This window comes from Bacillus altaicus, from assembly GCF_042136375.2.
Classification (GTDB): domain Bacteria; phylum Bacillota; class Bacilli; order Bacillales; family Bacillaceae_G; genus Bacillus_A; species Bacillus_A cereus_U.
In genome coordinates this window covers 4489782-4605124 of sequence record NZ_CM143394.1, presented here as the reverse complement: position 1 = coordinate 4605124, position 115343 = coordinate 4489782, and the positions used below count along the sequence as shown (strand labels likewise).

The window sequence follows — 115343 nt, the reverse complement described above, 5'->3', positions numbered from 1 at the left end:
AATTCTTCACTATTATCTAATGTGACAGTGAATTGATAATTAGAAACAGTTTTATTTTCGTCCATGCTCTTTAATGGTGTAGAACCGATTTCTGTTACTTTTCCTGTCCAAGTCTTACCAGCGACAGTTTTTGATGAAACAGTTACTTCTTGCCCAACTTTCATACTAGCAAGTTCATATTCAGAAAGTTGACCTTTTACTTTAAATTGACCAGCGTGACGAAGTGTAATGCCACTCATACCTGTTTTTTCATCAGCAGTTTTTACGATATCATCAATTACACCGTCGGTTGGACTCGTTACAGAAAGTGTGTTTACTTTCTCTTTTGCTACTTTAATCATTTCATCAGCTTTTTCTACTTCAAACTTCTTCATTTCAAGTTGTGATTCTAATTGCCCAACTTCGATTTCCGATGCTTTTAATGCTTCCTGAGGAAGGCCTGCATTTTTATCTTTTTGTAATTTTTGTTTTGCTGTATTTAGTTGTTTGTTTAGTAAGTCAACTTCTTTGTTAGCAAGTTTCTTTTGCATTTCTGCTTCCGTTACACCTTGTTTAGCGGTAGGGTCACTATATTTAAATAGAAGCTGACCTTTTTTCACTTCATCACCTTTTTTAACAGCTAATTCATACGTACCTTTTGTTGGATCAAATGAAATCGTTTCGATTCCGTTTGGAATAACTTCACCGCCAAATTTTTGTGCGTTTTCGATTTGTTTTTCTGTTACTTTATATCCGCTATATGCCATTGCTACTTCTGAACTACCGCCAGCTAAAGCAAAATATGATCCAGCTGCAATTCCGATTGCTACTACACTAGTAATTAACACTTTATTTTTCTTTTTCATTTATTTATCACCTTTTCGCTCGTTTTAGTATCTACATTAAGTATAGAAGAGGTGAAGAATATGACAAATCGTTTTAGCTTACAATAACCTTACAGTTTTGTAAGGTATGGATATGTAAATGTAATGTTGAGTTTGTACCTAGTTTAAGCAGATGAATTGATGCGTTATTCACATTTAAACATATGATGTGAATAACCTAGGGAACTAGATTCTTTTTTAATTTGTTATATTACAATATCGTAAGAGAGATGTAATGAAAATCGATAGGGAGGAAGTTTTTTTTCGTATACACTGCCTGTATAAAGACATGCGAGAGCGGATGGAGGTATACGATGGATTTTTTAGAAGTATCAAAACGTAGCATAAAACGAAATATTAAAGATTAGTTACTATATGTTAACTGTTCGCTCATATACAAATACTGTATTCAGCGCTAGAAAATAAAAAGAAGCCAGCATGAAATACATGCTGGCTTCTTTTTATTTTCTAGAAACCTCAACTTCAGCTTCTGTTTGCGGAATAAAGTATCCGATTATACCACCGATTATTGCTGGAACGATCCAGCCGATACCTAATTCATAAAAAGGAATTGTGTGTACGATATTAGCGATAAAACCTGGTATCATTCCCACATTATCAAGTGCATGAATACAGCTAATAATGAATGCTGCGATCATCGCTCCGATATAGACAGAAGGTTTACGTTTCGTATATTTATCGATAAATGATACGAAAATTAAAATGATTGTAATTGGATATAAAATAATTAATACGGGTAATGTAATTTTGATTAATAAACTTAATCCTAAGTTTGAAATAACGAAGCTAAAGATACAAACGTATAGTACAAGCTTCTTATATGAAACATTTGTTAGTACTGTTGTGAAATAGTTGGAGAATGCACTTACAACACCGATTGCAGTCGTTAAACAAGCAGCTATAATTGCGATACTTAATAAAACATTCCCGCTTGTCCCAAAGAATTGATACATAATAGTTGCTAATAGTTGACCGCCATTTTCAAATTGTCCTAAGTTTCCGTTTGAAGCGCCGATATAACCTAGTAAGAAGTAAACAATTGTTAAGAAAAGAGCCGCAATGCTTCCGCAAATAATTGTATATTTTGCAATGGATTTCTTATCTTGTATACCGTTTTGGCGAATTGCATTTACAACAATTGTTGATAATACGAGAGCACCGATTGCATCTAATGTTAAAAAGCCTTCGAGAAATCCTTTGAAAAATGGGATTTCTTTATAGTCACCAACAGGTTCTGCGAACGATCCTGGTGAAAGAATCGCCTTTGTTGCCATAATTGCAATAATTCCAAGTAAAATTGGCGTTAATATTTTTCCGATATGATCTACTAATTTGGATGGATTTAATGATAAGAAGTAGACGACTGTAAAGAAAATCGCACTAAAGACTAACATAGAGTACCATTGGTCTGGGACAAGTGGTGCAATCCCAATTTCATAAGATACAGTTCCAGTTCGTGGAATAACAAATAGTGGGCCGATTGAAAGATAAATAATGATAGCGAATACTGCTGCGAATTTTGGATGAACACGGCTTGCTAAAGTATTAAAACTACCACCAGCAAGGGCAACAGCGACGATAGCAAGTAAAGATAAACCGACGTCTGTAATAATAAATCCTGTAATGGAAACCCACATATTTTCTCCGGAAGAAAGACCGAGAAGAGGCGGGAAAATCATATTGCCAGCACCGAAGAAAACTGCGAATAGTAGTAAACTAATCGAAAGTATTTGCGCTGGTTTTAAAGTTGTACGCATATAAAGAAAATCCTCCTAATGAGTGTTTTTTGTCGAAAATTCAAATAATTTGTCGAGTAACTGTTATTATTTTAAAGGTCTGATGACTAGAAAGCAAGAGGGAATTTTAAAAATATTTTAAAATAATGCGTAAAACTGAATAAATATACTATTTATATGTTAATGAGGAAGGATTTTACTTTTAACGTAAAAAAACACATATCGCTAGGATATGTGTATTAAAAATAAATTTGCCTATCACGTTCTTCTTTTAAAATTTCTACAGCTTCGCGGAAACGTTGAGAATGGACGATTTCTCGTTCGCGTAAAAAGCGTAAGCTATCATTTATATCGGGATCGTCTGATAAATCAATTAGCCATTGATAAGTCGCTCGTGCTTTTTCTTCAGCTGCAATATCCTCGTATAAATCTGCGATAGGATCTCCTTTCGCTTGAATGTAAGTGGCAGTAAAAGGAACACCACCTGCATTATGGTAAAACAAGGCGCTGTCATGATTCGCATAATGCGCGTCTAATCCGGCAGCTTTCATTTGTTCAGGTGTTGCATCTTTTGTTAATTTATAAATCATTGTGGCAATCATTTCTAAATGTGCGAACTCTTCTGTACCAATATCGGTTAGTAAGCCAACGACTTTATCAGGAATTGTATAACGTTGATTTAAGTAGCGAAGAGCAGCGGCTAATTCACCGTCCGCACCACCGTACTGTTCAACTAATAACTTTGCGAGTGCTGGATTACAAGTACTCACTTTAACAGGATATTGTAATTTCTTTTCATAAATCCACATAGTTTCTCTCCTTTATCCCGCGTTAACGGGCAGTAAGACTCTCATCTCAAAATTCGGTTGAAGCAAAGAGGTTAGGTGGGAGATCAACTGCCCGTAAAAGCCCGATTGGTTTAACTAATAATCAGTGGGGATGAACAAAACCCCCACTGATTAAAGTTTCACTTTATATTTGCCATGGCCAAGGGCCTTTGCTCCATTCCCATGGAGCGTTAGAATAACTGTTTCCAAACTGCTGAAGTGGTCCGTATCTTTCTTCAATTTTTTGTTTTAATACTCTTCGTTTATAGGAGAAATCGTTGAATTGATTTATAGCTGCAGTATCGTCGGGATGCGTATCTAAATAGAGAGTAAGTTCAACTAATACAAAGTCTAATTCTTGTAGCTCTTCAATCCATTTGTAATATTCATCAGGCAATGTTTGTGTCACGTTTTTATTCACCGTCCTTTTTTGTAAGGATTTTCATAATAATCATAAAAAGCAGGCCATAAAGTCCCTTTTCTTAAAGCTTCTTTTGGTGTGAATTGGGGTAAATTAGTTGGTTGAAAACCCATATATAAGTGCGGGGGAGTTGAGTAATACTTCTTTCCAATTGGAGGACAGGGATCGTTTGGACCATGATAAGGTATGTAGGATTTCATGAATTTATCCATGTTACAACCCTCCTTTATAAATGAAATATCCATTATTATGTATTGTATTCGTACATAATTGTAAATTATGACTCATATAGAAAACTAATAGAGACAGGGGGAGTGCGGATGGGAAGTATTACAACATGTATTGTATTAGAATCTAAAAACTTAAAGGAAACATTATATTTTTATGAAGGAATTCTAGGATTTAAACCGAGCAAGGAAAGACCACAATTACGTGTAACAGGTGTTTGGTATGATATTGGTTCAACGAGAATTTGTTTTGTGGTAAACAGGGGACTGGGAGAGTATAGAGAGACTGTCACATCATCAGCTACGGAGATATTTTTAAGAACCTCAGATATCGAGCGGATAAAGAAAAAGTTAGAGTTTTATCATATATCATTTGTGGAAGATTGCCATGGTGAAGAAATAAGAATAAATTTTTATGACCCAGATCATTTTAAGCTCCAAATTGTTTCAACAGAGAATACAGAATAGCGTCTTTTATAATGTAATAATCTGAATGGGAAATGAAAAAAATATTGACAAGCCCCTCCAAATATCTTAATGTGATTGTATAAAATTGTGTATCTAAAGGGGAGTAACTTATTACAGTAAAGTCGTCATTACAGGGAGAAACCCTCGGCTTTATTGGCAACGTTTCGTTGTTAGTGAGACCTTTACCAGCAATGGTAAAGGCCCCTTATTGTCTTTTTTAGGACCCTTACCATATTTGGTAGGGTCCTTTTTGTATACAAAGAGAGGAGCTAGAAAATGAAAAAACTTTTTAGTAGATTAAGAGTTGTATTTCATGTCCGCAAGTTTGTTCCATTCCTATTTGACTTTTTTACTTCAAAAGAGGTTTCAATAAAGAAGAAAATCTTATCTGTTGCTTTTTTAGTTGGGTATGTTGCTATGCCCCTCGATTTCATTCCAGACTTCTTACCGTTTATCGGTATTTTAGATGATATTGGAATTGTGTTATTCATTTTGAACCGAATCGTAAAGATGGCACCAGTACAATTGCAAAAAAAGCATAATATAAATATAGGATAGGGGTTAAAAGTATGGAGCAAATTATTTTAGATATAATCCAGTATTTAAAGCAGTTTTCTTATTTTGGAGTTGTGTTAGCTTTAACTTTTGAGTTTATTCCAGCAGAGGTTGTTTTGCCGCTTGTTGGGTATTGGGTATACGAGGGAGATATGAATTTTTGGCTTGCGGTGCTAGCCGGAACACTTGGTGGAACGACAGGACCATTAACGTTATACGCGCTCGGTTATTACGGCGGGCGCCCTGTATTGGTGAAATACGGTAAATATTTCTTCATTAAAGAAGAACAAATTCAAAAAGCAGATGATTTCTTTGAGAAATATGGACCGGTTGTAGCATTTGTTGGACGCTTCGTCCCGGGAGTTCGAACGCTTATTTCCATTCCATGTGGTATGGCGAAAATGAACATATGGAAATTTAGCATATATACATTTGTAGCAATGTTCCCGTTAACGACTTTATATATTTATTTTGGAATGAAATTAGGTCCGCATTGGGAAAAAGCAGCGGGTGTTGTTGGACAATATATGTTACCTATATTAGTGGTCGTTCTTATTGTTATAGGTAGTATCTTTATTTATAAATTTATGAAAAAACGAAACAAAACTGAATCTATTTAGTTAGTAGCACTAAGGTGTGATTATTTTTTGGAAATGAATGAATAGTACAGGCAAAAGACTCTGAAGGACATACACATATAAGGAATATAAAAGAGAGAGGGGAAACAACTATGTCTTGTGAGTGCTCAGGAACAGTTTTAACGTGTTGTCCAGATAAAAATTATGTGCAAGATAAAGTGTGTAGTCCGTGGTCTGCTACTGTAGTTGCAACAGCAATTGATAATGTTCTCTATACAAATAATATTAACCAAAACGTAATTGGTACTGGTTTTGTTAAATATGATGTTGGACCAGGCGCGATTACCGTAGAAGCACTTGATTCTGCTGGGAATACAATTGATACACAAACGTTAAACCCAGGAACGAGTATTGCTTTTACGTATCGCCGCTTTGATAGTATACAAGTTGTATTACCTGCAACACCTGCTGGAACGTATCAGGGAGAATTTTGTATTACAACACGTTATCCACTTTCATAGCAGAATAGGAGGGGATCAAAATGGGAATGAGAAGTTCCAGTTTGTCTTGTTGTTCTAATAAAACACTTGTGCAAGATCAAGTATGTACAGACTGGTCAATTACAGGTGCGGGTACTCAAATTGTCTATACGAATAATCTTACACAAGAAATATACGGTTCAGGTTATGTAAAATATGATACAGGTGCAAATCCGATTACAGTGGATTTTTTAGTAGGTGCTACAGTAGTCGATACGATTACTGTACAACCGCAAAGTAGTGGTACTTTCACAGTGAGGCACTTTACTACTGTTCGAATTACAACGACGGGAACGACTGTTAATCAAGGAGAGTTTTGTATTACAGTACGTTACTCAATTTCATAAAAAGGCATACCTTAAATGGTATGCTTTTTTGAATAGAGGGAGTAATGAAATATTTATTTTATAAGCAACATGTAAATTGGCAACAGTACTTGCCTTCTAAATATAGAGAAGGATTACTTTGTATATTAATAATACTGACGGATTGTAAATCTTTACCCATATAAGATATTGTATTACCAGGAAATACAGTGAAAATATTGGTTACTGCTCCGACGATTTGAATTGTAATTACTTCGGTGCTACTAGTACTATTGTAAACCGAGACAGTACCTGATATAAGTAGTATCCCATCACTTTGCCACAGTATCATCGATTGTGATGCATCTTTAGTAGAGAGAATGGTGTCATTAGTTATGAGGAAGTTCCCAGCAAATTCATTTGTTACTAGTTCACAATTGGGATTCAGAGGAGGGGATGGTGGACAAGGGTCTGGGCAAATGATAGATAAGGGAGCGAAACAGCCGATATTTTTTTTGTTTTTCAAACGAACCCCTCCTTTGCAAGTTTTTCTTTTACTATTATTAAATGTAAAAGCGTGGCCGATGTGTTAAGAATGGCCGAAAAAATTAAAAATTATGATTGTCTAATAAGCTTAAAACCTTATAGTAGTTTTTATTATATAGAAAAGATTATATGTAAAGGGACATTAGAAAAGAATGATCATACTCTTTTAGACAAAATGTGGTTGTTTACAATAATACAAGTAATGTTGGAGTTAACGATTAATTAACTGTATGTTTACAAAAGTCTAATAAAATTAATTTATCATTTAAACGGAGTTAATATGTTTTCGTTACAATAACCCTTGTAATTAATCAATTATTATGAGGAGGATTCACGTGGAAAGAACTGCTTTACGAAAAGTAAAAGGTCTTATTGGATTATTAATGGTGTTTGTATTGGCATTCGTGTCATTTCCGTGGAGTACGTCGGTTAAAGCGGAAGAGAAAAAGCAAGAAAAGGCACCAAGTGAGAAGAAAATCGTTTTCCCAGTTGTAAGTGATGTACATATTAAGAATAGTGGAACAGATGATACGTTTCGCTGGAAACGAGCAATAGAGCAATTTAATACGCTTGCACCAAAGCAAGATGCATTTGTTATTGTAGGTGATTTCACAGATACAGGATCGCTGCAACAATATGATCGTTTCATGCAAGTGTATAACGAAAATGCAAATAAAGATGCGGTACGAATGAATTCTCTTGGTAATCATGATTATTGGAACGGTTTATCTGAAGAGGGAGCGCAGAAGCGTTTTTTAGAAAAGACAGGAATGGAATCAATCTATTATCATAAGGTGGTAAAGGGTTATCATTTCCTTGTTATGTCTCCAGAGAATGGAACAACACATGGATATTATTCGGACAAGCAAATTACTTGGTTAAAAGAAGAAATGGCAAAGGCACAAAAAGATGATCCGGAAAAACCGATTTTCGTATTTTTACATCAGCATATTAAAGATACAGTATACGGTAGTCATGAATGGGGAACACAAGATAGTGCGAAAATTAATGCAGTGTTAAAAGAGTACCCACAAGTCATTACGTTTTCAGGTCATTCACATTATCCATTAGATGATCCAAGATCGATTCATCAAAAAGACTTTACATCTGTTGGTACATCTTCTGTAAGTTATATGGAAGTTGAAGGCGGTAAAGTGCAAGGAAATATTCCGCCAGGGGCTAGTACATTAAGCCAAGGTTTATTAGTAGAAGTGGATGATAAAGAAGTAACAATTAATCGCCGTGATTTCCATACAAATTCTTGGACAGGCGAGCCATGGAAAATTCAGTTGCCATCAAAGAAAGAAACATTTACGCATGTAGAAGATCGTGATAAAGAAAAGCCATCTTTTGCGAAAGATGCGAAATTGTCAGTATCAAATGTAACGGAAAACGCAGCAACAGTAACATTCCCGCAAGCGGTGGACAACCTTCTTGTTCATTCTTATCGTGTCCAAGCGAAGGATAAACAAACAGGTGAGATTAAAAATAAGTTATTAGCATTCTCAGAGTTTTATCGTGATCCAGTTCCAAAAGAACTTACATTTACACTGGTAGGATTAGATGGCGGGAAATCATATACACTTGAAGTAGTTGCGATTGATTCGTTTGGCAACGAAAGCGCGCAGCCGTTAACGGCAGAAATTACTACGAAAAAAGATAATATTGATCCGAATGTAAAAGTGCCAAAGGCAGACGTTTTTGATGTGAATTTCTTAGATGGTACATTTAAAGATAACTCACCGTTTGGAACAAAAGGTGATGTGAAAGGGAATGTATCTGTTGAATATGATAAGGTGTTGAAAACAAATGTAATGAAATTAAATGGAAAAGCAAATACATTTGGGTATCTTCCATTTTCAGCAGCACAAAAAGAAAAAGTAGCAAATTCATTTACGTTAGAAACTGTATTTTCAATGAATGAAATTCGCGGACAAGGTATTTTGCAAAATACAGAGAGTGGTGGAATTGGTTTTGAGTCTACAGGAAGTGGCTATGTAGAATTATGGGCTCATATTGGCGGAAGCTATAAACGTGTTGGTGTTCAATTAGAAGCAAACAAAACGTATCATTTAACAGGAACGTATAACGGAAGTGAAGTAGCAATTTATGTAGATGGTAAAAAAGTAAATAGCCAGCCAGCTAGTGGGAAAGTGTATCATCCGAACGTGCCATTTGCACTTGGTGCAGATCCAGATAGTAACGGAAATGGCGGTATTCCATTAAATGGACAAATTGCGTTAGCAAAATTATATAGTAAAGCATTAAGTTCTTCAGAAGTAGTAGCGGCATATAACGAGTTTTCTACTCGTACAAAATTAGAGCAAGTAAATGCGTTATATGAAGAGATTGCGAAAGTGAAAGAAGTATTGGCAGGTACTTATGAATTTGGTGAAAAGCCAGGTCAATATTCACAAGAAGCTTTTAATGAATTACAAAAAAACTATGACAATGCTAAGAAAGTGTTTGGGAATATGACAAGTACAGGTGAGCAATTTGTTCAAATGTATAATGAATTAAAAACAGCAAACCAAACATTTGTACAATCAAAAGTGGCAGAAGAACAGCCGAAAATACCGAAAGAAAAATTACAAATCAATATTGAATCTGCAAAAGCAGTAGTGAAAAAAGCACAAGCTGCAAATGTAACGGACGGTTCAGTGAAATCATTGAGTCAAAAAATTACAGTTGCAGAAGCTGTATTAAAAGATGTGAAAGTAAAAGATGCACAGGTAGAAACGATGAATCGTACGTTAGAGCACGCTATTTCACTGGTTGAAAAAAGCATCAACAAATAAGGTATAAGAAAAAGAAGCTTATCATGATAGGCTTCTTTTTTGTTATACTAAAAGTAGTATAACAAAAGGGAGCGAATAATTTGGAAGAGAAAAAGCTAAAAAGAATTCTTGAATATGTATGGATCGCCGTTGTGCTCCTTGTAGGATATTATTTATTAAAAGATAAAAGTATATGGGTTCTATTTTTAATGACATTTGTATTAGCGGGATTAGGAACGCTATTTATTAACTTTTTCTTTGATAGTGTAAACGCGTGGAGAAAGAAAAAGAAAGAGGCGAAGTAAGGGAGAAGAAGTATACAAAAGTTGATCGGTATATTTTTCGTTTTACAATCGTTAATGAAAATAGCTCGCCTTTATTATAGGCGAGCTATTTTTTATGCTTCTTTTTTCTCATCACCTGTTTTTTCAGTAGCTAAATGACTATGTTTTCTAGAGTAGAAGAAGTAGACGCATAAACCGACTATAAGCCAGACTGCAAAGCTGATCCATGTCGTTTTGGACAAATTAATCATTAAATATAAACAACAAAGAATAGCGACAATTGGTAGTACAGGTACGAGTGGTGCGCGAAAGCCACGTTTTAAATCAGGATGAGTTTTCCGTAAAATAAGTACAGCAAAGCAAACGAATGTGAAGGCTGTTAACGTACCGATGTTTACTAAATTTGCTAGTAAATGTAAATCTAAAAGCCCTGCTAATAAAGCTGCAAATACCCCAGTAATCCATGTGTTTAGTAAAGGGATTTTTACTTTTTTATTTACGCGTGATAACGCTTTTGGGAGTAAACCGTCTCGGCTCATTGCATAAGAAACACGAACTTGTCCATACATAACGACCAAAAGAACGGTTGTCATTCCTGTCATCGCACCAACTGCAAGCAGCCCTGCAATAGTATCTTCGCCAACGAAATGTAGTGCAAATGCAACTGGATCAGAAACATCTAATTGCGTATAAGGAACCATACCTGTTAAAACGAAAGATACGATCATGTATAAAACTGTACAAATAAGAAGGGAACCGATAATGCCAATTGGTAAATCACGCTGCGGTTTTTTCGTTTCTTCTGCCGCAGTTGCGATTGCATCAAAACCTAAAAAGGCGAAGAAGACAGTGGCAGCACCAGTAATAATACCGTCGTACCCGAATGGAATGAACGGTGTCCAATTTTCAGGCTTTACATATTTTGCGCCTGCTATGATAAAAGCGATAATAACTGCTAATTTGATAAGGACCATAATATTATTAATGCGTGCGCTTTCGCGTATACCAAAACTTAAAACCCCAGTAATGAGAAGTAAAATACAAACAGCCGGTAAATCAATGAGACCACCTTTTCCCGTTCCGGGGGCCGAGGAAATAATGGCGGGAAGGTGTATATTGAACCCTTGAAGAAATGATTGTAAATATCCAGACCAGCCAACAGCTACCGCTGCAACTGCGAGTAAATATTCGAGCATTAAACACCAACCAACGATGAAGGCGACAACTTCTCCAACGGTCATGTATGCATAAGTGTAAACACTTCCTGAGACTGGTATAGAAGAAGCGAATTCGGCATAACAAAAGGCTACACAAGCACAAGTAAATGCAGCAATAAGGAATGATAGCATAATACCAGGACCAGAATGTTTCGCCGCTACAATCCCTGTTAATACAAAAATCCCTGTCCCAATTACGGCGCCGATTCCTAAAAACGTTAAATCGAGTGCCGTTAATGTTCTATCTAGCTGCCGTGGTGATTCAGTACTAAGCGCTTTTTTTCGTAATAATGACTTCACTTTGAACTCTCCTCCTTTAGTTTTCATCTCCATAACTGCGAATATAGTACGAGCCCATTGGAAAAGAGTATGTAAGTGAATGAAGATACAGTTATGGTATGTAGTTTTTTAAAATTTCTGGGTTAATCTTATTATAATTCAGAATATTTTGTCAAATAAAACTTTAACAAATAAAAAGCCGGGTGTAAGGAGAAACTATGTGCAGAAATAGATGCAGGTTAACAAAAAGATTTACTTTATATAGTAGGAGAAGATGCTATGTTATTTTATTTCGAACTTGTTATCATTTTACTTTGTACGAAATTAGCTGGTGATATTAGTGTTAGGCTTGGTCAGCCTTCTGTACTTGGTAAATTAATCGTTGGTATTATTATCGGTCCTGCTGTGCTTGGTATTATTAATAGTTCAGAACTTATTGATGAGCTTAGCGAGATTGGTGTTTTGCTACTTATGTTTATGGCGGGACTTGAAACAGATTTAGAAGAGTTAAATCGGAATTTAAAATCATCATTTGCAGTAGCGGCTGGTGGAATTATTTTCCCTTTCATCGGTGGATATGTGGCAGGGTTGTTGTTTGGATTAATGCAATCTCATGCAATTTTTATAGGGTTATTACTTTGCGCAACATCGGTTAGTATTACAGTGCAAACGTTACGAGATTTAGGGAAGATGAATACGAGAGAAAGTACTACGATTTTAGGTGCTGCCGTATTTGATGATGTGATAGTCGTTATTTTATTAGCATTTGTAATGAGTTTTTTAGGAACGCAAGATGTGAATATAACACTTGTCATTGCAAAGAAACTTATTTTCTTTGTAAGTATCGTTTTTATTGCATGGAAAGTTGTTCCGTGGATTATGAAAATGCTTGTCCCACTTCGTGTATCGGAAGCATTAATTAGTGCAGCTCTTATTATTTGTTTCTCTTTTTCGTATTACAGTGAAATGATGGGAATCGCAGGTATTATTGGAGCTTTTGCAGCAGGGATTGCGATTTCGCAAACAGAGTACAAGCATGAAGTGGAACATAAAATTGAACCGATTGCTTATGCGATATTTGTACCAGTTTTCTTCGTAAGTATCGGAATGGAAATTACATTTCAAGGTATCGGAAGCCAACTTTGGTTCATTATCATTATGACGCTCATCGCAATATTCACAAAGTTAATCGGATCAGGTTTAGGAGCAAGATTAACAGGGTTTAATTTACAATCTTCTATTAGTATTGGTGCGGGGATGGTGTCGCGCGGAGAAGTAGCGCTTATTATCGCAGCAAATGGACTTACGGCGAATCTATTAGCGAAAGAAAATTTCACAGCGATTGTTATTGTTGTTATATTGACGACAATTATTACGCCGCCGCTTTTGAAGAAGTATTTTGTATAGAGAGGAAGGGCTTATCTGATGTAGGTAAGCTCTTTTTTTATTGCAAAATGCAGTGGTCATGTAGCATGAATGGATTGTAATTATGATAAAATCTATGTATGTGATATGACAAGGAGAGGGAAGTGTGAAGATTACAAAGGGGAAAGTTATAGGTGTAATCATACTTATTGCACTATGTATACCATTTACTGCATGGAAAGAGTCAAAAGTGAAAAATTTTCCAGTTTATATTTTTTCTTCCTATGTAGAAGACGAAAACCCGAAAGACTATAAGTACACTGCTTTTGTACCTGACTTTGCAATTTGGATACATGGATGGGAAAAACAGCGATCTGAAGGTGAAATAACTGCATATAAAAAAGGGGATCGAACTGTAATTGTTCACCATCCGCCTGGTGATGATGGTTTTTACCTTTATGATGCAAAAGATATTAGAGAATAAACGCAACCGTAAGAAGTGGAGGTTAAATAGTGAAAGCTTCAACATTACTATTTAAAATTGAAAATAATATGGATCAATTTTCACCAGCTGAAAAGAAGGTTGCCATGTACATAATGGAGAACGCAGAGATCGTTCCAAATTTAACGACAAAAGAAGTGTCTACAAATGCGGGATCGAGTGAGGCGAGTGTTGTACGTTTTTGTAAAACAATCGGTATTGGAAGCTTTAAAGCATTTAAGATAGCACTCGTTCGTGAATTAACAATTGCTGATTATAATATTAACGACTTTTCAGTGATGAATACAGAAGATGGACCGTACGATTTGTTTAATAAAGTTACATATGTGAATAAAGCTGCAATTGAGGCGAGTGTTACTGCGATAGATAAGAAGGAACTTGAGAAAGCTGCAGATAGTATTGTAAATGCTAATAAGATCATATTTTATGGTGTAGGTGGATCAGCTACACCGGCGATGGATGGAGCTTATAAATTTACTAGGCTTGGATTTACAGCGATGATGCTATCTGATTTTCATATGATGTTGCCACTCGTCACGAATTTAAAAGAGGGAGATATATTTGTGGCGATTTCAACTTCTGGGCGGACGAAAGATGTGCTCGAAATGGCGCAATATGCGAAGAAGCGAGGGGCTACAGTTGTTGCGATTACGAAGCTAGACCAATCATCTCCTTTATATAAAGCGGCAGATATTCGCCTTTGTATGCCAGATGTAGAGCAAGACCATCGCATTGCGAGTATTGCTTCGAGAATGACGCAACTGAATATGATTGATGCTTTATATGTGATTACTTTCAATCGAATTGGTAATAAAGTATTAGATCAATTTATGGAGACGAGAGAAGAAGCATTACGGTTACGGAAATTGAAGTAGAAGAAAAGATGGGGAGACTCATCTTTTTTATTATCTTTGACACAAATATGTCATGTTGTGAAATTTTATTTCATAAAATAAGAAAGGGTTATTGATTTTTAGTTTCTTGAAGTTATAATAAAAGTGTGAAATATAATTTCGAAGAGGGTGGCAATATGTTAGAGAATTTATCGACAGAACACCGTAATGAGAAAACGATGAATTTAGATGAGATGAGTATAAAAGAAGTTTTACAAAGTATGAATGAAGAAGATCGAACTGTTGCGTTAGCAGTTGAAAATGAAATAGAAGAAATCGAGAAGGTTGTACAAATTGTTATTAAGTCTTTTGAAGCAGCTGGACGATTGATTTATATTGGGGCTGGTACGAGTGGCCGTTTAGGTATTTTGGACGCAGTGGAATGTCCTCCGACATTTGGAACAGATGATAAAATGGTGCAAGGATTTATAGCAGGTGGATTGAAAGCGTTTACTAAAGCGGTAGAAGGTGCTGAAGATCGTGAAGAGTTAGCAGAAGAAGATTTAAAAAGTATTGGATTAAACGAGAAAGATACGGTTATTGGAATTGCAGCAAGTGGTAGAACACCTTATGTAATTGGCGGATTGAAATACGCAAGTAGCGTAGGAGCGAGTACGGCGAGTATTTCCTGTAATAAAAATGCTGAAATAAGTAAATATGCAAAACTAAATGTGGAAGTGGAAACAGGCGCAGAAATATTAACAGGCTCAACGCGTTTGAAGGCTGGCACAGCGCAAAAACTAGTACTGAATATGATTTCTACAGCGTCTATGATTGGTGTAGGGAAAGTATATAAAAACTTAATGGTAGATGTTCAATCTACCAATGAAAAATTGGTAGAACGCTCAAAACGAATTATTGTTGAAGCGACAGGCGCTAGTTATGAAGTAGCTACAGAGTATTATGAAAGAGCAGATCGAAATGTGAAAGCTGCAATCGTTATGATATTACTACAGTGTGAATATGGGGAAGCACTAGAAAAGTTAAAATGTGCGAAAGGATTTGTGAAGAAAGCACTTTAAACTTTGGGGAGGGGGATTCTATTATGAAGAAAGAAGAGATAATGGCGAGTAGGATTACGGAGCAACTTGGGGGAGTAAAAAATATTCGTGGCATTGCTCATTGTATGACGAGGCTGAGATTAACGCTTCATGATGAAAGTAAAGTGAACATGGACCTTTTGAAAAAGGTTGAAGGTGTTATGGGGGTCATCGAAGATGAAACACTTCAAGTTGTCGTTGGTCCAGGAACGGTAAATAAAGTAGCAGCTGAAATGGAAGTTTTAACAGGGCTCAGAATTGGTGAAGTGGCAGATCATCATCTTGAAGATCTCGGCCGGGAGATAAAGTCAGGGATAAAGAAGAAAAATAATACACCAGTGAAAAACTTTTTAAGAAAAATAGGAAGTATTTTCATTCCGTTAATACCTGGTCTTGTCGCATCAGGAATTATAAACGGGGTCGCTAACTTTGCGAAAAATGCAGGTGCTGACCCGAATGCAACATGGCTGCAAATGTTACTTTTAATTGGCGGCGGTATCTTTACATTCTTAGGCATTTTAGTCGGCTGGAATACAGCGAAAGAATTTGGCGGGACACCAGTTCTTGGGGCAATTGCAGGTATTTTAATTTTCAACCCAGCGATGGCGAATGTAAAATTATTTGGTGAAGCGCTCGTACCCGGACGGGGCGGATTATTTGCAGTTATTTTTGCAGCATGGCTTATGGTTGTAGTTGAGAGACGAGTGCGAAAAGCTGTGCCAAATGCAGTTGATATTATTGTGACACCACTCATTACTGTATTAGCTGTAAGTATAGTAACGATGTTAGCGATTCAGCCAGTAGCAGGCTTCTTATCTGATGGTATTACAAGCGGTATTAATGCAATTTTAAATGTTGGCGGAGCATTTGCTGGAGCTGTGCTTGCCGGAACATTTTTACCTCTCGTAATGGTCGGATTACATCACGGTTTAACACCGATTCATATGGAATTTATTAATCAAACGCACGTAACGCCTTTATTACCAGTATTAGCAATGGCTGGCGCTGGGCAAGTAGGAGCAGCAATTGCGATTTATGTGAAAACAAAAAATAAACGCCTTCGTAATGTGATTAAAGGTGGATTACCAGTAGGATTTTTAGGAATTGGCGAACCGCTATTATACGGGGTTACATTGCCACTTGGGAAACCGTTTATTACTGCTTGTTTAGGAGCGGCTGTCGGTGGTGCATTCCAAGCTGTTATGAAAACGGCTTCACTCGGAATAGGTGTATCAGGATTATCATTAATTCCGTTAATTGCTGATAATAAATATTTATTATATTTCCTTGGATTAGTAGTTGCATATATTTTCGGATTCATCTTTACGTACTTCTTTGGCTTTAAAGAAGAAATGGCAGAAAACATATAGAGAAAGGGATTCCTTTCTCTTTTTTTATATTAATAGAAGGAGAGATTTATATGATAGGAGTTTCAATTTATCTTTCAAAAGAGCGAGTAGAGAAACAAGAAGGATGGTTAAAACTAGCGAAAGAAAACGGATTTTCATCTATTTTTACATCTCTTCACATTCCAGAAGATGATCCGAAAACGTATAAGGAGTTAATTCAAATACTTGGGAAACAAGCTCTCGAAAATGAAATGGAGTTAATGGTTGATGTCTCTCCAAAATCGTTACATCATTTAGGAATAACGTATGAAAATGTGGAAGAATTATTGGAGTGGGGCATTACTGGTTTACGAATGGATTACGGCATTATGTCAAAAGAAATTGCGAGTGTATCACATAGGATGAAGGTAGCGTTAAACGCGAGTACGATTACAGCATCATTTTGGGAAGAGTTACTTGCGGAAAACATACGAGTAGATCGTGTAGAAGCGTGGCATAATTTTTACCCGCGTCCAGAAACAGGACTAGCAAAGTCGTTTTTGCAAAAACAAAATAAGTATTTACATGAGTGCGGAATAAAAACGATGGCATTTATTCCGGGAGATGGTGAAAAACGTGGTCCGTTATATGAAGGTTTACCGACGTTAGAAAAACACCGCTATATGCGGCCGCTTGAAGCGTATTTAGAACTTATGCAAGAGTGTGACGTCGATAAAGTGCTAATTGGAGACATAAGCGCGAGTCTAGAAAGTGTACAAGAAATCGCGAGTGCGAGTAATGGGATTATTCCGGTGCGATATGAGCCGTTTACAAATGAAATGGAAGCATTGAAAGTGGTAGAGAAAGTGCATACAAATAGACTAGATCCAGCTCGTGATGTCATTCGCTCGGTAGAATCACGAGAAGAAAATAAAGTGATTTTACAGCAGATGAATACAATTTCAAGAAAGAAAGGTAGCATCACAATGGATAATGAATTGTATGGTAGATATGCTGGAGAAATGCAAATTGTTATGAATGATTTACCTGAAGATGGGAAAGTGAATGTTGTCGGAATGGTTGTGGAAGAGGACGTGCCGTTATTGCCTTATATTGGTGCTGGAAAAAAGTTTCAACTTTTTCTGTGTGATAGAGTAAAAGCTTGAATTTGCGCTATTTTATAAAAGACATTATTCGTAAAACGGATAATGTTTTTTGTTTTCTTTAAAAAAAGCATTTGACGAATGAAAAGAAATACCTTATTGTTTTGTCTTGTGAATAAATGTTCACCATAACAAAACAAAAAGGGGAGTTCAAAATGAATCAATATATTGGGAATTTAATTATTCGTATCGTGTTAGGAGTTACGTTCTTTGCACACGGTTTAGCAAAGTTTCAATCAGGTATAGATAACGTAGCAGGATGGTTTACAAGCATCGGTTTACCAGGTGGTCTTGCATATGGCGTAGCGACAGTTGAATTAGTAGGTGGTATATTATTAATTATCGGTTTAGGTGTACGATATGTAGGATTGTTATTCGCCCTTATTTTAGCTGGAGCTATCGTAAAGGTAAATGGAGCAGCAGGATTATTAGGAGATGGAAAGAATCCGGGATATGAATTAGATCTTGCATTATTATCAATGGGTGCGTATTTATTCGTTGTAAAAGCAGAAGGATATGTCGATCGTTTCTTACAAAGAGAAAGTAATGAAAACGAAGTAAATTTCACTTTTAAAGTGTTGACTTGACGACTTGTTGTAACTATAATGATTACAATAAGTCGATTAGTAATAAAATGATTCGTATATTTTTTTATTCTAGTTGTAACTAAAATAGTTACAACTAGAATAAAGCTTAAAGAATAAAGGAATATAAAAGAGTAAATAAAAAGTGGAGGAAATAACATGTCCAAATTACATTTAGAGGTTTTTACAGGATCTGAGCAAGCATTTCAAGTTACATCCACAATTGTATACGGAGAAAAAGATGCAATTCTTATCGATGCACAATTTTTATTAAGTGATGCGCACCGTTTAGCAGCTCAAATTATTGAAACAGGAAAGAATTTAACTCATATTTATGTGACTCATTTCCATCCAGATCACTATTTTGGATTAAATGTATTACATGAAGCATTTCCAGAAGCGAAGATTGTTGCATTACGGAATACTGTTGAAGATATTCGTAACACATTTGAGAAGAAAGTGGAACAGTGGAAACCATCTATTGGGCATAATGTTCCTCATCAACCAATTGTTCCAGAGGAATTAACAGAAGAGAAATTGATTTTAGAGGGAAATGATTTAATCATTAAAGGTGGTTTGCAAGGTGATACACCGAATAATAGTTATGTATGGATTCCATCATTAAAAGCCGTTGTTACAGGCGATATCGTTTATAACAATACTTTCGTATGGACGTTAGAAACAGATGCTGAAGCTCGTCATAAATGGTTAGAAACATTAAGTGAACTTGAAAATCTTCATCCTGAAATTGTTGTAGCGGGTCATCGTGATTATGACGTACCAAATACAGCAGACGCGATTAAACATACTCGTAAATATTTAGTTGCATTTGATGCAGTTCTTGCAGGAAATCCTTCAAGTGAAGAAATTCAAACGGCAATAAAGGAGCGGTTCCCGCACGTTAAAGCGTTAGAAATTGGACTTGTTTTAGCGGCAAACGCGTTTGGGGTGAAAAAATAATGAAGCAAAAAACAAATTTAGAAATTGTTCGAAGCACATATGAAGGACCATCTTCTTCAAATGCAAAACATTTAGCGGAAGCTCTCTCTGAAAAAGTAGAGTGGACAGAGGCAGCAGGTTTTCCGTACGGCGGAACGTATATAGGTACAGAAGCTATAATGGAAAATGTATTTAGTCGTTTAGGATCAGAATGGGATGATTATAAAGCGAGTGTAAATACGTACCATGAAGTAAACGGAAAAGATGTGATTATTGCTGAAGGTGTTTACTCAGGAGTTTATAAAGAGACGGGAAAATCATTTGAGGCGGAATTTGTTCATGTATGGCAGCTTGGAAATGGAAAAATCGTGAAATTTAAACAATATGTGGACAGTTACATTGTACGAGAAGCGATGAAGGCTTAAAATAAAATAAGGAAACAAATGGAATCGACTATGTGCAGGCGATTCCATTTGTTTATGTAATTATTAGGGGGAATGGGGAGTACATAATATGAAAAAATGGATAATAGGGACAATTACAATGATTGTAATTGCGGTAGGAGCTGTATTCGGTGTTACTAAATTTCTTAATTATATAGAGGAGGAGGAGAAGAGCCTTAAAGTACAAAAAGTAATGGATCAACAGGAGAAGAAAGTAAAGGAAGAGAAGCCACAAGTTAGTGAAGATGAAATTATTTCTACAATGCATAGGATGGTACATCAAAAAGTGAAATCCTCTGAGAAATGGGGATTTATCGAAATGACAACTAAGGAAATTAGTAGTGCGAAGAACGCAGTAGAAAGCAGTACTAATTTTAAATATAAATCAAAGCTACTTTCTACTTTAGAGCGCTGGGAGAAAGGGGATTTTTCACAGACGGTTGAGGAACATAACTTTTTGTGGGAAATTCAAGGTGGTGATACCGGAAAGGCAACAGAACGTTTATCGCCAGAAGAAGAAAAACAGTATGTGAAAGAAATGAAAGGTAAATAAAAACATCGCCACTCTGGTGGCGATGCTTTTTCATTAAGAATGCTTTCGTACTAAAGCTCTAGTCGTCTGAGGAGAAACAGTTTTAAAATGAGAGAATAAATAGCACCCTGTAACGACGATAATTGTCCCGAAAATTTGAATCCATGTTAGTTCTTCTCCAAGGAAAATAAATGCTAAAATAGCTGTGAAAATTGGATTGAAATTTAGAAAAATACCCGATGTAGTAGCTCCTAATTTCTGTACACCAATGTTCCAAAATACCATACAAAGGACCGTTGAAACGAGTCCTGTATATAAAAGTGATGTTATGAAGGAAGAATTGATATTGGAAACAGTGAAGTTGCCTATGTTAAATGGAAGCAATAAAATGACGCCGAAAATACCAGAATATAACGTCGCCATTAGCGGTGTAACTGTTTTTGTCGCCCATTTACTACAAACAGAATAAATACCCCAAATACATACTGCCGCCATCATCCATAAATCTCCGCTATTAAAATGTAGTGAAAATAAAAGTGCGAAATTTCCTTTTAAAAGGACGAGCATAACCCCGAAAAATGAAAGAATCATAGAAAGAATTTGAAGTGTATTTACTTTTTCTTTTAGAAATAGCACAGAAAATAATGCAATCGAAATGGCGTTCAATGTAGAAATAAGCCCTACATTTGTTGCGGATGTTTTTTCTAGTGCTAAAAATTGAAAAATGTTAAAAAGGGCAACACCTGAGATGCCCATAAGTATTAACGGAAGTATTGCTGCACGGGGCGGAATGATTTTCTTTTCTTTAAACCACACAATAGGTAATAAACAAACGATTGCAATCATCCATCTTAAACTTGTAAGTGTCAGTGGCGATGCGTGATTAACGAGCGATTTTCCAACGACGAAATTTCCTCCCCATAGTAAGCTCGTTAGTAATAGTAAAAAGACGTAAAAATAAGGCATGCTAAAAACCCCTTTGTTGAAATAAGAATGAACTGTAAATAATTTTAGCATTTTTCTTTATTATCTAATATATTCTTTTGTATAATGGGGAAAACTCGATAAAATGTTTTGTTAGAAATCTTATTTACAGAAAAATATTCAGTTTTATATTAAAGATGAAATGTTTCTTCGAATAATCATCGGTAAGAAAAAAGGGGGAATTTTGATGGAGTCATCTGTTATTAAAGTTTTGGATAGTTTGGACGTGCAAATTTTAGATATATTGCAGAAGGAGTCACAAGTAAGTAATGCAGAGCTGGCACGCCGCGTTAATTTATCGCCAGCTGCGATGCACGCCCGTATAAAAAGGCTGGAAGGAGAAGGGTTTATTGATAAGCAAGTAGCAATTTTAAATCAAGAAAAGCTCGGTTTTGATTTGCTATGCTTTATTTTTATGAGTACAAATATTCATCAATCAGATAAGCTTGAAGTGTTAGAGCAAGAATTAGAATCGATGCCGGAAGTGTTAGAGTGTCATTGTTTAACAGGGGAGTATGATTATTTATTAAAAGTTGCTAATCGTGATCGTAAGGAACTAGAGCTTTTTATTAGAAAACTAAACAAATTAGGGATTACACGTATACAGACGAGTTTAGCACTTCGTGAAATTAAATATTCGACTGTATTGCCGATACGAAATGAGGAACCGAGCATCGATTAAGTTGCTTGGTTTTTTGTTTATATAAAATTCAGAAAAGTGATTGACAGAGAGAAAAGAGAGATGTATTATTATATGAAATTATGAATTAAAATTCATCTAATGTTATAAATATTAACACTGGGGGCAAGGGGATATAATATGAAAATCTTTAATGCGGCTACAAGTGATGTGAAAGAAATTTATAATCTCATTGAAATGTATGCAAAAGAAGGAGTTGTTTTGCCGCGTGCTCTTTTGTCTCTCTATCAATATTTACAATGTTTATATGTTATGAAAGAAGGAGAGGAAGTCGTTGGAGTTGCTGGTTTACATGTGTTAGGAGAGGATCTTGCAGAAGTACGATCGTTAGTAGTTTCGCATACATATGCAGGAAAAGGGATAGGGCGTAAGTTAGTGAATCATGTAATGAATGAGGCGGCAAAGATAAAAGTGAACAGGGTAATTTCTTTAACATATGAAACGGAATTTTTTCAAAAGTGCGGGTTTGATTTTGTGAATAGAGAAGCATTACCAGAAAAAGTGTGGATTGATTGTAGACATTGTCCAAAAGTTGATTATTGTGATGAGGTGGCGATGATACGGTATGTTGGGTGAAATTTTTAGAGAGAAAAAAGGCCCACTATTATTTAAGAAATAGTGGGTATCTATATTTTAGTCAGAAATGAGATGTTGTTAAGAATTTGAATTCGTTTGTCTTACTGCAAAATTATAAAGCGGATCTCTAAGCTCAAAGTTATACGTAGAACCATCGACAAGTCCTACAACTTTATCGTTATCATAAAGGTCAAGCATAAATTGTGCCATTTGTTTTGCAGTATGAAATTTCGGTACAACACCATCATATTGGAACTCATCAATATTAAATGAACGTTTTGCAAATTCTGTTTCAGTTGCAGCAGGAGCTAAAACTTTTGCTTGTAGTTTTGCACCTTGTTCTTTCAGTTCGTGAGATAGTCCTTCTGTAAATGCACTTACATAAAATTTCGTAGCACAGTACGTAACAGCATTGGCAACAATCGTGTATCCACCGCCTGATGAAACGTTAATAAGCTGTGTTCCTTCAGTCATTGAATAATCTCGAACGAAAAGGGAAGATAGTATTGTTAGTGCTTCTATATTTACATGCAACATCGTTTCTATCTTGTTTAAATTTTGTTCAGCAATTGAGGCGAAATTACCAAAACCTGCGTTGTTAATCCACGTTTCAATTTGAAAACTTTGTAGACTTTCATAAAATTTATAAACTTCTTCAGTGACGGATAAATCAGTTCTTCGAATGACAACATCCAATTCCGGATGCATTTCGTTAATTTTTAATTTTAATCCTTCTAATTCTGCTTGTCTTCGAGCTAAAAGTATTAAGTTTTTTCCGCGAGATGCAAAGGCTAAAGCGGATTCATAGCCAATTCCGGAACTTGCACCAGTAATAACAGTATATTGCATATAAAAGCCTCCTAAATTCAAATTAATTTATTATGGTTAGATTGTATTTGTTAGAGTATACTCTAAGTCAAATGTTTTTTATAAAGCAGTTAAATATATGATGGTAAATGGCATGTGGAGGGAGTATGAGTATGTACACAATTAGCCAGGTAGCTAAATTATTAGGAGTGAGCACACATACATTACGTTATTATGAAAAAGAGAACATATTAATTGCAAATCGCGATATAAATGGAAATCGACTGTATGAAGAATCGCATATAAAGTGGTTGCAGTTTGTAATGAAATTAAAACAAACGCAAATGCCGATAGCGAAAATAAGAGAATATGCTAGATTATATACAGAAGGGGAACATACAACCGAAGCTCGTTTACAACTTTTAGAAAATCATAAAAAATCTATTCAAACTCAAAGAGAAAACTTAGTAATTACAGAGAAAATGCTTGAAAATAAAATTATTGCATACAAAGACTCGTTGGAAAGTAAATAGCGTACAAAATATTTCGTTCTTTGTTGCATGTTGAAAAGGGAGTACAGGTCTTTGTTTTGGAATTTATCTATGAGTATTTTATTATAATGTGCCGATAAATTAAAAAAGAGCAGTTAGCTAAAAGCAACTGCTCGATTCAAGGGATCTCCAAGGGGGGAATGGAGAAAATATTATGTTACTACCATTATTGACAGATTATTAAGAAATATGCATATGAATTTAAGAAATTTAAAATATTTTTTGGTTAATAGAATCTGGGTGTTGACACTTTATCAATTGGTCATGTAGAATGTTTGTGAATGACATTCAGTCATTTTTCTGTGAAAGGGTGTAGATAAGCAACTTTTATATGTAGTTAGCTTAATAACGGAACAAATATAAGGATAAATGAGGATGATATTGGTTTTTTAAATAGTAGTTAGCGTGAGATTATATTTTTTTGATTAAAAATGACTGACGGTCAGTCAGTAAATAATAGAAGGTGAGAGATATGAAAAATAAAGCTTGGTTATATGTCATATTAACATGTATTTTTGAAGTCTTTTGGGTGTTTGGTTTTAACACAGCTCATACTTGGTGGCATTGGGTCATTATTGTAGGAGTTATCGCTGTTGATTTTTACTTCCTATCGAAAGCGTGCGAACATCTTGCAACAGGGACTGTATATGCTGTGTTTGCCGGAGCTGGTACGGTAGGTACTTTCCTAATGGATGTATTCCTTTTCGGTGGCAGTTTCAGTGTAGGAAAACTATTCTTTATCGTGATGGTCGTAGCGGGCGTTATCGGTTTAAAATTGGCTGGTAATAAAGAAGAAACTGTGGAAGAAACTATGGAAGGAGCTGCTTAAAAATGGGTTGGATTTTCGTATTTTGTGCTGCAATTAGTGAAATAGTCGGTGTGATAGGCCTTAAAATGTATAGTAAAGATAAGACGTTAGCAAATGGAGCGATTTATATAGGTGGATTTGCAACTTCCTTCGCATTTTTATACACATCTTTCTTGTTCTTACAAGTAAGTGTGGCTTATGCGGTTTGGATTGGCATTGGAACAGCAGGCGCAGTTTTATTAAATATGTTTCTGTTTGGTGAATCGAAAAGTAAGGCACGTTTGATTAGCGTAGCTCTTATCGTATGTGGAGTTACGGGATTAAAGGCTCTTTCATAAGAAAATGATATTAAAGTTGAATCTCCTAACGATTTGTTGGGAGATTTTTATTATGAAAAGTGCACTATAATTGACAGTACAGCTAGTTATTTTATAAAATGAGTGACAGTCATTCAATACGCGTGTGAAAGGGTTTAGATGATGAATAAAAAAGAAAAAATTGTCTATGCAGCTATTGAAGTATTTCAGGAAAAGGGCGTTGAAAAAACGAAGATTTCTGATATCGTGAAATTGGCTGGCATTGCGCAAGGAACGTTCTATTTATATTTTCCTTCTAAGTTATCTGTTATGCCTGCAATAGCTGAAGTGATGGTTGAGAAGATGATACTTGCAGTGAAAGAAAAAGTACAGAACGATGCACCTTTTTCAAGTAAGGTTGAGCAGGTAATAGATGCAGTGTTTAACTTTATAGCTGAATATCGTGAAATACAAGCTTTAATGTATGCGGGTCTTGCATCTACTGAACATATAAAAGAATGGGAAGCTGTGTATGAGCCTCTTTATATGTGGCTAAGTGAATTTTTAAGTAAGGCGAAAGAAGCTGGTGAAATTCGTGATTCGGTTCATGCAGAGAGAACAGCGAAGTTATTTATCGCTCTTGTTGAATCAGCGGCTGAACAAGTTTATTTATATGATCATAAAGATGATGAGCAGGTTGAGCTACAAAAGGCAGAAGTACTAGGTTTCTTAACACATGCACTACATATAAAGAAATAGTAAGATGAACCTGTCTGAAAAGGTAGGTTCATTTCTGCGGGAAACTGAATGATAGTCATTCACCCTGTATTTATGTATGTGTGGAAGGATAGAGTGAAATTCTAATGAGTGGGGGCATCTTCACTCATTATTAGCCCACAAATAGCAGGATAAAGAAAAAGTTTCTTGGGCATTATTTTTGAGAGGAACTTACGGGAAGAGATGTTAAAAATTGAAGAAACCGATAAAAGAACAAAAGATGGTATTGATCATTCTTTTGAGTAATATATTTATCGCTTTTTTAGGGATTGGATTAATCATTCCGGTTATGCCATCCTTTATGAATGATATGAATTTAACAGGAAAGACGATGGGCTATCTCGTTGCAGTATTTGCAATGGCTCAGCTTATTACTTCACCTATTACGGGTCGTTGGGTCGATCTTTACGGTAGGAAGAAAATGATTATCATTGGATTATTTGTTTTTGGTGTTTCAGAACTTATTTTTGGATTAGGTACAGATGTGTGGATGCTTTATGCAGCGAGGGTGTTAGGCGGAATTAGTGCCGCGTTTATTATGCCCGGGGTTACAGCATATGTTGCGGATATTACATCCATGCAGGAACGTCCAAAAGCGATGGGATATCTTTCAGCGGCTATTAGTACCGGATTTATTATAGGGCCTGGAATCGGCGGGTTTATTGCAGAATACGGAATACGTGTGCCGTTCTTTGTGGCAGCAGTGATTGCCTTTGTAGCATGTGTAATTTCCATCTTTATTTTGAAAGAGCCGTTAACGAAAGAAGAGCTTGCAGAGATTTCTGCTAATACGAAAGAATCAAGTTTTATCGGGGATTTAAAGAAATCTTTAAATCCAATGTATGCAATCGCATTTATTATTGTATTTGTACTCGCATTTGGATTATCAGCATATGAAACTGTGTTTAGCCTGTTCTCTGATCATAAATTTGGTTTTACACCGAAAGATATTGCTGCAATTATTACGATTAGCTCAATCTTTGGGGTAGTTGTGCAAGTATTTATGTTTGGAAAATTGGTAGACATGTTCGGTGAGAAAGTATTAATTCAAATATGTTTAATTGTAGGAGCTGTGTTAGCGTTTGTTTCAACTATCGTCTTTAATTATTGGAGCGTGCTCCTTGTTACTTGTTTTATTTTCCTAGCATTTGACTTACTTCGTCCAGCTTTAACGACATTTTTATCAAAAGCAGCTGGAAAAGAGCAAGGGTTCGTTGCTGGTATGAACTCAACTTATACAAGTTTAGGAAATATCGCAGGACCAGCGCTGGGCGGGATATTATTTGATATAAATATTCATTATCCATATGCTTTCTCAGGAGTTGTTTTAATAGTTGGTCTCGGCATTACATTTATGTGGAGAGAGAAACAGCTGGCTGAAAGTTTTGCGAAGTAATGCAGTGAATAACGAAAAGCCCCTTACTATTGTTATGGTAAGGGGCTTTTCGTTTATAAGCTCAATCCAAACCGCTTTAATTCAATAAATATCCCCTCTAATTGCTTTCCTTTATCCGTTAAAGTGTACTCTACACGAGGCGGAACTTCTGGATATACTTTTCTCGTTATAATCCCTTGTGCTTCTAATTCTTTTAGTCGAAGCGACAATGTTTTCGGACTAATCCCGTCCATTGATTTTTGTAAATCACTAAATCGTAACGTTCCTTCGATAAGAAGGTCTCGAATAATTAAAAATGTCCATTTTGTACTAATTACGTCAAGAGTTTTAGCGATAGGACAAGGTATGCCAGGTAAACCTTTCGTTAATACAACTGGATCTATGTTGTTCATGGAACTAGCCTCCATAAAATTTTTTGAATGAATTTGCTTTATCGTATCACAAAACTATCCTTTCGGTAACTATATGAAAAAAATATCACTACTTCCATAAAGGAAGTTAGTACATATACAATAGCAATACGAAATACAAAGAGTTTGTATGAGGAGGTGGTGATTTCCATGGTTATAAAAAAGTTGTTTGCGTTACTTAGTTTTTTTGTCATTTGTATTGTGCTTGTAGCGTGTAGTGGGGAGGGAAAAACTGAAATCCAATTATTGAAGGAAATGCCGAAGCCAAAAACAATGACAATCGATCCTTCACTAAGCAAAAAAGAAGCGACAGAAATGGTTCATGCAACTCAGCGTTTTTATGCATTTTGGGATACAGGTAGGGAGGAACTTATTCCGCAAACGGTTACTGAAAATTTTTCCGATAATACACTGCCGAAAGGTCGACCACAAGGCACTGAAGGATTAAAGCTTGCAGCGCAAAACTTTCGTAAAGTAGTTCCAGACATACATTGTGAAGTTGAAGATTTATTAGTGGTTAGTGATAAAGTAACAGCTCGTCTTTCTTTTACAGGAACTCATAATGGTAAAAACATTCGTTTTTTTGCAATTGATATTTTGCATGTGAAAGACGGAAAGATAACGGAAGATTGGCATTTAGAAGATAATCTTACGCTGAAACAGCAACTTGGATTAATAGCTGAAGAGTAAAATAAGGGAGAGAAAAGTTATGAAAAATATATTCATTATAAATGGGCATGAAAAATATGGTTCAAAGGAAGGTCGATTAAATAAAACGCTAGCTGATTGCATGATAAGTTTACTAAGTGAAAATCATCATGTGAAAACAACAACGATTCAAGATGGATACAGTATTAAGGAAGAGCAAGAAAAGTTTTTATGGGCGGATGTTGTTATTTATCAAACACCAATTTACTGGTTTAGTGTACCGGGATTATTTAAAACTTATATGGATGAAGTATATGAATACGGTTTGTTCTTTGAAGGTGCAGATGAATATGGAACAGGTGGTTTATTAAAAGAGAAGCATTATATGTTCTCTACAACTTGGAATGCACCTGAAAAAGCATTTGGAGATAAGACGAAGTTCTTTGAAGGAGAAAGTTTAGAGTCAGCGCTTAGTCATTTACATCGTGTGCAGAAGTTTATTGGTATGAGTCCGTTAAAGAGCTTTGCGTGTTATGATGTGGTGAAAAATCCGGATATTGAGAAGTTTTTGATGGACTTGAAGAATCATTTGGCTGAAGTAATTTAATAATAGTTTGCATCTTTGTGCGTAAAAAGGTTCATCTTTAAAAATGTAAAAGAAGGTACTACTAAGAGTGTAGTACCTTCTCTTGCATTCATAAAAATTGCTTAGTTTTTCTTAGCTTAAAGTCTTCATAAGCGGAATTTAACCTTTTATGAAATACGTTGAAAATCTTTACTCATACAGGACTGTTTTAGTTTTTTTGATTTTATCAAATATTTAATATCAGAGGTGTTATCATATGAAAGCTGAATATGATAATAGTTAATATACTCAAATAATGCAAAAACATAAACGAATAGGGCGAATGATAGCCCGCCCAAAGGTAATTGGGGATACCAAATTAAAAAATCAATAGTAAACATAATAAGTCCTGTGATAATCAATCCTATATTTATCTTTTTTAGCATTTTTAAATATTGAATAATCCTAATAGGTGTAACAGATGTTTTCTCTTTTTTTAGTCTTTTCCACTTTACGTACCAGTAAACAGTTCCTTGTAGTAAGAGAAACTCTAAAAGAAGAAATGAGACCCAAAAAGAGTATAGGGAATATAAATGTAATGTAGGATAAACATAATTAATTACATAACTTGTAAAAATAAAAGTAATGACTGAAAATAACTCACCTGTGTATAGATAGGAAAGCCTTTTTTCTAGGTTGCTTTTCATGGTTTTTCTTTTTAAAAAGGATCAACTTCAGCTAAATTAGGATTGGCATTCGGGCTTGTTAATAAATTCTTCAGTTCACCTACTTCAGAGAGAGCGACGAGAATATAACCACTAATGAGGACGATGAGTCCGATGACTCGTAATGTTTGCAATTTAATGTCACGGCTATTTTCTTCTGAGTTGTTTTGGGGCGTTGCAGGCGGATTGTTGTTCATAATAGAGCTCCTATCTTTTTTATTTATATGTGCGAAATCATTATTAACTTATGGATAGGCATTTCTCATATAGTCATTTTCACTATATGAGAAATGCCTACGAAAAGTGATTAGAAATTTTAGGACGAGAAAAGAGGCTGTTATGTACAGCCTCTTTTTCGTTAAAATGAAGAAATCCTCTTCTTCGTTTTCGGTACGATAACAAATTTAACCCAGAGCATCCCAATGACTGCAATGATCAAACTATGTAGTAATTGTCCTGTAGCAACGAGTATAACACTTGAAAATACAATGAGTTGAATACTTAGTAATGTGAGAATTAAGCTGAGAAATTGATTCATTCTTTCTTCAGTAGCAATTGGATATAATGCCACAATAATATTTCCCGAAAAATATTTCCACAGCGAACGAAGCTGCATAGAGATCATGTATAGGACGATGTAAGCGATAGCACCTTTTACATATAGATTCGGTACGAAATATACGATAAAGGAACCGATTAACCCCAAGCGAATATATATACCAAAATAATCATTCCCACGTAAAAACGATAGTGTATGTAAATAGAAGAAAGTAGCTTGTTTTTTATGTAGTAAAGGTTCGATCCAATTTGTAAGCCATTTTCTGCCGTTTACTTGTTTTTTTAGCTGGGGAACATCAGTGAAGATGCTAGCGAATTGATAAAATCGTATGTCCATTTTTTCTTCTTGTTCGATTATGTATTCCCACGGTATTCGTTTTATTGGTTGTTTCTTCGTATATAGAAGTAGGAAAGCGAGAAGTAAGAGTAATCCGCCTAATACAATCACATTTGCAGTATAAAATAGCATGTAAATGATAAGGGCGTTACAAGCAACACGAATGATAAGCCATATGCTTTTTTCATAACTATCACGCCACATCCAGTGTATGTACATGTTCCAAGCTTTCGTAATCATTAAAACGATAAAGATTGTACATAAAAAAGGTACGGTTAATTGTAATGATTGCATGGCAAGCGGTACGATAATAAGGAACATAAATACAAGCGGGAAAAGTTGAATGATGTAATTATATAGAAGAGATTTTTTAAAATAAGATGTTAATTTCTCTTCTAGCGCTAGTAAATAGACAGCGTCAGGTTTTTGAATAAATGTGCGAATTGGGCATCTCGTTATAATGAGTGTAAGTACGATTGTGATGAGTAATAAAGATATTCCTTTAGAAGGATCCGTTTTAAGAAACTTGGCGTAATAATATGCACCTACACATGAGACGAAGATGAAACTATATAGCAAACCGTTAATCATACGTGCAAAGTATGTGATGGCATTTTGAATATGTTGTTGAAAGCGAGAGCTCCATAGTGATTCGATTGACATGTTTTTCACCTCTTTTTTCTATTATATATGTTTTATTAAGCAAAAAACGAGCAAATTGCGTTATGCAACTTGCTCGTTTTTCTTTTCGTTATTTTTTTTCTGATCACGATTCATTAATGGATAGAAGGCAAAGCCAATTACGAATAAACCAATCCCGAGAAGGAATGTTTTTATATCGGATGCGCCTGTTTTAATAACCCATAGTGCATAGCAAAGTGCGATCGCTGCGACTATGCCATCTGTAATTCTTGCCCGCATTTCATTTTTGTATGTTTCACCAGTTGCGACTAGCTTTAACTGGAAGATTGGTGAAACGAGATATGGAATGAGGTAGGCTAAAGTTGATACTGTAATAACGAATGTATAAGCTTCCGCAATTGTTCCTGATAATGTTGAGAATAAGAACACTTGCGACATAATGTTTGTTAATCGTAGTGAATGAATTGGACTTCCTTTTTTATTCGTTTTTGCGAAGAAGGAAGGGAAGAAACCTTCTTTTGCTGCTTGATAAGGTACTTCTGAGCTTAATAAAATCCAGCCTAATATGGAACCGAATAGGGAAGTAAGAGCAAGTAATGCCATAAGTTTCCCGCCGCCGTGACCCATTGCAGCGTTTAATGCATCTGCTAATGGACGTTCAGAAGCTTGTAATTTATCAACGTGAAGTACACCCATTGTTAAAATTGTAATTCCTAAATAAATTGCAACTGTTATTAGTAAACCGGCAACTGTTGCACGTTTTACCGTTTTGGGAGAAGTAGCTCGGTTTGATAAAAGAACGGCTGATTCAATTCCGATAAATGCCCAAAGTGTTGTAAGAGCAGCTAAATTTACTTGTGAAAGGAGACCGTGTGATACGCCTTCTTTATCGATCATCGGTGTGTACCATTGTCCAAATTTAGAAGCTTCGAACGCAAATAACGTAACAATGATGAATAGAAGGAATCCAGTTACTTTCGTTGTTGTTGCTAAGAAGTTTAGTTTCCCAGCTCCGCTTACACCGTTTGTTAAAATTAAATGAGTGCCCCATAGTAAAATAGAACAAATAGTAAATGTAAGTAGTTTTCCAACTTCTATATTGAAAGAGCCGATTGAAAACAATAGTCGTGTATCTTTCATAATCGGGAAGAAGAGCGATAAATATCCCGCGAAAGATGTAATGATGGCAACGTTACTTGCCCAGTTTGCAACCCAATATCCCCATACTATGCTGAAACCAGCCATTTTCTTTCTTTTTGGTGTTGAGAATAAAGCATATGCATGACTTTGTGGTCCTGTCGTTAAATCAGGACGACGAATTGCTAAATTACCGAAAACAAGAGCTAGCATTAAAACACCAAACCCTGTTGTTAACCAAGCTAAAGTGACACCGAGAGGGCTAGCTGTTTGTGCCAACGTACTTGGCACCATGAAAATACCAGCGCCAACCATGTTGCCGACAACGAAAGCTGTTAGTACCCAAAAGCCCCATTTTTTTTGTTGCATAGAAAATACCTCCAAAGTTAGTATAACCAAGTCAAGCGAGGAGATATGTATGTCTTCCTGGTAAGGAAGAGAAGTTCCAAACAAAACAAAAAAAGCACGTAATTTGCCGCTACATGCTTTCTATCTTATAAGAAACCCACGACATACCTCTCGATAGCTCTCCACAAACGAAACGTTTGTGACAGTTCTGCACTTATTAAATGCAGACCCAGCAAGCGCGCATGGTGGGCACGTCTTACTTCGGCAACCATTCCTTTCTCATTCCTTCATCAATGCCACTACATCTCCTGAAATGATACTTTTAATGATTGCAACCTCTACCTCACCGAGATACGAATGAGGATTTAAATATTAAATTAACGTACTTAAGAGTAACAAATGTATTTTTATACGTCAATGGATATAGTAATAATCAGATTATAGGGAAGAGTTCGTTATTGGTGATGGATACGGTTTTGAACTAAAAAGAAGCTGATCTAAAATTAGATCAGCTTCTACATATAAGATTAAACTAAGTTTAATACAGTTACTTTTTCACGTGTCATAGACTCAAGGCTCTTATGAATACCTTGTGCGCCCATACCTGAACCTTTTACACCGATGAATGGGAAGTGGTCAGGGCCGCGCTCTGTGCGTCCGTTAATTTGAACAGAACCAGTGTCGATTTTGTTAGCAATTGCAAACGCTTTGTTAATGTCTTTCGTGAAGACACTTGCTTGCAGACCGAAGTCTGATTTGTTAGCAATTTCAATCGCTTGTTCGTCAGAAGAAACACGGATGATTGGAAGGATTGGGCCGAATGGCTCTTCCCAAGCAACTTTCATTTCTTCTGTTACGTGGTCGATTAATGTTGGATAAATTAAGTTGCGCTCACGTTTGTTACCGATAACGATTGTTGCACCTTTTTCTACAGCGTCATCAACTAAACCTTGAACGAAGTCAGCAGATTTGTCGTCGATTAATGGGACGATTGTGCTGTCTTGTTCTGGAGATCCAACTGATAATTTAGCTACTTGCTCTTTTAATAAGCCAACAAGCTCGTCTGCTACATTTTCGTGTACAAGTACACGTTTAATAGCTGTACAACGTTGACCAGAGTAAGAGAATGCACCGCTTACGATATGGTTTGCAGCATCTTGTAAGTCAGCATCTTCACGAACGATACCAGGGTCTTTACCACCAAGTTCTAATACAAGTGGAATCATTGCAGCTTTTTTCGCTAAATGTTTACCTGTGTTTGTACCACCTGTGAACGATACCATATTGATACCAGGATGTTCTACTAAGTAGTCACCAATTACAGAACCGCGTCCTGTAGCTACGTTTACAAGACCTTTTGGAAGGCCAGCTTTATGAAGTGCTTCAACCATTTTAACACCGCTAATTGCACCTTGAGTTGCTGGTTTGAAGATAACAGCGTTACCCATAATAAGTGCTGGTGCAAGTTTTGCAGCAGATAAGTTTACTGGGTAGTTAAATGGTGCGATTGCTAATACAACACCAAGTGGTGCGCGTTGGATAATCGCAAGTTTAGATTTCGTTCCGCCAGGGAAGCTATCGCCCATCATGCTTTCTCCGTGCATATGAAGAGCTTCTTCAATAGTGTAACGAATGAAGTCAGCTGTACGAACAACTTCTTTTTTCGCATCTTTATATCCTTTACCGACTTCTTTCATAATGATATCGGCAATTTCATCTTGCATATTTACGAGCTCATCAGCCCATTTATATAAATATTTTGCGCGATCTTGTAGAGAAGCTTCAGCCCATGATTTTTGAGCTTCTTTTGCAGATGCAATTGCTTCATCCACTTCTCCTTGAGTAATTGCTTGTACTTGCCCAATTACTTCGTGTAAGTATGGAGATGGAATGTCGATTGTTTGACCAGAAGAGCTTTCTCTCCATTCTCCGTTTAAATAAAATTTGTACGTATTGCTAGTTGTCATGATTAGTCCTCCTAAAATAGCAACTTGTAAGAGTGAGTATAAGGTGATTGTAGGTGGTTTGATAATATTTTTCAAATGAAATGTTTGTGAAAACGGTTTCTTATTATTTTTTTATTTTGTATGCCCTTTCTTACAGAAGATTCTCTTATTTTAAACTGAATTATAAGTAGAATGCATCACCTTCATTTTTTGTGATAAAAGATTATTTTATTCTAAAGCGAAAAAAATAATTGACAGAATACTCAATAAAGTTGTAAGATTATAAATGGAAAATAAATGAAGGGGGTGTGCGTAATGATTGTAATCGTAAATGTAATGGGCTTAGCTCTGTTAAATGGCGGAAAACATTCATATCATTACGCAACCCGTGCGGATATATAGGACCTTTTTGTCTTATGAGAAGCGTACGTTGCGTATATCGTAACGTACGCTTTTATGCATTCTATTGCATATCGTCAAGCGGCGGTATGCTTTTTTTTGTTTATCCCGCTATTTGCGGGCAGTAAGACTCCCACCTCAAAATTCAGCTGGAGCAAAGAAGTTGGGACGGGAGTCGGGCTGCCCGTAAACGCCCGATTGGTGTGGGCTAATAATCAGTGGGGAATGAACAAAACCCCCACTGATTAAAGTTTCACTTTATTTTCCTCGTTACTATAAAAAATCAGAGTTTGGAAGGTGGAAAAATGTGATGAAATTGTATGGCTTACGAAATGTAAATGTGATGGATTTGGATAGCGGATAAAGAAATGTGAATCAAACGAGAACGAGAAAGGAGAGGTTATATTGTTTTCAGTATTACTAAAGTTAAGCTGGTTTTTTAGGGAGCATTGGAAAAGGTATAGTATCGCAATTGGGGTACTTTTAATTGTAAACGTGATAGAGGTAATTCCTCCGAAAGTGTTAGGAATTACCATTGATAATATTAAAACAGGAGCCTTAACGAATGAGGCGATTATGCAATATATTCTTATTTTACTTGGGGTAACGATTGGTGGATATGTACTTACTTTCATTTGGCAGCACCAACTATTTGGCGGTGCGTTCGTACTTGAGAAAACGATGCGTTCAAAATTTATGGGGCATTTACTTAAGATGACACCGACGTTTTATCAAAAAAATCGTACTGGCGATTTAATGGCGAGAGCGACAAATGATTTAAAAGCAATTTCCATGACAGCAGGTTTTGGTATATTAACGCTCGTTGATTCTAGTCTATATATGCTTACAATCGTTTGTATGATGGGCTTTTCAATTAGTTGGCAGCTAACATTTGCTGCGCTTATACCGCTTCCGATTATGGCGTTTGCGATGAATAGATACGGAAAGAAATTGCATGAACGATTTACAGTCGCACAAGATGCCTTCGGAGATATGAACGATAAAGTGCTTGAATCAATAGCGGGTGTGCGCGTGATTCGTGCGTATGTACAGGAGAACGCTGATCAAGAAAGGTTTCATCATTTAGGAGATGACGTATACGAGAAAAATATGAGAGTAGCAAGAATCGATGCATTATTCCAGCCGACTGTGAAAATGCTCGTCGGTCTTAGTTATTTAATTGGTTTAGTGTACGGTGCATATCTCGTATTCCAATCAAAGGTGACACTTGGTGAGCTCGTTTCTTTTAACGTCTATTTAGGGATGATGATTTGGCCGATGTTTGCAATTGGTGAATTGATTAATGTTATGCAAAGAGGAAATGCTTCGCTCGATCGTGTAAATGAAACGTTAGCTTATGAACCAGATGTAAAGAATCCGAAAGATCCAAAGGTTGTACAAGAGCCAGATTACATTCAATTTGATAACGTTACTTTTTCATATCCTTCATCAATTGAAACAAATTTAAAAAATGTTTCGTTCTCATTAAAACAAGGAGAGACACTTGGAGTTGTTGGGAAAACAGGAAGCGGGAAAACGACGCTCGTTCGTCAGCTTCTTCGTCAATATCCACTTGGAGAAGGGGATATTGCAGTTTCTGATGTGAAGCTAGATAAAATTCCGAATGATAACGTACTTGGCTGGATTGGGTACGTACCTCAGGAACACATTTTATTTTCAAAAACAGCGAAGGAAAATATTTTATTCGGAAACAGAGAAGCGACTGAAGAAGAACTTGAAAAAGCGATTGAAATAGCTGCGTTTAAAAAGGATTTAGAGTTTTTACCAGAAGGTTTAGAAACGCTCGTTGGGGAAAAAGGTGTTTCTTTATCAGGTGGGCAAAAGCAAAGGATTTCGATTGCGAGGGCTGTTATTCAAAATCCGGAAATTTTAATTTTGGACGATTCTTTATCAGCTGTTGATGCTCGTACGGAAGCGGCAATTATTGAAAACATACGAACAGAAAGAAGCGGGAAGACGACGATTATAACGACGCATCGCTTGTCAGCTGTGCAGCACGCGGATTGGATTCTCGTTATGGATAACGGTGAAGTTATTGAAGAAGGTTCGCATGAAGCGCTCATTCGAAATGGGGGCTGGTATGCAGAGCAGTTCGATAGACAACAAGGTGAAAGTGAAAGTGCGGATAGTGGGGTGAAAATATGAGTGTTTCAAAACGATTGTTTCAATATGCAATGAAAGTGAAGGGGCCGATCTTTGCAGCGATGGCGATGCTATTTGTTTTCGTCATTGCAGAACTCGCGGGTCCTTTCGTCGCAAAAACGATGATTGATGAGCATATCGTTGGAATAGAGAGACCTTGGTATGAAACAGAAAAGAGTGAGGATGCTGTTTCATATAATGGCGCCTTGTATAAGCGAAGTGATCGCTTTGAAGAAGGTGAGAAAAAAGGGAAAGAAGTCCGAGTGATTCAAGTTGGTTTTCAGTACTATTTTGTGCCGAATAAAATAACGCTTGAAGGAAGTCGTTCTGTTAAGGGTGATGTGCTTACAGTACAAAGTGGTAAGGCTGTGCAAGTGTATAAAACGAAAGCCTTAACGAAAGAAGAAGTATTTGCGTTTTATAAACCGGAAATAAATCGTTTACTATTACTTGGCGGTGGTTATTTCGCTTTACTAGTAGTCGTATCATTATTTGCATACGGAAAGCAGTTCTTCTTACAGAAGGCGGCAAACAAAATTATTCAAATTATGAGGGAAGACGTCTTTTCCCATATTCAAACGTTGCCAATTCGTTATTTCGATCATTTACCAGCAGGGAAAATTGTATCGCGTGTAACGAATGATACAGAAGCGATTCGTGATTTATATGTAACAGTGCTTGCGACATTCGTCTCTAGTATCATCTATATTATCGGGATTTTCGCTGCACTATTTTTACTTGATGTAAAACTGGCGGCACTATGCTTACTTATCATCCCAATTTTAATTGTTTGGGCGATTATGTATAGAAAGTATGCGTCTGTATACAATCATAAAATGCGTTCGCGTTTATCGGATATTAACGGAACAGTGAATGAATCGATTCAAGGGATGCCAATTATTCAAGCATTTCGTCAAGAACATGAAACGAAGAAGGAATTTGAAGAACTCAATGGTGATTATTTTAAATATCAAAATAAAATTTTAAATTTAAATGCAGCAACGTCGCATAATTTAGTGTCTGTATTAAGAAACATCGCTTTTACAGGTGTAATTTGGTATTTCGGTGGTGCTTCATTAAGTGCTTCTGGCCTCCTTTCTCTAGGGATACTATATGCTTTCGTCGATTATTTAACGAGATTATTCTCGCCAATTACGAATATGGTGAACCAACTTGCAAACTTAGAGCAATCGCGTGTTGCATCAGAGCGTGTCTTTGAATTGTTAGAGGAAAAGGGAGAGGTAGTAGAAGAAGAACGTATGCCTCGCTTAACCGGAAATGTGAAATTCGATAATGTTTCGTTTTCTTACAATGGAAAAGATGAAGTGTTAAAAAATATTTCTTTTGAAGCGAAACAAGGGGAGACAGTGGCACTTGTCGGTCATACTGGATCAGGAAAAAGTTCCATTATGAATGTGCTCTTTCAGTTTTATGAATTTCAAAAAGGGAAGCTTACGATTGATGGTCACGATGTAACAGAGATGCCGAAACAAGCAACGCGTGAACATATGGGAATTGTACTACAAGATCCGTTTTTATTTAGCGGGACAGTGGCATCCAATGTAAGCTTAGAAAATGAAAAAATTTCAAAAGATCGCATTGTAAAGGCATTACGTGATGTTGGTGCTGAAAGGTTTGCAAACAACATAGATGAAAAAATTACGGAGAAAGGAAGTACACTTTCAACCGGAGAACGTCAGCTTATATCGTTTGCTAGGGCACTTGCTTTTGATCCGGCGATTTTAATTTTAGATGAAGCGACTTCCAGCATTGATACTGAAACAGAAGCGATGATTCAACAAGCGCTAGAAGTTGTGAAGAAAGGACGAACGACGTTTATTATCGCTCATCGCCTTTCAACAATTAAGAGCGCTGATCAAATTATTGTGCTTGATAGAGGAACGATTTTGGAAAAAGGATCGCATGATGAATTAATGAAAAAGCGCGGGCGTTATTACGATATGTACAAAACGCAAATGGAAGGAAACCAGAGCGCTTAATTTTTAGAAGAACTTGCGATTTTCGCAAGTTCTTTTTTGATCGTATTGTCCGCTCAGAAGTTAATATATTTCACCGGTAGAAAAACTTATAAATAAGTAAGTATTGTTTTACCTTTTTCTTTATAAATGCTATATTAAAAAATGTTACTTATTTTTTGTATGTAGCGGTATTTTTCCATTTTGTTTGATTATGAAGAAAAAGGATAAACTAAATAAGAACATTTTCATTGAAAAATTGTTCGAAATTGCATACAATCAATATAGTTTTTAAATTCCTATCAGAATACTTGGAGGACTACTATCATGAAAAAAATATTTTCAGTGCTTGCAGTAACTACACTAGCGATTGGGATTGTAGCGGGCTGCGGCAAAGAAGAGAAAAAAGATACAGCTAGTCAAGATGCGTTACAGAAGATAAAACAAAGCGGTGAGCTTGTAATTGGTACAGAAGGTACATATCCACCATTTACGTTCCACGATTCAAAGGATAAATTAACTGGATTTGACGTTGAATTAGCAGAAGAAGTTGCAAAACGTTTAGGTGTAAAACCTGTATTTAAAGAAACACAATGGGATAGTTTACTTGCAGGAGTAGATGCAAAACGTTTCGATATGGTTGCGAACGAAGTTGGTATTCGTGAAGATCGCCAAAAGAAATATGACTTCTCTAGTCCATACATTTCTTCTTCAGCAGCATTAGTTATCGCAAAAGATAAAGATAAGCCTGCTACATTTGCTGATGTAAAAGGATTAAAAGGAGCACAATCTTTAACGAGTAACTACGCAGATATCGCTAAGAAAAACGGTGCGAACATCGAGGGTGTAGAAGGATTTAGCCAAGCAGCTGAATTATTAAGTTCTGGCCGCGTTGATTTCACAATCAATGATAAATTATCAGTGTTAAACTATTTAGAAATGAAAAAAGATGCAAAAATTAAAATTGTAGATACAGAAAAAGAAGCATCACAAAGTGGATTCTTATTCCGTAAAGGTAGCGACAAACTTGTACAAGAAGTAAATAAAGCGTTAGAAGATATGAAAAAAGATGGTACGTATGACAAAATAACGAAAAAATGGTTCGGTGAAAATGTTTCTAAGTAGTGCAGTTGTCTCAGATCGATTGTCTACATGGATAGATATTATGCAAACTTCCTTCTCGCCTATGCTGAAGGAAGCTGTCTTTACGACAATTCCGTTAACGCTTATTACATTTATTATCGGTATTATACTTGCGACGTTAACAGCGCTCGCGCGTATTTCAGGTAGTCGTATTTTACAATGGATTGCTCGTATCTATGTATCTATCATTCGCGGAACGCCACTTCTTGTACAGTTATTTATTATTTTCTATGGTCTTCCAACTCTTAATATTGAGGTTGAGCCATATACAGCAGCAATTGTTGGTTTTTCATTAAATGTCGGTGCATATGCATCTGAAATTATTCGTGCTTCTATTCTTTCTATTCCGAAAGGACAGTGGGAAGCAGCTTATACAATTGGGATGACATATCCGCAAGCATTAAAACGTGTTATTTTACCGCAAGCAACGCGTGTATCTATTCCGCCGCTTTCGAATACATTTATTAGTTTATTGAAGGATACGTCATTAGCGTCGTTAATTTTAGTAACAGAAATGTTCCGAAAAGCGCAGGAAATTGCGGCAATGAACTATGAGTTTTTAATTGTTTATTTCGAAGCAGGTCTAATTTATTGGGTAATTTGCTTCTTATTATCTATCGTGCAACAAATATTAGAAAAACGTTCAGAACGTTATACTCTAAAATAACCCTTTCATAAAAGGAGTTTTTGTTTTTATGATTTCAATTCAACATTTACAAAAAAGTTTCGGAGATAATACCGTACTAAAACATATAGACTTATCAGTTGAGAAGGGTGAAGTAGTTGTTATTATCGGGCCATCTGGGTCGGGTAAAACGACATTCTTACGTTGCCTCAACGTGTTAGAAACGCCGAACGCTGGTAACATTCGCATCGGCAATAAAGAGCTCGATTTCTCTAAAAAAGTATTGAAGAAAGATATTGTAAATCTTCGTACGCAAACAGGTATGGTATTCCAGCAACATAATCTATTTCCTCATTTAACAGCACTTCAAAATGTAATGGAAGGGCTCGTTACAGTGAAAAAGATGGGGAAAGAAGAAGCGAAGAAAAAAGCAAACTATGTCCTTGAAAAAGTTGGTCTTGCGGATAAAGTAGACTTATATCCGTTCCAATTATCAGGTGGACAACAACAGCGCGTTGGAATCGCTCGTGCGCTTGCGATGGAGCCTGAAGTTTTACTATTTGATGAGCCAACGTCAGCACTTGATCCTGAGCTAGTTCAAGAAGTTTTAAAGGTTATGAAAGAACTTGCTAAAGAAGGAATGACGATGGTCATTGTAACGCATGAAATGCGCTTTGCTCATCAAATTGCGAACCGTGTTATTTTCATGGATGGCGGTGTCGTTGTCGAACAAGGTACACCGGAAGATGTATTTACAAATCCAAAAGAAGAACGAACGAAGAAGTTTTTACAAATGTTGCAGTAAATTAAGGAAGGTCTCAGGGCATATGCCCTGAGACCTTTTTGCCATATATATTTATTTTTGGAATCCGCCAAGGCTTTGCTCAGCCATTGCAACTAAACGTTTTGTAATTTCTCCACCAACAGAACCGTTAGCGCGAGCCGTAGAATCTGCTCCTAATTGTACACCAAATTCTTGAGCGATTTCGTACTTCATTTGATCGATTGCTGCTGTTGCACCTGGTACTACTAATTGATTGTAAGAACTTTGGTTTGCCATAGGAATATATCCTCCTTAGAGTTATAAAAGTTTTTTTGGTTGGACTAGCTGGATTTGAACCAGATTATCGCCCCGTTGGCGCTAATCCATCGGTAATTAAGTTTGTACTCATAGTATGGATGTTACCTAGAAAGATATACAAAATAATAATTTGTAAATTTTGTAAAAAATATTTCATCATTTCGTAAATTATGAAATAAGAATAATCGTTGTATTTTTTAGAAAGAAGGCTAAACTAAGAGCAAAATCATATGCGTTTTTTCTTTGTATAACCAGCTTGGCTTACTCAACTTATGATTTGTTAAAGTGAGAAAAATTCCAGCTTAGTAAAATGAAAATTAAATCGGTATCAACTGCATAGTTCTGTTTTAATCCGGGATGGGGCAGGAAAAGGAACTGACCGCGTCTACGCACGGCTAGATGCCCTCTCCCATCTGAAAAAAGAGGCTTTTAAACGAAAATATAATTAAAGTGAGAAAAATTCGAGCTTAGTAAAATGAAAATTAAACGGTAGCAACTGAATAGTTCTGTTTTAACTCGGGATGGGGTAGGAAAAGGAACTGACCGCTCCTATGCACGGCTAGATGCTCTCGTCCATCTAAAAAAGAGAGGCTTTTAAACGAAAATATAATTAAAGTGAGAAAAATTCCAGCTTAGTAAAATGAAAATTAAACGGTAGCAACTGAATAGTTCTGTTTTAACTCGGGATGGGGTAGGAAAAGGAACTGACCGCTCCTATGCACGGCTAGATGCTCTCTTCTATCTAAAAAAAGAGGGTTTTTTACAGGCTTTTAAACGACAACGTATGGAGGAATCACGATGGGAATTTGCCCGCTTTGCAACGCGCTAGAATCACAAACATATTCTTGTCAAAATTGCCAAGGAATACTCCAAGATTATGGGAAAGCTGTAGATTACATAGATGATTACAGTGCATATATGGATCAGGAATTATTAAGTGCGGTAGACGGTTTAACACATAATAATTCAAATGAGTACTGCAATCATATTTTTTATTGCGGAGTATGTAATGTGGAAACGGAAGTTGTAGTGAAGTTTGTATAAAGTGAAACTTTAATCAGTGGGGGTTTTGTTCATCCCCCACTGATTATCAGCCTTCACCAATCGGGCGTTTACGGGCAGCAGGGCTCCCGCCTAATTTCTTTGCTCCAGCCGAATTTTGAGGTGGGAGTTTTACTGCCCGGCGAATAGCGGGATAAATAGAAAACTTCCACCTTATGAGTGAGGTGGAAGTTTTTGTATTTGCGAGTTAATCATAGGGGACGGGATATTCCCGGTGTTAGGTGCAGTATTCGATTGGATTTGAGATGTTTTTTCTTTCGGACCGCACAAAGAATGTTCAGTTAAATAGATGGCATATTCATAAAATAATTGGCGCGTAAGTTCACTTTGTTCTTTTAACTTTTCATCTTGGAATACAGTTCGCCCCGGTTTAGAATTTGCTTCAAATAGCCACGGATTTTCCGCGTTGTCTAAACCAATGTCAAAACCAATTTCTCCAATGTTCCCGGTTACTTGTTGGTCGAGTGCATAACTGATTTGTAAGGCTGTTTGTTTTAGTTTATTTTCAATTTGAACTTGCTTTGTTGAATCAGGAAACAGTTCCTGAAGTAATTTCGTATCACCACCGCTATTTACATGAGTTGTTAAGCTCCCTTTGCCGGCGATTTTTGCGACGATTGCACTGACTACCCAATTACCAAAATGGTTTTTATTTGTGTGAATGCGAAAATCGACGGGTTGCCCTTCGAAGCGGAGCAGTGAGATACCTTGTTGTACGATAAACTTTTTTAAATCATGTCCTTTTAACACATGGTTAAGAAGGGCTTCTAATGATTGATACTTTCTTAGTTTGTTTTGTTCATTTTCACGATAACGACAATAGTAGCAATTATCAGTTTGAGAATAGAGTATTTGATGAATATTTCTTCCGAAGCTACCATGTATTGGTTTCATATAAATGTACTTATACGTACCGAGAAGTCGTTCTACTTGTTCAAAATGTTGAAATACTTCTGTATGTGGTAAGAATTGTTTAATTGAATCTTCTTTCATTAAAAGTTGATGCACTTCCCATTTATTGAAAAATCCCGGATTAAACCACGGAATCGCATAGTCGCTTTCTAATCGTTTTTTTGCTCTTACGATAGGTTTGTAATTTTCTGCTTGCCGATTTGGTAAACGGTCGTAAATGACATTTGGTAAAGGGACTTTGTTTTTTACCCATTTGCTTTCTTGAAAGAAGTACCCTTCAATGGTTTCCTCTTCCCAGTTTATATGTTGAATGCCAAAGACAAATACAAATGGCTGCAATGTGAATGGTGGTGTTAGTAGCTCACCGAGAGAGATGGAACGATTTCCTAAAGGAGAATTAGAATCATCGTTAAAGCCAGTTGTGAAAATCCCGATTAATGGACCGAAAACAATGGTTTGATTTTGTATGAAGGCATGGATTGTTGCTGAATGCGGTAGTAAAAGTTTAGCTGCAATTTGTTCTCCAATAATGATTTCTCGAGTGAATGAATAATGAATTTTAATATTCTCACATGTAATATAACGTAAGCCAAAGGAAAGGGATGTAATTGGTGGTGTAATAGAAAAAACGTAAGGTAAAGTAATACTATTTGGATTCTCATCTGAAATACTTAATGTATATATGTGCTCTTTCAACGGGGATTTCCTCCTTTCGTTATGGTGTAAATCGGCTAAACTTTAATGGACCATGAAAAATTTGTTCAGCCAGTTCGTCGTTGTACCTAGTATAAACTTCGTAAGACGGCATCGTATTGACGTACATAAGCCAAATGGCACCTTTTTGATCCATAATGGTAGAAAGCTCTAATTCAAATAATGACGAATAGGACTGATCGAGTGTTTTAAACACTTCATTTACAACATCATGTAAAGCATCTTTCAATAATTGAACACCAGTTGAAGAAAGCAAATATTTAATTTTGGAAAATGGATGTAACATGGACCGCTCTGTTACTGAAAGTAAAAATTGCGCTGGGAATGAAGACTTTTGTATGAATTGACCGAGTACTTCCCAATTCTGTTCTTTGTTTTTTTGCATAATGGTTCGAATATGAATTGGATATGATAGTTGATTTGGAGGTTGTAACATTGGATGGATCATATAATGGGATGAGTGCACGTTCGATTTGCACCATGATATAAATTCATCTGTCCGTTTGAATTGAGTAGAAGTACAATGCTGTTCATTTATTGTATCGATATGAAATGTTTTATGTTTGTAAGTGACTCGATATAAATTTTCAGTAGAGTGTATATTGAGAGGACGTATAACAATATCTCTTGTTTCTAGTAGTAATTTGAAAATTCCTTGGACCGTTCCTTTTTTTATTTTTGGAATGTAAGGGGAAAGACGTTTATTAGTAAGAAAAAGATTGTGTAAATTACTTGGATTAATGAGAGTGTTATTTAAAAAAGTAGTCGAGGAACGTTTGCGTAATGAATGAATAATCGATTTTGCTTGTTGGAATTCTTTATCCTCCTTGAAATGACAGCGATCATATATATATGAAGGAATGGGAAAGGTTTGATCTATCCAATTTCCTGTATCTGTATCGTAAATAAGACCAGAAACAAGATCTGTCCTTGAATCAATGCTAAACGGTGTGAATTGGGCAACGACGTTATGATAAAGACGAGCTCGCTTAGCGATTTCGGTGTAATACATTTGCTCGTGATGAAATTTAGAAGTTAAAAGACCAAGAACCAACGAAATCACTCCTTTAGTAATAAGATGTTTGCATAATAGACGAAGCTATATATTGCAAATACGTTTTTATACCATTATACTTTTGTCCGTATGATGATATGCTATAGTTTTGGAGAAGTGAAAGGTTGATTATGATGAATATATGGTTGAATATGCTAACAACGACAGGACTCGGGGCGATTATTGGAGGGTACACGAATCATTTAGCAATAAAAATGTTATTCCGTCCTCATCGTCCTATTTATATTGGGAAGTTTCAAGTTCCATTTACGCCAGGGTTAATTCCGAAGCGTCGTGATGAGCTTGCTGTTCAATTAGGGAAAATGGTTGTAGAACATTTGTTAACACCAGAAGGAATCGGAAAGAAATTAACAAATGAAGAGTTTCAAGCCAGTTTAATTCGCTGGACACAAGTGGAAGTTGATAAAGTAATTACGAATGAACAATCGTTACGGGATATGTTAGAAAAATGGAATTTAACACATGTAGAAGAAGAGGCGACTCAAAAAATCGAACATGTTATTACAGAAAAAATTCATGCATTTTTAGCAGAGTACTATACATATACATGGGAACAGGCTTTACCTCATTCTGTTCATGAAAAAGTAGAGAATGCGATTCCAAATGTAGCATCTTTTATTTTGAAAAGAGGAATTCGCTTTTTTGAAAGTGAAGAAGGAAAGGCACGCCTTTCAAAAATGATCGATGACTTTTTCGCTTCTCGCGGAACGCTGCTTAATTTAGTCGGTATGTTTTTAGGAAATGTAAGTTTAGTGGATCGTGTGCAGCCGGAAGTAATTAAGTTTTTAGGACAAGACGAAACAGAGCGGCTTTTAACTGATGTACTGCAAAAAGAATGGGAAAAGTTAAAAGGAAGAGACGTACAAGAATTAGAAACGTTTGTAGAGAAAGAAATGATTGTGAGTTCCATATTGTCAGCTGTTAAAGTAAAGGAAACGGTGAGTAGATTTTTAAATCAGTCTGTGCAGCAAGTATGTGAACCAGTTCGAGAAACAGTTATTGAAAAAGTAGTTCCAAGTGCAGTAACGAAAGGCTTGAAGTGGGGAACAGAAAATGTAGCGAGCATACTAAACAATCTACACCTTGCGGAAATTGTCCAGCAAGAAGTATCTACATTTTCAACAGAGAGACTAGAAGATCTCGTATTGTCCATTACAAAAAATGAGTTGAAAATGATTACGTATTTAGGTGCATTATTAGGCGGAATGATTGGACTTATGCAAGGGTTGTTACTTCTGTTCCTTAGGTAATAAAAGCGAATACATAGAAATAAAGTGAAATTTCTTCACATCTCTTGCATAGTTTGATATGGTAAGAAGAGGTGCCTATGTAAAGGCACGTAAAAGGCAGTGCGCATGAAAAGTGCTAGCCTTCTAAAGGAGGAAAAATAAAATGACAAAAAACATTCATGATGTTGCATATGAATTACAAAAAGCAATCGCTGAAAACGAAGATTTCCAAACATTAAAAGCAAGCTACGCAGCAGTACAAGGAGATGCAGAGTCAAAGAACTTATTTGAAGAGTTCCGTACGATGCAACTTGGCTTACAACAAAAAATGATGCAAGGCCAAGAAATCACTGAAGAAGATAACCAAAAAGCACAAGAAGTTGTAGCTCGCATTCAACAAGATGCTAAAATCACAAAGTTAATGGAAACTGAGCAACGTTTAAACATCGTTATCACTGACGTTAACAAAATCATTATGCAGCCACTTGAAGAATTATATAGCGCGCAACAACAAGCGTAATAGTGGAAGACGCTCCTAGTATGGGGCGTTTTTTTTGTGTAGGAAATTTGATAGTCCTTCCACAAAAAAATCCCCTTCAAAATAGCCATGTGTTAGTGACTATTTTGAAGGGGATATATGATGTATCTTTCAATTTCTCTTTTACATATATCATTACTTGTTGAAATACTCATTTCTAATATGTTTTTCCTTCAAAAACTTTTCAATTTCTTTTTGCTTTCTACCATTAACTTTCTCAAAGCGTTTTGTAAAAGAAAAATCAGTCCTGAATAAGTTACCATCTTGAGCGAGTTTTTCTAGTTCCTGATCTAGTTCTACTGAAAGTGCCGTAGACGATGAATTAAATTCATAGATTTCTTTCGAAGGTTTTTTGTAATTTCTCTCGATCGGATTCAGTGACACTCTCGTCAGACATACTTGAAGAAAGTGGAACGATGTTTTCAAATAGCTCTCCGGTATAATCTAAATAACTTTTTATACTTTGTTTCATTTCATCTTCATTAATCGTTTCATTTTTCTTTGAGGAAGTGAATATAGTTTCTGGAATTTTAATAGTAACATCTTTAATAGATTGTAAATCGTTTTCTTCGTTAGATTGTGCGCTGTTTGAACAAGCTGATAGAAATAAAAGAGTAAGCAACATGAGTGAATATAAAGTATATTTCTAGAGGATGATATTTTAAGATAAATAAATTTTGTAAGCGCATACTATTCTTATTGTCAAAATACTGTCAAATTCATATCATTGGAAAAATAATGCATTTGTAATATAATGATAAACGATACTTCACCACATTAATTAACTAGGTGAAATTAAAAATCTTTATTACACACATTATGAAATAAAGGGATGATTAGTTTGAGTACAGGTGTAAAAGCAAACGACGTGAAGACAAAAACAAAAGGAGCAGATCTTGTTGTTGATTGTTTAATTAAACAAGGTGTTACACATGTTTTCGGTATTCCAGGAGCGAAGATTGACTCTGTATTTGATGTACTGCAAGAAAGAGGACCAGAGTTAATTGTTTGTCGTCATGAACAAAACGCAGCTTTTATGGCAGCTGCTATTGGTAGATTAACAGGGAAACCAGGCGTATGTCTTGTAACTTCAGGACCAGGGACATCGAATTTAGCGACAGGTCTTGTTACTGCGAATGCGGAGAGTGATCCCGTTGTTGCTTTAGCTGGTGCGGTTCCGCGTACTGATCGCTTAAAACGTACGCATCAATCTATGGATAATGCTGCACTATTCGAACCAATCACAAAATATAGCGTAGAAGTAGAGCATCCAGATAATGTGCCAGAAGCATTAAGTAATGCATTTCGAAGTGCGACTTCTACAAATCCGGGAGCAACTTTAGTAAGTCTTCCGCAAGACGTTATGACTGCGGAAACGACTGTAGGGTCTATCGGTGCGCTTTCTAAGCCACAGCTTGGAATCGCTCCCACACATGAGATTACATATGTAGTAGAAAAAATAAAATCAGCGAAATTACCAGTTATTTTACTCGGTATGAGAGCGAGCACGAATGAAGTAACGAAAGCGGTTCGTGAATTAATTGCTGATACAGAACTTCCTGTTGTTGAAACATATCAAGCAGCTGGCGCGATTTCACGTGAGTTAGAAGAGCATTTCTTCGGCCGCGTTGGATTATTCCGTAACCAACCAGGTGATATTTTACTAGAGGAAGCGGATCTTGTTATTTCTATCGGTTATGACCCAATTGAGTATGATCCGAAATTCTGGAATAAACTTGGAGACAGAATGATTATTCATCTTGATGACCACCAAGCGGATATCGATCATGATTACCAACCAGAGCGTGAATTAATTGGTGATATCGCTTTAACTGTAAATGGCATTGCGGAGAAATTACCGAAGCTTGTATTAAATACGAAATCAGAAGCAGTTTTAGAGCGATTACGCGCAAAATTATCAGAGCAAGCAGAAGTTCCAAACCGTGCTTCAGAATGTGTTACGCATCCACTTCAAGTCATTCGTACACTTCGCTCTTTAATTGATGACGATACAACTGTTACGTGTGACATCGGTTCCCATTATATTTGGATGGCAAGATGTTTCCGTTCTTATGAACCACGCAGATTATTATTTAGTAACGGTATGCAAACGCTAGGTGTTGCACTTCCTTGGGCAATTGCAGCTACTTTAGTAGAACCGGGTAAAAAAGTAGTCTCAGTGTCAGGTGATGGTGGTTTCTTATTCTCAGCGATGGAATTAGAAACAGCGGTACGTTTAAATGCACCGATTGTACATCTTGTTTGGAGAGACGGTACGTATGATATGGTTGCATTCCAGCAAATGATGAAATACGGTAGAACATCAGCTACAGAGTTCGGTGATGTTGATATTGTGAAATATGCAGAAAGTTTCGGTGCGACAGGTCTTCGCGTTCATACTCCAGATGAACTGGAAGATGTATTGAAATCCGCACTAGCAGCAGACGGTCCGGTCATTATTGATATTCCAATTGACTATCGTGACAACATTAAATTAAGCGAGAAACTATTACCAAACCAATTAAACTAATGGGGGCATGAGTGAGATGACTGTTGCGCAATTAATTGATATTGATGCAAAAAGAACGAAAACGAATAATGAAGTATATCAAACATCTACAATGCTTGCACTATTAGATGGTATATATGATGGTGTTATTAACTTTGAGGAACTAAAAGAACGTGGTGATTTCGGCATCGGCACATTTGATCAATTAGATGGTGAAATGATTGCATTTGATAATGAATTTTATCATTTACGTTCAGACGGTTCAGCGGAAAAAGTAGAACCGGAAGAAACAACACCTTTTGCGACTGTAACGTTTTTTGAAAAAGAAATGAGTTATACGGTAGAGCGTCCGATGAATCGTGAAGAAGTTGAAGCGTTATTACATGAATTAATGCCAAGTAAAAACTTATTTTATGCGATTCGAATGGATGGTACGTTCCGTGAAGTAAGAACGAGAACTGTTCCAAGACAAGAAAAACCGTATACGCCGCTCGTTGAAGTGACGAAATCACAACCGATCTTTTCATTTAAAGATACAGAAGGTACGCTAGCTGGATTTTGGACACCAGATTACGCGCAAGGTATTGGTGTAGCTGGTTTCCACTTACATTACATTGATGATGAAAGAAGCGGGGGCGGACATGTTTTCGACTATGTTGTAGAAAACTGTACGATACAAATTTGTCAAAAAGCTCATATGCATTTAGCACTTCCTGAAACAGCTGATTTTATGGCAGCTGAATTATCAAGAGAAAACTTAGAGAATGATATTGCGGCCGCGGAAGGTGCGGAGTAAAAAGGAATCGAAATTATGTATTCTCTATATAAAGAACCGAAGTCTTGTTCAGGCTTCGGTTTTTATCATTGGTTCGCAATCTTCTCGTGAAATTCCCCTCTCTAATTTCACTGCAGGCCTCATTATGTTTAATTTGTAAAATGAAACCCCAATTTTGAAGCAAAAGAAATATAAATTTCTCTCCAAACATATACATCAAAAGGGTAGGGGGGATATGATGGAAAACTCAATTACTATTAGTTTATGCATGATTGTAAAAGATGAAGAACAGGCTATATCAAAATGCTTAGAATCGGTCAAAAGTGTTGTGGATGAAATTATTATTGTAGATACAGGTTCAACAGATGCTACAAAAGAGATTGTGAAGAAGTACGATGCGAAAGTTTATGATTTTCAATGGATTGAAGATTTTTCAGCGGCACGAAATTTTGCATTTTCTAAAGCTACAAAAGAATATATTCTTTGGCTAGACGCAGATGACATAATAGGTACGGATGATGGAAAGAAATTGCTACAGTTAAAACATACATTAGATCGTAGTACGGATGCAGTATCTATGAAATATTATTTAACTTTTGATATAGAAGGAAATCCAACGCATTCTTTAAGGAGATATCGATTAGTCAACAGAAGTAAAAATTTTCAATGGTATGGATTTGTTCATGAATATTTAGAGGTGTATGGAAATCTTATAAATAGTGATGTAGGGGTAAGTCATAAAAAAGAAAAAGCATATACTAATCGTAATTTAAAAATATATGAAAAACATCTTGAGAGTGGAAAAGAGTTTAGCCCCCGCGATGTGTACTATTATGCAAATGAATGTAAGGATCACAGATTATATGATAAGGCTGTTAAGTGGTATTCAAGGTTTTTAGATGAAGAAAAGGGTTGGGTTGAAGATAATATTCAAGCTTGTTTAAAAAGAGCCGAATGTTACTTAGAGTTGGGGGACTTAAAAAAATCTATACATTCGTGTTTACAATCATTTATGTATGACACACCTAGAGGAGAACTTTGTTGCCACTTAGGACGTGTATTTTTGCAACAAAGTGAATATGCCAAAGCAATATATTGGTACCATGCCGCAATTGACGGACCAAGGTCAAAAGATTCTCCATTTGTCCGGGAAGAGTGTCATACATGGTTGCCGCATATTCAACTATGTATTTGTTATGATCGAATAAAAGAATATGAAAAGGCAATTTATCACAACGAACAAGCTGCACAGTTCATACCTAATAATCCAAGTATTGAATATAATAGAAAATATTTTGATGGTTTATTCAAAAAATAGTATTTAATAATACTAGATAATTATTTCGGTTGCTGAGAGGAGTCTGATTCATGCTCACAAGTATAATTATATTAACTCATAATCAATTACAATACACAAAAGAATGTATCCAAAGTATTAGAACGTATACAGTGGAACAAGAGTATGAGTTAATAGTTGTGGATAATGCATCAACAGACGGTACTGTAGAATGGTTACAAAAACAATCGGATATTATACTAGTGGAAAATGCGGAAAATATGGGTTTTCCAAAGGGATGCAACCAGGGAATTAAAGAGGCAAAAGGTGATAATATTCTATTGTTAAATAATGATGTGGTCGTAACTAAAAATTGGTTAAGAAACTTAATTCGGTGTTTGTATGAAAACGAAGATACTGGAGCTGTAGGGCCCGTAACGAATAATGCTGCTTACTATACTGCTATACCAACCTTTTATAAGGATATTCAAGGGATGCAGAATTTTGCAACTTTATATAATCAAAGTGATAAAAATAAATGGGAAGAACGTATGAAATTAATAGGATTTTGTATGCTTATAAAAAAATCAGTGTTAGATGAAGTTGGAGTATTAGATGAACGATTTACACCGGGGAATTATGAAGATGATGATTTGTCGTTAAGAATTTTTGAAAAGGGATATAAATTGTATTTATGTAAAGATACATTTATTCATCACTATGGAAGTGTATCATGGAGAGAAGACAGTGTTAACTTTTCCATAGTTTTACATGCAAATAATATAAAATTGTATGAAAAATGGGGATTTTATGGTGAAAGTTTATACATTCATTATGATTTACTAGCAATTGTCGATCGATTTGCGCCTGATCAAGTAAATATTCTTCATATAGGAGCTGGATGTGGTGCAACTTTATTAGAAATGAAAAGGCGTTACCCGGCAGTTTCCATATTCGGTGCAGAAGTTAATGAAAAAGCGGCAGCTCTTGCAAATAGGGTAGGTCCTACAACTTCTAGTGAGTATGACAAGTTACACGAGTTATTTACAGATGAAAAATTCCAGTACATTCTACTATCACATCCTATTGAGCCAGCGCAATTACCTCATGTCATACAATCTATTTCTCAACTTTTAACTCCAACAGGAACTTTCATTATGTCGAAATTCAATTTAGATAATTACAATGCATTAAAAAATTCATAAAAAAATTAATATTTTTTTAGGTTCCTCTTCGGAGGTGAACTGCATTTGGGAATTTTGGAGAGAAAATGGTTCCTTCTATATATACAAAACCGAAATCCAATCCCGGATTTCGGCTTTTCGATGTGTGATGAAATACGAAACCGCCTTCGTATTTCTATTGGTTTGATCGTTTGTAAATATACAGGGTGGGGCGATTTTTTTATGCAAAAAAAGAGCTATCCTATAAGTCAGTGAAACCAACTTATAGGATAGTTCCTTTACTTTGAAACAAACGGATGCTTTTCATAATAAAACCGCCATGGATAGTGAACGGCTTCTTCTGCATAATCAATATTAATACGAGGACCAGCTAGTATGTTATGTGTGGATGATAAATGGCCTTCTTCAGGAACTAATTCAATATGTAACGTATCATTTTGAAGTGATACGCCGCGCTCTTCTAAAGTGATTCCGAGTGCGCGGCATAGTTTTCCGGGGCCATTTGTTAAGTTTTTATACTGAGCTTTCGTAATGTCAGTTTTGTTGTAGCGCGCTAGTGTCATGTCTTCGATTCCGTCTACAGGTTCAAGAGCACGAATAAGAACTCCTTGCGGGGTGCCGATTGATGCTGTAATTACGTTAAAGCAATGATACATACCGTAAATTAAATATACGTAAGCATGTCCTGGTGCGCCGAACATTACTTCTGTTCGATTAGTCCGTCTTCCTCCGTAACTATGAGCGGCCTTATCATCTGGACCTTTGTATGCTTCTACTTCTACAATAATTCCGCTTCGCTTTATGCCGTCTACAATATGAACGAGTTTATGTCCGAGTAACTTCTTTGCGACCTCTAACGTATCGCCTTCATAAAAAGAAGGTGGTGCCTGCATTGTACTATCTCCTTTGCCCGTCGTATATGTATATAGTAAACCAAATTTACAGTAGTAATTCTAACTCGTTCTATTTACTACATTTATTTCATAAATTATGGATAGAGTACAACAGCGAAGAGGGGGAGTGCGACATGATTTATCGCTTACTAGCTCTTAATATAGATGGGACACTACTATACAACAACGGAAAAATTGCTAAAGGGTTACGGGAGACAATTGACTTTGTGAAAAGAAAAGATGTATACGTTACATTATTTACGAATCGTAATTTTCAATCTGCTCATAAAATAGCGAAGGCGTTAAAATTAGATTCTATATTAGTTACACACGGTGGAGCTTTCATTTCAGCAACGTTAGATAAGCCGTTCGCTCAAAGGAGATTATCTGAAGAGAAAACCTTTAATATTGTGCAAGTGTTAGAGCATTTTGATTGTAATGTTCGCATTTCTCATGAAAGATATTCAATTGGGAATCGTGAGAGAAATACACCAAACTTAATTGCGCGTACTGTGTTATCAAGCGCAGATCCATTATTTTATCCGGTTCAATTTGTAGATTCGCTAGGGGATGCACTGCGGGATCATCCAGTAGCTGCACCAAAAATTGATATCGTTTTCCATACGAAAGGTGAAAAAGAAAGAGGGATGAATACGTTAAGAAAGGCATTTCAAGATGTAGAGTACATCGAGTGTGATGCGAGGCATATAGAAATTCTCCCTCAAAATGTATCAAAACTACGCGGTTTACAATTACTTGGGGAGCATTTAAATATTAACCTTAGTGAAATGGTTGCGATTGGAGATAGCATAGAAGACTTAGAGGTAATTGAAAATGTTGGCCTTGGGGTAGCAATGGGGAACGCTCCTGTAGAGTTAAAGCAAGCCGCAGACTGGATTACACGTTCTAATACTGAGAACGGCGTAGAGTATATGATTAAAGAGCATTTTCGTAAGCAATTCCCGCTTCCTTTTTTAAAGAATCATAAACATACACCGAAACGATGAACAAAGAAACGTAGCATTTTCGCTACGTTTCTTTGTTTGTAAATATATATTTATAGGGAAATGAGAGTGCCTAAATAGTGAATTGTGTGTTAAATCAATACAATTCACTTGATTACTTTAGCAAACTATTGTAGAGTGAAGGGTGTTGCCACGTAGTTCACCATGTGAAATATCCTTCGAGTTGTTTTAGCTCCTATATGTTTAGTTTCGTATTTTTTATTCAAGCACTATCCAAAAAATGATTTGTGATAAACTTAAAAATCTGTAGAGCATCTTCTTTTTATTTAAATGGATTGTTTTAAATTAATGTGAATAAGTTTTAGTACATATGAAATGTGCTTCTTTTGTTGTTTTAGGAAGTTTAAAAGGGGGAATGAATTTCTTGAGGAAATCATTTAGTCAAAAATTTAAAAAAATAAGTAGTAGTTTTATAGTTGTATTACTAATATGTATGAATTTTTTAATCCATTTACCAATTAAAGCAGAGGCAGCTACAACAGAATTAAAAGGTTTAGGCGATGTATCTTATTACAACGCCATCATTTTTGGAGATCATAGTGCAACGAGTGCGGATATTGAGGGTGCGATGGCTATTCAAAAAAATATGAATGCATCAAGTTATACAGTCTTAGCGGCTGCAACTGGAGCAAACAACTTAGCTGGAGCAACATGGAAAGATGAAGGATATCCATCATTATTACTAGGTGGTCAATTTACGAAAGCGGGAGCAGGACAAGTAATTATCCAAGATGGAACAGTGGCAATGACAAAAGATGGTGACCCAGAAGGCGTAATGAAATCATCATATGACCGTATCTCTTATAAAGAGCAAGCAGAGATTGATGCTAAATTTAAAGAATTTAGAAAAGACGTTGATGGTGTAATTGGGGATGCGGGTCAATTGCAAACTGATAAGCCAAAACTTAATATGAGCTTTGGAATCGGTGAAGATGTAAACAACCCTAATATTTACGTTTCTTCAGGCTTAACAGGAAAGAAAATATTTGATGTAAGAGATGTTTATCTTCCGAATGTAAATAACAAAGACTTTATTGTTATTTATTCAGACGCAGAAGAAGTGAATTTTGGTAGCGGTGCAATTTTGTACGATACGAGAAATACTGGGATGGCAACAGACTTAATTAATACATCTCAAGCATATGACCCTAATTCAGCTTTTACTGAGTTAGCTAGTAAAGTCATTTGGGTGTTCCCTAATGCTACAAAGATAACAACTAAAGGTTATGGTGTAGTAGGTAGTGTGTTTGCGCCTAATGCTGTTGTAGAGACAAAAGGTGGTTCTATTAACGGACAAGCCTATGTTGGAGGATTACACCAAAGAGATGGATTTGAGGTTCATAACTTTAAATTTAATTGGCCAAAGTGGAATAAGCCAGTAGTTGAAAAAGGAAACTTACAAATTAAAAAAGTTGATGCAAATGATGAAAATATTGTTTTAAAAGACGCAAAGTTTGATGTTATAGACAAAGATAATAATGTTGTGGCTACTGTTACAACGAATGAAAAGGGTATTGCTGAAGTCAAGGATTTACCACTTGGTGACTATTTTGTAAAAGAAATAAGTGCACCAGAAGGATATATAAAAGTTGATACACCAGTAAAAGTAACAATTGATAGTACAAACGTAATTAAAATTGTTATGAAGAATACGAAAAAAGTAGAGAATGGCCAATTTAAATTATTGAAAAAAGATAGTGAATCTGGTCAACTTCTACCAGGTGCAAAATTTGATGTTATAGATAAAGATGGAAATGTTGTTGAAACAATTATTACAGATGGTAAAGGTGCAGCTTTATCAAAACAACTTCCAGTTGGAACATATACATTAAAAGAAGTTGAAGCACCAAAAGGTTATGAACTATCATCTAGCTCAGTTCGTGTTGATGTAGAGGCTAATAAAGTAGTTACTGTAGATGTGTTGAATAAAAAGATCGTTGAAAAAGTAACAGGTCAATTTGAAATCGTAAAAGTAGATGCGAATGATAAAACGAAGCTATTATCGGACGCAGAGTTTGAAGTGTATAAAGATGGTAAAAAAATAGATACATTACGAACAGATAAAACAGGTAAAGTAATCTCTAAGAAATTAGAACCAGGAAAATACACATTAAAAGAAACGAAAGCACCACAAGGATATAAATTACTAAAAGAAGAAATTGAAGTCGTTGTGGAAGCAAACAAAGTAGTACAAGTACAAGTAGAAAATGCGAAAGAACTAGGAAGCTTACAAGTAATCAAAAAGGATGCAGAGAGTGGAAAAGTTCTAGAAGGCGCAGAATTCAGACTGAAAAACGAAACTGGTCAAGTAGTTGGAGAAGCGAAAACAACAGATAAAGATGGTGTTGTGACATTCGAAAACTTAGTGCCAGGTAAGTACACGTTAGAAGAAACGAAAGCGCCGGAAGGCTACAAAGCGGTAGAATTAAAAGTGGAAGTAAATGTTGTAGCGAATGAAGTAGTAAAACAAGAAGTAATGAACGAAAAAGTTCTGGGTCAATTTGAAATCGTAAAAGTAGATGCGAAAGATAAAACAAAGCTATTATCAGATGCAGAATTTACTGTGTATAAAGATGGTAAAAAGGTAGCAGAGTTGAAAACTAATGAGAGTGGAAAAGCGATGTCACCGAAATTACCATTAGGTGAATACACAGTGAAAGAAACGAAAGCACCAGCAGGTTACAAGATTTCAAATAAAGAATGGAAAGTAACAATTCAAAATGAGAAAGAAGTAGTAAAAGTAGAGGCAGAAAATGAAAAACTCTTGGGCTCTCTACAAATTATTAAAACAGATGACAAAGATCAAGCGAAACGTTTAGCAGGCGCAGTATTTACATTGAAAGATGCTAAAGGAAATGTTGTAAAAGAAAAAATTACAACAGATAAGTCTGGAACGGTTAAAGTAGAAGGACTAGTACCGGGTGAGTATACGTTAGAAGAAACAAAAGCACCAGAAGGTTATGAGTTAACAAAACAAGTAATTCATGTAACAGTAGACGGTGAAAAAGTTATTGATGTAAAAGTAACGAATAGTAAGAGCCTTGGTCAATTTGAAATCGTAAAAGTAGATGCAAACGATAAAACGAAGCTTTTATCAGACGCAGAATTTGAAGTGTATAAAGATGGTAAGAAAGTAGAGACGTTACAAACAGATAAAACAGGTAAAGTCATCTCTGGAAAATTAGAACCAGGAAAATACACGTTAAAAGAAACGAAAGCACCACAAGGATATAAATTACTAAAAGAAGAAATTGAAGTTACTGTTGAAGCGAACAGAGTAGTACCAGTAACAGTTAAAAATACGAAAGAACTAGGAAGCTTACAAGTAATCAAAAAGGATGCAGAGAGTGGAAAAGTTCTAGAAGATGCAGAATTTAAATTAAAGAATGAAAATGGTCAAGTAGTTGGAGAGGCGAAGACAACAAATAAAGATGGTGTTGTTACATTCGAAAACTTAGTGCCAGGAAAGTACACGTTAGAAGAAACGAAAGCGCCAGAAGGCTACAAAGCGGTAGAAGTTACAGTAAAAGTAAATGTTGTAGCAAATGAAGTAGCAAAACAAGAAGTATTGAATGAAAAAGTGAAAGAAAAAATTACAGGCCAAGTAGAAATTACAAAGATAGATGCTAATGATACAGATAAAACATTAGCGGGCGCAGTGTTTGAAATTTGGAAAGACGGAACAAAAATAGACACATTAACAACAAATAAAAACGGTAAAGCAATTTCTAAGAAGCTAGAACCAGGAGATTACATTTTAAAAGAAGTTCAGGCACCAGAAGGATATAAATTATCTGATAAGGAAACTAAATTTAAGATTTCTAATGAGAAAATAGAAGTTAGAAATCTTCAAATTACAAATGAAAAAGAAACAGGAAAAGGTCCAGAGAACCCAGGTGGAGAAACAGAAACACCGGGTGGAGAGACAGAAACACCAGGTGGAGAAACAGAAACACCAGGTGGAGAGACAGAAACACCAGGTGGAGAAACAGAAACACCAGGTGGAGAGACAGAAACACCAGGTGGAGAAACAGGAACACCAGGTGAAGGAACGGAAAAGCCAGGTGGAGAAACAGAAAAGCCAGGTGAAGGAACGGAAAAGCCAGGTGGAGAAACAGAAAAGCCAGGTGAAGAAACAGAAAGCCCAGGCGAAGGAACAGAAACTTCAAGTGAAGAAGTAGGAAAGCCTAACTTACCAGAAAAAGAACAAGGCGTTTCTAATAATCAAAAACTTCCAGCTACAGGGCATAATACGAATTACCTTCCATTTATAGGTGTAATTCTTATGTTATTAGGAATACGTTTAAGATTTATGATTAAAAATAGCTAATAGGTTTATAAAAGGCATAAGAGAAATGTTATTTCTTATGCCTTTAAGTTTTTAATAGAAGAAATAAGGTAAAACCTTCTGTATTGACCTGCAAACGCCCTTCAAGTAAACTAAAGAGAGTTTGCAAATGAAAAGGTGATAATGTTGTTAATTTCAATTAAAACGTTACAAGACGATCGTTTTTTACGTCCGCTACAAAATATTGGCGGTTTATTTTTTGAAGAGAGCACGATAGGGTTTGAGAAAGAAGAAGCAAATCTTATCGTTGATATACAGATAGAAGGTAATGTGACAGCATCGGCTCGTTTAACAGATGTTGCGACTGGAAATGTATATGAAGAAACATTCTCTAAAGATTTATCTGCTTTCACAGAAGAAAAAGAACGTATGAAGCAAGTGAAACATGTTGTTTCTTACGTATATCTTTCTGTACTTCAACAGCTAACTGGACTTGAACAGAGCTGGGGAATTTTAACAGGGGTACGCCCAACGAAGCTTCTTCACAAACTGCTTCAAAATGGTATGTCAAAAGAAGAAGCGCATAAAGAACTTCGTGAAAGTTATTTAATTCATGAAGAGAAAATTGAACTTCTTCAGCGTATTGTTGATTGCCAATTAGCGGTTATTCCAGATTTATACCGTTTGAAAGAAGAAGTAAGTATTTACATCGGTATTCCGTTTTGTCCTACAAAATGTGCGTACTGTACGTTCCCGGCTTATGCAATTAACGGACGCCAAGGATCAGTTGATTCGTTCTTAGGCGGGTTACATTATGAAGTTCGTGAAATTGGTAAGTTTTTAAAAGAAAAAGGTGTTACAGTTACGACGATTTATTACGGCGGTGGTACACCGACGAGTATTACAGCAGAAGAGATGGATATGCTGTATGAAGAAATGTACGAAGCGTTCCCAGGTGTAAAAGATGTACGTGAAGTAACAGTTGAGGCAGGTCGCCCAGATACGATCACACCAGCAAAGCTAGAAGTGTTAAATAAATGGAACATTGACCGTATTAGTATTAATCCGCAGTCATACCATCAAGAGACACTAAAGGCAATTGGACGTCATCACACTGTAGAAGAAACGATTGAGAAGTATCATTTAGCACGTGAAATGGGAATGAACAATATTAATATGGATTTAATTATTGGTCTTCCTGGTGAAGGATTAGACATCTTTAAGCATACGTTAGATGAAACAGAAAAGTTAATGCCAGAATCGTTAACAGTTCATACGTTATCATTTAAACGTGCTTCTGAAATGACGCAAAACAAACGTAAATATCAAGTAGCAGGTCGCGAAGAAATTACTGCGATGATGCATGAGGCGGAAGAGTGGACGAAGAACCACAATTACGTACCATACTATTTATATCGTCAAAAAAATATTTTAGGTAACTTAGAAAACGTTGGTTATGCAATACCGACGCAAGAAAGTATCTACAATATTGTTATTATGGAAGAAGTACAATCGATTATCGGACTTGGTTGCGGCGCATCAAGTAAATTTGTTCACCCACAAACAGGAGCAATTACACACTTTGCGAATCCGAAAGATCCAAAATCATATAACGATGGCTTCGTGAAATATACAGAAGATAAACTGAAAATTTTAGAAGAGCTATTCGTTTAAGAAGAAGGGGGTTGTTCCGATTTGGAACAGCCTCTTTTTATATTGTCAGTTTTTGTCGGTAAGTCGATATATTCGAAAAATCGCTGATATAAATTGAGTTGCGTTCGATATATTTTAAAAATCGCCGATATATTTCAAGTTGCGTTCGATATATTCAAAAAATCGCCGATATAATTTCATTTACCATCAAACGGTCCTTTTTGTAAAACTATGTCGATAATAATCAGAAAAATTAGTCAGATCATTAGAGGACAATGTCTACTTATAGACGAAATGATAGATTTATGGAAGAGAAAAGGGGGGAATTGTTGGCATGTACATGACGATAGGGAGAATTTTTGATTTGGCAGTTGGCAAGTATCCGAATAAAGAGGCGTTAGTAGAACCAGAAAAAAATATTCGCTGGACATATAAACAGTGGGATGAGCAAATAAATAAAACGGCGCAAGCTCTATTGAAAGAAGGAGTAAGAAAGGGAGATTGTGTATCTGTTTACTTATATAACTGTCGTGAATTTGTAAACGTTTACTTAGCCTGTGCCAAAATTGGGGCGGTCTTCAATCCAATTAATTTCCGCTTAAAAGCAAAAGAATTATCATATATCCTCCAAGATGCAGCCTCGAAAGTAGTTGTCTTTGAAAAAGCAGTTGAATCAACAGTTACTATGATTGAACGAGATTTTCCAAATTCGTCTTTTTGGTATGTAGAAGACGATGCACCTTCTTATGCTAGTTCCTACCATGAAAAAGTAAATGAAGCATCAGCCGAAAAAGTAGATATTGTAGTCGATGAAATGGATTATTGCTCTATGCTTTATACGAGTGGTACGACGGGTCATCCGAAAGGCGTACTACATCGCCATCGTGATATGGCTGAGCATAGTATGATTTGTACGTATTTCATAAAATATAACAGGGATAGCGCCGGTCTTGTGGTAGCGCCTTTATATCATTGCGGCGAGTTAAACGCTGGAATCATACCGCGCATTCAAGTTGGCGGAAAGAATGTTATTTTACATCATTTTGATACGGATAGAGTATTACATACCATTCAAGAAGAGAAGATTACGACGTTTTTTGCAGCACCAACGATGTGGAATATGTTACTGCAAAAAGATCTAACTAAGTATGATTTAACTTCGATGAAGATTGGTGTATATGGCGGGGCTGCAATGGCACCAGCTTTAGTGAAGGAATGTAAAGAGCGTCTTTATATTGATCTTGTCCAAATTTACGGAATGACAGAAATGGGACCGGTTGTTGCGTTTCTCGTAGAAGAGGATCAAATTACGAAAGCTGGTTCAGCAGGAACGCCGTGCTTTAGCCATGAAATTCGAATTGTTAAACCGAACGAAGATGGACCAGCAGAGCCAGATGATATGTTGCCCCCTTATGAAGTAGGGGAAATTATTTTACGCGGCCCGACTATGATGGCTGGATATCATAACCGAGAAGAAGCAAATGCAAAATCGATGTATAAAGGCTGGTATCATTCTGGTGATTTAGGCTACTTCGATAAAGACGGTTATTTATTCGTTGCAGACCGCGTTGATGATATGGTAATTAGCGGTGGTGTAAATATTTATCCTCGTGAAGTTGAAGATTTCCTTCATAGTCACCCTGGTGTATTAGATGTTGCGGTACTTGGTGAGCCAGATGAACTATGGGGAGAACGTGTCGTTGCGGTCGTTGTAAAGAAAGATGAAAATATTTCAGAAACTGATTTAGAAATGTATTGCAAAGAAAGTGATGAATTAGCAGATTATAAACGTCCGCGTCATTACTTATTTGTAGATGAACTTCCTCGTAATGCGAGCGGAAAATTACAAAAATTTGTGCTAAGAGAGTCGTTAAAAGGTGCGAAGAAATAAAGAGTAGAGCAGTCGTCTATACAAATAAGGCTATCTTTCTTAATAAGGAAAGGTAGCCTTATTATTGTGAAATTATTAAAAATGAGGAGATAGCAAGCTGAAAAATTTGTATGTACCTTCTATATAATTACTTCTTATTATTATAGTAGAATATATTTTTTCTTAATGATTTGATTTTAAAATCATATTATCCGTTTTAAATAGGTTGAGTTTTGAAATGGATGAGGAATATTAAAATAGTAAATGTTAGTATGTAATTTTGGGATATGTTTGTACTTCATTACTAGTGGAATAAAGTTATTAGAGGAGAATTGTAATGGATAATGTTTGAAAGAGGAAAATGGTCAGTCATCAGATGACTTTATGGATGAATTGGTCATTTAGTATATTTTGCTAGCATGAATATAGTAACAAATTAATATGTAAATAAACAGTCTTGTAATGTATTTTTATTAGTACTAATATTTATTGTTGGCTGCCAAAACAAGAAGTAGAAAGGAACAATATGGTTAATGAATCGTGTTGTTTACGAATTTGTTTTGCATGATTAAAGATAGTTTGATGCTGCAAATATTCTTTAGTTGTACCCTTTTTAAAGGTGGTTTAGGGTGGAAAGGATTTCACAATAAAAAAATGTGATAATTAAAGATGGAGGCATTATGAGTACATATTTAAAAAGAATATCTGTAATTTGTTTTATTTTTACTGTTATTATTGGACAAGTTTTTACACCTATCATAGGGCATGCTCAAGAATTAAACACAGCAGGATTTGTTGATAGTTTTGCAATCGAAAAAACAACATTAAATTATGGGGAACAGACTAGCATACGTGTAAACTTTAGTGAAAAACCTGGAAAAGAGATGAAATCTGGTGATACATTAACGTTAGCGCTCCCGCCAGAATTAAAGGGCTATAGTGGCACAATTGCATTAAAGGATGATTCAGGACGTGTTTTTGGTACGTGCCAGATCAATGCAAATAATGTAGTTTGTACATTTAATGATGCAGTAGAGAAGCTTGAAAATATTAGAGGGAACTTTAATTTCACTGTTCAAGGTACAAATGTAGAAGCAGGAAAAACGAAAGATGTCCAAACGAATTTAGGGACAGATTTAGAAAAACAAACGGTTAGAATTACTCATTCAAAAGGGGACGGGAAAGAACCGGGAATCTTTTTCTATAAATCTGGTGATATTCAGCCAGACAAAAGTAATGAAGTACGTTGGTTTTTAAATATAAATTTAAAGAAACAATATTTACATGACAATATTATTTTGAAAGATACTTTACAAGAAGGACAAATGCTAAATAAGGATAGCTTTACTATTACTATCAATAATAAAGAGTATTTGTCTCTTAAGCAATTTCAAGACCGAGGCTATGGATATATTAAGTTTACTAGTGATAACTCATTTGAAGTTGTAGTTTATAGACATATGGGGAACGCCACTTCATTTACTGTTGCCTATACATCAACTATAACTGAGAGTGGGAAAAAATTAGAATTTCTACAAAATGACTATAAACTTGATTATCAAATTTTATATGAGAAACCTACTTCTGAATCTAATAGTGTAAAGGTTAAAAATATATCATTTGGTGGCGAAGCTGAAGGGGATTTACCTGCGAAAGGAACACTGCAAATTGTTAAGCATATTGAAGGAAACGAAGGGAAAGTTATCCCAGGTGTTTCTTTTAAATTGTACACAGAGTCAGGTCAGCAAATTGGTGATTCCTATACAACAAATCAAGACGGAGTAGTTGAGGCACCAAATCTTGCTCCAGGTAATTACTATGTACAAGAAATTGCTGCTCCGAACTACGTAGAGTTTGATCCGAAAGCAAAAATTCCTTTTACAATTAAGAAGGATGCTGTAAACGGAATAAAACTTATGGTTCCAAATAAGTTGAAAACTACATCAGTTACGGGAACGAAAACGTGGGAAGGCGACAAAGTAAACGATCGCCCAAAAACAATTAAAGTAGATTTACTGCAAAATGGTAAAGTTATTGCAACGAAAGAAGTTACTGCAGCAAATGGTTGGAAATATGAGTTTGAAAAGTTACCAGCAGTTGATAATGAAGGAAAAGCTCATAAGTACGAAGTGAAAGAACAACCAGTATCAGGATATCAACCGAAAGTTAACGGATATGATATTACAAATATAAAGATACAGGAAGCAACAGAAGTAGAAGAGCCAAATAAAGAAGAAACAACAGAAGAGATGGAAGACCCATCAAAACCGGAAGAACCAAAGGTGACAGAAGAGCCGAATAAGTTAGAGAAACCAGAGGTAACAGACAAACCGGAAATCTGGGTAAAACCAGAAGAAGAAAATAAAGAAGAAACAACAGAAGAAATCGAAGAGTCATTAAAACCGGAAACACCAAAGGTGACAGAGGAACCAACTGTATTAGAGAAGCCAGAGGTAACAAACAAACCGGAGATCTTGGTAACACCAGAACAAGAAGAAAATAAAGAAGAAACAACAAAAGAAATCGAAGAATCAATAAAACCGGAAGAGCCAAAGGTAACAGAAGAGCCAAATGTGCTAGAGAAACCAGAGGTAACAAACAAACCGGAGATTTTGGTAACACCAGAACAAGAAGAAAATAAAGAAGAAACAACAAAAGAAATCGAAGAATCAATAAAACCGGAAGAGCCAAAGGTAACAGAAGAGCCAAATGTGCTAGAGAAACCAGAGGTAACAAACAAACCGGAGATTTTGGTAACACCAGAACAAGAAGAAAATAAAGAAGAAACAACAAAAGAAATCGAAGAGTCATTAAAACCGGAAACACCAAAGGTGACAGAAGAGCCGAATGTATTAGAGAAGCCAGAGGTAACAAACAAACCGGAGATCTTGGTAACACCAGAACAAGAAGAAAATAAAGAAGAAACAACAAAAGAAATCGAAGAGTCATTAAAACCGGAAACACCAAAGGTGACAGAAGAGCCAAATGTATTAGAGAAACCAGAGGTAACAGACAAGCCGGAAATCTTAGTAACACCAGAACAAGAAGAAAATAAAGAAGAAACAACAAAAGAAATCGAAGATCCATTAAAACCGGAAACACCAAAGGTAACAGAAGAGCCGAATGTGTTAGAGAAACCAGAGGTAACAGAAAAACCGGAAATCTTAGTAACACCAGAGGAAGAAGAAAATAAAGAAGAAACAGTAAAAGAAATCGAAGATCCATTAAAACCGGAAACACCAAAGGTAACAGAAGAGCCGAATGTGTTAGAGAAACCAGAGGTAACAGAAAAACCGGAAATCTTAGTAACACCAGAGGAAGAAGAAAATAAAGAAGAAACAACAGAAGAAATCGAAGAGTCAATAAAACCGGAAACACCAAAGGTGACAGAAGAGCCGAATGAGTTAGAGAAGCCAGAGGTAACAGAAAAACCGGAGATCTTGGTAACACCAGAGGAAGAAGAAAATAAAGAAGAAACAACAGAAGAAATCGAAGAGTCAATAAAACCGGAAACACCAAAGGTGACAGAGGAACCAAATGTGTTAGAGAAGCCAGAGGTAACAGACAAATCGGAAGTCTTAGTAACACCAGAACAAGAAGAAAATAAAGAAGAAACAACAAAAGAAATCGAAGAGTCATTAAAACCGGAAACACCAAAGGTGACAGAAGAGCCAAATGTGTTAGAAAAACCAGAGGTAAAAGAGCAACCGGTAGTATCAAACAAACAAAATGTACAAGATAAAGTAGAAGTACAAAGCAAACAAGAGGTACAAAATAAATCTGAAGTACCATCTAGTAAAGAAAATAATAAGCAATCAAAGTTACTTCCTCAAACAGGGGGAGCATCAACTGAATCTACTTCTATTATGGCAGGTATGTTCGCATTAATTTTTGGAGCGATGTTGTTTAGACGTAAAAAAAATTAATGAACGTGAGAGTTAGTTCGGAAACCAAATGTATGTGAAAAAGCGGAGACTATGGGTCTCCGCTTTTTTTATCCCGCATTAACGGGCAGTAAGACTCCCACCTCGAAATTCGGTGAATGCGAGGAAGTTAGGTGGGCCCGTAAAAGCCCGATTGGTGCGGGCTGATAATCAGTGGGGGATGAACGATTTTAATAACATGCTACTCGTTTTAATTTAGATTTTTTATAAATACATGCTTTATTTTTTTGCGAAATCGGGTGATTAGCGTAATGATAATAATACCGAAGATAATTTTCCAAATGTGTTGTTCAAGTACGATGAATATATCTTCTAAGTTTTCCCCTAACCAGTAACCACCGATTAAGAAGAAGGATACCCAAAATAGGGCGCCTGAATAAATTGTCATCGCAAAGCGGCGAAACGGTAAGTTGATAATTCCTGCAAAGTATCCTGTAAAGTGGCGGACGCCTGGAATGAAAAAGGCGATAAAGATTAGAAAATATCCGTATTTATCAAACCACATTTTCGTTAAATTAATTTTTCGTTCTGTTAAAAACACATATTTTCCGTATTTCTGAATGAAAGGCATGCCCAGTTTATTTCCTAAAAAGTATTGGAATGTCATACCTACACTTGTCCCGATAAAGGATAAAATAATTAAAATTGGTAAATTCAAATCACCTTGATGTGATAAGAATCCTGCATAGGCTAATGTTGGCTCTCCTGGAAACGGAAGAGCAATATATTCTAAAAGTAATCCAATAAGTACTACATAATACCCATATTGCTGAAATAATTCGTGAATCCATTCCATATTGTGCGCTCCTTTTTATATTGAAGTTGTTACACATTTTCCTCTTTTTCGCACTGATCGAACTGAAACAATAGTAGTAGTAGAGTTTGGCTGAAGGATTTAAGCTAGTATGATTTTTTGACAACGACTCGCTTCATTTATGATCATACTTAATATAGCTCTTTGCTAATTAGCAAAGAGCATTGAAGTGTAAATGTTACTATTAGTTAAAGTTATAGCGGTACAAAAATACGTTGAAAGCTTCTTCTGTTGGTCCAAAATTAACGGCTTTTTCTTGTATACGTTGGAAGTTTTGCCTGTCATAAAATTCATAGTTACATTCATTATCTGTATATAAATATAAAGATGTTACATCTTCTTTTGTCATGTATTGGAATAAATGATTTAATAAAGATTTCCCAACTCCAAGACCTCTAGATTCTTCGGATACGATGAATAATTGTATACAGCCTTGAAAATGATCTTCTTTTCCTTGAATGAGTTCTTTATATGTTTTTTGAACTTTTATAAATGCTTTTAAAAACCCTCTATTCTCTTTATTAGTCATGAATAGTTTCAGCGTGTTAAAGGCAAAGCTAACAGTATTATGGAATCTCTTTAAACGGTTTTTATCTTTTTCGGAATCGCCTAAAATGACACCGATAACTTTATTATCTTTTTCGGCTACCTTACTAAAGGAACTTCCTAAAATGCAACTGTGTAGGTAGAAGTTTAATAGTGAATTTAAAAATTTTTTATCTGTAATGAATTCATTAAATCCAAATGCCTCACCAATTAAATGTTTTATAGGCTCATAGTCTTCCTTAACAAGACTTCTATATTTTACTGTGTTCATAATTGTATACTCCCTTTATCAATGTAAATGACTTATTATAAATAGTAAGGTCTCCTCTAAGGGGAGAGTCAATGGTTGTGTGAGAAAAATATGAGGGAAGAGATTCAAATGAAAAAAATATTTTCTATTGGAGAAGTTGCAAAAATAAAGGATATTACGATAAAAGCGTTAAGGTACTATCATAAGATGGGGATTCTTATTCCGAAACATATTGATGAATCAACAGGATATAGATATTATTCTATAGATCAATTCATTCACATCGATATTATAAAAAGCTGTAGAGAATTGAACACCAGTATAGTAGAACTTCAAGAGATTTTTAAGGAATGCAATACGGACAAGTTACTGCAATTTTTACAATTAAAGAGGGCGGAAGCGGAAGAGCATATAAAGAAAATGAAAGAGGTAATTGAAACGATTGATGGGTTAAATGAGAAAGTAGGGAGTTCACAGGAAATATTAAAAAGTGATGAAGTGTGTGTTCAGTTCTTTGAACAGCGTTATGTCATTGTGGCGCCTTGTAAAGAAGTGGGGAGTTTACAAGAGTTACTGTATTATTCTAATTTAGAGAAAATCATTCAAGAGTATGAAGATAAGATGTCAATGGAAATGGGTATTCTATACAATGTTAATGAAAAGTGGGAGGTAGAGCCAAAGTATGTTTTTAATAAGGTGCAAGATCAAGTACATATGGAAGAGATGCCAAATATAAAAGTATTACCGGGCGGGAAATATGTAACATTAGCGTATAGTAAAGAAAATGAAGAAGAACGTCGAAATACTATAATTAAATATACAAAAGAAAATAATATAGAAGTGGAGAGTTTTATTGAAGTAGAGTTAGTTAATGATTTTTTTAATACGGAGTCTTATAGTTGTCAAATTCAAATTTTTATAGGGGATAGTGAGAATAAGAAGTTTTGATTCCATAATTTTATCCCCCTATTTGTGAGCAGTAAAACTCCCACCTCAAAATTTGGCTGGAGAAAAGAAGTTAGGTGGGAGCTCTGCTGCCCGTAAACGCCCGATTGGTGCGGACTAATAATCAGTGGGGGATGAACAAAACCCCCACTGATTATAGTTTCACTTTATGGAGGGGACTGTCCCAAAAGCTTAACTTTGAAATGGAGTTATGTTCTTATTGGGTAAAATTGCAATATAACTCTCATTATAGCGACTTAAATACAAAATATGACAATGATAGCCTACCTATTAATAAAAAGAAGGCCGTCCCCAAAAAAATGGGACGGCCTCATTAGTAGTAAGGAACGTATTATTTACGTGAGAAACCTTCTTCATCAAGGTATTCCGCAGCTTCTGGATAAGAGTTGAATGTACCGTCTAAGTTTACGCCAGCGTAAACGTTCCACATGTCATCCTCTTGAATAAGAGTTAGGATATGACCGTCTTCGTTCTTCCATTCTTCTTCTGCAGCAGGTTCCATTGGTGCTACAATTTCCTCTTGCTCCTGTGATAGACGTTCAATTACTTTTTCAATTAATGAACGCAGTTCTTCTTCTGAAAACTCACGGATGTTAATCATGCCTTTAGCATCTGTTTTATAACCTTTAATGAAGTATGCATATACAAATCCGTTTCCATTTGGGTGTAAATGATATACAACGTTCTTTTTATCTAAACGACTTTCTTCAAAGTGAAAGTTTACGCGTTTTAATGATACGTTCTTTCTTTCTAATTCCGGGAAAGATTCAATAATTGATAATTTTTCTTCAAAAGTTAGCATAGTGCCTCCAAGTATATAGTAAAAGATTTAATTTGTTTATTATAGCATAGTCAAGTTTGTTTCCAAAGGTAGATTCGTCATATTGCTGTTTTTTAGTTTGATTTAGGAAGGCTATTTGTAAATGTAGACGTTTACTTCACGAGACTGTAAAGAATTTTTTATAAATACGCTAACGAATGATTTGTTTTAGATGTACAATGGAACGTGGACTTTATCCCGATTGGTGCGGGCTAATAATCAGTGGGGGATGAACAAAACCCCCACTGATTAAAGTTTCACTTTATACGAAGGTGGTTATTTTTATGTTTCAAAAAATAGCAAAGGAATGTTTAGCAGGGTTTACTGTTGCGATTGTTGCTTTGCCGCTAGCAATTGCATTTGGTATTGCTGCAACGGGAACGTCTGAGGGAGCACTGGTCGGATTGTACGGTGCGATTTTTGCAGGTTTGTTTGCGGCTTTATTTGGTGGTACACCGGGGCAAGTAACGGGTCCTACTGGGCCGATTACAGTTATTGCAACAGGCGTTATTGCAACTCACGGATTAGAAGCAAGTTTTATTGCATTTATGATGGCAGGGTTATTTCAAATCTTATTTGGTGTATGTAAGCTAGGCTCTTACGTTCGTTACATTCCATATCCTGTTGTTTCAGGGTTTATGAACGGAATTGCACTGATTATTATTTTAGGTGAAATGAAGCACGTACAAAATAGCTTTCTGCTTGTGTTATTAACAATCATTGTAATGATTGTTTCTGGAAAATGGATTAAGGCCATTCCATCAAGCTTAGTAGCATTAGTAGGTGTTACAGTAACGTTGCCGTTATTTTCTTCTATGCTACAAGGAATTACGGTAAACTTACCAGTTGTAGGAACTCTTTCTTTAAATAAGATGATTGAAAAGATTGGTGCAATTCCAGAGGCGATGCCATCGCTTCACGTACCGGCTTTAGACGCAAATGGCATGTTAGCACTTGTATTACCAGCGCTTAGTATTGCTTTACTAGGATCAATTGACTCATTATTAACGTCTGTCGTAATGGATAATGTGACGGGGACACGTCATAAAAGTAATAAAGAGTTAATCGGACAAGGTATTGGTAATGTTGCGAGTGGTTTGTTCGGCGGATTAGCAGGAGCAGGTGCAACTGTTCGATCTATCGTCAATATAAGAAGCGGGGGGAAGACAGCACTTTCAGCTTGTATGCATAGCGTCATCTTATTCATTTTCATTATGGGACTCGGTTCAGTCGTACAATATATTCCGCTTGCTGTTTTATCAGGTATTTTAATTTTAACTGGCATCGGGATGTTTGATTGGGAAAGCATGAGGAAAGCACATGTAGCACCGAGAGGCGATGTGATTGTTATGTTCGTGACGATGTTTGTGACAGTGAAATTCGATTTAATGGTTGCTGTTGCGTTTGGCATTATTCTTTCCTTCATTATATACATGGTGAAATGTAAAGAACGTAAAGCTTCTATTATAAAAGAAAAAGAAGCGACGTATACGATTCAGGGACCACTTTCATTTCTATCAGTAGATCGTATTTTTAATTCTTTACAAAATGTGAAGTCACCAGTTATTTTGCGTATGAAAGATGTACGTTATATGGATGTATCAGGAGCTATGGCATTATTAAACTTTGTTGAGCAATCGGATAAAATAGGAGCGAGTGTGACGCTTGAACATGTACATCCGCATGTTGAAAAGACGATAGTGACGATGGCGAATGATGAGCAAAAAGGGAAATTACAGTTTTTGAAAGCTGAGACAATATAGGAATAGGAACCTTCACATGAATTGTATTGTAGAGTGTGAGGGTTCTTTTTATTTGGATATGTGTTGTTTATGTGAGAAACCCTTATATCTGGATGTTGTAAATCAGTTGAGCATCAATTACATCATCTAACTTCAAATTATATTCACGCGTTGAGAAATGGCTACCTTCACAAATTAATTGTGTACGGTTAACGAAATCATAAACTTAAGATGGTTGAATAAGCCCTATTTCGTCTGATTTTTCAACTTCCTCAACTTCCTCAACTTCCTCAACTTCTTCTTGAAAAGGGAAATTTAAGAATTATTTTACTTAATTTAGCGTGTTGCAAACAATCCTCTTACTGACAAGAGCTACAGTATATTACAGGTTTATCTTGAATAAGTAAAAGTAGTAAATTTAAGGGAAAACAGGATGGGAATAATCTTATTTTGTACATATTATATTTGGAACGAGAGTATTCAATATATAAGAAATTTGGTATGATAACTAAATAAAATAGAGTGAAGTTTCTCTAGATTGAGCAAGAATACTGACTTGATATTTATTTAGATCATATTTGAAAGAAAAGAGATAGAAGATGAATAAAAAGTTTGTAAAAGGCGCTGCAATTTTAACCATTACAACGTTCCTATCGAAAGTGGTGGGGAGTTTTTTTCAAATTCCATTGCAAAATATAGCGGGAGATGAAGTACTTGGGATTTTTCGCCTCGTTTTTCCTGTATATATGATAGCCTTAACTTTATCAGTAGCGGGGGTTCCGCTAGCAATATCCCAGCTAATTGCTGAACTTCATGAAAAAAATGATCGTGACGGAATAGCGAAATTGTTTACGTCTGCATCTATTATAGGTGTTATATTTGGGGTGCTCGGATTTTTAATTATTATCATTGGATCGAGTAGCATTGCAAATATGCTTGGTGGACAAGAGACGAGGCTACCATTAATTGTTACTTCGTTTGCTTTATTAATCGCACCGTATATGGCAGTATACCGTGGATATTTCCAAGGGTTTGGAGATATGATACCTACTGGTGTATCGCAAGTAATTGAACAGTTGATTCGCGTGTTCTTTATGCTAACAATTGCTTATATATTTGTATATTGGAATAAAAGTAGTGATATCATAACAGGCGGAGCGATGATTGGTTCTTGCTTTGGTGTTATTACGTCACTCATATATTTGCGAATGAAATATGTGAAAAGCACGTATCGCTATAAGAGTGAAACATATTCATTACAAGACTTTAAGAAAAACGCGAAAAGCATACTCCGTGTTTCAGTTCCTATTGCAATCGGAGCGTTATCGATGCCTGTTTTAAATTTAGTTGATTCTGTAACAATTCCACATGTATTACATGAATCTTTTACAACGATTCAGGAACAATTTGGTATATATAGCCGTGGTTTTGCATTTACGCAATTAATTGTTGTATTTGCAAGTGCGATAGTATTTCCGTTAATTCCATTATTAACAGCGGCTTTAACAAAAAAAGATATAGCTTTAGCTAAACTGACAGTAAAACGTACAAATGAGTTTGCGCACGTTTTAACAATGCCGATAACGATATGGCTTATGGCGCTTGCAGTACCGCTTAATGTTGCATTATTTACAGATACAAAAGGAAGTGGCATGTTAGCTATTTTAATTGGTAGCTCGTATTTCACATCACTTATGGTATTATCAATAGGAATCTTGCAAGGGATTAATCGTTCGATGCAAGCAGCATGGATTGTCATCGGTGCAAGCTTTGTAAAAATTATATTAAATATAGCGCTAGTAAACCAATTCGGTATAAATGGAGCAGCGTATAGTACTCTAATTATTTATATAATGATTTGTATCGCAAATCATATTTATATTAGAAAAGATCTTTCCTACCCAATAGCTATAGGGAAATTTTTGGCTGTGATTGGAGTATCTAGTATTTTAGGTATAGCATTATACTTTGTGTCCACATTAATCAATGTGACAGATTCCAGGATTTTAGCAATGATATATAGTGCTGTAGCGCTAAGTGTAGCTTCAGTGTTATATGGCATATGTGCACTGAAACTAAACTGGATATCGAAAGAACAAATTCCATTTTTACGTAAATAAAATCGTTTATTATAGAAAATTAACCATATTATAAATGGGTATGACTTGTTAGATGTTTGTGAAAGAAATCAATTTGAAGTTATCAAACCTTTCTCGGTAAGGGATGGATAACAATTTGTTTAATTACAAAAAGAGTTGATTGCGAAATGTTGGAGGAGATTAAGAGTGCGGTTAGTTTTATCAGGATATTATGGTTTTTATAATGTTGGGGACGAAGCAATTTTGCAATCAATTATTAAAGCGCTACATGAAGAGGATCCTACTCTTGAGCTTGTTGTACTTTCAAATGACCCCGACTATACAAGGAAAATGTACGGTGTAGAAGCAGTAAATCGCTGGGATATAAGAGTGATTTACCGAGAAATAAAGAAAAGTAATGGTTTAATTAGCGGAGGCGGAAGTCTCTTGCAAGATAAGACGAGTATTAAGAGTATTTTATACTATATGGGTATTATGCGGCTTGCTCGTTTTTTGAAAAAGCCGTATTATATTTACGCCCAAGGAATCGGACCTATTACGAAGAAGCAAAATCGTTTATTAGTGAAATGGCATGTATCAAAGGCTGAATATATATCAGTGCGTGATGAAGACTCTTTTTTGTACTTAAAAGAAATTGGTATTAAGAAAGATATCGAACTTGTTCCAGATCCAGTATTAGCTTGTCAGCCAGAAGAAAAGAAATCCGATTGGCTTCAAAAACATTCTCTGCAAGGAAAGGTCGTTGCGGTTAGTGTAAGGTACTGGGATGCAAAAGAAGATTATATGAAGAAGTTAGCAGATATGCTTAAAAAGCTTAAGCAAGAGGGATACCATATTTTATTTGTACCGATGCATGGACCATTTGATCAAAATGCATCAAGGGATATCATTAATTTGATGGGAGAAGAAGCGCATATGCTCCCTTATAAAATGGATATTCATGAGAAAATCTCTATTTTATCAGAATGCTCTCTTTTAATAGGAATGAGACTGCATGCTCTTATATTATCAGCAGTTGCAAACACGCCTATGATTGGAATTTCATATGATCCAAAGATTGATTCGTTTTTACAACAAGTAAATCAGCCGATTATTGGGAATGTGGATGGAGACTGGACGACAGAAACATTACATAGTATGGCGATTAAACAATTAGAGCAGACAGAATATATACAGGAAACGTTAGGACAAAGGGTAGAGGAATTGCGAGAGCAAATTTCCATAGCATCCAAATATATCATTAATGACTTACATGCAAAAGAGTCTATAAAAAGAGGAATGGAATCTTAGTTTTAGAGGACATCCTCTTTTTATTTAGTGCGTTGTCATTAAATAAAAAGAGATAGAGGGAAATTTCCTATCTCTTTCTCCTTTTTGTATTTGAAGGTAGTGATTAAAAAAGAGAAGGTACAAGTGAAATAATAACAATGTCGAAACCCATAATAGTTTAATTTATTATTTCCCACAAATAGTGGAATAAATAAGAAGAAGCCTCTTGTAAATTGTTTACAAGAGGCTTCTTTTATTTCTTAAACTTAAACATCTCACCAATCAAATTCGAATCACTATATACAAACAATACCATGTTAATATTGTTGTCTTTAATGTATTGATATACATCCTTTTCGTGATAGTGACGGAGGTCGAGGATGGATGTGTGTTTAAAGCTTTGTGCTAAGTGAGGCACGATTGCGTTTGCGAATGAGTCTTTTAGGACTAAAGCTCGTACATCATTTGGTGCATTGTTATTTTCGATGACGATTTCTGGGTAGTCATTTGCATAATAGCCTGCGTATGATGTTGTGTTTTTTTGTTTTTCTACGCCGTATAGCTCGTCTAGTGTGCGATATATAGTGCCATTTACATCTTTTGCGGCTACGCTTGTAAAGTTGAAACCGTCTTTCGGTGTGTAGTAGCATAGTTTTTCACCAGTTGCATCGATCAGTTGGTATAGCTGATTGTTAAAGCTTCCGACTAGATGTTTATTTGGAGCGCACGTACGAGTATAATCTTCTTTTTTTATTTCTTTTCCTTTATATATAGAAGATTGTTGCGCGATTGTGTTCATTATATATTGATAGCCTAAGAAGGCACCATCCATATTCCAGTGATGGTCTGTTTTGAAGTACATACTTTGTATTTCTTCATTTGTATAGTTTTTCTTGAAATGTTCCATGAGTTTAATTGGCGTTACGTCCGCAGGAAGTTTATTAAGAAAATAATTTAAATTTTCCTGTGCATATGTGTGAATATGAGAAGGTAATTTAAATGATAAAGCATTCGTTTTGGACGGTGGTAAAGCAAAGTAAAACTCAATATTTTGTTCTTTTAAAAACTGAGATAAGTCGTTTACAGCTGGCATATCTTGGTCAATCTCATTATATTTTGTAGTCCAAGCAGGGTTTTTTAGAAGCCATTTATCATCAGTTAGAATAATATCGTTAATGAGAGACTTGCCCATTTTAATTTGGGTAAGTGTATAGTTTTTTATGAGATCATCTCTTCCGATTAATTGATCGTTTGTATATGTCTCAAAGTCTTTAAAGAAACTACCATTTAAGGCAGCTTCTTTTGTAAGATCTGGTTCTTGAGCGAGCGGACGGTTTTCAACGGGCGAAACTGCTCGGTCAGTTTTGAGAAGCGATAATATGCCAAATGAAAAGATAATGGTGAGAAAACCGATAAATAGGACGATGTTCCCCAATTTTTTCATAATAACGTTTCCTTCCTACATAAAGTGAAACTTTAATCAGTGGGGGTTTTGTTCATCCCCACTGATTATTAGTTGAACCAATCGGGCTTTTACGGGCAGCCCGACCCCTACCGAACTTCTTTGCTTTCGCTGAATTTTGAGGTGGGGGTCTTACTGCCCGGCAAATAGCGGGATAAGTTAAAACCTGAAGTAAATAAATGGATTATACGTCGAATTAATTAAATACATAATCGAAATCATAAATAATGTTAGTAATAATATAGGACGTACAACTTGCATCGTGAATATATACGTTTTGGGTGCAAGTTCTAATATGTTTTTAACACGTTTCAAAATTGGTGTCGCTGCGATAAAGGCAATGATAAATATGACAATGTATTCATGTATATATATCATTGTGTTGTCATCGATGAAAGATTGCCTTTGCATGCCAAACATAGCTTTTAAATATTGGAACGAGTATGCGAAGTTATCAGATCGGAAGAAGACCCAACCGATCATAACGATGATGAGTACATATGCATGTTGCAGCGGCTTCCATAGCTTATTTAATATTTTCTCAAATCCAGCTTTTTCAATGGAAATAATAAAGCCGTAATATAATCCCCAGGAGATAAATGTCCAGCTTGCTCCGTGCCATAAACCAGTTAATCCCCATACGATGAAGAGGTTACGGTAATTTGCTAGTTTGGATACACGGTTTCCACCGAGCGGAATGTATATATAGTCGCGGAACCAAGAGCCTAGTGTAATATGCCATCTTCTCCAAAATTCTGAAATGGATTTCGAGATGTACGGATAATTGAAGTTTTTCGGGAAATCAAATCCGAACATTTTTCCAAGTCCAATTGCCATATCAGAGTATCCAGAGAAATCGAAATAAATTTGAAGCGTATAGGCGATAATACCAATCCAAGCCGTTGCAGCGCTCATTTCAGACGGTGGTAAGGCAAAGATTTTATCTGCGACAAATCCAACTTGATTGGCGATTAATAGTTTTTTCGCTAGTCCTAAAACGAAAATTTGGATACCTTCTGTAAATCGTTCAAAAGAATGGATGCGCGTTTTAATTTGCTCAGCAACGATATTGTAACGAACGATTGGTCCGGCAATAAGCTGAGGGAAAATTGATATATATAACGCTAAGTTAAGTGGATTTTTTTGAACTGCGCCATCTCTACGGTATATATCGATGACGTATGACATCGCTTGGAACGTATAGAATGAAATTCCAATCGGAAGTGGAATAGGTTCCACATGAATGGATAAATGCAAAGTTTGATTTAAAATATCTGTGAAAAAGGAAATATATTTAAAATAAGAAAGTAATAAAATATTCCCGACCACAGCCATAATTAAAAATGTGACTTTCATATTTTTTCGTTTATCATAATGATGCACGAGTAGGCCGAAGCAGTAGTTTAATATAATAGAAAAGAGCATTAAGAGGACGAATCGAGGTTCTCCCCATGCATAGAAAATTAAACTAAATGCAAGTAATACGAAATTACGTAGCTCGGCACGCACTATAAAATAGAAAAATAATACGAGAGGTAAAAAGATAAATAAGAAAACAGAACTACTAAATACCAAAGGACTCTCCTCACTTTTTTCAAAATACATTTCGTGCAAAAAACCGACATTTCTATTATATATTTTTTTATATAATAGCGCCTTTAATATTTTAGCATGTTAATAATTCGATTGAAATGATTATCCTATATAATAGAAGAAAAGGGGAGCGGAATCCTTTTGACACTCACTATTTGGGTAAGATAAGATGAATAAGGTGTGATTTGTTTAGAAGGGAAGAGATGGTGTGTTATTTAACTCATTTGAGTTTATTTTTTTATTTTTACCGATAGCATTTCTTTTATATTTTCTATTAAATAAATTTGGACATGCTACATTAGCGAAAGCTTGGCTCGTTGCGGCCTCTTTATTTTTCTATAGTTATTGGAATGTGAAATATTTACCGCTTATGTTAGTGTCGCTCATTGTGAACTACTTTATCGGAATGAGGCTCGTAAAACATAAGAGTAAATTTCTTTTAACAGTAGGGTTAATATTTAATATGGGGATGCTTAGTTATTTCAAGTATTATGATTTTTTCTTACAAAATGTTAATGCATTAATTGGAACTCATTTTACATTATTATCATTAACGTTACCGCTCGCGATTAGTTTCTATACGTTTCAAAAGATTGCATTTTTAGTAGATACGTATCGCGGGGAAACAAAGGCATGTCATTTTCTTGATTACGCATTGTTTGTAACGTTTTTTCCGCAGCTTATTGCAGGGCCGATTGTACATCATGCGCAAATTATGCCGCAGTTTGCTGACGATAGTAAAAAGCGCTGGCAATCGAAGTATATCGTTCTTGGTATATTTGTATTTGCAGTTGGTATTTTCAAAAAGGTAGGTATTGCAGATGTATTATCACCCCTTGTACATGAAGGGTTTGATGTGCAGCAATCATTAACATTTGTCGAAGCATGGCTTTCGTCGTTAGCGTTTACGTTCCAATTGTATTTTGATTTTAGTGGATATAGTGATATGGCAATTGGAATCGCTTTAATGTTTAATATTAAATTACCTCAAAACTTTAATTCACCGTATAAAGCAGTGAATATACAAGATTTTTGGCATCGTTGGCATATGACGCTTAGTCAGTTTTTAACGAAGTACGTATACATTTCTCTAGGAGGAAATCGAAAAGGGATTACGCGTACATACGTAAATATTATGATTGTATTTTTAATAAGTGGACTTTGGCACGGAGCTGGTTGGACATTTGTTTTTTGGGGATTCTTGCACGGCGCAGCTTCTGTTATTCATCGCTTATGGAGTAAAGCGGGAGGGCGGATGCCAGCCTTTGCTGGTTGGCTCGTTACGTTTTTCTTCATTAATATAACGTGGGTATTCTTTAGGGCAACATCGATGCATGATGCGGTGAAAGTGTTAAAAGGAATGTTCGGGCTAAATGGAATCGAATTAGCAAATAGCGTATTCCCGGCATTTATAATAGAGAAGCTGCAATTTTTAAAAGAGTACGGTGTTTCATTTACAGAAGGGTACCATGTCTCTTTATTAGATCCGAAAATGGTAGCGTATATTTTCGGAGCGTTATGTATTAGTTTCTTCTTAAAAAATTCAATTCAGTTAAAAGATTCATTCCGTCCGAATGTATGGACTGCTTTATTTACTGCAGTATTGCTCGTATATAGCGTGTTACATTTAACGAGTATTAGTGAGTTTTTATACTTTAATTTCTAGGTGGAGAATATGAAAAACAAACATTGGCTTATTTTCGTTTTTGTATGTGTTTTTGTTCCTCTGGCAGGTGTCGGGATATTTAATAGCTATATAGATTCACTTTGGTTATTCCCGCATAAAAATAAGTGGAATGATGTGCAGTACGGGTTTAACGAGAGACAACAGAAAACGAATTATATAACATACCGTCCGTTTACATATGATGGAGTTATACTTGGAAGTAGTAGAACTACTTTTATTAACGAGAATGACTTCACCGGGTTAAACGCATTTAATTATGCGGTAAGCAGTACAGATCCGCGTGAATATGATGCATATATTGAATATGCAAAAGAACAAAAAGGTAGTGAACTCGAGTCTATTGTACTTGGTTTAGATTTCCTTGGAACGAACAAAAATAGGGAAATTGGTTTTGATAAACCAGAAGCGTATATTAATCAGGCGCAAAGTTTATTGTATCCGGTCAAATCGTATGTAAGTATGGACGGGATTACTTATTCAAAGAATACAATTGCAAATTCCACTCATCATAGTACAAATCTTGATCGGTACAATCGAGAGAATATAAAATCGATGCGCGATTATACGAAAGAAGAACGTGATGCGCAAATAGCGGCGCAAGTAGATAAGTTTAGTAAAGAGATTTACGGCGGGAATTATGAGTATCAAAATATGAAAGAAATATTAGGAACAGTAAAGGCTCATAATCCAAACACGAAGTTTTATATTTTTACAACGCCTGTTTCAGAGCCTCTGTTCCGTACGATGATTCAATCAGGGCGATGGGAAGATTATAAAAAATGGCTTCATGACGCTGTAGATGTATTTGGAGAAGTTCACCATTTCATGTATCTTAATTCTGTTACAGCGAATTTAGATAACTATATGGATGGGCATCATTTCAGACCGGAAATTGGAAAGTTGATTGCGCATAAAGTTGTGAATGAAGAAGATAGCAACGTCCCGAAAGATTTCGGTATTGTCATTACGAAGGATAATATTGATGAGGTGTTGGAGGAGATTCGGGCGTCTTTTCAATAGAAAGAAATAGTTTTGCTTCAAAGACCGAAACATAATGTGATTCGGTCTTTTTTTTACAGGAAACATACATATTGACGTAGAAATATTAGTTTGGGTAAGGGGAGTTTCATAATTAAGGAGGAGAAAAAATGAGTAACTTCGGGTTGTATGGAAAATTCACTGTAGAAGAAAGTAATCGAGATGTATTAGCGGATATTTTGTTAGAGGCGGCGGAATCGATGAAGTCATTGGACACGTGTGAGGTGTATATTATAAGTACTTCTGATGATGAACCGAATGCTGTATATGTTTTTGAGGTATGGGATAGCGAAGATGCGCACCAGGCATCTTTAACTTTAGGGTCTACGCAAAATTTAATTAAACGAGCAAAACCACTTATTACTGGAGCAGAAAGAATTAGTACTTTGAATACTAGAGGCGGTAAGGGAGTGTTAGGACAAAAAAACGCTTAGAGAATTATTTCTCTAAGCGTTTTTTTATTCATTTATCCCGATGGTGGTGGGTGAACAAAAGCCCCACTGAATAAGGTTTCACGTTATTCTACCTCTAAATCAACAATTAAGTAAGCGAGTATAACAACGAAGAAAATACTAACGGACGGCGCTGTTAATACGTGGCCGGACATAAAGCCGATTCCAAGCGATAGTACAATGGCGCTAGCTAATAGCATATATTTCACAGTTAATATTTTCTTAAAGTTTGTTATGATACGAATGAATAATTTAATACCGAAGTATAGAAGCGGTATTAAGTAAATAAGGAAACCGACGATTCCGAATGCAAAGAATAGATCGTGGAAGTCCATTTCGATTAATTTAATTTTAACCGTATAGTTACCAGCATAGCCCATTCCGAATAATTTTTGTGATAGTGGTGCGTCTTTATAGTATTGTTTGTATACTTTTAAAAACTTATCGCGATCACTGTAAATTAAACTTTTGACCTCAGAGTCTGTTAGCTCACCTTTTGCATGTTTTTTCTCTGCGTCTGGATCTTCTTTAATTACTTTTCCTTCTTTTCTATCCTTTTCTTCTTGTACTGATTTTTTGTATTCGTATATTTGCATATGGATGCCCATATTTTTTGCGATAGGAGTATGCGGTGTAAGTGCAAGTAAACCTCCTAGTACAATAGTGGCAACAATTGTATTTATGAGATATGTGAATCCTTTTCCTTCTTTTTTGCGATGAATCATATATTCAATGAATGAGAATAAAAGTGCCACGCCAAGCGTTAGAACAATTGCACCATATCCTACTTTCGTTCCGACCATAATACTTGCATACATCGCAAGTATTGTTGGAATCCAGTAATAGATTTTCGAGAAAGAAGTTGTTTTATGAATCGAATATAACAATACGATTGGGAACATAATTGCAAAAATAGAACTTAAATCATTTCCAGCAAAGAACCAACCTCTTGAACCGATCTTTGAGTGAGGGTAGCTTGGGAAATCTGTACCAGTTTGCATTGCAACAATCAGTGTGATGCTTAAAATTAAAGTTGTATATAAGAAATATGTAATGATTTTATGAAACGTATATTCTTTATTTTTTAATTCTTTAAAGACGATAATATATCCAAACAGTAGCACAATTGGATATATGCTCTTTAAAATAAATTTCACTTCTTCGCCAAATGAAACTGGAGATTTAATCATCATATTATTTACAAGACCAATTGCTAGTACGATCCCGAGTAGGCATAAATAGAGAATGTACTTTTTCGCCCCATGTTGTTTTCTATGAAGAAGTAGATAACCTAATGCAAGAAGCATAAAGGCGAAACGGACTACGATTCCAACTGTTGCGCTCATGTGTAATACATAGATTGAAAAAGACGTTAATAAATCTAAAATTGGTTGAAACACAATGAATAGCAATAGGAAATGCGGGAAGTAGTTATCCGTTTGTTTCAACTTATTAACCATATATTCCTCCATTTCTTCATTCCTTTAGTTCAATACCCAAGAGATGGGGATAAAAGCCTTATTTACATAATAAGGCGAATGAATTTCAATATTTATTTTTTTGCATCAAACTTAAGAATACACCATTTCATTGTAACGGTAAATAGATGAAATGCATGGATAAACCGACTTTAATTTCTATATTTTTTAACGAAATTGTATGTTTTATACGGAGATATATACAAATTATGAGGATATTAGACAGAAAATTAAGAAAAAAGAAGGATTTTTAATATGCTTTCTATAATTATATAAGTATAATCTTTATGTGGAAAAGAGGGGTATATATAATGGAAGTAACAAGTAAAACAGAATCTGTTGTTGTGAAATATGAAGGGCGCGTAGCAACGGTTATGGTCAATCGTCCAGAGGTTTTAAATGCATTAGATGAACCAACGTTAAAAGAGTTATTACAAAAGTTGAAAGAAGTAGCGGAAAGCTCTGTTCACGTTGTTGTGTTATGCGGAAGTGGCCGTGGTTTTTCTGCAGGTGGAGATATTAAATCGATGCTTTCAAGTAATGATGAAAGTAAGTTTGAAGGCATCATGAATACAATTTCTGAAATCGTTGTGACGTTATATACGATGCCAAAGCTTGTTATTAGTGCAATTCACGGGCCGACTGCTGGACTTGGATTAAGTATTGCATTAACAGCTGATTATGTCATGGCAGATATATCATCAGTTATTGCGATGAACTTTATTGGAATCGCTTTAATTCCAGATGGTGGCGGCCATTTCTTCCTTCAAAAGCGCGTCGGTGAAAATATGACGAAGAAAATCATTTGGGAAGGGAAGAAATTATCAGCGACAGAAGCGTTAGATATCGGTTTAATTGATGAAGTAATCGGTGAGGATTTTCAAACGGCTGTGAAGCAAAAAATTAATGAATGGTTACAAAAACCAATCAAGGCGATGATTCAAACGAAACAAATTTTATGTGAAGTGAATCGTTCTAATTTAGAACAAACGCTTCAGCTTGAAAAGCGTGGTCAATATGCGATGAGACAAACAGCGGATCATAAAGAAGGTATTGCTGCTTTTCTAGAAAAACGTTTACCGGCATTTAAAGGGGAATAAAGGGAAGAAAGTGCTAACACATTTTAGTATAATTGTGTTAGCACTTTTTTTAGGAGTAATAAATGAAGAAAATGATCGGTGTTATCGTTATCATTTTACTTACATATTACGCTTTGCATAGCTTGCGGTACGGACTGCATTATTCTTTGATGGACATCCAACTGTGGCTTTCTCTGGTGAAGTGAAGAAAGAACGGGATGTGAAAAAAGAGTGGTTTTTCTATAAAGTGAAACTTTAATCAGTGGGGGTTTTGTTCATCCCCCACTGATTATTAGCCTTCACCAATCGGGCGTTTATGGGCAGTTAATCTCCCACCTAACTTCTTTGCTCCATCCGAATTTTGAGGTGGGAGTTTTACTGCCCGTTAATGCGGGATAAAGCAGAGCTCGGGTGTTATTAAAAATAGGAGGGTAAGTGATGTCAACTTATAACAGGTTAGTAAGAGATCGTATCCCGGAGAAAATTTTAATGTCTGGAAAAACATATACAGCACAAAAATTAACAGGACAAGCTTACATACAAGCGTTAGCGAAAATTGGTACAGAAGAAATTCGTGAATTTGCTTCGATGAAAGATCGTGAACATGCGTTAGATTCACTTGCAGATGCACTTGAAGTTATTGTTTCATTAGCGCGCGCAGAAGGTGCAACAATTGAAGAGGTAGAGCGTATTCGTAAGAAGAAAGAAGAAGAGCGCGGCGGGTTTACAAGAGGGATTTATTTGATGGACGTTTCGGAAGAATAGTTTTATAGAAAAAGCACAGCGTTAATGGAGAAAATGCTGTGCTTTTTTGTCATTAAGGTTAGGATAAAGTGAATTTTATTATAATTTAGAAAATTAAACTATATTAGTAGAGGTTTTATAGTAAATTTTGTATACTGAATAGTAGAGAGAATGAGGAGGAACACGACAATGGCACATCATGCAAAAGAAACGATGGAATTAATTAAAGAGCTTGTCTCTATTCCAAGTCCATCTGGAAACACGGCGAAAATTATTAATTTTATTGAAAACTATGTAAGTGAGTGGAATGTAGAGACGAAGCGTAATAATAAAGGCGCTCTTATTTTAACGGTGAAAGGCAAGAATGATGAGCAGCATCGTTTATTAACTGCACACGTTGATACGTTAGGGGCGATGGTGAAAGAAATTAAGCCTGACGGTCGTCTTCGTCTATCTATGATTGGTGGATTTCGCTGGAACTCTGTAGAAGGGGAATATTGCGAAATTGAAACGTCAAGCGGTAAGAAGTATACAGGTACAATTTTAATGCATCAAACTTCTGTCCATGTGTACAAAGATGCAGGGGAAGCGAAGCGCGATGAGAAAAATATTGAAGTTCGTATTGATGAGCGTGTCTTTTCAGCAGATGCAGTACGTGAGTTAGGAATTGAAGTAGGAGACTTCGTTTCATTTGATCCACGCGTTCAAATTACAGAGAGTGGATACATAAAATCACGTCATTTAGACGATAAAGTAAGTGTAGCAATTCTATTAAAACTAATTAAAAGATTGCAAGATGAAAAGGTAACATTACCATATACAACACATTTCTTAATTTCTAATAATGAAGAAATTGGATACGGTGGAAACTCAAATATTCCAGAGGAAACGGTAGAATATTTAGCAGTTGATATGGGAGCGTTAGGTGATGGACAAGCATCTGATGAATATACAGTATCCATCTGTGCGAAAGACTCTAGTGGTCCATACCATTACGCTTTACGTAAACATTTAGTTGAACTGGCGAAAGCGAACGCTATTGAATATAAAGTGGATATTTATCCATACTACGGATCAGATGCATCAGCTGCGATTCGCGCTGGATTTGATGTGAAACATGCGTTAATTGGAGCTGGTATTGATTCTTCTCACGCATTTGAGCGTACGCATGAAAGCTCGATTTCACATACAGAAGCACTTGTTTATGCATATGTGTTATCAGAAATGATAGTAGAATAGCGAGAGAGTGGTTGATTCTATGAATCAACCACTTTTTTGTGTATAAAAAATACAAATGTATTTTATTTTAAAATATTAATAAAGTAGGTTTACTACAGAATTCTAGTATTATAAAATGATAGAGGCGCACTAATTTTTTTTGTTTGTCTGTTTCTGTAATTTATATATTAAGATTTCGCGTTTTAAACGTTGATTTTCGAGAGGAGTATTATTATTTATGAAGTATCGTGCAGTCGCGGCTGGTATTTTAGCCGCAAGTTTATTATCGTCTCCAGTTAGTAGTTTCGCAGCGGGGAAAAAGTTTTCGGATGTTCCTACATGGGCGCAAGAATCAGTTGATTATTTAGTAGGGAAAAAAGCGCTTGATGGAAAACCAGATGGTACATTCGCTCCATTTGAAGCGGTAGATAAAGGATCAGCTGCAAAGTTATTGGCGATCGTTCTTGGTTTACCAATTGATCCAAAAGCGAAACCATCTTTTAAAGATTCACAAAATCATTGGGCAGCACCATATATTGCTGCAGTAGAAAAAGCAGGTGTAGTTAGTGGAGATGGTACTGGGAAATTCAATCCATCAAGCCCAATTAACCGTGCATCTATGGCAGCTATGCTTGTACAAGCATATTCATTAGATAAGAAAATTATTGGAGAACTTCCAACACAATTTAAAGATTTGGAAAAGCATTGGGGTAAGGAAAAAGCTAATATTTTAGTAGCTTTAGAGATTTCAAAGGGTACAGGAAATGGCTGGAATCCTGACGGTACTGTAAGTCGTGCCGAAGCAGCTCAGTTTATCGCGATGGCAGATAAAAATAAAACAAATACATCGAAAAGAATGTATATGAATAGAAACTTTATTACATATCATCAAGCATCATTATCATCTGGTATTACTGACACTCAACATAAGCCACAAATGCTTGAAGTGAAAGAGCAAAGAGCGGATGGTTGGTTAAAGGTTGTAACAAGTAAAGGTGAGAAGTGGACACCATCACAAGAAAAAACAGAGTCTATTAATCAAGAATTCACTACATATCAAGAAGCTTCACATACGTCTACAGTGGCAGGCACACATAAAGCACAACAAGTAACTGTTATTGAAGAAAAAGATAGCTGGATTCGTATCCGCATGGGCGCTGGTTTCCAATGGGTTGATAAAAATCAATTAAACCCAGTGAAACAAGGTAATTTCTTAGAAGGTAAAGCGATTATTATTGATCCAGGTCATGGGGGAATTGACTCGGGGAATCCTGGTTATTATGAGAAAGAAAGTAAAACTGTATTAGATGTATCGTTACGATTACAGAAAATATTTGAGAAAAAGACACCGTTTACTGTGTTGTTAACTCGTGAGAATGATACACGTCCAGGAAACACTGCAGCTGAGTCTTTACAAAAACGTGTAGAATTTGCTCAGGCAAATAAAGGTGATATTTTTGTAAGTATTCATGGTAATGGTACGGATAGTAAACAAGGACAAGGTACAGAAACATTCTACTATGAATCAGCGACAGCAAGAGGGACAAACCCGAATGTATCAGAAAGTCGTTTATTAGCAGAGAAAATTCAAGAGCGTCTTGTAGATGCACTTGGAACAAAAGATCGCGGTGTGAAGAAAGGCGATTTATATGTAATTAGAGAAAACACAATGCCAGCTGTATTAGCAGAATTAGCATTTGTAGATAATAAAAGTGATGCAGATAAACTAGCTACACCAGCACAGAGACAAAGTGCAGCGGAAGCTATTTATCAAGGTATTCTAGATTATTACGAAGCAATGGGTAATGACGTATCTTCGTACCGTTAATAAATAGAGAGAATGATAGAAGAGATTGCTGAGATGCAGTCTCTTTTATTTATCCCGCTATTTGCTGGGCAGTAAAACTCCCACCTCAAAATTCGGCTGGAGCAAAGAAGTTAGATGGAAGCCCTGCTGCCCGTAAAAGCCTTCATTTTATTAAATGAATTATAAAGGTTTCTCTTTATTTCGGGCATATGATATCATTTAACTTTACGTGAAAAAGTATTCGAGTAATTGTGATCATAACAATTTTAAACGATAAAGGATGATAATAGATTGAGTAATCATAGTAAAACACCTGCATGTATATATACGTATGCATTTCGCGAGGAGGAGCGTGCTTTATGTTACTTGGAAATGCGCTCGTTCTTTGGAATGGAGTCTCACGTTAATATTTTGAAAAGTGATGTCAAAATTGACCCGAGTAGAAGTGCGTTTATTAAAGAGCGCGTTGAGGTTATGTATGAAGGAGACGACTTAGAAAGTATTCTAAAACAAGTGGAACAAATTGATTTGGCGGGGGCGACGTTCAAAGTCATCTTCGTTAAAATTAATGACCTTGTTGGAGAGAATAAAATTGAATATGGAGACAGACGTCTCATTGAACGAGACCTCGGCATGCATATTGAAGGAGAAGCTGATGTTCGTAATCCAGAGCGTGTATTCGGGATTGTTCCTCTTGGAGGACGTTGGTACTTCGGACACTATGTAGAAAGTGAACCAGTTTGGTATCATCACATAAAAAAACCGCATAGTTATTCGACATCTCTGAGCACACGTGTTGCGAGATCAGTTGCCAATATTGCTGTACCAAATCCAGATGGAGTACGAGCAATTGACCCGTGCTGTGGTATTGGAACAGTAGTAGTAGAAGCACTTTCTATGGGGATTAACATCGTTGGTAGAGATATCAATCCACTTGTAGTTCTTGGAACGAGAAAAAATATCGCGCATTTCGGGTTTGAAGGAACGGTAACAAATGGCCCGATTGAAGAACTTACTGAGAACTACGACGTCGCAATTATCGATATGCCGTACGACTTATTTACGCATGCAACACCAGAAGACCAGTTCTCCATTCTTTCCAGTGCACGCCGCATCGCTAAAAAGGTAGTCGTTGTCACGATGGAAACAATGGACGACATGATCCATGAAGCAGGATTTGAAATTACAGATCGCTGTATTACAAGAAAAGGATCATTTTCTAGACAAATTCTTGTTTGTGAATAGGAAAGGTCACCTGTTTATTAAATTTAGATAATAAATTACAGGATAGTTAGTCCATTATGAGGGCTGATTATCCTTTTTTATTTAACAACAAATACAAAAACTCCATTTTGAATAAAGATTGATCAAAATGGAGTTACCCTTTTTAGCTAAGTATGAGATTTTTATAAAAAAGTTTGATTATTTTACTGAGCCTTAATGAATAACATTTCAAGAATACCAATAAAAAGCATAATCAGTCATAACTGAAGAATCACCCAACTGATGTAACATAGCTGAAATATTCCCTCTATGATAGGTTCCATGATTCACAACGTGTAAGACCATTTCAGATATACTTGTTTCTCTTAATCCTGCCCATGGATTATCCAACATTATTCTCTTTTCCATATCTTCCTGTCTGTTCAAAAAGGTTTTAAACCGGGATGTTAAAGTGTGAAATTCCGTTTCTAAGTCTTCAATGGGCAGTTTCTCAATCTTTTCTTGAATTTGAAATGAAGATTGCATTGCTTCATTCATACTCTGACCCTCAAGGGTATGAAGCCATCCATATTCCACCAAATAGAGATGAGATAAAACCTTTGAAACAGAAGAAAAGACACTTTTCATTTCCTTTTGATATTTCTCAGGAGAAAGTGTCTTAAGATGATCAATAATCCGTTGATTTGCCCATACATGATAGTTATATAGATTTTCTACATGATTTGCCATACAATCGCCTCCTTATCATCACGTTTTTTAATGTTCTTTATCAGAATGAATTATTCCTTTAAATATCATTACTTATTTGATGAGATCTTCAACTAAATGGCCCAATTGTTGAACAAAGGTCAAAGCAATCTTCAACTAACCTGCCCCGTTAGTTGAAGTACATTTCTTCACAATGTTTATCGTTAGATTAACATAAATATCCAACAAGAAAACATCAAACCTCTAAGAAATCTATAGAGGTTTGATGTTTTTAATCAATCTTTTTTCATTTTGTGGTGATTCTGAATTCTTAAGTTGATGGGCATGCCTGTGTGGGTGACCTTTTTTTGGTTTGTATCAATGTGTGATTAGTTGGTAGTTTAGATGGGAGATTTGACGGGATTTGTTGAATAGACGATATATCTCGAGAGTTGTTTTGTTAGTAAATTACTCTTCCTTCGTTGTCTCTTGTTGTGCGATTAATAAATTGCGTAATACGTGTGCGCGGTAACTTTCTAGTTTTCGTCCTTCATGATAGCGAACACCTAATTTTTTAAGTTCAGCTACGTACCAGCCTTTCGTTCCGTAATACATGAGACCACTTCCTTCTTTCTTTTGAACAGTATATGTGCCTGGGCGAGAGAATTTTCTTGTTTATTCATGAAATTTGCGGAGTTTAATATTGAATATTCAGTTTATTTTCATTATGATTAACTTATTATCGGATGACAGTGATTAGCCTCGCTGTAAGCCCAGATTTATGTTTGAAAATGAAGAGAGTAAACTTCTTTCCACTTGAGCTTCTTTAGCAGAAGTACGAGCTATAAGGATAAGGGTAGTAAAATTCAATGCAAATGTGTACATTGTTTTTCTGGCTCTTAACATAGTAATGGAGGATGAAATATGCGTAAAGGGACTTTTTTTATGGCAGGACATTCGAGACTTCCGAAAGGGATGGCTGTTCGCAGTATGTACGAGACACTAACAATTACAATTGAGGCAGATCATAAATATCATGTCATTATTGAAGCGTCATGTACGCTTGCGACAGAGCATGGTAGAGACTTCGTTGCTCAAATTTTGAGAGGACATAGTTTGCAAGATGGTATTGAAGAAATCGTTCAAGATATTACGGATCATTATCAAGGAAAAGCGCAAAATGCGATCGTCAGTGCGGTAAAAGATTTACATCGCCAATATGTAAGTTATTTAAATGATGAACAGCCCAGGGGAGAGTACGAGGAAACAACACCATAAAAACTATCTAGTTTACAACCATAAACGAGAGCCAGTTGTATTTCTTTTAAAGAGATATGACTGGCTTATTTTATTGAGGAGGCAAGAACTATGAAAAAGTTAAATGAAGTGTAAGTTGTAAAACAAGAGATGAAAAAAAGAGGGTGCGTAGAAAGTAAGGGGATTTTTAAAACGTATAAAGTATGTAGAGAAAATAATAAAAAACGAATTGACAGTTAGAATATTTCGAATTATTATTTAATTAATAAGATCCATACGAGAAATTAGCCTTCTCTATATTCGATCTTGCTTTCCTGTTTTATAAATATTTTCATACAAACTGTCTATTATTATTGTACTTTAAGAGATTAAAGAACACTCGTAATTATGAGCCAGTTGTACGTTTCTACGATTTTATGTCGTGGTATGCGTATAACTGGCTTTTTCGTTGTTAGGACAGTAAGACCGAATCTCAGCATAAGAAGATAAGGATAACTGTCTGTAAAAAGCGTCAATACATTCTTCATATTTAAATTAGGGAGGAATTGAAATGTCGATTATTACAGAACAAAATGCAAAGATGAAATTTGCAAAGAAATATGAGGGGTATGAAATTGCTCCTCATCCAGAGCATAAACGTTTATATCATATTACGCTAAACCAGCAATTGCTTAAGCAGTTTTTTGAAGAGGTAAAAGAGCATTCAGAGCAGTCATTACAATACATTCCTTATTCTCGGTTTAATCTTGCGGATGGAATGAGAAAGATTTTTGGGCAATCATTTATGGATAACATTCGCGGCATTGTTCATGACCGTGAAACGGGCGGATTTACAATTGGGGTACAAGGTGAAACGTCAGATCCAGCAGACTACGTGAAATTTGCAACAGCATTAACACATTTAATCGGGGAGCCAAACTTTGATGCAATGACAGGAACGTACTATGCTAGATTTAATGTGAAAGATACGGATAGTAGTGATTCTTACCTTCGTCAAGCGTACCGATTGTTTACACTGCATACAGACGGTACATTCGTTGATGAGCCGACAGATTGGCTGCTTATGATGAAAATTGAAGAGCAAAATGCAGTAGGCGGAGAATCTCGTTTACTACATTTAGATGATTGGGAAGATCTTCAGAAATTTAGAAATCATTCGCTCGCATCTGTTAAGGTTACGTATAAAGCGCCACCAAGTAAAAATGCGCAAGAAATCGTCTATCGTGAAACGTTTTTTGATGTGAATAACGCACCATGTATTTGCTTTATTGATCAGTTCGCTTATCCAGATAATATTGAACAAGCAAACTATCTGAAAGACTTATCATATTCTGTTGAAAACTCACCAGCAACACATGCATTGAATTTACCAATTGGTGACTTAGTTCTGTTAAACAATTTATTTTGGATGCACGGAAGAGCTGCGTTTGAGAAAAATAAAGATTTATATAGAGAACTAATGCGTCAACGTGGTTGTTTTTCTAAATAATATGTACGGCGGGTCTTTTAAAGAGACCTGCCTTTTATCCCGCTATTTGAGGGCAGTAAAACTCCCACCTCAAAGTTCGGCTGGAGCAAAGAAGTTAGGTGGGAGTCGGGCTGCCCGTAAACGCCCGATTGGTGAAGGCTAATAATCAGTGGGGGATGAACACCCCCCACTGATTAAAGTTTCACTTTATACTATTAAGGGGGAAGTAGGATGTATGACTTTATAATTATTGGCGGAGGAATTGTTGGGCTTTCAACTGGAATGGCTTTAACGAAAAAATTCCCTCGTGCGAAAATCGCGATCATTGAAAAAGAAAAGGAACTTGCACATCATCAAACTGGACATAATAGCGGAGTAATTCACTCTGGAATTTACTATAAACCAGGGAGTTATAAAGCGAAGTTTGCCAAAGAAGGAAATGCAACTATGGTTCAATTTTGTAAAGAAAATGACATCGCTTATGACATGTGCGGAAAAGTAATTGTCGCTACAGAAAAGGACGAACTTCCTCTTTTACATAACTTATATGAAAGAGGCTTACAAAACGATTTACATATTGAAAAAATAGGTAAGGAAGAATTAGCTGAAATTGAACCTCATGTAAAGGGACTTGGCGCAATCCGTGTTCCTTCTTGCGGGATTGCTGACTATAGAGGAGTAAGTTATGCATTTGCCCGCTTGATTCAAGAAAGCGGCGGAGAAATACATTTAGGAACAACGGCGGAGCGTATTACTGAGAAGAAAGACGCCGTAACAATTGAGACGAATCAAGGTGTATTTAAAGCGAAATTTCTCATTAACTGCGCTGGATTACATAGCGATCGTATTGCGAAAAAGACAGGTATATTAACGGATATGAAAATTGTTCCGTTTCGTGGTGAATATTATGAACTCGTCCCAGAAAAACGCCATCTCGTAAAACATTTAATCTATCCAGTTCCAAATCCAGAATTCCCATTTCTAGGTGTTCATTTTACAAGAATGATCAACGGAGACGTACATGCAGGACCAAATGCAGTATTAAGCTTTAAGCGAGAAGGCTATACGAAAACGGACTTTGATATTAAAGACTTCATGGAAATAATGACATACACAGGCTTTTGGAAAATGGCGATGCCAAATATGAAAGAAGGCATAAAAGAAATGGTGCGCTCATTTAGTAAACAATCATTCCTAAAAAGCTTACAGCGCCTCATACCAGAACTAACAGAAAAAGATATCGTCCCAACGCATGCAGGGGTAAGAGCACAAGCCATCTTATCAAACGGAAATATGGTTGATGATTTCTGCATTATCCCTGGCATCAATTCTCTGCATATTTGCAACGCACCATCTCCAGCCGCAACGGCTAGTATAAAGATTGGTGAGGAAATTGCTAAGCAAGTGCCGGATGTGGTGGCGGTTAGGGTTTGATGGATCCCCCGGGTTTCGGGGGATTTTTTTGTTGGGGTTAGGTGTGTGGGTTTGAAATAAAGTTACGATGTTGCTAAAAAAGATGCAAAAAACAAATAGAGCTACATCACTTTGTTAAGTTAAATTAAGTAGTCGCCCTTATAATAGAGAAGTCCGCGCTATTATAAGGACGAATTAGTGCATTCTTATTTCCTTCCACTCAAAATCATTGCATTTCCTAATACTTTTTTGTTCAATAAGAGTTTTGGTAACTCCATTTCTTCAGCAAGCTTGTAGCTATTCAATTCAGATACACCATGTTTCTTTAAGACATTTAAGAGCTCTTTTTCATCTCCAAATATTTTTTCATCCATAAATAAATCTAAGAAAACAAACTCGCCACCAGGTTTTAATACTCTTAATGCCTCATTAATTACTTCAGTTTTATTTTCTCTATCTTTTACTTCATGAAATGTTAGACAGCTTACAATTATATCAAATTCATCATCAGTAAAAGGGAGTTCTGCAGCACTTGCTTTCAGAAAATCAATTCTATCAGAGACCCCTTCTATTTCAGCATTCTGTTGGCATTGGGATTTGGAATATTCCCAATTTCCGCCCCAATAATCAATTCCAGTTAGAAAGGACTTAGGAAAAGTCTTTGCCAGTTTAATAATCAGTGAACCACTACCGGTTCCTATATCTAGTATTTTTCCTTTTTCATCCCAATTCACTTTGGCAACAATTAAATCATGTATTTTTGACTGATAATTCCCCCCAACTGCTGCAAATTGGTAAACTGAATAAGAAAGTATAAATGCTATATAAATAAAAGGTAACGCAAAAATACCTGACAGGATTCGCAAATATAAATTAACAGGTAATAATGTTACTAAGAGAAGAATGAGTGAAATAACCAAAAAAATAATTAGTTTGTAAATTCGTATCCAAGTTTGATATTTCGTTTTTGCTTTCAACATATTAGCCATCCTTAAATAACCTATCTTTTGTTTGCTATAATTATATAGGAAAGCAATAATCCTGTCTTATAGTTTTAAGTACATTACTTCATAATGTTCATCTGTTTTAACATTAATATCCAATTATTTCAGAAGAGATCCTCCACAATCTGGCCCGTTTGTTGCAAAAGAAAAGGAGGTGCTACAGCACCTCCCAAGAACGAATATGTGGCTTGAATTCCACAATGAATTTTACACACTATGAATAAATGACTTTTTTATTGGCTTATGAGCACATACACTACTGATTAACGCTCTACTTCGTAAGTAATCCCATACTTCTTCAGTTTCTTATATAAATTAGCCCGGGACATACCTAATTTTTTCGCAGCGATGCTTTTGTTTCCGTACGTGTCTTCGAGGGCTTGTATAATTCTAGTTTTCTCTAAGTTCTTTTTCTCGTCAGTAAGTGAGCGCTCTGTATGATAGAAAGATTTTTGCGAAGGCAATAGTTGCAAAATATTTGCTTCTCGTATTTCTTTCCCGTCATGAAGGACAATTAATCTTTCTATTATATTGCGCAGTTCGCGAATATTACCCGGCCAAAAATATGTATGTAGCCTATTCATCGCTTCTTGATGAACGAATGGAGCGAGCTTGTTATATTTAAAAGAAAATTCCTTTAAGAAATGATGAGTTAAAAAGGAAATATCGTCCGTTCGTTCCCGTAATGGCGGGATGTGCGCCGTAAAAACATTTAATCTATAAAATAAATCAGATCGAAATGTCCCGCTGAGCACCATATCTTCTAACATACGATTCGTTGCAGCAATAATTCTTACGTTTATTTTTTTCGGCGTTTGCCCACCAATTCGGTAAATTTCTTTTTCTTGTAAAGCGCGAAGTAGTTTTACTTGCATATCAAGCGGTAGTTCTCCCACTTCGTCTAAAAATAAAGTGCCGCCATTTGCTAATTCTAACTTTCCTGCCTTTCCGCCCTTAGCGGCTCCAGTATATGCTCCGGATTCATAACCAAATAACTCACTTTCAAATAGGGCGGCAGGAATAGCGCCGCAATTAATCGGGATAAAAGATTGCTTACTTCTCAGGCTTGCTTCATGAATGGCCTGAGCAAAGAGTTCCTTCCCAACGCCGCTTTCGCCTGTAATTAAAATCGTCGCATCTGTTTTTGCTACCTTTTTCATGTTGTGGATTATGTGCTGAAGTGTTGCGTTACTTCCTTTAATCGTGCTGAAGGGGTCATCTTGTTGATGCTGAATCATTTGCTTTAATTGCTGTAATTCTTCAGAAGTAGAGGATAATTTTTCATTTAACTTAATCGTTGCAGTAATATCTCGTTCTACAGACATAGAGCCAATTAATTCATTGCTTTCGTCATAAATAGGAGTCGTACTAATTAAGACGTGCTTATCTGGCCGAGGAAGATGATAAATATCCCGGACCGGTTGCCCGCTCTCAAGAACTTTCAAATTCATAATATCTTCCTTTGAAAAAAACTCTTGCACATTTCTACCGATAATATCTTCTTTCTTAATGTCATACATTTTTTCTGCTGCCTCATTCCAGTACAACATAACGCCCTTCGTATTTACGATAGAAATCGCTTCTTCCACGTAAGAGAGGAGTGTATGCAACGTTGGAACTGCAAAGTTATCGAATTGTTTCATAGTGTATCCCCCAAAGTTTTTATAAAAAAGTAGACAGTGGTATACAGATTTGTTGCCAAAAGGATACACCTTTTTCTGAAGAATGTAAACAAATTAACGCTCTACACTTTGGCATGATACTTGCAATGGAAATGGTATAAAGATATGAAGGAGAGATAGAAATGAAGATTAGTAAAATATACACGACAATTGATGCTCACGTAGCTGGGGAACCGCTGCGAATTATTACGGGCGGAGTACCAGTGATAAAGGGAGAAACGCAACTAGAAAGACGCGCGTACTGCATGGAACATTTAGATCACCTTCGTGAGATTCTTATGTATGAACCGAGAGGACATCACGGCATGTACGGTTGTATCATTACTCCGCCTGCAAGTCCTCATGCTGATTTTGGCGTATTATTTATGCATAATGAAGGCTGGAGTACGATGTGTGGTCACGGAATTATCGCTGTTATTACAGTAGGAATTGAAACAGGTATGTTTGAAGTGACAGGTAAAAAACAAAAATTCATTATTGATAGCCCTGCTGGGGAAGTTATCGCGTACGCAAAATATAACGGGAGCGAAGTAGAGTCAGTATCATTTGAAAACGTTCCTTCGTTCGTATATAAGAAAGACGTTCCTATCAAAATAGATGACTATGAATTTCAAGTAGATATCGCGTTTGGCGGAGCATTCTATGCTGTAGTGGATAGTAAAGAATTTGGTTTGAAAGTCGATTTCAAAGACTTAGCTGCAATTCAAACGTGGGGCGGTAAAATTAAGCACTACATTGAGAGTCAAATGGAAGTAAAACATCCACTTGAAGAAGATTTAAAAGGAATATACGGCGTTATTTTCTCAGACGAACCGAAAGAGAAAGACGCTACTTTACGAAATGTAACAATCTTTGCTGACGGGCAAGTAGACCGTTCCCCTTGCGGTACAGGAACTTCTGCAAGAATCGCAACTCTTTTTGAAAAAGATGCCTTACAAAAAGGAGAGATTTTCATCCACGAATGCATTACTGACGGCCAATTTGAGGGAGAAGTATTATCCGTAACAGAGGTAGATAAATATGAAGCTGTCGTTCCGAAAGTAACAGGGAATGCATTTATTACAGGATTCCATCAGTTTGTTGTAGATCCGAGGGATGATTTGAAGCGAGGGTTTTTGTTAGGATGAAAGGAGGAGGTGAACAAAGATGCTAGTCATAAGCGCGAACGAACAAAAAAACTTAGTAAATATGAACGAAGTCATTGAATACGCGGCGCTTGCTTTAAAAGAATTTTCAGCAGACAGAACGATCACACCAATTCGCGGCTCATTACCATTTGCGAACGAGAAAAATACCGCGTTAATTATGCCTTCAGTAGCGGAAGGACTTGAAGCACTGGGATTAAAAGTAGTAACGGTAGCTCCGCACAATAAAAAGATAGGAAAGAAAACGATAAACGGGATCGTTATGCTATCAGACTTTCAAACGGGAGAACCGCTCGCACTTTTAGAAGGATCGTACTTAACGATGATCCGAACAGGCGCCTTATCAGGTGTAGCGACAAAACATTTAGCTCTTCATAATGCAAAAAACTTGTGCATCATCGGTACAGGGGAACAAGCGAAAGGAATTGCAGAAGCTGTACTCGCCGTTAGGGATATCGAAAAAATCATTCTATATAACCGAACGGAAGAAAAAGCCTATGCATTTGCACAATATATACAAGAGAAATTCAATAAACCTGCATACGTCTATTCCAATGCAAATGAAGCAATAAGCGAAGCAGACATCATCGTCACAACAACGAATGCATCCACACCAGTCTTCACAGAAACATTGCAAAAAGGCGTCCACATAAACGCCGTCGGCTCATTCAGACCGAGCATGCAAGAACTACCATCCCATGCCATCGCTAACGCAAACAAAGTAGTAGTTGAATCAAAAGAAGCAGCACTAGAAGAAACGGGTGACCTTCAAGTTCCGATAAAAGAAGGCTTATTTGAGGCAAGTGACATCCACGCCGAACTTGGTCAAATTATAACTGGGGAAAAAGCTGGTAGAGAGAACGATGAAGAGATTACTATTTTCAAATCAGTAGGTTTAGCGGTAGTAGATATTATCGTTGCGAAATACTTATATGAAAAAGCGATGGAGCGTGGAGTTGGTACTACGATTCAGTTGTGAGGCTGCCTTTGGGTGGTCTTTTTGTTTTATCATCCGCATAAAGATAGTTTATCGCAAGAATTCATTAATAGATTTCAAACTGTCTATCTTTGCGAAAAAGTTTGACAATACATACGGGTAGTGGTAATTTAAAACCTATAAGAAAACTCGGTATTAATTCCGAGTTTTCTTATAGGTGTAAATAGTCGAGAGGGGTCGAAATATGAAGAAGAAGTTGTTTGCATTACCATTTGTCCTACTATTACTTATTGCATTAGCGGCTTGCTCAGGGGAGAAAGATTCTTCGAAGCAAGCAGGAACTAGTAAATCAGGGACTCCGAAAGATGGAGGAACGTTAACGGTTGGTGTTAGTGATAATCCAGATACGATGAACCCGCTTTATGCGAATGATCGAGTGTCATTAACGATACAGCAAGCTTTATATGCACCGCTGTATCATATGGAAGACGGTAAGGGAAAATTTGTTCTTGCTGAGAGCTTTACGCCTTCAGAGGATCAATTAACATGGACTTTAAAATTAAAGGATAATTTGAAATGGCATGATGGTAAGAAAATTACATCAGATGATATTGTATTTACATTCAAATCTATTTTAGATGAGAAGCAAAATAGTTCAAGCCGTGAAAACTTTATTTTTAAAGGAAAGCCGCTTGAGGTGAAAAAAGTGGATGAGCTAACGACTCAATTTGTATTACCGCAAGTAAGTGCATCTTTCGAAGGGGTTATGAACGATTTCTTCCCAATTCCGAAACATGTATTTGAAGGTGAAGCAGATTTAGTGAAGAGTAAGAAAAACTTACAACCTGTAGGATCAGGTCCATTTAAATTAAAAGAGTTTAAATCAGATGAATATGTTGCGCTAGAGCGATTCGATGATTATTTTGCTGGTAAAGCGAAATTAGATTCTGTCGTGTACCGCGTTGTAAAAGACCGTAATACAGCAAACGTTTCACTTCAAAATGGCCAAATCAATATGAAGATGATCGAACCGCAAGACTTTAAAAAATTAGATAGCACTGGGAACTTCTCAATGGTTACATTCCCTGAAGGTAGATTATTCTACTTAGCTTATAACTTTAATACAGACCTTATGAAGAAAAAAGAAGTGCGCCAAGCAATTGCGCATGCATTAGATAAGAAAGAAATGATTAACTCAGCGTTCGTTTCTAGTCAATTTGCAGAACCGGCAAATTCAATCTTAACACCAGACGCTATGTATTATGCGAAAGATATTAAAGAGTATAAGTATAATCAAAAAGAAGCGAAAGATTTATTAGCAAAAGCTGGTGTGAAAGATAAAGAAAAAGTACGCGTTATGTATGTAACGAATAATAAAATTATGGAAAGTTTAGCACTATATACACAGCAAAAATTACAAGAAGTCGGCTTACAAGTTGAACTGAATGCATTAGATGCTAGTGCGGCAAGTGAAAAAGGCTTAGATAAAGAGAATAAAGAATATGACATTACATTCGGTGGTTACATAATGGGACCAGAGCCTGATTCATATAAGAGCTTATTCTTAAGTAATGCGGAATACAATTATGCACGTTATAAAAATGCTGACTTCGATAAGTTATGGGAAGAAGCTGCGGTTGAAACGGATAAAACGAAACGCGCAGAGCTATACCACAAAATCCAAGATACAGCGAGAGAAGACTTACCTTATCTTCCAATCGCATATCCGAAAGCAGTTATTGCAGTAGATAAAAAGTTTGATGGATTAAAAGAAGCAAAAGCAATTCCTGTCACAATGTTTGAAGATCTATCGAAAATTTATGAAGTGAAATAAGAAACTGTAAAGAAGCTGGTGGAAATCAGCTTCTTTATCCCGCTTTAATGGGCTGCCTGTAAGCGGGATAATAATCAGCAGGGGATGGACAAACCCCACACTGATTAAAGTTTCACTTTATCTTGAGGGGGGAAGTTTGTGTATAAAGTAATTGCAAAGAGGCTTTTAAATGCAATTCCGCTTTTATTTGTTATTTCTATTATTTCTTTTCTATTAATAAAACTAGCGCCGGGCGATCCCGTTCGAAACTTTGTAACGCCGAATATGAGTCCGATTGACGTTGAACGTATTCGCAAAAGTTTAGGAATAGATCAGCCGATTTACGTGCAATATTTTTTATGGTTAAAAAACATTTTAACAGGGAATTTTGGATACTCACTTCAAAACCATCGTCCTGTTTTAGAACTTATTACAGAAAGATTACCTGCAACAATTGGATTAATGGGATCATCTTTACTCGTCTCATTTGTAATCGCAATACCACTTGGACTATTTACGGGGGTGAAAAAGAACTCTATCTTTGACCGCATTGTGAACTTTATCTCCTATGTGGGAATCTCAATGCCAGTCTTTTGGTTTGCTTTACTATTAATCTACTTATTCTCTTTAAAGTTGAACTTGCTTCCGAGTATGGGTATGCGCACAGTCGGTCAAGATTCCTTCTGGGATATTGTCCAGCACGGTATTTTACCTTGCATAGTACTAGCGTTCCAAAACGTCTCTGTTTATATGAGATATATTCGCTCAAGCACAATCCAGCAATTAGAAGAAGATTACGTACAAATTCAATATGCGTACGGCGCTTCAAAGAAAACAGTTTTATTTAATCACGTACTTCGAAACGTATTAATACCGATCATTACAATTTTCGGATTATCTATTCCGAGTTTAGTAGGCGGAGCGTTCATTACGGAAACAGTATTCTCATGGCCGGGACTTGGTTCACTCGGGGTTAATGCCATTTTTAGATTTGATTATCCAATTATTATGGCAATCACATTATTATCATCGTTCATGTTAATTCTCGGTAATTTAATTGCTGATATTTTATATGGCGTAGTTGATCCGCGCATTCGAATGAGGGGGTGATTTGGAATGAATAATAGGAGATTTCAAACGATAAAAAGTAGTTTTACAAAAAAAAAGTTTGTACTAATGGGAGTTATTATACTTAGTGTTTTAACAATCGCGTCTCTTTTCGCATTCGTATCACCGTACGATCCTAGCAAAATGTCGATTCCAGATCGTTTACAAGAACCGAGTTTAAGTCATCCGTTCGGCACAGATGATTACGGAAGGGATTACTTAACGAGAGCGTTATATGGCGGACGAGTTTCCCTTGCTGTTGGTTTTCTAGCGATGGTTGTTTCCATTACAATCGGCACCGCAGTAGGAACAATAAGTGGATATTTTGGCGGAAAGTTAGACAACTTCTTAATGCGAATTGTTGAAGTTCTTATGTCGATTCCATCATTCTTTTTAATGCTACTATTAAATGCTTATTTAAAACCAGGAATTACAACGCTTGTTCTTATTATCGGATTATTAACGTGGATGGATACCGCGCGTATCGTAAGGGCAGAAACGTTATCTGTGAAAGAGCGTGAGTACGTGTTATACGCAAAAGTATCTGGACAAAAATCACTCATGATTATTGTAAGACATATTATTCCTAACATTTTATCAACCATTATAATCGCAGCGACATTAACAATTGCGACATCTATTCTAATGGAATCATCACTTAGCTTCTTAGGATTAGGTATTAGAGAACCAGACTCGTCTTGGGGCAGCATGCTAAATAATGCGCAAGGATACATAGGTGAAGCTTGGTATTTAACAATCTTCCCAGGGTTCCTTATTCTATTAACTGTACTAAGTTTCAACGTAATCGGTGAAGCGTTGAAAAAAGCTTTCGCACCAAAAGGGGCTCATCATGAGAACTAATGCTTTAAGTGAGGGGGAGTGAAAAGCGTGTCTGAAAAACTATTAGAAGTAAAAAACTTAAAGACTTCTTTTTTCATAGAAGACGGCGAAGTAGAAGCGGTTCGCGGCGTTTCATTTAGTTTGAAAAAGGGTGAAGTCGTTGGGATTGTTGGCGAATCGGGAAGCGGAAAGAGCGTTATGGCGAAATCCGTTATGGCTCTCGTTACGTCGCCAGGGAAAGTGAAAGAAGGAGAGATTCTTTTTCAAAATGAAAACGTGCTTTCTAAATCGGAGAAAGAATTACGTTCTATTAGAGGAAATCAAATTTCACTCATCTCTCAAGATCCAATGTCGGCATTAAACCCAGTTGTGAAAATTGGGAAGCAAATGACGGAAGTAATTGTGCGCCATCAAAAAGTGAAAAAGAAAGAAGCAGAGCACATCGCGGTCAATTTGCTAAAACAAGTTGGTCTGTCTTCACCGGAAGAAAGGATAAAACAATATCCGCATGAACTAAGCGGCGGAATGAAGCAGCGGGTTATGATCGCAATGGCGATGTCTTGTAACCCAGACTTACTCATTGCGGATGAACCGACGACAGCACTTGATGTAACGATACAAGCACAAATACTAGACTTAATGAAAAACTTAAAAAACGAAACGAATATGTCATTACTTCTTATCACCCATGATCTTGGAATTGTTGCGCAAAACTGTACACGCGTTATCGTTATGTACGGCGGGCTTATTATGGAAGAAGGACATGTACTTGATATTTTCCAAGCGCCGAATCACCCATATACGAAAGGGTTATTAAACTCTCTGCCAAAAATATCGAACGGAGTAAAAGAAAGATTAGCGCCAATTCAAGGTGTAACGCCAAACTTACTACATCCGCCGAAAGGGTGCCCATTCGCAGAGCGTTGCCTACATAAAATGGACATTTGTGAAAAAGAACGTCCGCCATATTTTGAAATCGGAAACGGAAGACGCTCTATGTGCTGGTTAAACGATAGGGCGGTAGGTGATTCCCATGCATGAAGAAAACTTAATTGAAGTGCGGAACTTAAAAAAGTATTTTCCTATTAAAAAAGGACTATTCGGCAGAAAAACAAAGCAATTAAAAGCAGTCGATGACCTAAGCTTCACAATTAAAAAGGGTGAAACATTTGGACTAGTAGGAGAATCGGGCTGCGGAAAATCAACGACAGGAAGAAGTATCATTCGTTTACACGACGTCACTTCCGGTAACATTTTATTTGACGGACAAGATATCGCAGATCTAAAAGAAAGTGAACTAAAAGAATATCGAAAACGAATGCAAATCATTTTCCAAGACCCATACGCATCATTAAATCCGACAATGAACGTATTCCAAATTATTAGCGAACCGATGAACATTCACGGATCTCATACAGCGGAAGAAAGAAAAGAAATCATTCTAGAACTTCTCAAAAAAGTAGGCCTAAAAGAAGAACACCTATATCGCTACCCGCACGAATTTAGCGGAGGCCAAAGACAGCGCATCAGCATCGCGCGCGCACTATCTGTAAAACCAGACTTCATCCTATGTGACGAACCAATCTCAGCACTCGATGTCTCAGTCCAAGCACAAGTTGTAAACATGCTGCAGGATATTCAAGAAGAAACAGGCGTCACATACTTATTCATCGCGCATGATCTATCGATGGTAAGACACATATCAGACCGAATCGGAGTCATGTACTTAGGAAACATAGTAGAAATTGCCGACAGCGAAGACCTATACACAAAACCGGCACATCCATACACACAAGCACTACTCTCATCCATGCCAGAACCAGATCCAACAAACACAGGCAAAGAACGGATCATCCTAGAGGGAGAAGTACCAAGTCCACTAAACTCACCATCCGGCTGCAAATTCAGAACGAGATGCAAATTCGCCACTGAAAAATGTGCGCAGGAAGTACCGAAGATGGTGGAGATTGCGAAAGGGCATGAGGTGGCTTGTCATTTGTTTTAGAGGGAGAGCATCGGGGGAACCTGGTGGTATTTCAGTTGGTAATATGATAGCTGGTAGGGCCTGTAGCGTTAAATAATTTATATAATAAACAATAAACATAAAAAAGAGCTAAGGTTCTCATACAGCCTTAGCTCTTTTTTATGTTTGTTAAACAATATCCTTTCAAAAAAATATTTAAGTCTATATTTATCCCGCATTAACGGGCAGTAAAACTCCCACCTCAAAATTCAGGTGGAGCAAAGAAGTTAGGTGGGAGATCGACTGCCCGTAAACGCCCGATTGGTTCAACTAATAATCAGTGGGGAATGAACAAACCCCCCACTGATTAAAGTTTCACTTTATAATTTTTTCTATCTTAATGCATAAAGACAGGGAAGGATTATATTTAATTCCCTTCCATACTTCTGATGGGGTGGACATCAATGAGATGTGGTTTTTTGTTCACGGATTTTTAACATCTTTATTTACAGTGTTTTGAATGTAAACTAATAATAAAAAGTTTGCTTTCAAATTAGAAAAGGTTAGTCCCTCACTCCACTCCAGCTAAAAACCTCACACCTAAAAACAAAGGGGAACTCAATTGTTCAAACTCATATAAAGTTTCAATCTTGTCTAAGCATCCATTAGGATATACAATTGACCATCTATTTTTCTTTACATAATCTCCAGATACAGTCCATATCAACTATAGATTCTTGTCTTATGCTAAATGTAATCAAAAAGCAAGTAGATAAAGATAATGACTAAAACATTAACTCTAGATACTTTTTTGATGAATATTATAAATAAACAGGAGGTAATGAAAAATGATTAAAACATTATTAGCAGGAGCACTTTTAAGTACAGGATTGGTAGCGGGAGGTGCAGTAGGTGCAGATGATGCGAAAATGGACAATTTAAAGTCAAATGAAAATAGTTCAAATCAAGTAATTACACAGAGTGCAGATGGAACAACGTCTTTCTCACAAAACTTTGATGCACCTAAAGATGCAGTGCCAGCAACTCCTAAAGGAGACGCAAAAACTGTTGAAAGAACAGAAGGTACAGGTTCTCAAGAAGGAAAAATGGTACCAACAAAAGAAGGTACAGATTCTCAATCTGGATTTGAAATGGGAGCCCCTGAAAAACCAGAATATGCAAAAACTGTTGAAAGAACAGAGGGTACAGACTCTCAAGAAGGAAAAATGGTACCAACAAAAGAAGGAAATTAAATAATATATAGTTATAACGAAGAGCATCCAAAAAGTGGTGCTCTTTTTATATTATAGGGATTAACTAGTTTTACTGAATATAGAACTGTAGGAGGAATTGAGGCTAGAACATGGGGGGACTATCTCTTCAAATCATGGTGTTTGGAGCAATAGTTTTGGTGGTAACGTTACAATACAAACATTTTATTAGAGATTTTCTAAATTTACATACACTCTAGATAGACTACATATCAACTTCAGATACTTGTTTTATGATACAAGTAATCAAACAAAAGGAGGGCAATACAAAATGATTACAACAGTATTAACAGGGCACTCTTTTAAGTACAGGAGATTATTAACAGGTGGAGAAAATGTTGAAGATATACAGACAGATAAAGATATTCCATATGAACAAAATGAATTGCAGTAAACTCTAGAAAAGTACGATTCGAAGAAATTTGAGTTATAAAAAGAAAATAGATAAATTAACAAGAGAAAAGTATTTTGTGTATATCATAGGTGATTTTTATTTTCATATGGATATAGGACTTGAATCAAACTTTTATACTAAAATATATACGGCAAAAAGGGGGGAGTACATTGCACAAAATTATTTATGGAATATTAATTTTAATGTATACTTTGTATTCATTTTTTGTAAGTGATGGAAGTGAAGTAAGGTTTATTATGCTGTTAACTATAGTACTTATCTTTTCTGTGGTTTTAGAAAAAGGAAATGCAAACAAAACGACTGATTAAGGGACGTTTTGTTTGCATTTTTTTATTGGCTATTACAGTCCAGATGTTTTAGGGGTAGCACCAAATTTCGTTTTTGGGACACTATTAAATTTTTAGTTGATGAAAACACCCGCCTAAAATAGAAAACTTTTAACCTATTATCATTTATTCCGTAGCTTTTAAGGTATTTAACACGACTTTGGTTGCGTCTGCAATAAGTTTATCATCGTATTTAGCATCTTCTTTATCATGATTAGAAAGTATAGCAAGAACAATCGGCTTTTTATTTGGTGGCCAAATAATTGCGATATCATTTCTTGTTCCGTAAGATCCCGCGCCTGTTTTATCAGCTACTTCCCATCCTTTTGGTACGCCCGCACGAATCAATTTATCTCCAGTTGTATTTCTCTTCATCCAATCTACTAATAGTTCACGTTTTTCTATTGGAAGTGCAGTTCCTAATGTAAATGATTGAAGTGTCTTAGCTATCGCTTCTGGTGTACTGGTATCATGTGTTTCTCCTGGATGCACTTCATTTAATTCAGGTTCAAATCGTTCTGAAGTAGTAACAGTATCTCCCATTTCTCTCAAGATTTTTTCAAATTCAGAGGGGCCCCCTAACTGTTTAAGAATCAAATTATGTGCTGTGCTGTCACTATATCGAACAGAAGCATCTGCAAGTTCTTTTAACGTCATTCCCGTATCAACATGCTTTTCAGTAATTGGATTATAATTAGAAAGATCTTCATGAGTATACGTAATCCTTTGATCAAGAGCTTCTAATGAGTTCTTGCGTAAAAGAGCGCCCACAGCTAATGATTTAGATGTAGATGCAAATGCAAAACGATCATCTGAATGATAAGCAACAGTTTGATTTGTACCTGTGTCCAGTGCATAAATACCAAGCTTAGCATCATATTCTTTTTCAAGTTTAGCGAAAGATTGATTACCTGTATTTTCTTGTTTAATTTGATTAGCTTGATTAGTTTGTTTAGGTGGTTCAGATTGAGTGTTACTATTGGAACAGCCTATAAGTGATACACATGAAAGTAATACTACAGGCACAATCTTTTTGTAATGTAGAATGTTAAAGAACTTGTTTAAAACGAACATAAATTTTCAACCTCTTTCAAGAATATATGGATTTTGTCTAGGTATTCTAAATACCAATGCAATTAAGGATGGCATAGGGTAACAATACTACTGCAGCTAAAATTTCACAGGTTAAATGACATCCAAAACGTTTACCCCGCTATTCGCCGGGCAGTAAGACCCCCACCTCAAAATTCAGCGGAAGCAAAGAAGTTAGGTGGGGGATCAACTGCCCGTAAAAGCCCGATTGGTGAAGGCTAATAATCAGCGGGGGATGAACAAAACCCCCACTGATTAAAGTTTCACTTTATATGATTGATAAGTCACGGTTTGGGTTATTTCTTTTTTGTTTTCACTTGTAATGGTTCACCTGTGAAATACAATACATATTTTTTACTTTTGGGATAATAAGTCCTTTCATTTTTTTGTAATACATAAAAATAGATGTCAAACAGGATATGTTGTATCCAATCTGGACAACTAATATTAGAAATACACTTATTAGACACTCTAAGGGATAAATTTGTTCCACTTTAAGATGAGGAAGAAATTGGGGTTTGTAAAATAACAATGGAACTACGTGTTTTTTCGTCATACAAAAACCTCTACATATAAGTAGAGGTTTTTAAATTGTATATGAATGAATTATGCTTTTTTAGATAAAGCAAATCGAGTTCAGGTAAACGAAGAACATAGAATACGTAATTTTAACTAGATTTATTATTAGCTAGTTTATCTCCACCACCAAGCTCCGCCTCAATCTGCGAAGTCTTCGATGACTCATCCATACGCCAATACGTAATAAAGCTTATCGCGATACATCCAGCTACGTAGAAATAGAATAATGATTCCATCCCGATACTCTTTAGCCATAATGCGATGAACTCGGCTGTTCCGCCAAATATCGCAACTGTTAGTGCATATGGTAAACCTACGCCAAGTGCACGAATTTCAGTTGGGAAGAGTTCGGCTTTTACAATTGCGTTAATGGAAGTGTAACCAGTAACGATAATGAGGCCGACCATCATGAGTAAAAATGCTACCATTGGTTCTGTCGTTTTTTCCATAAAGAAGAAGATTGGTGCTGTTAGTAACGTTCCGAGAATACCAAAAGCCATTAATAGTGGGCGGCGTCCGATTTTATCAGATAATAGCCCTGCAATTGGTTGAAGTACAACGAATATAAGTAGTGCGACAAAGTTAATCCAGCTTACAACTTCTTTCGGAAGACCGACTGTATTTACCATGAATTTTTGTAAATATGTTGTGTACGTATAGAATGCGACAGTGCCTCCTAAAGTTAGGCCGACTACTGTTAATACTGCTTTCGGATGTTCCATAAGAGCGCTAATGGTTCCTGCGCTTTCGCGTTTTTGCGATTTTATGTTTGAGAACTGCTCCGATTCATCCATCGTGCGGCGAAGCCATAATACAGCTACTGCGCCCATCGCCCCAATAATGAATGGAATACGCCATCCCCAAGCTTTCATATCTGGTTCGCTTAGTAATTGCTGAAGAACAATTTGAACGCCTAACGCAACCATCTGTCCAGCAACGAGCGTTACATATTGGAAACTTGAATAAAAACCGCGGCGACCACTACTAGCCATTTCAGATAAATATGTTGTGGAAGTTCCGTACTCTCCGCCAAGTGATAATCCTTGAAGTAAACGAGCAAGAACTAAAATAATTGGCGCCATGACACCAATACTTTCGTAACTCGGTGTACAGGCAATAATTAAAGAACCACCGGCCATAACCGTAATCGAAAGCGTTAATGCTGCCCGGCGTCCGTGCCGATCTGCATAACGTCCCATTAGCAAACTTCCAATAGGGCGCATTAAAAATCCAACTGCGAAAATAGCGGCTGTGTTCAGTAATTGACTCGTTGGATCTCCTTCAGGAAAGAACTCTGCTGAGAAGTAAACAGCGAAAGCAGAGTAAACGTACCAGTCATACCATTCAATTAAATTGCCGACAGAACCTTTGAAGATATTGCCGGCGACTCGGTTAGATTTTGCTTGAGCCATAATAATTCCTCCTCTTGCTTATAAATAAAATGATAATTATGAAAGCGTGTTCAATATAGTTGAATTGTACTGTCCTTGAATTGAAATCTAAATATTATGACAATTTTATTCTTTTTGTACTTTATGTACATGGAGGTTTTTATAGTTGATTCATTTTCAGTTTTGTCATAATAATAGAAAAAGGAGATTGATAGTTTTGAATATTTTATCAAAGGATATGAAGTATGAAGAAATCACGAAAAGTGTCATTACAAACGAAAATACTAGGCTTAATTATTACATTAATTGTATTTGTCGTTCTTCTGTTAGCGGGGATATTTGTTTACATTCAGTCTGTTGATACGAAACGTCAAGTGGAGCAATTAGCTCTGCAAACGGCGAAGTCACTTTCTTTTATGCCAGCTATAAAAGAGGCTTTTCAATATAACGAGCATAAAAGTATCATTCAATCCATTGCGGAACAAGTTCGCGAGCAAGCTGGTGCGGATTATGTAATTATAGAAGATCGTTATGGGGTTATGTATTCCCATTCTAATTCGGAGTTGATTGGTACAAAGAGTAACAATCCATATAACTATGAAGCACTCACTTTTGGTGGATATTATACGCTTGAAGGAAAGGGAGTAAGCGGTCCAGCTGCACCTATTATTATTCATAACGGAGATTACGATCAAGTAGTAGGCGTTGTGACAGTAGAGTTTTTAATAAAAGGTATTGAATCTAACATATTGAGCAGAACGAAAGAAATTATCCTCTTTTCCTTAGCTGTATTACTAGCCGGAATTGTTGGTGGCATTCTTTTAGCACGTAGTATCAGGAAAGATACACTCGGTCTAGAACCGAATGAAATCGCAGCGCTATACCGGGAACGAAGCGCGATACTACTATCTATAAAAGAAGGAATTATCGCTATTGATTAAAACGGTTTTATTACGATGATGAACACTTCGGCAGAAGAAATGCTGTATGTAAATGGTGATTATATGCAGCAGCACATTTCAAAAGTTTTGCCTGATTTTCATATGGAAAGAGTGCTAGAAAACGATCAAGAAATAGCGTTTCAAGATAAAGTATTCATTTTAAACATGACACCAATACTCGAAAATAACAGTACGGTAGGTGTTGTATGTAGTTTTAGAGATAAAACAGAACTGCAAAATTTAGTGAATACAATATCTGAGGTAAGAAAGTATTCAGAGGATTTACGTGCTCAAACGCATGAATTTACAAATAAGCTTTTCGTCTTATCAGGATTACTTCAGTTAGGGCACTACAGAGAAGCGATTGAATTTATCCAACAAGAATCTAATATTCATCAAAGCCAAAACCATATTTTATTCCATCAAATTCACGATGCGAAAGTACAAGCTATTTTATTAGGAAAACTCGGAACAGCATCTGAGAAGAAAATTGATTTTCATATTGAAGGCGATAGTGCGCTTCAACCGTTACCAGACCATATAAAAGTTTCGCACCTTATTACGATCCTTGGAAACATTATTGATAATGCGTTTGATGCGGTGAATGGGCAAGAGGAAAAGAATGTTTCCTTCTTTGTTACGGATATTGGACACGATATTGTGTTTGAAGTGATAGATAGTGGAGCAGGGATACCGGCAGAAAAAATAAGTACTATTTTTCAAAAAGGGTTTTCAACGAAAGGAAATGATCGTGGTTACGGGCTAGCAAACGTGAAAGAAATGGTAGATCTACTAGAAGGAACAATTGAAATTCAAAACGAGAAAAATGGGGGAGCTATTTTTACAATTTACCTTCCAAAAACATTGAGAGAAAGTATATGACAAACAGGGGGATGGGCATATGTTGAAGGTTGCAATTGCAGAAGATGATTTCCGTGTCGCGCAAATTCAAGAGGAGTTTTTATCAAAAATAAAGGACGTAAAAGTGATTGGAAAAGCATTGAACGCGAAAGAAACGATGGAACTACTACAAAGGGAAGAAATCGATTTACTTCTATTAGATAATTATTTACCAGATGGAATTGGAACAGACTTATTACCGAAAATCCATGCTGACTTTCCAAACGTTGACGTCATTATGGTTACAGCGGCGAATGAAAACCATATGTTAGAAAAAGCAATTCGAAATGGCATAAGTAACTACCTTATAAAACCAGTCACGTTAGAAAAATTTGTTCGCACAATTGAAGACTATAAAAGAAAGAAGCAACTATTACATAGTAACAATGAAGTAAATCAAGCACTAATCGATAACTTCTTCGGTACTTCGCAAACACAAGACATAAAACACTTACCAACAGGTGTTGATCCGTTAACACTGCAAAAAGTGAAAGGAATTATAAAAGGATTCGAAGAGGGAATTACAATAGAAGAAATGGGAGAACAAATGGGTGCCTCCAGAACAACCGCAAGAAGATATTTAGAATATTTAGTAGCGACAAACGAATGCACAGTAGAGTACACATATGGCATTATCGGACGACCAGAACGAAAGTATCGAATAGGACGAGGGTTATGAAAAAACGATTATTACTATGTATATGGATCATGACAGGAGTAATAGCTGGTTGTTCTTCGGAAAAACCTCGCATGAATACAGTAAACATAGATGAAGTAGAAATCGTTGCGCCAAACGTTCAAGGAGCGGGATGGGACTTAACAGCACGAGCGATGCAAAAAACGCTGACAGAAGAAAAAATCTTCACAAAACCAATCACTGTCACAAACAAAGTAGGTGGCAGTGGTGATGTCGGATGGAAATATACGAAACAAAAAGGCGGTCACGTACTTGCGATTAACTCAAGCTTACTCATAACGAACAACCTACTAGGCCACAGTAAACTAACATATAAAGACTTCACACCGCTCGCGCTACTCGCATCAGATTGGGAAGTCGTTGTCGTATCAAAAGACTCAAACATAGAAAACGCAAAACAACTAATGGAACAACTAAAACATGACAAGAAAAACTTCAAAATCGGCGTTGCCCCCGGCCTAGGAAATGACGATCACCTATCCTTCGTACAAGTAAGCAAGGCCTTCGGCATAAACCCTGCCGAACTAGAATTCTTCGTCTATGAAAACAAAGAAAAAATCATAAACGCCCTAACGAACAAACAAATCAACGTCGCAACCATGACCCTATCCGAAGCCGAAAAACAATACAAAGCCGGCAAAATAAAAATACTAGCCGTATCCGCACCAAAACGGCTAGACCGACTACCAGAAATCTCAACGTGGAAAGAACAAGGAATTGATGTTGTATTTCAGCACTGGAAAGGGATTATGGGGCCGAAAGATATGACGGAGGACGAGGTTGCTTATTGGGATAGTATTATTAAGCGGATGGTGGAGAGTGATACTTGGAAGGGGATTTTGAGGGAGCGGGGTTGGGAGAGTTTTTATAAGGGGAGTGGGGAGAGTAGGAGTTTTTTGGAGGAGAGTAGTGGTTGGTATGGGGGAATGGTGAAATTTAGTGATTGATGAATGTTCAGTTTAAAGAAATGGTATATGTGACGTAAATAATGCCAGATTTTGAGTTATAATTTGATGGTAACAAGTTATTAATGGAATTACCGAGTATAGTGAAAGGTACTTGGCAATTCCTTAATTGTGATATTTTTATCGATATAACTTCTTATTGCAGTATGAAATTTATAATATATAGGAGATTTATTACTAATGAAATTAGCAAAAATACAGATACAACAATTTATATCAAAACAATTGGAGCTTTGTGAGTTGAAAGAAATAAATGTCGAGTTCGCAGTTCGAGGACTGGATTTTGATCCGAACATGTTTATTCGTGCAGGAGAAATGGGATTAGAAATAGGTTTTTATAGATTGGTATGGATTAGTTCTGCCGTACCAGATATGACAGGGTTTACGCATCATATATTATTATGGGAACATCTAGAGGAATTAAGTGACAGTGAGAAAGCGGTGGAAATTAAAGAGAGTATTATTATGGTTGCTGATTTTAGAAAGAGGCGGTATCAGCAGTGTGAGTTTTGTAATACAAAGACTTTGCCAGAACATCTTGATAGGGATGGTGTATGTCAGGGGTGTGCTAGTGTACATTTTGGGGTAATATATTGATATTTTAGAAGTATATATAGAAATAATTTAAAAGATGGTTCTATTCTTTTATACTTGAATGAGGATTGATGAATAGAAACGAGGAATTATATGAGCAAGTTAAGCAACTGTCTGTATATGATTGAACTCCTGCATGCGAGAGGGAAAATGAGAATTAGTGAATTGGCAGAGTTATTAGAAGTGAAAGAGCGGATGGTCCGTATTTATCGTGATGATATTGAAATGGCAGGTATAAAAATAGAGACAAAGAAAGGCAGGTACGGTGGTTACTCTCTTTCAAATACATCGTTATTTCCTATTAAAAATATGTCTCAACAAGAGATAGATGCATTAACATTCTCTATTCAAAAACTAGTTTCAAAAGGTAATGACATTTATTCACAGGATGCACAAGTAGCGTTAGATAAATTGCATGCCGTTCGGAAAGTGGAAACGAATAAAGACCGTCATATATATTTTGTTCAAAGATCGAAGCCGAATTATACATTTTCAAATGAAAATCAAAAATATGTACAATTACAAGAAGCGTTATTTACAAGAAGCAAAGTGAAAATACAGTATGAGAAACTGTCTGGTGAAAAATCGGAAAGAATTATCGATCCGTACGGCTTTGTGCACTACAACGAATTCTTTTATTGCCTAGCCCTGTGTAATGATAAAAAAGAAAAACGTATGTTTAAATTATCTCGAATAAAAGATATTAAAACTTTGTATGATACATATAAAATACCCGACAATTTCGATATCCGAGAAGAATTTCCGAAATTCGGCATTATGAAAGAACCATTAGAAGTCGAGTTACTCATCTATCCACCATTCGCTGTATCCGTGCCGGAATCCATTTGGGGAGAGAATCAAAAGATAGAACACAATGAGGACGGCAGTATCCTTTTTCATGCAACGATGAGCGGGAAAGAATCGATTAAGAAATGGATTTTGGGTATGGGTGCCTCGGTTAGGGTGATGGAGCCTAGAAAATTACGGGAAGAGGTTGTTGAGGAAGGTAGGAAGTTGTTGGAGATGTATGGGTTTGTTGGTTTGTAAATTATTAGAAGTTTAGATAGTGATAATTAAATAGATAGTAGTTATTTAGAGTATTGGATATACATAGAGAATGTTTTTACTAAAAAAGACAGAAATGAACAAGGTGGGGGATAGTATGGAAAGAGCTATAAGATATGATGCAACTGATCCATTGAGTATTGAAAAATATGCTCAACAGCTTATAGGAAAGAGCTTTTTAGATGTTGTAAAAGAAGCAGAGATAAATGAAGATATTAAAGTTAATATTATTGATAAATATGGTAAATCGAGAAATAAAGGTAGCTTGGGGCAACTTCTTGAAGAGCACTATTTTGGGTATAAACTTAATAGCGATCAACAAGCTGATTTTTATGAAGCGGGTGTTGAGCTTAAGGTTTCTCCATATCAAAAGTTAAAAAAGGGTAAGCTAAGCGCTGGTGAACGATTAGTTATTACAATGATAGGTTATGATAAACCAATTGAACTGGATTTTGAGACATCCCATGTGTTTGAGAAAATTAAAATACTTTTGTTAGTATATTATTTGCGTGATAAGGACATTGAA

General features: G+C 36.1%; 104 protein-coding genes, 3 pseudogenes and 1 riboswitch (2 of these 108 cut by a window edge). Of the genes and pseudogenes, 74 read left to right on the top strand and 33 right to left on the bottom strand.

Annotation, left to right across the window (positions count from 1 at the left end; translation table 11 throughout):
* From ACE38F_RS23815 to ACE38F_RS23795, 5 genes are all read right to left on the bottom strand, one after another.
* A protein-coding gene (locus ACE38F_RS23815) for an efflux RND transporter periplasmic adaptor subunit (protein ID WP_375371125.1) crosses the window boundary here: on the bottom strand, nt 1-845 show its 5' portion. It extends 259 nt beyond the left edge of the window; 845 of the gene's 1104 nt are visible here — the first part of the coding sequence; it begins with the start codon at nt 843-845; its stop codon lies off the left edge, out of view.
* Nucleotides 846-1324: 479 nt separating this feature from the next.
* On the bottom strand, nt 1325-2641 hold the full coding sequence (gene brnQ2, locus ACE38F_RS23810; protein WP_375371126.1) for a branched-chain amino acid transport system II carrier protein BrnQ2: 1317 nt from the start codon (nt 2639-2641) through the stop codon (nt 1325-1327).
* Nucleotides 2642-2859: 218 nt separating this feature from the next.
* Nucleotides 2860-3429, bottom strand: a complete 570-nt coding sequence (cotJC, locus tag ACE38F_RS23805) for a spore coat protein CotJC (RefSeq protein WP_002010774.1) — start codon at nt 3427-3429, stop codon at nt 2860-2862.
* A 163-nt stretch (nt 3430-3592) separates the two neighbouring features.
* Nucleotides 3593-3856, bottom strand: a complete 264-nt coding sequence (locus tag ACE38F_RS23800; RefSeq protein ID WP_000194952.1) for a spore coat protein CotJB — start codon at nt 3854-3856, stop codon at nt 3593-3595.
* An 8-nt stretch (nt 3857-3864) separates the two neighbouring features.
* On the bottom strand, nt 3865-4080 hold the full coding sequence (locus tag ACE38F_RS23795) for a spore coat associated protein CotJA (RefSeq protein WP_000357172.1): 216 nt from the start codon (nt 4078-4080) through the stop codon (nt 3865-3867).
* Nucleotides 4081-4188: 108 nt separating this feature from the next.
* Between ACE38F_RS23795 and ACE38F_RS23790 the strand changes: the two genes are divergently transcribed.
* From ACE38F_RS23790 to ACE38F_RS23770, 5 genes are all read left to right on the top strand, one after another.
* The gene (locus ACE38F_RS23790) at nt 4189-4563 is read left to right on the top strand and encodes a VOC family protein (protein WP_375371127.1); all 375 of its coding nucleotides are present in this window, start codon (nt 4189-4191) and stop codon (nt 4561-4563) included.
* A gap of 276 nt (nt 4564-4839) precedes the next feature.
* Nucleotides 4840-5121 (top strand): YkvA family protein, encoded by a 282-nt coding sequence (locus tag ACE38F_RS23785; RefSeq protein ID WP_375371128.1) that lies wholly within the window; start codon nt 4840-4842, stop codon nt 5119-5121.
* 11 nt (nt 5122-5132) lie between these two features.
* Entirely contained in the window at nt 5133-5738 is a 606-nt protein-coding gene (locus ACE38F_RS23780) for a DedA family protein (protein ID WP_341307610.1), read from the top strand.
* A 110-nt stretch (nt 5739-5848) separates the two neighbouring features.
* Nucleotides 5849-6217 carry a DUF3992 domain-containing protein gene (locus ACE38F_RS23775; RefSeq protein ID WP_137059469.1) on the top strand — a complete coding sequence of 123 codons (369 nt, stop codon included), beginning with the start codon at nt 5849-5851 and terminating at the stop codon, nt 6215-6217.
* A 20-nt stretch (nt 6218-6237) separates the two neighbouring features.
* Entirely contained in the window at nt 6238-6582 is a 345-nt protein-coding gene (locus tag ACE38F_RS23770; RefSeq protein WP_002116437.1) for a DUF3992 domain-containing protein, read from the top strand.
* A gap of 58 nt (nt 6583-6640) precedes the next feature.
* Here ACE38F_RS23770 and ACE38F_RS23765 read toward each other — a convergent pair whose 3' ends face one another.
* Complete coding sequence (locus tag ACE38F_RS23765; RefSeq protein ID WP_375371129.1) at nt 6641-7066, bottom strand: S-Ena type endospore appendage; 426 nt, start codon at nt 7064-7066, stop codon at nt 6641-6643.
* 355 nt (nt 7067-7421) lie between these two features.
* Here ACE38F_RS23765 and ACE38F_RS23760 point away from each other — a divergent pair, with 355 nt between their 5' ends.
* Nucleotides 7422-9884: a LamG-like jellyroll fold domain-containing protein gene (locus tag ACE38F_RS23760; RefSeq protein WP_375371130.1), complete on the top strand. Its 2463-nt coding sequence runs from the start codon at nt 7422-7424 to the stop codon at nt 9882-9884.
* Between the two features lie 80 nt (nt 9885-9964).
* A complete protein-coding gene (locus ACE38F_RS23755) occupies nt 9965-10168 on the top strand; it encodes a hypothetical protein (RefSeq protein ID WP_375371131.1) in 204 nt (67 codons plus the stop codon).
* A gap of 92 nt (nt 10169-10260) precedes the next feature.
* Here ACE38F_RS23755 and ACE38F_RS23750 read toward each other — a convergent pair whose 3' ends face one another.
* Nucleotides 10261-11664 (bottom strand): amino acid permease, encoded by a 1404-nt coding sequence (locus tag ACE38F_RS23750; RefSeq protein ID WP_375371132.1) that lies wholly within the window; start codon nt 11662-11664, stop codon nt 10261-10263.
* A 258-nt stretch (nt 11665-11922) separates the two neighbouring features.
* Here ACE38F_RS23750 and ACE38F_RS23745 point away from each other — a divergent pair, with 258 nt between their 5' ends.
* From ACE38F_RS23745 to ACE38F_RS23700, 10 genes are all read left to right on the top strand, one after another.
* Complete coding sequence (locus ACE38F_RS23745) at nt 11923-13050, top strand: cation:proton antiporter (RefSeq protein ID WP_252188747.1); 1128 nt, start codon at nt 11923-11925, stop codon at nt 13048-13050.
* A gap of 124 nt (nt 13051-13174) precedes the next feature.
* Nucleotides 13175-13492, top strand: a complete 318-nt coding sequence (locus ACE38F_RS23740) for an outer surface protein (protein ID WP_375371133.1) — start codon at nt 13175-13177, stop codon at nt 13490-13492.
* 29 nt (nt 13493-13521) lie between these two features.
* Complete coding sequence (locus ACE38F_RS23735) at nt 13522-14385, top strand: MurR/RpiR family transcriptional regulator (protein ID WP_375371134.1); 864 nt, start codon at nt 13522-13524, stop codon at nt 14383-14385.
* 155 nt (nt 14386-14540) lie between these two features.
* Nucleotides 14541-15425, top strand: a complete 885-nt coding sequence (gene murQ, locus ACE38F_RS23730; protein ID WP_375371135.1) for an N-acetylmuramic acid 6-phosphate etherase — start codon at nt 14541-14543, stop codon at nt 15423-15425.
* A gap of 23 nt (nt 15426-15448) precedes the next feature.
* On the top strand, nt 15449-16813 hold the full coding sequence (locus tag ACE38F_RS23725) for a PTS transporter subunit EIIC (RefSeq protein WP_375371136.1): 1365 nt from the start codon (nt 15449-15451) through the stop codon (nt 16811-16813).
* 50 nt (nt 16814-16863) lie between these two features.
* Entirely contained in the window at nt 16864-17937 is a 1074-nt protein-coding gene (locus tag ACE38F_RS23720; protein WP_375371137.1) for a DUF871 domain-containing protein, read from the top strand.
* A gap of 152 nt (nt 17938-18089) precedes the next feature.
* Complete coding sequence (locus ACE38F_RS23715; protein WP_375371138.1) at nt 18090-18521, top strand: DoxX family protein; 432 nt, start codon at nt 18090-18092, stop codon at nt 18519-18521.
* A 156-nt stretch (nt 18522-18677) separates the two neighbouring features.
* Complete coding sequence (locus ACE38F_RS23710) at nt 18678-19478, top strand: MBL fold metallo-hydrolase (protein WP_375371140.1); 801 nt, start codon at nt 18678-18680, stop codon at nt 19476-19478.
* Nucleotides 19478-19882, top strand: coding sequence for a nuclear transport factor 2 family protein (locus ACE38F_RS23705; protein ID WP_375371141.1), 405 nt, complete (start codon nt 19478-19480; stop codon nt 19880-19882). The genes ACE38F_RS23710 and ACE38F_RS23705 overlap by 1 nt, the downstream gene beginning before the upstream one ends.
* 88 nt (nt 19883-19970) lie before the next feature.
* Nucleotides 19971-20453, top strand: coding sequence for a PRK06770 family protein (locus tag ACE38F_RS23700; RefSeq protein WP_375371142.1), 483 nt, complete (start codon nt 19971-19973; stop codon nt 20451-20453).
* Nucleotides 20454-20486: 33 nt separating this feature from the next.
* Here the strand turns inward: ACE38F_RS23700 and ACE38F_RS23695 are convergent, their stop codons facing one another.
* The gene (locus ACE38F_RS23695) at nt 20487-21398 is read right to left on the bottom strand and encodes a DMT family transporter (RefSeq protein WP_375371143.1); all 912 of its coding nucleotides are present in this window, start codon (nt 21396-21398) and stop codon (nt 20487-20489) included.
* A gap of 205 nt (nt 21399-21603) precedes the next feature.
* On the opposite strand from ACE38F_RS23695, the gene ACE38F_RS23690 reads away from it, so the two are divergent.
* Together ACE38F_RS23690 and ACE38F_RS23685 are read left to right on the top strand one after the other, a co-directional pair.
* Nucleotides 21604-22098, top strand: a complete 495-nt coding sequence (locus ACE38F_RS23690; RefSeq protein ID WP_375371144.1) for an Lrp/AsnC family transcriptional regulator — start codon at nt 21604-21606, stop codon at nt 22096-22098.
* A gap of 138 nt (nt 22099-22236) precedes the next feature.
* Nucleotides 22237-22692 carry an N-acetyltransferase gene (locus tag ACE38F_RS23685; protein ID WP_375371145.1) on the top strand — a complete coding sequence of 152 codons (456 nt, stop codon included), beginning with the start codon at nt 22237-22239 and terminating at the stop codon, nt 22690-22692.
* A 78-nt stretch (nt 22693-22770) separates the two neighbouring features.
* On the opposite strand, the gene ACE38F_RS23680 is transcribed toward ACE38F_RS23685, so the two are convergent.
* Nucleotides 22771-23541: an SDR family NAD(P)-dependent oxidoreductase gene (locus ACE38F_RS23680; RefSeq protein ID WP_375371146.1), complete on the bottom strand. Its 771-nt coding sequence runs from the start codon at nt 23539-23541 to the stop codon at nt 22771-22773.
* Nucleotides 23542-23672: 131 nt separating this feature from the next.
* Between ACE38F_RS23680 and ACE38F_RS23675 the strand changes: the two genes are divergently transcribed.
* The 5 genes from ACE38F_RS23675 (at nt 23673) to ACE38F_RS23655 (ending at nt 27327) form a co-directional block, all read left to right on the top strand.
* Entirely contained in the window at nt 23673-24032 is a 360-nt protein-coding gene (locus tag ACE38F_RS23675) for a MerR family transcriptional regulator (protein WP_002159148.1), read from the top strand.
* 490 nt (nt 24033-24522) lie between these two features.
* On the top strand, nt 24523-24879 hold the full coding sequence (locus tag ACE38F_RS23670; RefSeq protein WP_375371147.1) for a DMT family transporter: 357 nt from the start codon (nt 24523-24525) through the stop codon (nt 24877-24879).
* A gap of 2 nt (nt 24880-24881) precedes the next feature.
* Entirely contained in the window at nt 24882-25196 is a 315-nt protein-coding gene (locus ACE38F_RS23665; protein WP_000539702.1) for a DMT family transporter, read from the top strand.
* A gap of 138 nt (nt 25197-25334) precedes the next feature.
* A complete protein-coding gene (locus tag ACE38F_RS23660; protein ID WP_215555353.1) occupies nt 25335-25913 on the top strand; it encodes a TetR family transcriptional regulator in 579 nt (192 codons plus the stop codon).
* A gap of 211 nt (nt 25914-26124) precedes the next feature.
* Nucleotides 26125-27327 (top strand): MFS transporter, encoded by a 1203-nt coding sequence (locus tag ACE38F_RS23655; RefSeq protein WP_375371148.1) that lies wholly within the window; start codon nt 26125-26127, stop codon nt 27325-27327.
* A gap of 53 nt (nt 27328-27380) precedes the next feature.
* Here ACE38F_RS23655 and ACE38F_RS23650 read toward each other — a convergent pair whose 3' ends face one another.
* Nucleotides 27381-27719, bottom strand: a complete 339-nt coding sequence (locus ACE38F_RS23650; protein ID WP_001059473.1) for a winged helix-turn-helix transcriptional regulator — start codon at nt 27717-27719, stop codon at nt 27381-27383.
* Nucleotides 27720-27887: 168 nt separating this feature from the next.
* Between ACE38F_RS23650 and ACE38F_RS23645 the strand changes: the two genes are divergently transcribed.
* A complete protein-coding gene (locus tag ACE38F_RS23645) occupies nt 27888-28427 on the top strand; it encodes an ester cyclase (RefSeq protein WP_375371149.1) in 540 nt (179 codons plus the stop codon).
* A 19-nt stretch (nt 28428-28446) separates the two neighbouring features.
* Entirely contained in the window at nt 28447-28992 is a 546-nt protein-coding gene (locus ACE38F_RS23640) for an NAD(P)H-dependent oxidoreductase (protein WP_341307594.1), read from the top strand.
* Between the two features lie 146 nt (nt 28993-29138).
* Here ACE38F_RS23640 and ACE38F_RS23635 read toward each other — a convergent pair whose 3' ends face one another.
* The 5 genes from ACE38F_RS23635 to gapN form a co-directional block, all read right to left on the bottom strand.
* Complete coding sequence (locus ACE38F_RS23635; RefSeq protein WP_375371150.1) at nt 29139-29657, bottom strand: general stress protein; 519 nt, start codon at nt 29655-29657, stop codon at nt 29139-29141.
* 11 nt (nt 29658-29668) lie between these two features.
* Complete coding sequence (locus ACE38F_RS23630; protein ID WP_375371151.1) at nt 29669-29872, bottom strand: hypothetical protein; 204 nt, start codon at nt 29870-29872, stop codon at nt 29669-29671.
* 161 nt (nt 29873-30033) lie between these two features.
* Entirely contained in the window at nt 30034-31233 is a 1200-nt protein-coding gene (locus ACE38F_RS23625; RefSeq protein ID WP_002159139.1) for an ABC transporter permease, read from the bottom strand.
* 60 nt (nt 31234-31293) lie between these two features.
* On the bottom strand, nt 31294-32718 hold the full coding sequence (locus tag ACE38F_RS23620) for an amino acid permease (protein WP_375371152.1): 1425 nt from the start codon (nt 32716-32718) through the stop codon (nt 31294-31296).
* Nucleotides 32719-32864: 146 nt separating this feature from the next.
* Nucleotides 32865-33046, bottom strand: a riboswitch (Lysine riboswitch).
* 178 nt (nt 33047-33224) lie between these two features.
* A complete protein-coding gene (gapN, locus tag ACE38F_RS23615; RefSeq protein ID WP_341307587.1) occupies nt 33225-34664 on the bottom strand; it encodes an NADP-dependent glyceraldehyde-3-phosphate dehydrogenase in 1440 nt (479 codons plus the stop codon).
* Between the two features lie 783 nt (nt 34665-35447).
* On the opposite strand from gapN, the gene ACE38F_RS23610 reads away from it, so the two are divergent.
* The 5 genes from ACE38F_RS23610 to ACE38F_RS23590 all read left to right on the top strand — a co-directional run bounded on the left by ACE38F_RS23610 (nt 35448) and on the right by ACE38F_RS23590 (nt 41754).
* Nucleotides 35448-37208 (top strand): ABC transporter ATP-binding protein, encoded by a 1761-nt coding sequence (locus ACE38F_RS23610; protein WP_375371153.1) that lies wholly within the window; start codon nt 35448-35450, stop codon nt 37206-37208.
* Nucleotides 37205-39205: an ABC transporter ATP-binding protein gene (locus ACE38F_RS23605; protein ID WP_340822135.1), complete on the top strand. Its 2001-nt coding sequence runs from the start codon at nt 37205-37207 to the stop codon at nt 39203-39205. Before ACE38F_RS23610 ends, ACE38F_RS23605 begins: the two co-directional genes overlap by 4 nt.
* A 303-nt stretch (nt 39206-39508) precedes the next feature.
* Complete coding sequence (locus tag ACE38F_RS23600) at nt 39509-40306, top strand: amino acid ABC transporter substrate-binding protein (protein ID WP_070127976.1); 798 nt, start codon at nt 39509-39511, stop codon at nt 40304-40306.
* Entirely contained in the window at nt 40293-40991 is a 699-nt protein-coding gene (locus ACE38F_RS23595) for an amino acid ABC transporter permease (protein ID WP_002114865.1), read from the top strand. Before ACE38F_RS23600 ends, ACE38F_RS23595 begins: the two co-directional genes overlap by 14 nt.
* A gap of 28 nt (nt 40992-41019) precedes the next feature.
* On the top strand, nt 41020-41754 hold the full coding sequence (locus ACE38F_RS23590) for an amino acid ABC transporter ATP-binding protein (RefSeq protein WP_215555365.1): 735 nt from the start codon (nt 41020-41022) through the stop codon (nt 41752-41754).
* A 51-nt stretch (nt 41755-41805) separates the two neighbouring features.
* Here ACE38F_RS23590 and sasP read toward each other — a convergent pair whose 3' ends face one another.
* A complete protein-coding gene (gene sasP, locus ACE38F_RS23585; protein WP_000013349.1) occupies nt 41806-42009 on the bottom strand; it encodes a small acid-soluble spore protein, SasP family in 204 nt (67 codons plus the stop codon).
* 819 nt (nt 42010-42828) lie between these two features.
* On the opposite strand from sasP, the gene ACE38F_RS23580 reads away from it, so the two are divergent.
* A complete protein-coding gene (locus ACE38F_RS23580) occupies nt 42829-43074 on the top strand; it encodes a hypothetical protein (RefSeq protein WP_002159132.1) in 246 nt (81 codons plus the stop codon).
* A gap of 171 nt (nt 43075-43245) precedes the next feature.
* Here ACE38F_RS23580 and ACE38F_RS23575 read toward each other — a convergent pair whose 3' ends face one another.
* Both ACE38F_RS23575 and ACE38F_RS23570 read right to left on the bottom strand, forming a co-directional pair.
* Nucleotides 43246-44700, bottom strand: coding sequence for a YheC/YheD family endospore coat-associated protein (locus tag ACE38F_RS23575; protein WP_341307584.1), 1455 nt, complete (start codon nt 44698-44700; stop codon nt 43246-43248).
* Between the two features lie 19 nt (nt 44701-44719).
* Entirely contained in the window at nt 44720-45772 is a 1053-nt protein-coding gene (locus tag ACE38F_RS23570) for a YheC/YheD family protein (protein WP_375371154.1), read from the bottom strand.
* A 125-nt stretch (nt 45773-45897) separates the two neighbouring features.
* Here ACE38F_RS23570 and ACE38F_RS23565 point away from each other — a divergent pair, with 125 nt between their 5' ends.
* Together ACE38F_RS23565 and ACE38F_RS23560 are read left to right on the top strand one after the other, a co-directional pair.
* The gene (locus tag ACE38F_RS23565; protein WP_341307582.1) at nt 45898-47043 is read left to right on the top strand and encodes a DUF445 domain-containing protein; all 1146 of its coding nucleotides are present in this window, start codon (nt 45898-45900) and stop codon (nt 47041-47043) included.
* A gap of 142 nt (nt 47044-47185) precedes the next feature.
* Nucleotides 47186-47542, top strand: coding sequence for a YlbF/YmcA family competence regulator (locus ACE38F_RS23560; RefSeq protein ID WP_002159128.1), 357 nt, complete (start codon nt 47186-47188; stop codon nt 47540-47542).
* Nucleotides 47543-47761: 219 nt separating this feature from the next.
* Here the strand turns inward: ACE38F_RS23560 and ACE38F_RS23555 are convergent.
* Nucleotides 47762-48185: pseudogene (locus ACE38F_RS23555) on the bottom strand (NDxxF motif lipoprotein); the annotation flags it as partial.
* Nucleotides 48186-48401: 216 nt separating this feature from the next.
* On the opposite strand from ACE38F_RS23555, the gene alsS reads away from it, so the two are divergent.
* The 4 genes from alsS to ACE38F_RS23535 all read left to right on the top strand — a co-directional run bounded on the left by alsS (nt 48402) and on the right by ACE38F_RS23535 (nt 53325).
* On the top strand, nt 48402-50090 hold the full coding sequence (gene alsS / locus ACE38F_RS23550) for an acetolactate synthase AlsS (protein ID WP_375371155.1): 1689 nt from the start codon (nt 48402-48404) through the stop codon (nt 50088-50090).
* A gap of 16 nt (nt 50091-50106) precedes the next feature.
* Nucleotides 50107-50865 (top strand): alpha-acetolactate decarboxylase, encoded by a 759-nt coding sequence (gene alsD, locus ACE38F_RS23545; protein WP_375371156.1) that lies wholly within the window; start codon nt 50107-50109, stop codon nt 50863-50865.
* Nucleotides 50866-51082: 217 nt separating this feature from the next.
* Nucleotides 51083-52162 carry a tetratricopeptide repeat-containing glycosyltransferase family 2 protein gene (locus ACE38F_RS23540; protein ID WP_341307576.1) on the top strand — a complete coding sequence of 360 codons (1080 nt, stop codon included), beginning with the start codon at nt 51083-51085 and terminating at the stop codon, nt 52160-52162.
* A 50-nt stretch (nt 52163-52212) separates the two neighbouring features.
* Nucleotides 52213-53325: a glycosyltransferase gene (locus ACE38F_RS23535; RefSeq protein ID WP_375371157.1), complete on the top strand. Its 1113-nt coding sequence runs from the start codon at nt 52213-52215 to the stop codon at nt 53323-53325.
* Between the two features lie 257 nt (nt 53326-53582).
* Here the strand turns inward: ACE38F_RS23535 and ACE38F_RS23530 are convergent, their stop codons facing one another.
* Nucleotides 53583-54197, bottom strand: coding sequence for a DNA-3-methyladenine glycosylase (locus tag ACE38F_RS23530; protein ID WP_341307574.1), 615 nt, complete (start codon nt 54195-54197; stop codon nt 53583-53585).
* Between the two features lie 134 nt (nt 54198-54331).
* On the opposite strand from ACE38F_RS23530, the gene ACE38F_RS23525 reads away from it, so the two are divergent.
* The 5 genes from ACE38F_RS23525 (at nt 54332) to ACE38F_RS23505 (ending at nt 66959) form a co-directional block, all read left to right on the top strand.
* Nucleotides 54332-55204, top strand: a complete 873-nt coding sequence (locus ACE38F_RS23525) for a Cof-type HAD-IIB family hydrolase (RefSeq protein WP_215555374.1) — start codon at nt 54332-54334, stop codon at nt 55202-55204.
* Between the two features lie 382 nt (nt 55205-55586).
* A complete protein-coding gene (locus ACE38F_RS23520) occupies nt 55587-59552 on the top strand; it encodes a SpaA isopeptide-forming pilin-related protein (RefSeq protein WP_375371158.1) in 3966 nt (1321 codons plus the stop codon).
* Between the two features lie 141 nt (nt 59553-59693).
* Nucleotides 59694-61184, top strand: a complete 1491-nt coding sequence (locus ACE38F_RS23515; protein WP_375371159.1) for a coproporphyrinogen III oxidase — start codon at nt 59694-59696, stop codon at nt 61182-61184.
* A 313-nt stretch (nt 61185-61497) separates the two neighbouring features.
* Nucleotides 61498-63054 carry a fatty acid--CoA ligase gene (locus ACE38F_RS23510; protein ID WP_375371160.1) on the top strand — a complete coding sequence of 519 codons (1557 nt, stop codon included), beginning with the start codon at nt 61498-61500 and terminating at the stop codon, nt 63052-63054.
* A 659-nt stretch (nt 63055-63713) separates the two neighbouring features.
* Entirely contained in the window at nt 63714-66959 is a 3246-nt protein-coding gene (locus ACE38F_RS23505) for a Cna B-type domain-containing protein (RefSeq protein ID WP_462782391.1), read from the top strand.
* A gap of 208 nt (nt 66960-67167) precedes the next feature.
* Here the strand turns inward: ACE38F_RS23505 and ACE38F_RS23500 are convergent, their stop codons facing one another.
* Both ACE38F_RS23500 and ACE38F_RS23495 read right to left on the bottom strand, forming a co-directional pair.
* A complete protein-coding gene (locus ACE38F_RS23500; RefSeq protein WP_375370401.1) occupies nt 67168-67773 on the bottom strand; it encodes a DedA family protein in 606 nt (201 codons plus the stop codon).
* 202 nt (nt 67774-67975) lie between these two features.
* A complete protein-coding gene (locus ACE38F_RS23495; RefSeq protein WP_375370400.1) occupies nt 67976-68608 on the bottom strand; it encodes a GNAT family N-acetyltransferase in 633 nt (210 codons plus the stop codon).
* Nucleotides 68609-68716: 108 nt separating this feature from the next.
* Between ACE38F_RS23495 and ACE38F_RS23490 the strand changes: the two genes are divergently transcribed.
* Complete coding sequence (locus tag ACE38F_RS23490; protein ID WP_375370399.1) at nt 68717-69535, top strand: MerR family transcriptional regulator; 819 nt, start codon at nt 68717-68719, stop codon at nt 69533-69535.
* A gap of 349 nt (nt 69536-69884) precedes the next feature.
* Here ACE38F_RS23490 and ACE38F_RS23485 read toward each other — a convergent pair whose 3' ends face one another.
* Nucleotides 69885-70355 (bottom strand): hypothetical protein, encoded by a 471-nt coding sequence (locus tag ACE38F_RS23485; protein WP_215569874.1) that lies wholly within the window; start codon nt 70353-70355, stop codon nt 69885-69887.
* A 302-nt stretch (nt 70356-70657) separates the two neighbouring features.
* On the opposite strand from ACE38F_RS23485, the gene ACE38F_RS23480 reads away from it, so the two are divergent.
* Nucleotides 70658-72136, top strand: coding sequence for a SulP family inorganic anion transporter (locus ACE38F_RS23480; RefSeq protein WP_375370398.1), 1479 nt, complete (start codon nt 70658-70660; stop codon nt 72134-72136).
* 88 nt (nt 72137-72224) lie between these two features.
* Here the strand turns inward: ACE38F_RS23480 and ACE38F_RS23475 are convergent.
* A pseudogene (locus ACE38F_RS23475) lies at nt 72225-72407 on the bottom strand (hypothetical protein); the annotation flags it as partial.
* A gap of 307 nt (nt 72408-72714) precedes the next feature.
* On the opposite strand from ACE38F_RS23475, the gene ACE38F_RS23470 reads away from it, so the two are divergent.
* Both ACE38F_RS23470 and csaB read left to right on the top strand, forming a co-directional pair.
* A complete protein-coding gene (locus ACE38F_RS23470; RefSeq protein ID WP_341307563.1) occupies nt 72715-74235 on the top strand; it encodes a putative polysaccharide biosynthesis protein in 1521 nt (506 codons plus the stop codon).
* A 165-nt stretch (nt 74236-74400) separates the two neighbouring features.
* Nucleotides 74401-75504 carry a polysaccharide pyruvyl transferase CsaB gene (csaB, locus tag ACE38F_RS23465; RefSeq protein ID WP_375370397.1) on the top strand — a complete coding sequence of 368 codons (1104 nt, stop codon included), beginning with the start codon at nt 74401-74403 and terminating at the stop codon, nt 75502-75504.
* 232 nt (nt 75505-75736) lie between these two features.
* Here the strand turns inward: csaB and patB1 are convergent, their stop codons facing one another.
* Together patB1 and ACE38F_RS23455 are read right to left on the bottom strand one after the other, a co-directional pair.
* Nucleotides 75737-76927 carry a secondary cell wall polysaccharide O-acetyltransferase PatB1 gene (patB1, locus tag ACE38F_RS23460; RefSeq protein ID WP_375370396.1) on the bottom strand — a complete coding sequence of 397 codons (1191 nt, stop codon included), beginning with the start codon at nt 76925-76927 and terminating at the stop codon, nt 75737-75739.
* 177 nt (nt 76928-77104) lie between these two features.
* On the bottom strand, nt 77105-78520 hold the full coding sequence (locus ACE38F_RS23455) for an MBOAT family O-acyltransferase (protein WP_375370395.1): 1416 nt from the start codon (nt 78518-78520) through the stop codon (nt 77105-77107).
* Between the two features lie 226 nt (nt 78521-78746).
* On the opposite strand from ACE38F_RS23455, the gene ACE38F_RS23450 reads away from it, so the two are divergent.
* The 3 genes from ACE38F_RS23450 (at nt 78747) to ACE38F_RS23440 (ending at nt 81697) form a co-directional block, all read left to right on the top strand.
* Nucleotides 78747-80204 (top strand): MBOAT family O-acyltransferase, encoded by a 1458-nt coding sequence (locus ACE38F_RS23450; RefSeq protein ID WP_375370394.1) that lies wholly within the window; start codon nt 78747-78749, stop codon nt 80202-80204.
* A gap of 9 nt (nt 80205-80213) precedes the next feature.
* Nucleotides 80214-81245 (top strand): hypothetical protein, encoded by a 1032-nt coding sequence (locus tag ACE38F_RS23445; RefSeq protein ID WP_375370393.1) that lies wholly within the window; start codon nt 80214-80216, stop codon nt 81243-81245.
* Nucleotides 81246-81373: 128 nt separating this feature from the next.
* Nucleotides 81374-81697, top strand: a complete 324-nt coding sequence (locus tag ACE38F_RS23440; RefSeq protein ID WP_215555386.1) for a putative quinol monooxygenase — start codon at nt 81374-81376, stop codon at nt 81695-81697.
* Between the two features lie 83 nt (nt 81698-81780).
* Here ACE38F_RS23440 and ACE38F_RS23435 read toward each other — a convergent pair whose 3' ends face one another.
* Entirely contained in the window at nt 81781-83175 is a 1395-nt protein-coding gene (locus ACE38F_RS23435) for an O-antigen ligase family protein (RefSeq protein ID WP_375370392.1), read from the bottom strand.
* Between the two features lie 329 nt (nt 83176-83504).
* Here ACE38F_RS23435 and ACE38F_RS23430 point away from each other — a divergent pair, with 329 nt between their 5' ends.
* From ACE38F_RS23430 to ACE38F_RS23410, 5 genes are all read left to right on the top strand, one after another.
* Nucleotides 83505-84293: an enoyl-CoA hydratase gene (locus ACE38F_RS23430; RefSeq protein ID WP_002010905.1), complete on the top strand. Its 789-nt coding sequence runs from the start codon at nt 83505-83507 to the stop codon at nt 84291-84293.
* Between the two features lie 417 nt (nt 84294-84710).
* Nucleotides 84711-85037, top strand: coding sequence for a phosphoribosyl-ATP pyrophosphohydrolase (locus ACE38F_RS23425; protein WP_375370391.1), 327 nt, complete (start codon nt 84711-84713; stop codon nt 85035-85037).
* Between the two features lie 168 nt (nt 85038-85205).
* Complete coding sequence (locus tag ACE38F_RS23420) at nt 85206-86255, top strand: M42 family metallopeptidase (protein ID WP_215555390.1); 1050 nt, start codon at nt 85206-85208, stop codon at nt 86253-86255.
* Between the two features lie 217 nt (nt 86256-86472).
* On the top strand, nt 86473-88062 hold the full coding sequence (locus ACE38F_RS23415) for an N-acetylmuramoyl-L-alanine amidase (RefSeq protein WP_375370390.1): 1590 nt from the start codon (nt 86473-86475) through the stop codon (nt 88060-88062).
* A gap of 270 nt (nt 88063-88332) precedes the next feature.
* The gene (locus tag ACE38F_RS23410) at nt 88333-89286 is read left to right on the top strand and encodes a TRM11 family SAM-dependent methyltransferase (RefSeq protein ID WP_215555392.1); all 954 of its coding nucleotides are present in this window, start codon (nt 88333-88335) and stop codon (nt 89284-89286) included.
* A gap of 207 nt (nt 89287-89493) precedes the next feature.
* Here ACE38F_RS23410 and ACE38F_RS23405 read toward each other — a convergent pair whose 3' ends face one another.
* The gene (locus ACE38F_RS23405; protein ID WP_001273686.1) at nt 89494-89994 is read right to left on the bottom strand and encodes a DinB family protein; all 501 of its coding nucleotides are present in this window, start codon (nt 89992-89994) and stop codon (nt 89494-89496) included.
* Between the two features lie 426 nt (nt 89995-90420).
* A complete protein-coding gene (locus ACE38F_RS23400; RefSeq protein WP_002010895.1) occupies nt 90421-90567 on the bottom strand; it encodes a YflJ family protein in 147 nt (48 codons plus the stop codon).
* A 309-nt stretch (nt 90568-90876) separates the two neighbouring features.
* Here ACE38F_RS23400 and ACE38F_RS23395 point away from each other — a divergent pair, with 309 nt between their 5' ends.
* From ACE38F_RS23395 to lhgO, 3 genes are all read left to right on the top strand, one after another.
* Nucleotides 90877-91230 carry a DUF3870 domain-containing protein gene (locus ACE38F_RS23395; protein WP_002010894.1) on the top strand — a complete coding sequence of 118 codons (354 nt, stop codon included), beginning with the start codon at nt 90877-90879 and terminating at the stop codon, nt 91228-91230.
* A 529-nt stretch (nt 91231-91759) separates the two neighbouring features.
* The gene (glaH, locus tag ACE38F_RS23390; protein ID WP_375370389.1) at nt 91760-92698 is read left to right on the top strand and encodes a glutarate dioxygenase GlaH; all 939 of its coding nucleotides are present in this window, start codon (nt 91760-91762) and stop codon (nt 92696-92698) included.
* Between the two features lie 210 nt (nt 92699-92908).
* Nucleotides 92909-94111 carry an L-2-hydroxyglutarate oxidase gene (gene lhgO / locus ACE38F_RS23385; protein WP_375370388.1) on the top strand — a complete coding sequence of 401 codons (1203 nt, stop codon included), beginning with the start codon at nt 92909-92911 and terminating at the stop codon, nt 94109-94111.
* A gap of 185 nt (nt 94112-94296) precedes the next feature.
* Here lhgO and ACE38F_RS23380 read toward each other — a convergent pair whose 3' ends face one another.
* Both ACE38F_RS23380 and ACE38F_RS23375 read right to left on the bottom strand, forming a co-directional pair.
* Nucleotides 94297-95070 (bottom strand): class I SAM-dependent methyltransferase, encoded by a 774-nt coding sequence (locus ACE38F_RS23380; protein WP_215569885.1) that lies wholly within the window; start codon nt 95068-95070, stop codon nt 94297-94299.
* A gap of 287 nt (nt 95071-95357) precedes the next feature.
* A complete protein-coding gene (locus ACE38F_RS23375; protein WP_375370387.1) occupies nt 95358-96737 on the bottom strand; it encodes a sigma-54 interaction domain-containing protein in 1380 nt (459 codons plus the stop codon).
* A gap of 161 nt (nt 96738-96898) precedes the next feature.
* On the opposite strand from ACE38F_RS23375, the gene ACE38F_RS23370 reads away from it, so the two are divergent.
* The 10 genes from ACE38F_RS23370 (at nt 96899) to ACE38F_RS23325 (ending at nt 106575) form a co-directional block, all read left to right on the top strand.
* Nucleotides 96899-97903 (top strand): proline racemase family protein, encoded by a 1005-nt coding sequence (locus ACE38F_RS23370; protein WP_375370386.1) that lies wholly within the window; start codon nt 96899-96901, stop codon nt 97901-97903.
* 19 nt (nt 97904-97922) lie between these two features.
* Entirely contained in the window at nt 97923-98900 is a 978-nt protein-coding gene (locus ACE38F_RS23365) for an ornithine cyclodeaminase family protein (protein ID WP_375370385.1), read from the top strand.
* Between the two features lie 202 nt (nt 98901-99102).
* On the top strand, nt 99103-100692 hold the full coding sequence (locus ACE38F_RS23360) for an ABC transporter substrate-binding protein (protein WP_375370384.1): 1590 nt from the start codon (nt 99103-99105) through the stop codon (nt 100690-100692).
* 138 nt (nt 100693-100830) lie between these two features.
* A complete protein-coding gene (locus ACE38F_RS23355) occupies nt 100831-101781 on the top strand; it encodes an ABC transporter permease (protein ID WP_375370383.1) in 951 nt (316 codons plus the stop codon).
* 6 nt (nt 101782-101787) lie between these two features.
* Complete coding sequence (locus ACE38F_RS23350) at nt 101788-102639, top strand: ABC transporter permease (RefSeq protein ID WP_375370382.1); 852 nt, start codon at nt 101788-101790, stop codon at nt 102637-102639.
* A 27-nt stretch (nt 102640-102666) separates the two neighbouring features.
* Nucleotides 102667-103659: an ABC transporter ATP-binding protein gene (locus ACE38F_RS23345; RefSeq protein ID WP_375370381.1), complete on the top strand. Its 993-nt coding sequence runs from the start codon at nt 102667-102669 to the stop codon at nt 103657-103659.
* On the top strand, nt 103652-104623 hold the full coding sequence (locus tag ACE38F_RS23340; protein WP_375370380.1) for an ABC transporter ATP-binding protein: 972 nt from the start codon (nt 103652-103654) through the stop codon (nt 104621-104623). Before ACE38F_RS23345 ends, ACE38F_RS23340 begins: the two co-directional genes overlap by 8 nt.
* Nucleotides 104624-105429: 806 nt before the next feature.
* The gene (locus ACE38F_RS23335; protein WP_375370379.1) at nt 105430-105834 is read left to right on the top strand and encodes an alpha-ketoglutarate permease; all 405 of its coding nucleotides are present in this window, start codon (nt 105430-105432) and stop codon (nt 105832-105834) included.
* A gap of 289 nt (nt 105835-106123) precedes the next feature.
* Entirely contained in the window at nt 106124-106246 is a 123-nt protein-coding gene (locus ACE38F_RS23330) for a hypothetical protein (RefSeq protein WP_375370378.1), read from the top strand.
* Between the two features lie 170 nt (nt 106247-106416).
* Complete coding sequence (locus ACE38F_RS23325; RefSeq protein WP_002159080.1) at nt 106417-106575, top strand: hypothetical protein; 159 nt, start codon at nt 106417-106419, stop codon at nt 106573-106575.
* 144 nt (nt 106576-106719) lie between these two features.
* Here the strand turns inward: ACE38F_RS23325 and blaIII are convergent, their stop codons facing one another.
* Together blaIII and ACE38F_RS23315 are read right to left on the bottom strand one after the other, a co-directional pair.
* The gene (gene blaIII / locus ACE38F_RS23320) at nt 106720-107667 is read right to left on the bottom strand and encodes a class A beta-lactamase BlaIII (protein WP_002016516.1); all 948 of its coding nucleotides are present in this window, start codon (nt 107665-107667) and stop codon (nt 106720-106722) included.
* 686 nt (nt 107668-108353) lie between these two features.
* Nucleotides 108354-109676 carry an MFS transporter gene (locus ACE38F_RS23315; protein WP_375370377.1) on the bottom strand — a complete coding sequence of 441 codons (1323 nt, stop codon included), beginning with the start codon at nt 109674-109676 and terminating at the stop codon, nt 108354-108356.
* A gap of 224 nt (nt 109677-109900) precedes the next feature.
* Between ACE38F_RS23315 and ACE38F_RS23310 the strand changes: the two are divergent.
* The 6 genes and pseudogenes from ACE38F_RS23310 to ACE38F_RS23285 all read left to right on the top strand — a co-directional run.
* Nucleotides 109901-111478: pseudogene (locus ACE38F_RS23310) on the top strand (ATP-binding protein).
* Nucleotides 111479-111497: 19 nt separating this feature from the next.
* Nucleotides 111498-112175 carry a response regulator gene (locus tag ACE38F_RS23305; RefSeq protein WP_375370376.1) on the top strand — a complete coding sequence of 226 codons (678 nt, stop codon included), beginning with the start codon at nt 111498-111500 and terminating at the stop codon, nt 112173-112175.
* Complete coding sequence (locus ACE38F_RS23300; protein ID WP_375370375.1) at nt 112172-113140, top strand: tripartite tricarboxylate transporter substrate binding protein; 969 nt, start codon at nt 112172-112174, stop codon at nt 113138-113140. Before ACE38F_RS23305 ends, ACE38F_RS23300 begins: the two co-directional genes overlap by 4 nt.
* 198 nt (nt 113141-113338) lie before the next feature.
* A complete protein-coding gene (locus ACE38F_RS23295; RefSeq protein ID WP_375370374.1) occupies nt 113339-113755 on the top strand; it encodes a hypothetical protein in 417 nt (138 codons plus the stop codon).
* 90 nt (nt 113756-113845) lie between these two features.
* Nucleotides 113846-114799: a helix-turn-helix transcriptional regulator gene (locus tag ACE38F_RS23290; protein ID WP_375370373.1), complete on the top strand. Its 954-nt coding sequence runs from the start codon at nt 113846-113848 to the stop codon at nt 114797-114799.
* Between the two features lie 115 nt (nt 114800-114914).
* Nucleotides 114915-115343 carry the 5' portion of a Sau3AI family type II restriction endonuclease gene (locus ACE38F_RS23285; protein ID WP_375370372.1) on the top strand. It continues 1047 nt past the right edge of the window, so the window shows 429 of its 1476 coding nt (coding positions 1-429); the start codon lies at nt 114915-114917; the stop codon falls past the right edge of the window.

Bases quoted from the DNA above. Each gene is read 5' to 3' on its own strand.
- brnQ2 (WP_375371126.1), bottom strand. From the start codon at position 2,641: ATGCGTACAACTTTAAAACCAGCGCAAATACTTTCGATTAGTTTACTA.
- cotJC (WP_002010774.1), bottom strand. From the start codon at position 3,429: ATGTGGATTTATGAAAAGAAATTACAATATCCTGTTAAAGTGAGTACT.
- ACE38F_RS23795 (WP_000357172.1), bottom strand. From the start codon at position 4,080: ATGGATAAATTCATGAAATCCTACATACCTTATCATGGTCCAAACGAT.
- ACE38F_RS23790 (WP_375371127.1), top strand. From the start codon at position 4,189: ATGGGAAGTATTACAACATGTATTGTATTAGAATCTAAAAACTTAAAG.
- ACE38F_RS23785 (WP_375371128.1), top strand. From the start codon at position 4,840: ATGAAAAAACTTTTTAGTAGATTAAGAGTTGTATTTCATGTCCGCAAG.
- ACE38F_RS23780 (WP_341307610.1), top strand. From the start codon at position 5,133: ATGGAGCAAATTATTTTAGATATAATCCAGTATTTAAAGCAGTTTTCT.
- ACE38F_RS23775 (WP_137059469.1), top strand. From the start codon at position 5,849: ATGTCTTGTGAGTGCTCAGGAACAGTTTTAACGTGTTGTCCAGATAAA.
- ACE38F_RS23770 (WP_002116437.1), top strand. From the start codon at position 6,238: ATGGGAATGAGAAGTTCCAGTTTGTCTTGTTGTTCTAATAAAACACTT.
- ACE38F_RS23745 (WP_252188747.1), top strand. From the start codon at position 11,923: ATGTTATTTTATTTCGAACTTGTTATCATTTTACTTTGTACGAAATTA.
- murQ (WP_375371135.1), top strand. From the start codon at position 14,541: ATGTTAGAGAATTTATCGACAGAACACCGTAATGAGAAAACGATGAAT.
- ACE38F_RS23725 (WP_375371136.1), top strand. From the start codon at position 15,449: ATGAAGAAAGAAGAGATAATGGCGAGTAGGATTACGGAGCAACTTGGG.
- ACE38F_RS23720 (WP_375371137.1), top strand. From the start codon at position 16,864: ATGATAGGAGTTTCAATTTATCTTTCAAAAGAGCGAGTAGAGAAACAA.
- ACE38F_RS23715 (WP_375371138.1), top strand. From the start codon at position 18,090: ATGAATCAATATATTGGGAATTTAATTATTCGTATCGTGTTAGGAGTT.
- ACE38F_RS23710 (WP_375371140.1), top strand. From the start codon at position 18,678: ATGTCCAAATTACATTTAGAGGTTTTTACAGGATCTGAGCAAGCATTT.
- ACE38F_RS23705 (WP_375371141.1), top strand. From the start codon at position 19,478: ATGAAGCAAAAAACAAATTTAGAAATTGTTCGAAGCACATATGAAGGA.
- ACE38F_RS23700 (WP_375371142.1), top strand. From the start codon at position 19,971: ATGAAAAAATGGATAATAGGGACAATTACAATGATTGTAATTGCGGTA.
- ACE38F_RS23695 (WP_375371143.1), bottom strand. From the start codon at position 21,398: ATGCCTTATTTTTACGTCTTTTTACTATTACTAACGAGCTTACTATGG.
- ACE38F_RS23690 (WP_375371144.1), top strand. From the start codon at position 21,604: ATGGAGTCATCTGTTATTAAAGTTTTGGATAGTTTGGACGTGCAAATT.
- ACE38F_RS23685 (WP_375371145.1), top strand. From the start codon at position 22,237: ATGAAAATCTTTAATGCGGCTACAAGTGATGTGAAAGAAATTTATAAT.
- ACE38F_RS23680 (WP_375371146.1), bottom strand. From the start codon at position 23,541: ATGCAATATACTGTTATTACTGGTGCAAGTTCCGGAATTGGCTATGAA.
- ACE38F_RS23675 (WP_002159148.1), top strand. From the start codon at position 23,673: ATGTACACAATTAGCCAGGTAGCTAAATTATTAGGAGTGAGCACACAT.
- ACE38F_RS23670 (WP_375371147.1), top strand. From the start codon at position 24,523: ATGAAAAATAAAGCTTGGTTATATGTCATATTAACATGTATTTTTGAA.
- ACE38F_RS23665 (WP_000539702.1), top strand. From the start codon at position 24,882: ATGGGTTGGATTTTCGTATTTTGTGCTGCAATTAGTGAAATAGTCGGT.
- ACE38F_RS23660 (WP_215555353.1), top strand. From the start codon at position 25,335: ATGATGAATAAAAAAGAAAAAATTGTCTATGCAGCTATTGAAGTATTT.
- ACE38F_RS23650 (WP_001059473.1), bottom strand. From the start codon at position 27,719: ATGAACAACATAGATCCAGTTGTATTAACGAAAGGTTTACCTGGCATA.
- ACE38F_RS23645 (WP_375371149.1), top strand. From the start codon at position 27,888: ATGGTTATAAAAAAGTTGTTTGCGTTACTTAGTTTTTTTGTCATTTGT.
- ACE38F_RS23640 (WP_341307594.1), top strand. From the start codon at position 28,447: ATGAAAAATATATTCATTATAAATGGGCATGAAAAATATGGTTCAAAG.
- ACE38F_RS23635 (WP_375371150.1), bottom strand. From the start codon at position 29,657: ATGAAAAGCAACCTAGAAAAAAGGCTTTCCTATCTATACACAGGTGAG.
- ACE38F_RS23630 (WP_375371151.1), bottom strand. From the start codon at position 29,872: ATGAACAACAATCCGCCTGCAACGCCCCAAAACAACTCAGAAGAAAAT.
- ACE38F_RS23625 (WP_002159139.1), bottom strand. From the start codon at position 31,233: ATGTCAATCGAATCACTATGGAGCTCTCGCTTTCAACAACATATTCAA.
- ACE38F_RS23620 (WP_375371152.1), bottom strand. From the start codon at position 32,718: ATGCAACAAAAAAAATGGGGCTTTTGGGTACTAACAGCTTTCGTTGTC.
- gapN (WP_341307587.1), bottom strand. From the start codon at position 34,664: ATGACAACTAGCAATACGTACAAATTTTATTTAAACGGAGAATGGAGA.
- ACE38F_RS23605 (WP_340822135.1), top strand. From the start codon at position 37,205: ATGAGTGTTTCAAAACGATTGTTTCAATATGCAATGAAAGTGAAGGGG.
- ACE38F_RS23600 (WP_070127976.1), top strand. From the start codon at position 39,509: ATGAAAAAAATATTTTCAGTGCTTGCAGTAACTACACTAGCGATTGGG.
- ACE38F_RS23595 (WP_002114865.1), top strand. From the start codon at position 40,293: ATGTTTCTAAGTAGTGCAGTTGTCTCAGATCGATTGTCTACATGGATA.
- ACE38F_RS23590 (WP_215555365.1), top strand. From the start codon at position 41,020: ATGATTTCAATTCAACATTTACAAAAAAGTTTCGGAGATAATACCGTA.
- sasP (WP_000013349.1), bottom strand. From the start codon at position 42,009: ATGGCAAACCAAAGTTCTTACAATCAATTAGTAGTACCAGGTGCAACA.
- ACE38F_RS23580 (WP_002159132.1), top strand. From the start codon at position 42,829: ATGGGAATTTGCCCGCTTTGCAACGCGCTAGAATCACAAACATATTCT.
- ACE38F_RS23560 (WP_002159128.1), top strand. From the start codon at position 47,186: ATGACAAAAAACATTCATGATGTTGCATATGAATTACAAAAAGCAATC.
- alsD (WP_375371156.1), top strand. From the start codon at position 50,107: ATGACTGTTGCGCAATTAATTGATATTGATGCAAAAAGAACGAAAACG.
- ACE38F_RS23540 (WP_341307576.1), top strand. From the start codon at position 51,083: ATGGAAAACTCAATTACTATTAGTTTATGCATGATTGTAAAAGATGAA.
- ACE38F_RS23535 (WP_375371157.1), top strand. From the start codon at position 52,213: ATGCTCACAAGTATAATTATATTAACTCATAATCAATTACAATACACA.
- ACE38F_RS23530 (WP_341307574.1), bottom strand. From the start codon at position 54,197: ATGCAGGCACCACCTTCTTTTTATGAAGGCGATACGTTAGAGGTCGCA.
- ACE38F_RS23525 (WP_215555374.1), top strand. From the start codon at position 54,332: ATGATTTATCGCTTACTAGCTCTTAATATAGATGGGACACTACTATAC.
- ACE38F_RS23515 (WP_375371159.1), top strand. From the start codon at position 59,694: ATGTTGTTAATTTCAATTAAAACGTTACAAGACGATCGTTTTTTACGT.
- ACE38F_RS23510 (WP_375371160.1), top strand. From the start codon at position 61,498: ATGTACATGACGATAGGGAGAATTTTTGATTTGGCAGTTGGCAAGTAT.
- ACE38F_RS23505 (WP_462782391.1), top strand. From the start codon at position 63,714: ATGAGTACATATTTAAAAAGAATATCTGTAATTTGTTTTATTTTTACT.
- ACE38F_RS23500 (WP_375370401.1), bottom strand. From the start codon at position 67,773: ATGGAATGGATTCACGAATTATTTCAGCAATATGGGTATTATGTAGTA.
- ACE38F_RS23495 (WP_375370400.1), bottom strand. From the start codon at position 68,608: ATGAACACAGTAAAATATAGAAGTCTTGTTAAGGAAGACTATGAGCCT.
- ACE38F_RS23490 (WP_375370399.1), top strand. From the start codon at position 68,717: ATGAAAAAAATATTTTCTATTGGAGAAGTTGCAAAAATAAAGGATATT.
- ACE38F_RS23485 (WP_215569874.1), bottom strand. From the start codon at position 70,355: ATGCTAACTTTTGAAGAAAAATTATCAATTATTGAATCTTTCCCGGAA.
- ACE38F_RS23480 (WP_375370398.1), top strand. From the start codon at position 70,658: ATGTTTCAAAAAATAGCAAAGGAATGTTTAGCAGGGTTTACTGTTGCG.
- ACE38F_RS23470 (WP_341307563.1), top strand. From the start codon at position 72,715: ATGAATAAAAAGTTTGTAAAAGGCGCTGCAATTTTAACCATTACAACG.
- patB1 (WP_375370396.1), bottom strand. From the start codon at position 76,927: ATGAAAAAATTGGGGAACATCGTCCTATTTATCGGTTTTCTCACCATT.
- ACE38F_RS23445 (WP_375370393.1), top strand. From the start codon at position 80,214: ATGAAAAACAAACATTGGCTTATTTTCGTTTTTGTATGTGTTTTTGTT.
- ACE38F_RS23440 (WP_215555386.1), top strand. From the start codon at position 81,374: ATGAGTAACTTCGGGTTGTATGGAAAATTCACTGTAGAAGAAAGTAAT.
- ACE38F_RS23435 (WP_375370392.1), bottom strand. From the start codon at position 83,175: ATGGTTAATAAGTTGAAACAAACGGATAACTACTTCCCGCATTTCCTA.
- ACE38F_RS23430 (WP_002010905.1), top strand. From the start codon at position 83,505: ATGGAAGTAACAAGTAAAACAGAATCTGTTGTTGTGAAATATGAAGGG.
- ACE38F_RS23425 (WP_375370391.1), top strand. From the start codon at position 84,711: ATGTCAACTTATAACAGGTTAGTAAGAGATCGTATCCCGGAGAAAATT.
- ACE38F_RS23420 (WP_215555390.1), top strand. From the start codon at position 85,206: ATGGCACATCATGCAAAAGAAACGATGGAATTAATTAAAGAGCTTGTC.
- ACE38F_RS23415 (WP_375370390.1), top strand. From the start codon at position 86,473: ATGAAGTATCGTGCAGTCGCGGCTGGTATTTTAGCCGCAAGTTTATTA.
- ACE38F_RS23405 (WP_001273686.1), bottom strand. From the start codon at position 89,994: ATGGCAAATCATGTAGAAAATCTATATAACTATCATGTATGGGCAAAT.
- ACE38F_RS23400 (WP_002010895.1), bottom strand. From the start codon at position 90,567: ATGTATTACGGAACGAAAGGCTGGTACGTAGCTGAACTTAAAAAATTA.
- ACE38F_RS23395 (WP_002010894.1), top strand. From the start codon at position 90,877: ATGCGTAAAGGGACTTTTTTTATGGCAGGACATTCGAGACTTCCGAAA.
- glaH (WP_375370389.1), top strand. From the start codon at position 91,760: ATGTCGATTATTACAGAACAAAATGCAAAGATGAAATTTGCAAAGAAA.
- lhgO (WP_375370388.1), top strand. From the start codon at position 92,909: ATGTATGACTTTATAATTATTGGCGGAGGAATTGTTGGGCTTTCAACT.
- ACE38F_RS23380 (WP_215569885.1), bottom strand. From the start codon at position 95,070: ATGTTGAAAGCAAAAACGAAATATCAAACTTGGATACGAATTTACAAA.
- ACE38F_RS23375 (WP_375370387.1), bottom strand. From the start codon at position 96,737: ATGAAACAATTCGATAACTTTGCAGTTCCAACGTTGCATACACTCCTC.
- ACE38F_RS23370 (WP_375370386.1), top strand. From the start codon at position 96,899: ATGAAGATTAGTAAAATATACACGACAATTGATGCTCACGTAGCTGGG.
- ACE38F_RS23365 (WP_375370385.1), top strand. From the start codon at position 97,923: ATGCTAGTCATAAGCGCGAACGAACAAAAAAACTTAGTAAATATGAAC.
- ACE38F_RS23360 (WP_375370384.1), top strand. From the start codon at position 99,103: ATGAAGAAGAAGTTGTTTGCATTACCATTTGTCCTACTATTACTTATT.
- ACE38F_RS23350 (WP_375370382.1), top strand. From the start codon at position 101,788: ATGAATAATAGGAGATTTCAAACGATAAAAAGTAGTTTTACAAAAAAA.
- ACE38F_RS23340 (WP_375370380.1), top strand. From the start codon at position 103,652: ATGCATGAAGAAAACTTAATTGAAGTGCGGAACTTAAAAAAGTATTTT.
- ACE38F_RS23335 (WP_375370379.1), top strand. From the start codon at position 105,430: ATGATTAAAACATTATTAGCAGGAGCACTTTTAAGTACAGGATTGGTA.
- ACE38F_RS23330 (WP_375370378.1), top strand. From the start codon at position 106,124: ATGATTACAACAGTATTAACAGGGCACTCTTTTAAGTACAGGAGATTA.
- blaIII (WP_002016516.1), bottom strand. From the start codon at position 107,667: ATGTTCGTTTTAAACAAGTTCTTTAACATTCTACATTACAAAAAGATT.
- ACE38F_RS23315 (WP_375370377.1), bottom strand. From the start codon at position 109,676: ATGGCTCAAGCAAAATCTAACCGAGTCGCCGGCAATATCTTCAAAGGT.
- ACE38F_RS23305 (WP_375370376.1), top strand. From the start codon at position 111,498: ATGTTGAAGGTTGCAATTGCAGAAGATGATTTCCGTGTCGCGCAAATT.
- ACE38F_RS23300 (WP_375370375.1), top strand. From the start codon at position 112,172: ATGAAAAAACGATTATTACTATGTATATGGATCATGACAGGAGTAATA.
- ACE38F_RS23295 (WP_375370374.1), top strand. From the start codon at position 113,339: ATGAAATTAGCAAAAATACAGATACAACAATTTATATCAAAACAATTG.
- ACE38F_RS23290 (WP_375370373.1), top strand. From the start codon at position 113,846: ATGAGCAAGTTAAGCAACTGTCTGTATATGATTGAACTCCTGCATGCG.